Source organism: Streptomyces afghaniensis (genome assembly GCF_044327915.1).
Lineage (GTDB): Bacteria > Actinomycetota > Actinomycetes > Streptomycetales > Streptomycetaceae > Streptomyces > Streptomyces afghaniensis.
In genome coordinates this window covers 336,420-450,962 of the sequence record NZ_JBIRGJ010000007.1, presented here as the reverse complement: position 1 = coordinate 450,962, position 114,543 = coordinate 336,420, and the positions used below count along the sequence as shown (strand labels likewise).

Sequence of the window (114,543 nt, the reverse complement as noted above, 5' to 3'; positions counted from 1 at the left end):
GCGGCCTCCTCGTCGAACGGGACGCCCTTCTCGTCCGGCTCGCGGCCCTCGCGGTCGGAGTCGTGCTCAGCCACCTGCGGTCGTCCCTTCCTTGCCGAGACCGGGCTCCTTGCCGAGGCCGGACGCGAGCCGACCGATGAAAGCGGTGCTCTCCTCGAAGATCCGGTCCGCGTCATGGTCCAACGTGGCGACGTGGTAGCTCTGTTCCAGGAGTACCTCTTTCACGTCGGTCGACGAGATGCGGCTGAGGATACGGGCCGAGTCGGCCGGCGGCACCACATGGTCCTGCGGGCTGCGCAGCAGCAGCACCGGCTGCGTGACCTGCGGGAGCTCACGGTCGGCGACCTGGAAGAACTGGCGCAGGGAGTGCGCGGCGTGCAGCGGCACCCGGTCGTAGCCCAGCTCCCTGCTGTCCGGCTTGGCGATGTCGCTGGCGATGCCCTTCGTCGCGGGGACGATGTGGCGGATCACCGGGAGGGCGTGCGCGGCCAGGCCGTGCACCTTGTTCGCCGGATTGACGACCACCACTCCGCTGACGGCGTCGCCGTGCCGCGCGGCGAGCCGCAGGGCCAGCGCGCCGCCCATCGACAGACCGGCCACGAACACCTGCTCGCGGCGCTCGCACAGCAGGCGCAGCTCGCGCTCCACCTCCGCGTACCAGTCCTGCCAGCCGGTGATCCGCAGGTCCTCCCAGCGCGTGCCGTGCCCGGGCAGCAGCGGCAGCGAGACGGTCATGCCGCGTGCGGCGAGATGCTCCGCCCAGGGGCGCAGCGACTGCGGTGAACCGGTGAAGCCGTGGCAGAGGAGCACGGCGATCTCCCCGCCCTCGTGGCGAAACGGCTCGGCTCCGGCAAGGACCGGCACCTTCGGCCTCCTGGTCGTGAGAAGGGACGGACACGATCACGGATTGTCACGGAACGTCGTGGCAGGTATCGCACGGCGTTCGCGGGACCTTCACCGTACGCGACGGCACTGACACCGACCAGGGCCGTCGGCGCCTTTGACAGCGTGCCGGGTTAAGGTCTGATCGACACATACAGGAGGCACTCGGTTGTTGTACGGCGCGATGAAGGTCGCTGTTGGGGGACCGCTGAAGGTCGCCTTCAGGCCCTGGGTGGAAGGCCTGGAGAACATTCCCGACGAGGGCCCCGCGATCCTGGCGAGCAACCACCTGTCCTTCTCGGACTCGTTCTTCCTGCCCGCGGTCCTGGACCGCAAGGTCACGTTCATCGCGAAGGCCGAGTACTTCACCACGCCCGGGGTTAAGGGCCGGCTGACGGCCGCTTTCTTCAAGGGCGTCGGCCAGCTGCCCGTTGACCGCTCGGGTGCGCGCGGCGCGGGTGAGGCCGCCATCAAGAGCGGCATCGAGGTGCTTGAGCGCGGCGAGCTGTTCGGCATCTACCCGGAGGGGACGCGCTCGCCCGACGGGCGGCTCTACCGCGGCAAGCCGGGCGGCCTCGCGCGCGTGGCGCTCGCGACCGGCGCGCCCGTCATCCCGGTCGCCATGATCGACACGGAGAAGATCCAGCCGCCCGGGAAGGTCATGCCGAAGCTGATGCGCCCCGGCATCCGGATCGGCAAGCCCCTGGACTTCAGCCGCTACCAGGGCATGGAGCACGACCGGTTCGTGCTCCGCGCGGTGACCGACGAGGTCATGTACGAGATCATGAAGCTCTCCGGCCAGGAGTACGTCGACATGTACGCGACGGCCATGAAGAGGCAGCTCGCGGAGGCGGCGAAGGCGGAGAAGGAAGCCGAGAAGGCGGCGAAGGCCGCGCTCGCCCGGGCGGAGAAGGAACAGGCGGAGAAGGAACAGGCGGACAAGGAAAAGCCGGAGCGGTAAGAGCCGGAGCGGTAAGAGCCGGAGAAGAGGCGGACGGAGCCCTGGTCGGGGGCGCGTTTCGGGGGTGGGGGAGATGGCCGGGCGCGAGCGGGTCATGAGGATGTCGGTCGAGCAGCCGCTGTGGCGTGCGCTGACCGCCTACCGGGTGCTCACGATGCTGTACGCGGTCGGCCTGTTCGCGACCGCCTACGACGAGTTCGCCCGGCCCTGGGTCGCCGTCGCCTACTACGTCGTGCTGGCCGTGTGGACCCTGGCCACCCTGCCCCGGGTCGCGAACGCCGCCCGCTGCACCAAGCGGTTCCTCGCCGCGGACCTCACCGTCGCCATCACCGGCATCCTGCTCACGCCCGTCGCCGACGCGTACGAGCGGGTCCAGGCGGGCGGCCCGACGCTGCCGTCGATATGGACCGCCGGTGCCGTCCTCGCCTTCGCCGTCAAGGGCGGCTGGCGCTGGGCGGCCCTCGCCTCCAGCCTCGTGGCCGCCGCCAACCTGATCGAGCGCGGCAGCCCGGCCCGCGACACCGTCCACAACGTCATCCTGGTCTGCATCGCCTCCATCGCCATCGGCTACGTCGTGGAGGTCGCCCGCGCCTCCGAGCGCACCCTCGCCCGCGCCCTGGAGATCGAGGCCGCGACACGCGAGCGGGAGCGTCTCGCCCGGGACATCCACGACAGCGTGCTCCAGGTGCTGGCGATGGTGCAGCGGCGCGGCGCGGTGATCGGCGGCGAGGCGGCCGAGCTGGGCCGGATGGCCGGTGAGCAGGAGGTCGCGCTGCGCACCCTGGTCTCCGGCGGACTGGTGCCCGTCTCCCGGGTCTCGGAGGACGCCGCCGAGGGAGCCGTCGTCCGGGCCGTCGAGGAGCAGCCGGAGGAGAGCGGCCCCGTCGACCTGCGCGCCCTGCTCGCGCCGTACGCCGGAGCCAGGGTCAGCCTCGCCGAGCCCGGCGCGCCCGTGCCGCTGGTGCCGGTCGCCGCCCGGGAGGTGGCCGCAGCCGTCGGGGCGGCGCTGGACAATGTCCGCAAGCACGCCGGGGAGCAGGCGCGCGCGTGGATCCTCGTCGAGGACGAGCCGGACGAGGTGATCGTCACCGTACGGGACGACGGACCCGGCATCCCGGAAGGGCGGCTCGCCCAGGCCGAGGGCGAGGGGCGGCTCGGCGTCGCCCTGTCGATCCGCGGCCGGCTGCGCGACCTCGGCGGCAGCGCGGAGCTGATCTCGGTGCCGGGCCAGGGCACGGAGGTCGAGCTGAAGGTACCGAAGGACGTGACGACCGTACGGGGGAAGGCGGAGCAGCGATGACGGAGAGCACAGCGGACCGGCGGGACGCGATCAGGGTCATGGTGGTCGACGACCACCCCATGTGGCGCGACGCGGTCGCCCGTGACCTGGCCGAGTCGGGCTTCGAGGTGGTCGCCACCGCGGGCGACGGCGAGCAGGCCGTGCGCCGCGCCAAGGCCGCCGCACCCGAGGTCCTCGTGCTCGACCTGAATCTGCCCGGCAAGCCCGGCGTCCAGGTCTGCAAGGAGGTCGTCGCCGCGAACCCCGCGCTGCGCGTCCTGGTGCTGTCCGCGAGCGGTGAGCACGCCGACGTCCTGGAAGCCGTGAAGTCCGGCGCGACCGGCTATCTGCTCAAGTCGGCCTCCACCGAGGAACTCCAGGACGCGGTCCGCCGCACGGCCGTCGGCGACCCCGTCTTCACCCCCGGCCTCGCCGGGCTGGTCCTCGGCGAGTACCGCCGCCTGGCCTCCGAACCCGCCCCCGCTCCCGACACCGACGAACCGAAGGCGCCCCGGCTCACCGACCGCGAGACCGAGGTGCTGCGCCTCGTCGCCAAGGGCCTGAGCTACAAGCAGATCGCCGAGCGCCTGGTCATCTCGCACCGCACGGTGCAGAACCACGTCCAGAACACCCTCGGCAAGCTCCAGTTGCACAACCGCGTGGAGCTGGTCAGGTATGCGATAGAGCGCGGCCTCGACGACGAGTGAGGCGCACGTCACACTGACCCTTCGTCAGGCACCTGCGGCGAAGGGACTGTTCCATGCGCGTCGGAGTACTGACCGGAGGCGGCGACTGCCCCGGCCTCAACGCCGTCATCCGGGCCATCGTCCGCAAGGGCGTGCAGGAGTACGGCTACGACTTCACCGGCTTCCGGGACGGCTGGCGAGGGCCCTTGGAGAACGACACCGTCCGTCTCGACATCCCCGCCGTGCGCGGCATCCTGCCCCGCGGCGGCACCATCCTCGGCTCCTCACGGACCAACCCGCTGAAGGAGCGGGACGGCATCCGCCGGATCAAGGAGAACCTCGCCGGGCTGGAGGTCGAGGCGCTCGTCGTCATCGGCGGCGAGGACACCCTGGGCGTGGCCGCCCGGCTGTCCGGCGAGCACGGCGTGCCCTGTGTGGGCGTGCCGAAGACGATCGACAACGACCTGTCCGCCACCGACTACACCTTCGGTTTCGACACCGCGGTCGGCATCGCCACCGAGGCCATCGACCGGCTGCACACCACCGCCGAGTCCCACATGCGGGTCCTGGTCTGCGAGGTGATGGGCCGGCACGCCGGCTGGATCGCCCTCCACTCGGGTCTGGCCGGCGGAGCGAACGTCATCCTCATCCCCGAGCAGCGCTTCGACGTCGAGCAGGTGTGCGCCTGGGTGACGTCCCGGTTCCGGGCGTCGTACGCGCCGATCGTGGTCGTCGCGGAGGGGGCCATGCCCAAGGACGGCGACATGGTCCTCAAGGACCAGTCGCTGGACTCCTTCGGGCACGTCCGCCTGTCCGGTGTCGGCGAGTGGCTCGCCAAGGAGATCGAGAAGCGCACGGGCAAGGAGGCCCGCACGACGGTTCTGGGCCATGTCCAGCGCGGAGGCACCCCCAGCGCCTTCGACCGCTGGCTCGCCACCCGTTTCGGGCTGCACGCCATCGACTGCGTCCGCGACGGCGACTTCGGCACGATGGTCGCCCTGCGCGGCACGGACATCGTCCGCGTCCCCCTCGCGGACGCGACGGCCCGCCTGAAGACGGTGGACCCGACGCTGTACGAGGAGGTCGGGGTGTTCTTCGGCTGACCGCCTGTTCCAGGTGCCGGTCGGGGCCGCGCGGCCCCGACCGGCACCCGCGCTACACCGAGGGCGCGCCCGTGCCCCGCAGCTGCCTGACCAGGTCCCGCACGACCGCCGCGCCGTCCAGGGTGAGCACCGACTCCGGGTGGAACTGCACTCCCGCGAACCCGGGCCCCCGCAGCGCGTGCACCTCCCCGTTCGCCGCGCGGCTGACCTCCACGCCGTGCGCGGCCAGCTCCTGACGGGCCCCTTCGTCGCAGTGAGCCACGAAGCTGTTGTAGAAACCGACCGTCTCCGGCCGCCCGAACAGGTCGATCGTCGTCTGCGCCCCCTGGTACGGCACGTCCTTCCGTACGATCTCCAGCCCCAGCTCGGCCGCGATCAGCTCGTGCCCGAGGCAGACGCCGAGCACGCCGTGCGGGTGATCACTGATGACCTCGGAGGTGAGGTTCCGCAGGAGCCGCATCTTGGGATCGGTGAGGTCGGAAGGGTCACCGGGGCCCGGGCCGAGCACGACCGGGCCCTCGTGCGCGAGCACCGCCTCGCGGAGCCCGTCCTCGTCGTACCGCCGGACGGTCACCTCCAGCCCGCCCGACCGCAGCACGTGCGCGAGCATCGCCGTGAAGGTGTCCTCGCCGTCGACGACCAGGGCGTGTCCGGTGAGCTCCCCGGACGGCTCCTGCATCCGCAGCCAGAACGGCGCGAGCGAGGCCCGGCGCCCGTCGAGCGCGGCCCGCACGCGCGGATCGTCGGCCAGTCGCGGCCGTACGGACTCCTCGCGCGGCCGTCCCGGCCGTACGCCCAGTGCCGTCAGCACTCCGGCCGCCTTCGCGTGCGTCTCCGCGACCTCGCCCGCCGGGTCGGACCCGCGCACCAGCGTGGCGCCCACCGGCACCCGCAGCCGGCCGCCGGCGTCGATGTCGGCCGTGCGGATGAGGATGGGGGAGTCCAGTGTCTGGGCACCGACGGACTCTTCCCGCCCACCGCCCGCGTACCGCCCGAGGAGGGCCAGCGCACCGGCGTAGTACCCGCGCCCGCCGACCTCGTGCCGCTCGATGACCCGGCAGGCGTTCTGCACCGGCGAGCCCGTGACGGTCGCCGCGAACATGGTCTCCTTCAGGACGTCCCGCACGTCCAGCGAGGACTTCCCGCGCAGCTCGTACTCGGTGTGCGCGAGGTGCGCCATCTCCTTCAGCCGGGGCCCGACGACGACCCCGCCCATGTCGCCGACGGTGCACATCATCTTGAGCTCCTCGTCGACGACCATCGACAGCTCCTCGATCTCCTTGCCGTCGGCGAGGAAGTCCAGCAGGTGCTCGGGCGTCGGCCCCTCGGCGGGATAGCGGTACGTGCCGCTGATCGGGTTCATGACGACCGTGCCGCCGGACATCCGCACATGCACCTCCGGGCTCGCCCCGACCAGCGTCCGCTCACCGGTGTGCACGACGAACGTCCAGTACGCCCCTCGCTCGCCCTCCAGCAGCCGCCGGAACAGCGCCAGCGCGTCGGCCCGGCCGAACCCGGGGATCTCCCCCTCGTACGTCCGCCGGATGACGAAGTTCGCGCCCTCGCCCCGCCCGATCTCCTCCCGCAGCACGCGCCCGACGATCTCCGCGTACTCCTCGTCACCGACGTCGAAGCCACCGCCCTCGACCCGCACGTCGTGCGCCGGGAGCTGCTCCAGGGCGTCGGCGAGCGGGACGGCGTGGGACTCCGCGGGTGTCAGCACCGACAGCGGCGTGCCGTCGTCGCGGACGTCGAAACCGCGCTCGCGGATCTGCCGGAAGGGGACGAGCGCCAGGCCCTCGTCGGGGAGGTCGGCGAGGCGGTCGTAGGTACTGACCGGGCCGATCAGGACCTCCACGGTCTCGTGATCGTGGCCCGGGGTGCGGCGGCGCAGCAGGGCGAACGGGCGGGGGTCGTCCAGCAAGCCGAGCAAGTTCATGGGTCCGTGCTCCTTCTCAGTAGTACTCAGCGGTACTCAGTCGGAGAGGAACGGACCCCGGGAAACGCCGAAGGCCGCCCCTCGGGCGGCCTTCGCGAAGTCTGTCGTACGCGCAGTCAGTGGGCCGCCGGATGAGCGGTCCACCACCAGGTCTGGATCGAGTGCGCGAACATGGCAGGCACCCTACCCCATGTCCGAGTCGTGTACCCCGTGTCTCAATTGCTGGGCATGGGTCAGGACGCCCGACACGACCCCGTAATGTTGAGGCCGTGACCGTGAACGCTAAGTCCAGCGCGAGTGCTGGCAACACCTGGCGAGACCTGCCCGCGGCGCAGCAGCCCGAGTACCCCGACACCGAGGCTCTGCGCGCAGTCGTTGCGGACCTCGAGTCGTATCCGCCGCTCGTCTTCGCGGGCGAGTGCGACCAGCTGCGCGCCCGGATGGCGGCCGTCGCCAAGGGAGAGGCGTTCCTCCTCCAGGGCGGCGACTGCGCCGAGGCCTTCGACGCGGTGTCCGCGGACCAGATCCGCAACAAGCTCAAGACGCTGCTCCAGATGGGCGCCGTGCTGACGTACGCCGCGTCCGTGCCGGTCGTGAAGGTCGGCCGGATCGCCGGCCAGTACTCCAAGCCGCGCTCCAAGCCGACCGAGACCCGCGACGGCGTGACGCTGCCGACGTACCGGGGCGACTCCGTCAACGGCTTCGACTTCACCGAAGAGGCCCGCGTCCCGGACCCCGAGCGGCTGAAGCGGATGTACCACGCCTCGGCCTCCACGCTGAACCTGGTGCGCGCCTTCACCACCGGCGGTTACGCCGACCTGCGCCAGGTGCACGCCTGGAACCAGGACTTCGTGAAGTCGTCCCCTTCGGGGCAGCGCTACGAGCAGCTGGCGCGCGAGATCGACAACGCGCTGAACTTCATGCACGCCTGCGGGGCGGACCCGGAGGAGTTCAAGACGGTCGAGTTCTACTCCTCGCACGAGGCGCTGCTGCTCGACTACGAGTCCGCCCTGACCCGGGTCGACTCGCGCACCGGGCAGCTGTACGACGTCTCCGCGCACATGGTGTGGATCGGCGAGCGCACCCGGCAGCTGGACCACGCGCACATCGAGTTCGCGTCGAAGATCCGCAACCCCATCGGGATCAAGCTGGGTCCGACGACCACGGCCGAGGACGCGCTGCAGTACATCGAGCGCCTCGACCCGGAGCGTGAGCCGGGCCGGCTGACGTTCATCGTCCGCATGGGCGCCGACAAGGTCCGCGACAAGCTCCCCGAGCTGGTCGAGAAGGTCACCGCCTCGGGCGCCACCGTCGCCTGGGTGACCGACCCGATGCACGGCAACACCTTCGAGGCGGCCTCCGGGCACAAGACCCGCCGCTTCGACGACGTGCTCGACGAGGTCAAGGGCTTCTTCGAGGTCCACAAGGCGCTCGGCACCCACCCGGGCGGCATCCACGTGGAGCTGACCGGCGACGACGTCACCGAGTGCGTGGGCGGCGGCGACGAGATCTTCGTCGACGATCTGCACCAGCGCTACGAGACGGCCTGCGACCCGCGGCTCAACCGCAGCCAGTCGCTGGACCTGGCGTTCCTCGTGGCCGAGATGTACAGGGACCAGTAACGGGTTCGCCTGTTACCCGACATCGACTGGGGCGCGGATCACATACGATCCGCGCCCCAGTCGGCTTTTGCGCATCCGGCCCGGCGGGTAAGGTTAGGTTAGCCTCACCGATCAACGGGGACGGCGCCCTGGAACGACCTGTCGGGAGGTGGACCGCGTGTACGTCTGCAGTTGCTTCGGGATCACCGAGCAGCAGGTCAAGCAGCACGCGGACGGCGGCGCCTGCACACCTCGGCAGATAGCCTCCGCCTGCAAGGCCGGCACGGACTGCGGGTCGTGCGTACGCCGCATCCAGGCGATTCTGGGCAGGGGTGCGTGCCCTCGCCGTGAGATGGCCGACCAGGGCCAGCCGGTGCTCGCGGAGCTGGAAGACGCCGCCTAGAGCCGCTAGCTCGGCTGCTCGATCTGCTGTGCGATGTACAGCGCCTCGCCGATCTTGTCGATGAGCTCCAGCTGTGTGTCCAGGTAGTCGATGTGGTGCTCCTCGTCCTCGAGGATCGACTCGAAGAGGTTCGCGGACGTGATGTCGCCCTTGCTGCGCATCACCTCGATGCCGCGCTTGAGGCGGTCGATCGCCTCGACCTCGACCTGCCGGTCCGCCTGGAACATCTCGGTGACCGTCTGGCCGACCCGGACATGGAAGAGCCGCTGGTAGTTGGGCAGGCCGTCCAGCATGAGGATGCGTTCGGTGATCTTGTCCGCGTGTTTCATCTCGTCGATGGACTCTTCACGCGTGTACTTGGCGAGCTTGGTCCAGCCCTTGTTGTCCTGGATCCGGTAGTGCAGCCAGTACTGGTTGATCGCCGTCAGCTCGCCGGTCAACTGCTCGTTCAGGAATTCGAGTACCTCGGGGTCGCCCTGCATTGCAGAGGCTCCTTCCGCGCGGGGGGAACTGGCAGGTTGCGCCGCATGATTCCACCGGCGACGAAGATCGTCCAGTAAGTCTTCACTTACTAAGTAAGGGCATGCTTAGTTCTTATTGCCCCGTTTTGGGCTTGCCCCGGTCAGGGGCATCACCGGGGGTCTGTCAGGATGGAGTCATGGGTCAGCCGGTGGGACACGAATCGGGAGAAGGGCGCGATCCGGCAGGAGCGACGCAGCCCGGGCTTCCGCCGGGTCAGCGGGTGCAGCGCGGCTGGCCGGTCACGCATTACGGGCCCGTCCCCAAGTTCCGGCCCGAGCGCTGGGAGTTCAGGGTCTTCGGCGCCACGGCGGACGGCGGCAAGCACTGCTGGACCCACGAGGAGTTCACGGCCCTGCCGTACACCACCGTCGTGGCCGATCTGCACTGCGTCACCAAGTTCAGCATGCTGGGCGCCGAGTGGGGCGGTGTCCCCGCGCGCACGATCCTCGACATCGCGCCGCCCGCGGACGACGTCACCCATGTGATGGTGTGGGCCGAGTACGGATTCAGCTCCAACCTCCGGCTGGCCGACTTCGCCTCCGAGCACGTCCTGTTCGCCACCCACAAGGACGGCGAACTGCTCACCGCCGAGCACGGCTTCCCGCTGCGCCTGATCGTGCCCCACCTGTACGCCTGGAAGGGCCCCAAGTGGGTGCGCGGCGTGGAGTACATGACCGCCGACCGGCGCGGCTTCTGGGAGGAGCGGGGCTACCACAACATCGGCGATCCGTGGCAGGAGCAGCGCTACTCGTACCAGGAGGAGCCGGGGGACGGTCCCGACCTCTGAGGCCTCTGGGGCTCTGACGCCACTGGGGTCTTGCCTCCCAGGTCTTCGAGGTCGTCAGCAGTCGCGCAGCTTCTTCAGCCGCTCCACGTCCGCCGCGTGCCCCTCCTTGCCGCCCGGCGTCTCGATGATCAGCGGCACGCCCTCGGTCGCGGGGTGGGTCATCAGGGCCCGGAACGGGTCCTCGCCGATGTGGCCGACGCCGATGTTCTCGTGCCGGTCCTTGTGCGCGCCCACCACGTCCTTGGAGTCGTTGGCGTGGATCAGCTTCAGCCGGCCCTCGCCGACCGTGTCCACCAGCAGGTCCAGCGTCTGGTGCATGCCGGACGGGCCGGTCAGGTCGTGCCCGGCGGCGAAGATGTGGCAGGTGTCCAGGCACACGCCGAGCATCGGATGGGCGTCCAGCGCCTCGAAGTACGGGCCGAAGTCCCACGTCCGTGAGCACAGGGAGGCGCCCTGGCCGGCGGTCGACTCCAGCAGCAGGTACGGGTCGTCGTCGTGGGTCAGCTCGTCGAGCAGCGGCAGCAGATGCTCCCGGACCTGCTTCAGCGCCACCGACCGCTCCCGGCCGCCGGTCGCACTGCCGGTGTGCACGACCACGCCCAGCGCCCCGATCTCCCGTCCGCGGCGCAGCGAGTGCCGCAGCGACTCCACCGACCGCTCCACGGTCGCCTCGGTGTGCGAGCCGAAGTTGATCAGGTAAGGGGCGTGCACGTACGCCGGGATCGACTCGGCCTCGCAGGCGGCGCGGAACGCCTCGTCCTGCTTCGGGTTGCCGGCCGGTGTGGCCCAGCCGCGCGGGTTTGCGACGAAGACCTGGACGGTCTCCGCCTTCAGGTCACGGGCGTAGGTCAGGCCGACGGAGTGGAGCCCACCGGCCACGGGGACGTGGCCGCCCACGGGGTTGCGGGAGGGGCCGGACAGCTGATTGTTCACCCGTTCAGGGTGTCATGCGTCCGGCCCTGCCCCGTCCACGGGCTCCCTGCCCGCATCCGTCACCTGATCTTGATGGTGATCGTCGAGCCCTTGGGCGCGGTCTCCCCGCCCTTCACGGACTGGTCCTTCACCGTGTCGCCGAACAGGCCGAGCAGTCCGCGGTCCTCGTCGACCTGGAACCCGGCGCTCTTCAGCTCACGGGTGGCGTCGTCGACGCTGTCGCCGACCACGTCCGGGACCTCGATCATCTCGGGGCCCTTGGACACCGTCAGCGTCACCGTGTCGCCCTCGGCCGCCCGGCCGCCGGCGTTCGGGCTCTGCTTGGCCACCTGGCCCTTGTCGAACTCGGAGGAGGTGACCCGCTCGGCGGCGACCTTCACCTTGAGACCGGCGTCCGTCAGTTCGGCCCTGGCGTCGGCCAGGTCGTCACCGGTGACGTCAGGGATGTCGATGGGGCTGCCCTTGCTGACGACGAGTGCGACCGCCGAGCCCGCGCGCACCTTCGTGCCGTCCGCCGGCCGCGCGGAGATCACCGAGCCCCTGGGCACGTCCTCGCTGAACTCCCGGGTGACCATGCCCGGCTCCAGCCCGTCCTCCTGCAGCAGGGACCGCGCCTTGTCCAGCCGCTGCCCCTCCAGGGCGGGCACCCGCACGTTCTCGGGGCCGTCGGAGACGGTGAAGGACACCGAGTCGTTGAGGCGGATGCGGGCGCCCGGCTCAGGGTCGGTGCCGATGATCGTGCCGCGCTTGACGGTGTCGCTGTAGGCGTGGCTGACCTTGCCGACCTCGAGCCCGGCGTCGTCCAGCCGGGCCCGGGCCTGCTCTTCGGTCTTCGACAGCAGCGGGGGGACCTCGGTGAACTGGCCCGAGTTGATGTACCAGATGCCGGCGCCGAGTCCGAGCACGAGCAGGACGGCGGCGACGATCGCCATCGGGCCGCGCCGTGGCCCCGAGCGGCGCCGGGACGGCGGGGGCGGCGGGGACTCGAAGCGGCTGGTGCGGTTGAGCGCGGCCGCGGAGCCCGCCTCCTCGTCCTCGTTGACGGGCAGCGGGCGCGGCGTGGCCAGCGCACGCGGGATCACGCTCGTACGGTCGTCCGCGTTGACGTGGTCCGCCGCGAGCGCCTGCGGCGGCACCGCGTCCAGCTGCTCCACGGTCAGCCGGCCGCGCCCGTCGCGGACCTGCGCGAGCAGCGCCACCGCGTCGTGCGGGCGGATGTCAGGGGTGCGGGCCGTCGCCGAGGCCACCATCTCGTCCAGCTCGTACGCCAGACCGGGCACGGCGGCCGAGGGCGGCGGGACGTCCTCGTGCAGATGCTTGTAGAGGATCACGGCCGGGGAGTCCCCGTCGTGCGGCTTGTCGCCGGTGAGCATCTCGTACAGCATCACGCCGCACGCGTACACGTCGACGCGGGGGTCGGCGGTGCCGTTCTCTATCTGCTCGGGGGCGAGGTACGAGACCGTGCCGAGGACGGTGCCGGTGGTGTTCGTCACCGTGTCGACGGCCCGTACGAGACCGAAGTCGGCGACCTTGACCCGGCCGTCGTCCCCTATCAGGACGTTCTCCGGCTTCATGTCCCGGTGCACGAACCCGGCGCGGTGCGCGGCGCCCAGCGCGGCCAGCACCGGCTCCAGGATGTCCAGGGCGGCACGCGGCTGGAGGGCCCCGCGCTCGCGCAGCACGTCCCGCAGGGTGCAGCCGGCGACGTACTCCATGGCCAGGTAGACGTACGAGCCGTCGGTGCCCTGGTCGAAGACCTGCACCACGTTCGGGTGCGCCAGCCGGGCCACCGACTTCGCCTCGCGGATGAACCGCTCGACGAACGAGCCGTCCACCGCGAGCGAGGGGTGCATCACCTTGAGCGCGAGGACCCGGTCGAGGCGGGTGTCCACGGCCCGGTAGACCGTGGCCATCCCGCCGACCGCGATCCGCGCGTCAATGCGATACCGGCCGTCGAGCACCTGCCCGACCAAGGGGTCCTGAAGGGTCGTGTCCACGCAGGCGAGTGTACGAGCCATGACTGACAGCTCCATCTCCCCGCCTGTTTTCGGAGCGCGACTGAAGCGGACCTGTGACGTGTGTCCCAACTCTGCTTCTCCCGCTCACCGGAAAGCGGGCCGCTCCGGATCCAGCACGGCGATGCCCTCGGCCGGCGAGGACGCCTCCGCGAAATGCCGCCGCGGAATACGCCCCGCCCGATAAGCCAGCCGCCCCGCCTCCACCGCATGCCGCATCGCGTCGGCCATCAGCACCGGCTCCTGCGCCCGCGTCACCGCCGAGGCGAGCATCACACCCGCGCACCCCAGCTCCATCGCCAACGCCGCGTCCGACGCCGTACCGGCCCCCGCGTCCAGAATCACCGGCACACGCGCGTGCTCGACGATCAGCTGGAAGTTGTGCGGATTGCGGATGCCCAGCCCCGAGCCGATCGGCGAGCCGAGCGGCATGATCGCCGCGCAGCCGACGTCCTCCAGCTTCCGCGCCAGCACGGGATCGTCGTTGGTGTACGGCAGCACCGTGAACCCGTCGTCGACCAGCGTCTCGGCCGCCTCCAGCAGCTCGATCGGATCCGGCAGCAGCGTGCGCTCGTCGGCGATGACCTCCAGCTTGACCAGGTCCGTGCCGAGGGCCTCGCGTGCGAGACGGGCCGTGAGGACGGCCTCACCGGCGGTGAAGCAACCCGCCGTGTTGGGCAGGACGCGGATGCCCAGCTTGTCCAGGACGGACAGCACCGAGCCGTGCACCGAGGCGTTCACCCGGCGCATCGCGACCGTCGTCAGCTCCGTCCCGGACGCCACCAGCGACCGCTCCAGCACGTCGAGGCTGGGGGCCCCGCCCGTACCCATGATCAGGCGGGACGTGAAGGACGTACCACCGAGGACAAACGGATCGTCGGCCATGGTCAGCCTCCTTGGACGGCGGTGAGGACTTCCACGCGGTCCCCCTCGGCGAGGGGCGTGGACGGCCACTGCGCGCGCGGGACGACGGTTTCGTTGAGGGCGGCGGCCACGCCGGACGGCGCGGCGGTGAGGGACTTCACGACGGTGTCGAGAGCCGTGCCGGGCCGGACGTCCCGGGGCTCCCCGTTGACGGAGATGTTCATGCGGGCTGCTCCGTGAGGGCGGTGGCGGTGCTGAAGCGCTTCGGCGTGAAGGGGCGGGCCTCTTCGGGGAGTTCACCCGTCGCCAGGACGTGCGCCAGGGCGTCGCCGGTGACCGGCGTGAGCAGGACGCCGTTGCGGTAGTGCCCGGTGGCCAGCAGGAGCCCTTCGAGACCGGTCGGGCCGAGCAGCGGAGCGTTGTCGGGGGAGCCGGGGCGCAGTCCGGCCCGGGTCTCGGTGAGGGGCAGCTCGGTGATGCCCGGGACCAGCTCGTGTGCGTCGCGCAGCAGCTCGTACACGCCGCCCGCGGTCACGGTGGTGTCCCAGCCGAGCTCCTCGCTGGTCGCCCCGACGACCAGCTCGCCGCTCTCGCGCGGCACCAGGTAGACGTGGCTGCCGCGCACGACCGCGCGCACGGTCCGGCTCAGGAACGGCCCGTGCCGCTGCGGCATGGTCAGCCGTACGACCTGCCCCTTCACCGGCCGCACGGGCGGCAGCACATCCTCCGGGACGCCCGCGAGCCGCCCGCTGAGGCTGCCCCCGGCCAGCACGACCTGCCCGGCGTCCAGCGGGGTGCCGTCGTCCGTGATGACACCCGTGGCCCGATCGCCCACGACGGTGAGCCGCTCGGCCCACCCACGGTGGAAGACCACACCGGCCCGCTCGCACGCGGCGGCCAGCGCCCCGGCCAGCCGCCGCGGGTCGATCTGGTGGTCCCCGTCGACCCGCAGCCCGCCGCGCACGCCCGGCGCGAGCATCGGCTCCAGGCGACGGCACTCCCGCCCCGACAGCCACTGCGACTCGAGGCCCGACTGCTGCTGCAGGGCATGCAGGTCGCGCAGATGGGCCCGGTCGTCGGCGTCCAGGGCCACGGCGAGCGTGCCGCACCGGCGGTAGCCGAGATCGTGGCCGGTCTCCTCGGTGAGCTCGGCCGCGAAGTCCGGATAGCGCCGGGCGGAGGCCAGATTCAGGGCGAGCAGGGTCTGCTCGCCGTAGTGCAGTTCCGTGACGGCGGCCAGCATCCCGGCCGCCACCTGCGCGGCTCCGCCGCCCGGTTCCGGGTCCACCACGGCCGTGGCGAACCCGCGCTGTGCGGCCCGCCACGCGGTGACCAGGCCGATGATCCCGCCCCCGATGACGAGGACGTCTGACGTTCGCGTACGCGACATGGGCGTCCAGCCCCTCCCTTCGCCGGCATGACCCGGATCAGGTTCGTACGGTCGGAGGCCGCCAGCCTCCCTCTCAGCCCGGTGCGTCCGGGCTCCCGCGAGTGCCTTGCGTTTGGCCACCCACCCTAGCCCGATGCCGTACGGCGCAGTAAGGGAGCCACCGCCATGGCCCGGTCCCCGGAGGGTGTCGTCCTCGCCCCGGCCGCGTGTGGAGCAGGTCACTGCACATGAGCACTGACTGACAAAATGTCAGTTGTCTATGGTGATCAGGTGAGCGAGCAGACGCAGGAACCAGGTTCGTCCGCGCCGCGGCGCGTGGTCGTGGCGGGCGCGGGCATGGCCGGGGTCCAGACCGCGGTCGCCCTGCGCGAACAGGGCTTCACCGGCACCGTGAGCCTGATCGGTGCCGAGCCCCACCAGCCCTACGACCGGCCCCCGCTGTCCAAGGCCGTCCTGCTCGGAAAAGCCGAGGGCTCCGCCTTCGACGTCGACTTCGAGGCCCTCGGCATCGAACTGCGGCTCGGCTGCGAGGTGCTCGGCCTGCGCCCCGGCGACCATGAGCTGGACACCGAGGACGGGCCCGTGCCCTACGACGTCCTGGTCGTCGCGACCGGCGCCCAACCCATCCGGCTGCCCGGGGCGGAGGGCGTGCCGGGCGTGCACCTGCTGCGCACCCTGGACGACGCCGAGCGGCTGCGGCCGGTGCTGGCCCGCCGGCACGACATCGTGGTCGTCGGCGCGGGCTGGATCGGCGCGGAGTTCGCCACGGCCGCGCGCGAGGCGGGCTGCGCGGTGACCGTCGTGGAGGCCGCCGAACGGCCCCTCGCCGGGGCGCTGCCCGCCGAGGTCGCCGCGCCGATGGCCGGCTGGTACGCCGACGCGGGTGCCGTGCTGCGGACGCACGCGCGCGTGGAGCGTGTGGAACCGGGTGCGGTGGTTCTCGATGACGGCTCGCGGCTGCCCGCGGGCGCGGTCGTCGTCGGCATCGGCGCCCGCCCGGCCACGGCCTGGCTGTCCGGCTCCGGGATCGAGCTGGGCACGCACGGCGAGATCGTGGCCGACCAGCACCTGCGCGCGTCGGTGCCCGACGTGTACGCGGTCGGCGACTGCGCCTCCTTCCCCTCGGGCCGGTACGGCGAGCGCCTGCTGGTGCACCACTGGGACAACGCCCTCCAGGGGCCGCGCACGGTCGCCGTGAACATCGTCGGCCGGGCCTCGGGGGAGACCCCGGCGGTGTACGACCCCGTGCCGTACTTCTGGTCGGAGCAGTTCGGGCGGTTCGTGCAGTACGCCGGGCACCACGCGGCCGCCGACACGACCCTGTGGCGGGGCGACCCGGCCGGACCGGCCTGGACGGTCTGCTGGCTGCGCGGTGACCGGCTGGTCGCGCTGCTGGCGGTGGGCCGCCCCCGGGACCTGGCGCAGGGCCGCCGCCTGATCGAGTCGGGCACGCCGATGAATCCGGCCCTGCTCGCGGACCCGGCGAGGCCGTTGAAGGCGGCGACCGCGTAGCCGTCGCGGCGTGCCTGTCCGCCCAGGTGGGCGGTCCCGACTTCCGACTGTCAGTGGGGGATGGCAGGCTGGTTTCCGTGACCGAGATTGACGCAAAGATCGATGCTCTCGTCCCTGCCTGGCTCACCCTCCCCGACATCGCCGAACAGCTCGGCGTCGAGGTGACGCGCGTGCGGCAGCTGGTCAAGGAGGGCCAGCTCATCGCCGTACGCCGCGGTGAGAACCGCGCGCTGCACGTCCCCGCGGCCTTCATCGACGGGGACAAGGTCGTCAAGGGCCTGGCCGGGACCCTGACGCTCCTGCGGGACGACGGCTTCACGGTCGAAGAGATGCTGGAGTGGCTCTTCACCCCCGACCCGAGCCTGCCCGGCACGCCGGCCCAGGCCCTGAGTGAGAACCGCGGCACGGAGGTGAAGCGCCGCGCCCAGGCGCTCGCGGTCTGACCCGACCACGACCGAACAACGGTCCGGTGCCGCTCGCGCGGGGCCGGGCCCGAACAACCGCCCGGTGTGGGCCGGGACCCGTGGGGCGACCCGTGGGGTCCCGGTCACGGGGTGGCTTGTGCCCGGCACAGACGCGGGCGCCCGGTGCCTCGTAATGTCACCGGCACGGGCGCACCCCGCACCCGTCCGCCACCGACACCAGGGGGACCACACGCATGGCCGCCACCATCCGCACCACCGCCCGCGCCCAGCTCGCCGACGCCCGGGTCTACCTCTGCACCGACGCTCGCAAGCGGCAGGGCGATCTCGCGGAGTTCCTGGACGCCGTCCTGGCGGGCGGGGTCGACATCGTGCAGTTGCGGGACAAGGGCATGGAGGCGGCCGAGGAGCTGGAGCACCTGGCCGTCTTCGCCGACGCCTGCGCCCGGCACGGCAAGCTGCTCGCGGTCAACGACCGCGCGGACGTCGCCCACGCCGCCGGCTCCGACGTACTGCACCTCGGCCAGGGCGACCTCCCGGTCCCCGCGGCCCGCGCGATCCTCGGCGACGACGTCCTGATCGGCCGCTCCACGCACGCCGAGTCCGAGGCCACCGCGGCCGCCGTCCAGGACGGCGTGGACTACTTCTGCACCGGCCCGTGCTGGCCCACCCCCACCAAGCCCGGCCGGCACGCCCCCGGCCTGGATCTCGTCCGGCACACCGCCGCCCTCGGCACCGACCGGCCCTGGTTCGCCATCGGCGGCATCGACCTCGGCAATCTCGACCAGGTCCTGGAAGCGGGAGCCCGGCGCGCCGTCGTCGTACGGGCGATCACCGAGGCCGACGACCCGGGCGCGGCGGCGGCCGAGTTCGCGAAGAGGCTGCGGGAGCAGCGGGAGGCCGGTCTGTAGGCCGGTTTGTCCAAGGCGTGGACAACAAGTGCACAAATCGGTCAAAAGACTCTGCCCGGTTGGGGGACCGACCGCCCCTGGCTAACCTGCCGGTATGGCCCTCGGCACCGCATCCATCAGGTCGGACCACGCGCGCACCGTCCGCGACATGCTCGCGACCGGCAAGACGACGTACTCGTTCGAGTTCTACGCCCCGAAGACCCCGAAGGGCGAGCGGATGCTGTGGAACGCGCTGCGCCGGGTCGAGGCCGTGGCGCCCGACTTCGTCTCCGTGACCTACGGCGCGGGCGGCTCCACCCGCGCGGGCACGGTCAAGGCGACCGAGGCGATCGCCTCCGACACCACTCTCACGCCCATCGCGCACCTCACGGCGGTCGACCACTCCGTGGCCGACCTGCGCAACATCATCGGCCAGTACGCCGACGCCGGGATCCGCAACATGCTCGCCCTGCGGGGCGACCCGCCCGGCGACCCGATGGGCGAGTGGGTGCCGCATCCCCGGGGCCTGGCCTACGCCGCCGAACTGGTCGAGCTGATCAAGGCGTCCGGCGACTTCTGCGTGGGCGTCGCCGCCTTCCCGGCGATGCACCCGCGCTCCACCGACTGGGACACCGACGTCCGCCACTTCGTCGACAAGTGCCGTGCGGGCGCGGACTACGCCATCACGCAGATGTTCTTCCACCCGGAGGACTACCTCCGGCTGCGCGACCGCGTCTCGGCCGCCGGCTGCGACACCCCGATCATTCCCGAGGTCATGCCGATCGCCAGCGTGCGGTCGCTGGAGCGGATCGGGTCCCTCACCAACGCCGCGTTCCCGGCCGCCCTGAAAGAGCGGATCCTCACAGCAAAAGACGATCCGGCCGCTGTACGCTCCATTGGTATCGAATTCGCCACGGAGTTCTGCGCGCGGCTGCTCGCCGAGGGAGTGCCCGGCTTGCACTTCATCACGCTCAACAACTCCACGGCGACGCTGGAAATCTACGAGAACCTGGGCCTGCACCACCGACCGCAGGCCTAGACCGTTCGCACCGGTATACGACACACTGCGTAGCGGCGACTGGGAGAGGGGCGTACATGGGCTGGGCGGTCCTCTACATCGCGTTCGGCATCGTCGCGCTGTGGCTGCTGGGCGAGGTGCTGTTGCAGTACAAGGCGCGGCTGCGCTGGCGACTGCTCGCCTTCGTCGGTTTCCTCGGAGTCGTGGTCGGTGTGCTGATCCCGTCCGTCATCGTGATCGGACTGGGTGCGGCCGCCTTCGCGGTCGGGCAGACGTACGTCACCCTGTCGTTCCGCAGCGGCTTCTCGTCCGGCTGGGCGATGAACGCGCCGATGCTGGGCGGTGGCAAGGGCCGCCGCGGTGAGCGCGGTCGTCAGGAGCCGAGCCTCGAGGTCTCCGGCATGGAGGCGGCCGACGGCGGCTACGGCGACGAGGGCGCCGACTACCGCCGCGACGCCACCGCCCCCGCCTACGGCCAGGACGACGACTACGACCGCGACGACGTCTTCACCCCGTCGCGCCCCGTCCACCCCACGTCCGCCGAGACCACCGCCGTCTACGAGCCGCAGCCCGTGCCCGACGACACCGGCTCCTACGGCGTGTACGGCGACACGGGGTACCAGTCGGGCCCGTCCCATGACCAGTACGCCGCCACGGCCCAGGGCACCGACCAGTCCTACGGCTACGACTACTCGGGCTACGGCCAGCAGCAGGGCTACGACGCCACGGACCAGCAGCAGTACGCCGCCTACTCCGACCCGTACATCGGCACGCCGACCTACGGCGGGGCCTCGTACGACACCTCCTACGGCGACCAGCAGTACTACGCCCAGCAGGGCTACGGCCAGGACCAGTACGCCGGCACCTACGGCGGCGAGAGCCCGCCCGGCGGTGTGTGGGTCCCGCAGCAGCGCACGACCGACGAGTACGGCCAGGAGCTGCCGCCGGAGCAGCAGCCGTACCCGTACCAGGGCAACGGGCAGCAGCAGACGCCCGGGAACGGCTTCGACGAGCAGTACCGTTTCTGAAGCCTGAACGCCGCCGGGGCGGCGAGCCTACTGGGAGCCCCGGAACTCCGGTCCCTCCACGATCAGTCCCGCCACCAGCGCGCCCGACATGCCCGCGTGCGGCAGTCCGCCACCGGGATGCGCCCAGCCGCCGACGGTGAACAGACCGGGCACGCGCGTGCTGTTGGACGGGTGCAGCAGCCGCCCCCCGTCCGCCGCCAGGGCGGGCACCGGCACCGCCCCGCCCTCCGCGCCGGTCTCCTCGGCGATGTCGGCCGGGGTGCGCACCTCGTGCCACAGGAGGCGGTCGCGCAGGTCCGGTATGGCGCGTTCGGCGACCGTGATCATGTTCTCGGTGAGGGCGTCACAGGACTCGCCGGGCCGCGCGGGCACCACCGTCGTGAGGGTGACCGCCTCGTGCTCCGGGTCCGGGACCAGCCCCGGGTCGTCGGGCCGCAGGACCGTGACCGTAGGACGCGGGCTGTGCGCCGCCGTGCCGAAGAGGGCGTCCAACTCGGCCTCGCGGTCCGCCGCGTGGACCACCGTGCGGTGTGGCGTGCCCTCGGGGCGGGCGCCGCGCAGAGCGAGCAGCACCGTGACCCGGCTCGCCGTCGCGGGTTGCGGCGGCACCTCGCCGTCCCCCCGCACCACGGCCTGTGCCGACAGCCGGTCCAGCGTGCCGGGCGCGACACCGGCGACCACGAAGTCCGCCTCCGCGACCGTGCCGTCGGCGAGTTCCACCCCCGATGCCCGGCCGTCCTTCTCCACCACCCCGGTCACGTCGGCGCCGAAACGGAACTCGACCCTCCGGGCCAGGCACCGCTCATACACCGCAGTGGCCAGTTCGCGCAGGCCACCGCGCACGTACCAGGTGCCGAAGGCGTGCTCCAGGTACGGCAGTACGGCCGCGCTCGCCGGGGTGGTCCGGGGGTCCAGGCCGTGCGCCAGGGCGTGGCTCTCCAGGAGGGCGGTGAGCCGGGCGTCCCGCAGCTCCCAGGCGCCGACCTCGGCGAGCGTGCCGGCCCGACGGGTGCGCAGCAGCCGCTTGTGAGGCACCGCCGGGTACGGCTCGCGCTCGGCCAGCACCTGCCAGTTCGGCCACAGCGGCTCCTCCAGGAGGGGCCGGCGGGTGCGGTCCCAGGCCTCGCGGGCCCGCACCAGGAAGTCGCCCCAGCGCTTCCCGGCCCCGGAGCCGAGCGCCTCGTCCAGGGCCGTCACGACGCCCGCGCGCGAGGCGTTCGGCAGCGAGACGCGGGTGCCGTCCGCGAACACGTGCCGGGACGACGGGTCGACCTGGACCAGGTCGACGCAGGCCTCCAGCGGCTCCTTGCCGGTCTTGACGAACAGGTCGCGGTAGACGGCGGGCAACGGGAGCAGGCCGGGGCCGGTATCGAAGGAGAACCCGTCGCGCTCGAAGCGGCGCAGGGCTCCGCCGTAGGTCTCCGTCCGCTCGTACACCACCACCCGGTGGCCCGCGACGGCCAGCCGGGCGGCCGCCGCCAGCGCGCCCATCCCGGCGCCGATCACCGCAATCCGTGCCATGCCAGGGACTTTATCGGCCCCCACCGACAGCCCCCGCCGGCAGCCCCCGCCGGCAGCCCCCGCCGGCAGCCCTCGCGCGGCCGTCTCCGAGTACGGGCGCGGAGGTGATCGTGACCAGCCGGCCACACAACGTTCTGGGGCCGCGTGCGCAGGGCTGAGTACCCGTACCTAGGGAGGGAGTTGAGTACGCGCGCGGATGGGAGACGACCTGCGAGAACGAGAGAGTGGAGGCACGGAGAGGGGGCACGGCTCCGGTACCGGCGACACGGGGCGCCGGAACGGGACCGGGCCCGCGATCCGCTCCTTCCGCCGACGGTGTCGGCGGGAGCGAGGCACGGGGGAGAACCGGGGGACGACCGAACGGGGGTCCTGCGGGGGGAACGCACGGGGGAGCAGGAAAACGGGGGAGCAGGGAAGGCGCCGGTTCGAGGTGGCCCGCGGGGGACGCGGCCACAGCGGACCGGCGCTTTCACATCTGCGCCCGGATGCCCTCGGCGGATGCCGCTCAGGACGCCCTCAGCGGCAGCCGCTCACCCGTCCCTGGAGCAGCCGGGACAGCGCCGCGTGGACATCGTCCAGGGAGCGTTCCGGCTGGAAGGACTTCCAGTCCAGCGCGGCCACCAGGACCATGCCGACCAGCGCGGCCGCCGTCAGCGGGACGTCGATCTCGTCGCTGAACTCGCCGCCCGCCACACCCGCGCGCAGCACGTCCTCCACGACCGCGACGGCCTGCTGCCGGACCACCATCAGCGTCGACTGCCAGGCCCGGTTCGTGCGCCACAGCTCGGCCACGTACAGCTGCGTGAAGGCCGGGTAGCGGTCGATGAAGACCAGCCCCGCGCGGATCATCGCGTCCAGGGCGTCGACCTTGGTGCCGCCCTCCTGCGCGGTCCGCTCGGCCGCTTCCCGCAGGGAGGCGGTGAGGAGGCCCACTCCGTGCCGCAGCAGTTCCTCGAAGAGGACGGACTTGCTCGCGAAGTTGTAGTAGACCGTGCCCTTCGCGACTCCGGCACGCTCGGCGATCTCGTCCACGGTCGTGGCGGAGAAGCCCTGCTCGGCGATGAGCGTGACGGCCGCCTCGTAGAGCTTCTGCCGGGTGGCCTCGCGGCGCGTGCTGCCGCCCGACGCGGCACTGCTGCTTTCCATGGCCCTGATTGTCACAGGAACCTTTCCGGGAGATGTCACCGAAGGGTTCACCGGGGATGTCACCGAAGGGCTCACAGGCTCAGCTCCGGGTGGAGCCGGTCCAGCGTCCACACCTGGCGGCGGCGGGCCGCCACGGCGGTCAGCGCGAGGGCGCCGGCGGTGAACGCCGTCAGCACCACGCACGCCTGCCACACCGGTTCCAGGCCGCCGCCCGTGATGAGCCTGCGCAGGGCCTCGACGACGTAGCTCATCGGCAGGAACGGGTGGAGCGCGTTGAAGAAGCCGGGGCTGGTCTGCACCGGGTACGTGCCGCCCGCCGACGTCAGCTGGAGCATCAGCAGGGCGAGGACGAGGATCCGGCCCGCCGCCCCGAAGCGCGCGTTCAGCCACTGCACGATCGCCGCGAAGCACGCCGTCACCAGGAACAGGAAGCCCACCGTCCCGGCCGCCCGCGCCATCTCCAGGCCGACCGCCCAGTGCAGCACCGACATCAGGGCCACCGTCTGGAGCACCCCGATCGCCACCACCGGCAGCCAGCCGGCCAGCGCGATCCGCCATGCCGGGGCGCCCGCGGCGAGCGCGCGCCGGTTCATCGGCGCGATCAGCATGTAGGCCACCATCGCGCCCACCCACAGCGACAGCGGGATGAAGTACGGGGCGAACCCGGTGCCGTAGTTGGGCGCCTTGTGCAGGTCCTGGGAGGCGAGCCGCACCGGGTCGGCCATGACCTCGGTGCGCTGGTCGCGGTCCTGCTTGTCGTAGTCGGGGATCCGCTCCGCCCCGTCGTGCAGCCCGCCGGCGAGCTTGCCGGAGCCGTCGACGAGCTTGAACATGCCGCCGCTGAGGTCGTCCGCGCCGGTCTTCAGATCGCCGACGCCCTTGTCCAGGTCGACGGCACCGGTCTTGGCCGTGCCGAGTCCCTTGTACAGCTTCTTCGCGCCGGCGGCGACCTCGGCCGCCCCGTCGTTCAGCTTGTTGATCTTCTTGACGGCGTCGTCGAGGTCCTCGGAGAGGTGCGGCGCGCGGTCGGCGAGGGCCTGGGACTGCTTCTGGAGGGTGGCGAGGTTCTTGTCGAGCTTCGTCAGATCGCCGTTCTGGTCCGCGATCAGCGTGTTGACGTCGCCTGCGATGACGGCCGCGTCGGCCGCCGCGTCCTTGGCCTTCTTCAGGTCGGCGCAGGCGGCGTCGGGCAGGACGGGGTCGTCGCAGCGCCTGGCGTAGACGCCGTTCAGCGTGTCCGACGCCGTACGGGCGCCCTTGGCGGCGGTCGGGGCCGTCTTCGCCAGAGTGTCCAGGTGCTTGCGGATCGCACCTGAGGAGTCGGCGACCAGCTGGGCGGTGTCGCCGATGGTCTTCTCGTTGCCCTTGAGGAAGGGGCCGACCTTGCCGGCGTACGTGTTGACCTTGTCGGCGAGCTTCCGCGTGCCGTCCGCGACCCGCTTCGTGCCGTCCGCCACGTCGCCCGCGCCCTTGTGGAGCTTCTTCAGGCCCGTGGACAGATCGCCGCTGCCGTCCTTGGCGTCCTTCAGGCCGTCGGCGAGGTCCTTGGAGCCCTTCTCGGCCTTCCCGATGCCGCCCTTGAGCTCGTCGGCACCCTTCGCCGCCTTCACGGTCTTGCCGTGGATGTCGGAGAACGAGACGAAGATCTTGTCCAGGAAGGACCGGGACGTCTTCTTGGACGCGGCCTGCCGCACCTCGCTGAACACCGTCCGGGAGATCTGCCCGACGATGTAGTTGTTGGCGTCGTTCGTGTGCACCTGGAGGGCGCCGGTCTCCGGGGAGTTCCCGGAGCTCGAGGCGATCCGCTCGCTGAAGTCGGCGGGCATGGTGAGCGACAGGTAGTACGTGCCGTCCTCGACGCCCCTGCGGGCCTCGGCGGCGCTCACTTCCTGCCAGTCGAAGGTCTTGCTGTCGTGCAGGCCCTTCGTGATGTCGTCGCCCGCCGTGATCTTCTTCCCGTCGGCGGTCGCCCCCTTGTCGTCGTTCACGAGCGCCACGGGGATACGGTCCAGGCGGCCGTACGGGTCCCAGAACGACCACAGGTACAGCGCGCCGTACAGCAACGGCAGCACCAGCAGCGCCACCAGCGCGGCGCGCGGCAGCTTGCCCCGGCCGAAGCGGCGGAGCTCAAGCGCGGCCAGTCTCGGCGAGCGCATCGGCCTTCTCCTCTCCCTGGCCGGCCTTTTCGTCCTCGTCGGCCGGGTCGTCCTCGTTCTCCTGCGCGTCCTGGCTCTCCTCGGTGGACACCCTGACGGCGCCCTCGGGGGCCTCACTGCACACCGCCACGACCGTCGTCCCGGCGTCGGCGAGGGACCTGAGCAGGGACCAGACCTCCTCCCGCTCGCCGTCCGAGAGCTTGAGATCGGTGTCGTCGACCCCGAGCAGCCGGGGCCGGCCGACGAGCGCGAGGGCGATGGACAGCCGCAGCGCCTCCACGCGCTCCAGATCGCGTACGGCGGTACGGGGCCCCTTGGGCAGTGCCTCCAGGTCGAGGCCGGCGGCGGCCAGTGCCGCGTCGACGCGCCGGCCGGCCTCGGCCGCCCGCTCGCCGCGGGGCCGCAGCAGCCCGCGCAGGGAGTCGCCGAACCGCCGCTGGAGCAGCGCCCGTTCCCGCAGGTGCTCGCCGACGGTCAGGGCCGGGTCGAGGTCGCTGACCCCGGGCACATGGGCCAGGGCACTGACCCGGCGCACCGCCGAAAGCTGCTTGGGGAGCCTGGCCTCGCCGACGGTGGCGGTGCCCTCCGCGATCTTCATCCGCCCCGTCAGCGCGAGCAGCAGGCACGTACGGCCGGACCCGGACGGGCCCTCGACCGTGACGAGCGATCCCGGCTCGGCGTCGACGGAGATCCCGCGGAACGCCCACCCGCGCGGCCCTTTGACCCCGAGGCCCACGGCGGCGATCCGCGCCCCTCCCACTCGTTCCCCCACGAGTCTCCCTCGATCTCTCGGAGAATTTGAACTGACTGGTCAGTGCAAAAACTACTCCGAACCTACGATCGAAGCAAAACCGCAGGTCAGAACGGATTGTCAGTGCCATACCTCACGATGGGTCACATACGGCACTCCGTGGCCGGACGTGCCGTCACACAGACGACAGGAGGTTCGTCATGGCCAGCTACCACGCAGCAGCCGCCCGTCGGCGCCGCGCCACCGGCCCTGCCCCCTCACTGACCGGCCCGGCGAGCGACGTGCACCCCGTGCTGCGCCGGGCCACGGCCCCGCCCGCCGCTCTCGACCTGCTCGCCCAGGCCCGCGCCGGCCTCGAAGAGGCCGCCGTCCTGGAGACACCGAACGAGCGCTACGCGACAGCCCATCTCGCCGCCCTCCGCACCGCCGCCGCCGTGCTCGCCGCCCGGGGGCGGCCGGAGACCTCACCCCGGGCCCGGGCCAAGATCAGGAGCGCCTGGGAAGTGCTCCCCGAGATCGCGCCCGAACTGTCCGAGTGGAGCGCGCTGTTCGCGTCCGGCGCCCGGCGCCGTGCCCGGGCCGAGGCGGGCATCCAGGACGCGGCCAGCAGCCGGGACGCCGACGACCTGATACGGGACGTGGCGATGTTCCTCCGCCTCGTCGAGCGCATGCTGGTCCTCCAGCCGGTCCTCCCGCAGCCCCGTCCGGACCAGGACCAGCCCGAGGGGCCGGGGGAGGAGCGGGACATGCCGGACGCGGGCTGAGCGGGCGGCGGCGGCGCGTGTCCGCCGGGTCGTGCCGACCCGTGTCCGGGTGAGCACCGGGCCATGCCTGCCGCCCTGCCGGAGGCAATAGGGTGGGGGACGCCTGAAGTCTTCCCTCCCCGTCGCCGGGGCCGGGGAAGGCACCCCGTTCGCTCCGCCGTGCAAGAGGCGGTGCCGCGCCGAGGAGTCAACTGCCGTGTCGGACCCGATGCGCCCCCGCGCCTCACTCCGTACCGCCGTGGTCTGGGAGGTTCTCCAGGGCGCCCTGGACCGCCGGGTCAAGGCCACGGGTCGGGAGTCGCTGGACGTTCTCGACACCGGGGGCGGCAGCGGCAACTTCGCGGTGCCCGTCGCCCGTCTCGGCCACCGGGTCACCGTCGTCGACCCCAGTCCCAACGCGCTGTTCGCCCTGGAGCGCCGCGCAGCCGAGGCAGGAGTCGCCGAGAGGGTGAAGGGCGTGCAGGGCGACGCCCACGGCCTCTTCGACGTGGCCGAGCGCGGTGGCTACGACGTGGTGCTGTGCCACGGCGTCCTGGAGTACGTGGACGACCCGGCCGAGGGCGTCCGCAACGCGGTGGCCGCCCTGCGCTCGGAGGGTGTCCTCAGCCTGCTCGCCGCCGGTCTCGGCGGTGCCGTGCTGGCCCGCGCCCTCGCGGGTCACTTCAAGGAGGCCCGTCAGGCGCTCGACGACCCGAACGGTCGATGGGGCACGGGTGACCCCGTCCCGCGCCGCTTCACCGCCGAACAGCTCACCGGGCTGGTCGAGGGCGCGGGCCTGCGTGTCGGCGCCGTGCACGGCGTGCGGGTCTTCGCCGACCTCGTGCCCGGCGTCCTCGTCGACACCGAGCCCGGCGCCCTGGAGGCGCTGCTGAAGCTGGAGGAGGCCGCCGCCGAGCTTCCCGCCTTCCACTCGGTGGCCACACAGCTTCACGTGCTGGGTGAGACCACTGAGACTCATGAGACCGGTGAGGCAATCGAGACCGGTGGGTCTGCCGAGGCCTGAGGCCCCTCCTGAGGTACCGCCGCTGATCAGCGCCTTGGCTGTGCATGGAGTACGCCACAGGCCCCCCGAACGGCGGCTTGGCGCCGTATGATCGAGGGAGACCGTTCCGGCATGACGGGTCGGCCGCCGGGGAATGGAAGCCTCAGCGAGCCGGGTCGTCCGTGGCGGATTCCGGTTGGCCAATTGGCGCAGAGGGGCGGGTTTCACGGGGGCGATTCCCTGCCTATCCTGAAGAGACCCCCCGGGTCGCCCCGGCGACTGCACGATGAGGAGGACTCCGTGCCGCTCTCGGAGCACGAGCAGCGCATGCTCGAGCAGATGGAGCGAGCGCTGTACGCCGAAGATCCCAAGTTCGCGTCGGCGCTCGAGGGAAGCGGGCTGCGTACGTACACCCGGCGGCGGGTCTACCAGGCGGTCGCGGGCTTCCTCGTAGGTATTGCGCTCCTCATGGCCGGTATGGTCGCCAAGCAGGTCTGGCTCAGCGTCGTGGGCTTCCTCGTCATGCTGGGCTGTGCGGTGCTCGCCGTGACCGGCTGGCGCAAGGCCCCGAAGCCGGGTGAACAGGCGGCCGGGGCCGGCGGACAGCAGGCCGCCCGCCGACAGGGCCGGCAAAGGCGCTCCATGATGGACCGCATCGAGCAGCGCTGGCAGAAGCGCCGCGACGAGCAGGGCGGCCATTAGCCCGGAGCGCAGTTCTCCAGGACACGCACAGACGTAGTCAGGGGGTGACCACCGACTGGGTGGTCACCCCCTGACGTATGCGTACCAGGCGGGACTGCCTCGCGAGGGTGCCCGTCAGCCCTGCTGACCCGATGCCCTCCGCCAGGTCGGCCGCAGGGCCAGGGCACGTGCCCGCACACCCGACCACCGTGCCGACGCCGCCCACACCACGCGCACGGTGGAGCGCGGGACGAGGACCGCGCGGAGCCTGGCGCCGCGGCCGACCCCGGCGCTCAGACCCGCTGCCGCACGGCGGAAGTCGTCCGTGAGGCCCGCCGTCGGGCGGGGGTGCGGTGCGTACAGGACCTGCTCCACCGCGTTCGCCACCCTGTGCACCGAGGCCGCGGCCGTTTCGTCGAGGGAGCCCAGCCGGACGATACGGGCGGCTGACTTGCGCGGCGTCCGCGACTCGTCCGGCGCGATGCCGAAGTCCCACGCCGTGTCGGTGAGCTCCTGCCAGACGGCCAGGGTGTGCGGCACCGCGTCCGCCTCACCACGGCCGTGCGCCCCCAGCCGGACCGCGCGGGTCCGCAGGCGCCACAGCATCGGTGCCAGCGGGAGCGCCAGGAGGGCGAGACCGCCCAGCGCCCAGGCCAGGATCGCGTACCACTTCGGGCCGTCGTCGCCCGTGGGCAGCACCGCCTGCGGGGACTCGCTCGCGCACCCGCCGTCCAGCTTCTTCTGCTCCGGTGTGCAGCTGTCGCTCGTCGAGGGCGTCGGGGACGGCGCGGCGGACGACGTCTGGGTCGGGCGCGCCACGTCCGGCACCGAGCTGCCGGGGTTGTCCGGCAGGGTGTACGGCGGCATCGAGCCGCGGTTCGGAGTCGGCTCGAAGCGGGTCCAGCCCACGCCCTCGAAGTACAGCTCGGGCCAGGCGTGCGCGTCGCGCAGCCCCACCGACACCGAGCCGTCCGCCTGCGGGGAACCCGGTGCGAAGCCCACCGCGACCCGGGCCGGTATACCCAGGGAGCGGGCCATCGCCGCCATGGCGAAGGAGAAGTGCACGCAGAAGCCCTGCTTGTCCTTCAGGAAGCGGGCGATGCCCTCCGAGCCGCTGCCGACCTGCACCTGGGTGTCGTACTCGAAACCGCCGGTCACGGCGAACCAGTCCTGGAGCTTGACCGCCTGGTCGTAGGGGTTGGCGGCGCCCGCGGTGACCTGGCGGGCGGTGCGGGCCACCACCGTCGGCAGCGAGTCGGGCAGCTTGGTGAAGTCGCGCTCGATGGCCGCCGGCGGGGGCCCGGCCGAGGCCAGCTGATCCGCCGTCGGCTGCACGTCCAGGCTCTTGACCTGGTACGTCAGCCCTCGCGTGTTCTGGCCGTGGTCGCCGACCAGGGTCATGCCCAGAGGCTCGTAACGCCAGTTGCCCCGGATGCTGACGCCGCTCGGCGGGTACGGCATGGGCAGCCAGTCCTGGGCGTACCAGCCGGCCGCCGTGATCGTGCTGTCGACCTCCGCGCGTTTGACGTCGGGGCCGAGGCCGATCGGGGTCGGGAAGGTGCCGTCGGGCACGGCGGTGATGGAGCGCCGGGCCGGCTTCCATGTGGTGCCGTCGAAGTCGTCCAGGGAGACGATCCGCAGATAGAGGTCCGAGACGTCGGCCATCTCCGTCTTCACGGACAGGACCTGCCGGTCCTCGTCCACGTTCAGATTGTCGCGCAGCGACACCAACGGGTTCACGGCGGAGATCGTGCCGCCGTTGCCCGTGCCGCCGCCCGCGCCCGTGCCCACCGAGTCCAGCAGGCCGCCGTTCATCGCGGGCAGGCCGAGCGGCACCACCAGGGCGATGCCCAGCGCGACCACGCCGATGCGCCGGCCGGTGCGGACCGGGGCGACCGCGCCGCTCGGTTCCCCTCCGGCCGAGCGCGGGGCCCCGCCGAAGACCCGGCCCCACTGGGAGAGCCGGTCCCGGCCCTCGGCCAGCAGCAGCATCAGATAGCCGGCCGCCGCGACCAGGAACCACAGCCAGTCCGTGCCCCCGTCGGACAGCCCCGCGGCCACCGAGTACAGCGCGAGCAGCGGCAGACCGGCCGGGGCGGCGCTGCGGAAGGTCACCGCCAGGGTGTCCACCAGCAGCCCGATGATCAGCACACCGCCGATGAGCATCAGCCGGATGCCGTCGGACTCCAGGGGTGCCGGTATCGCGTACCGCGCGATGTCGTCCCCGCCCTGCCTGAGCAGCAGCGCGAAGCGGTCGAAGGCCTCCGGCCCGGGCACCAGCCCGGCGAAGGCCTGCTCACGGGCGAACACGAACGTCAGCAGCACCACCGTGACCACTGCCTGGGCCGCCACCGTCAGCGGTCGCGCCAGCGGCACCCTGCGGGCCGCGGCCCCCACGCCCGCCTGCACGGCCAGCAGGAAGGCCGCCTGCACGATCCAGGTCGCCGGTGTGACGAGGGGCAGCAGGGCGCACGCGGCCATCAGTGTGGCCGCCCACGCGCCCAGCGTCAGCCGTACCCGCCCGCTCATCACGGTCCCTCCCCGCCGCTCGCGGCGGCCACGCCCCTGCGCTCCCGGTCGGCCTGCCGCCACAGCTCGTCCACGGAGGCACCCCGCGGCACGCCGAGGGCCGTCCAGCCCGCCTCGCGCAGCATGCGCAGCCGCTCCCCGCTCCGGTCCAACGGACCGGGTACGTCGCTCGGTTCCCGCACCCAGGTGTCGCTGTCCAGCACGAAGGCGACCGCGCCCGGGCTGCGCTGCCGCATCCGGCCCAGCACGGCCGCCTGCTCCTCGTCCAGGTCGCCGAGGAAGGCCACCAGCAGCCCCTCGTTCCCGCCGCGCAGCACGTCGTAGGCCCGGGACAGACCCGCGCCGTCGGAGTGGTCGATCACCGCGAGGGTGTCCATCATCAGCCCGGCCGCGTCCGCCGAACCCTGGCTCGCGCCCGCGAAGCCGTCACCGCCCTCGCCGGGCACCGCGTTGCCGGTGTCCGTCAACAGCCGTACCGAGTAGCCCCGTTCGAGCATGTGCACCAGCACGGACGCGGCGCCCGACACGGCCCACTCGAAGGCCGAGTCGGGGCCCGCGCCCTGGTAGGCGATGCCCCGGGTGTCGAGCAGCACCGTGCAGCGGGCGCGCTGCGGCTGCTCCTCTCGGCGCACCATCAGCTCGCCGTAGCGGGCGGTGGAGCGCCAGTGCACCCGGCGCAGGTCGTCGCCGTAGCGGTACCCGCGCGGGATCACGTCGTCCTCGCCGGCCAGCGCGAGCGAACGCTGCCGCCCGTCGCCGTACCCCTTCGCCTCGCCGCTGAGGCGCACCGGCGCCAGCGCCTCCACGCGCGGGATCACCGTCAGGGTGTCGTACGTCGAGAAGGACCGGGTCAGCTCGCACATGCCGAACGGGTCGGTCAGACGCAGCTGGAGCGGGCCCAGCGGGTAGCGGCCGCGCAGGTCGGATCGCACCCGGTAGGACACCTCGCGCCGGCCGCCCGCCTCCACCCGGTCGAGCACGAAACGGGGCCGCGGACCGAGCACGTACGGCACCCGGTCCTGGAGCATCAGCAGGCCCGTGGGCAGCCGCGAGACGTTGTCCATCCGCAGATGGACCCGGGCCTCGCTGCCGGCCGGTACGCGCGCGGGGGAGAGGCGGCGGCTGCCCGCCACCCGGTAGCGCGTGCGGTACAGCACCGTCGCGCACACCAGCGGCAGCACCGCCAGCAGCAGGCCCACGCGCAGCAGGTCGCTCTGCCCGAGCACGTACGAACAGACGGCGGCCGCGACGCCGGCGGCCAGGAAGGAGCGTCCGCGGGTGGTCAGACCGGCCAGGGCGGTGCGGATGCCGCCCTTCTCGCCCCGGTCGGCCTCCGCCTGCCCCGCCCCCGCGGTGCTCATCACAGCCTCCGCGGCGGCTGCTGGGGATACGCCGGCACGCCCCGGCCGAGGCCGCCGAAGCCGCTCTGCTGCTGGGGCGCGGCCGGCACCGGGGTGCGCTGGAGGATCTCCTCGACGACCTGCTCGGCCGTGCGGCGGTTGAGCTGGGCCTGGGCGGTGGGCAGCAGACGGTGGGCCAGGACGGCGACGGCGAGTGCCTGCACGTCGTCCGGCAGCGCGTACTCCCGGCCGTTCAGGGCCGCGGACGCCTTCGCCGCGCGCAGCAGATGCAGCGTCGCGCGCGGGGAGGCGCCCAGTCTCAGGTCGGGGTGCGTGCGCGTGGCGCCGACCAGGTCCACCGCGTAGCGCCGGACCGGCTCGGCCACGTGGACGCCGCGCACCGCCTCGATCAGCTTGAGGATCTCGTGCGCGTGGGCCACGGGCTGGAGGTCCTCCAGCGGCGAGACGCCGCCGTGCACGTCCAGCATCTGAAGCTCGGCCTCGGCGCTCGGGTAGCCGACCGAGACCCGGGCCATGAAGCGGTCGCGCTGGGCCTCCGGCAGCGGGTAGGTGCCCTCCATCTCGACCGGGTTCTGCGTCGCCACCACCATGAAGGGGCTCGGCAACTCGTAGGTCTTGCCGTCGATGGTGACCTGGCGCTCCTCCATGGACTCCAGGAGCGCGGACTGCGTCTTGGGCGAGGCGCGGTTGATCTCGTCGCCGATCACCACCTGCGCGAAGATCGCGCCCGGCTTGAACTCGAAGTCGCGGCGCTGCTGGTCCCATATGGACACACCGGTGATGTCCGAGGGCAGCAGGTCGGGCGTGAACTGGATGCGCCGCACCGAGCAGTCGATGGACCGTGCCAGTGCCTTGGCGAGCATCGTCTTGCCGACACCCGGGACGTCCTCGATCAGCAGATGTCCCTCGGCGAGCAGCACGGTCAGCGAGAGCCGTACGACCTCGGGCTTGCCCTCGATCACGCCTTCCACCGACTCCCGCACGCGTTCCACCACGGCGGTCAGATCAGTGAGGCTCGCTCGATCGTCATAGGTCGTCACCCGGCCCTCCTCGGCCTTTCCCGTGCTCCCAGGGAGCACGGGATACCCCATTTTCCCGGGTCGACGCCGCATGACGCGGGCCGGCCCACCCCGAACCACGGACACCACGCGTGAAAAGTTCCGCGTGACGCCACTCCCGCATTCTTGCTGCCGTTACCGATTCGTGTCACTCGACTGTGGATAACTGGCCGCGATATGTCGGTCTTGCGAGCATTCGAACGTGTGACTGACAGGCTTTCGACAGCCGCGGCAGGTTGTGTCCGGGGCGGGCGACCAGGTCAGGCGGTGGGGTCGACCTCCCGCAGACGGCCGGTCTTCACGTCGAAGACGAAGCCCCGCACGTCGTCCGTGTGCGGCAGGAACGGCGAGGTGCGCACGCGCTGCATCGACTGCCGTACGTCCTGGTCGACGTCCCGGAAGGACTCCACCGCCCACGCCGGGCGCTGGCCGACCTCGGCCTCCAGCTCGTTGCGGAAGTCCTCGGTGAGGCTCTCCAGACCGCAGCCCGTGTGGTGGATGAGGACGATGCTGCGCGTCCCCAGCTTGCGCTGGCTGATGGTGAGGGAACGGATCACGTCGTCGGTGACGACGCCGCCCGCGTTGCGGATCGTGTGGCAGTCGCCCAGTTCGAGACCGAGCGCCGCGTGCAGGTCGAGGCGGGCGTCCATGCAGGCCACGACGGCGACGTGCAGCACGGGCCGGGCGTCCATCCCCGGGTCGGTGAACTCGGCGGCGTACCGGGCGTTGGCGTCGACCAGGCGGTCGGTGACCGTGCCACCGTCGGCTGGGGCGTTCTCCGAGGCTGTGGGAACCGATGCAGAAGTCGTCATATCCATGACGTTACTGGTCACACCCCGTCCGGGCCTCCTGTGAGAGTGGACAAAGAATGTCAGCCAGCCTGTGGTGTGAGGTAACCCACAAGGGTGGTGTGCCGGCGGTCGCGACGCGCAGGCCGGTTGATTGACCGGGAGACAGGGTGGACTAAAGTGACGCGAAGCGGGAGGCGAGACTCTCCCCGCTGGACTGTTTTCCCCGGAGACCCCGGCGACGACCGGGGATCTCCCCACGTGCGCGGCGCGTACGTACGGCTCGGCCTCCTCCCGCTCGCGGTCGGCTGACGCTTCCGGCGCCGGCAGGCCTCCCCTTCACGAGCGGGCGGGGACCCGGCGGTGCGTAGGGCCGCCGCGCCGGATCTGAGAGGGCCCCTTGAGCCAGAGTCGACACGTTCCGGTGATGCTCCAGCGGTGCCTGGATCTGCTGGCACCCGCCCTGGAGGACCCGGGGGCCGTGGTCGTCGACTGCACCCTCGGCCTCGGCGGTCACAGCGAGGCGCTCCTGGAGAGGTTCCCCGGGGTCCGCCTCATCGCCCTGGACCGCGACAAGGAGGCCCTGCGCCTGTCCGGCGAGCGCCTCGCGCCCTACGGGGAGCGCGCCACGCTCGTCCACGCGGTGTACGACGAGCTCCCCGAGGTGCTGCACAAGCTCGGCATCGCGCGCGTGCAGGGCGTGTTGTTCGACCTCGGCGTCTCCTCCATGCAACTCGACGAGGCCGACCGCGGCTTCGCCTACGCCCAGGACGCCCCGCTCGACATGCGCATGGACCAGACGTCCGGGGTCAGCGCGGCCGAGGTCCTCAACACGTACCCGCCGGGCGAGCTGGTGCGCATCCTGAGGGCGTACGGCGAGGAGAAGCAGGCCAAGCGGATCGTGTCCGCGATCGTGCGCGAGCGCGAGAAGGAGCCGTTCAGCACCAGCGCGCGGCTGGTCGAGCTGATCCGGGACGCGCTGCCGCAGGCCGCCAAGCGCACCGGCGGCAACCCGGCCAAGCGCACCTTCCAGGCCCTGCGCATCGAGGTCAACGGTGAACTCGCCGTCCTGGAGCGGGCGATCCCGGCCGCCGTGAAGGCGCTGGACGTGGGCGGGCGGATCGCGGTGCTGTCGTACCACTCGCTGGAGGACCGGCTGGTCAAGCAGGTGTTCGCGGCGGGTGCCGCCACCACGGCACCGCCCGGGCTGCCCGTCGTGCCCGAGCGCTACCAGCCGCGGCTCAAGCTGCTCACGCGTGGTGCCGAACTCCCCACCGAGGAGGAGATCGCGGAGAACCGGCGGGCGGCACCGGCGCGGCTGCGCGGCGCCCAGCGCATCAGGGAGGACATCGAGTGAGCCACGTGCAGGGCGGGCGGGTGTCCCGGACCCGGAGGAGCGTGAGTGAGCAGTAAACCCGAACTGAAGGGGAGGGCGGCACGTCTCGCGCACCTCTTCCCGACCGGGCCCGGGCAGGCGGCCCGTACCCCCTTCGTCCTCCTCGTGGTCCTCCTCCTCGGCGGTGGTCTCATCGGCCTCCTCGTGCTGAACTCGGCCCTCAGCGAAGGCGCGTTCAAGCTCGACGACCTCCAGCGCGAGACCAAGAGCCTCACCGACGAGGAACAGGCCCTTCAGCGGGACATCGACGCCTACTCCGCTCCCGAGGCCCTCCAGCGCCGCGCCCGCGAACTCGGCATGGTCCCCGGCGGCGACCCCGCCTTCCTCGCCCCCGACGGCACGGTCAAGGGCGTCCCCAGCCCCGCCCCCGGCGTCTGGCAGACCTCCGCCCACATTCCCCTGGTCCTGGCCCCCGAGGCCATGTCCAACGGCTCCACCTCGACCTTCGGCAGGTGACGGAAGTGACCGACAGGGAACCCCCGCGCCGCCGTGTGCCGGGCCTCGCCGGGCCCGGCTGCCCTCCTGGTCCCGGCGTTCGTCCGGTCCTCGGCGCGGCCTCGGCTTCCCGGCGCGCGGCGGACCGGGCTTTCGGCCGGCTGCCGGAGGTGCCTGCCGGGCGGTCGCCGCACTGCCCCGTGCCCGGCCCCGCCAGGGCCGCCGGTCCCGAGGTCCGCGGCCGGCGCGGCGCGCACCGTGCGTCGGCGGAGCGGCCGTCGCCGACCGCCGTCGGCGGTGCCGGGTGCCCGGGTCCGTGTCCGTGTCCGACCGTCGACCGCTGTGCCGGGTGTGGCCCAGGCCCGCGTCCGAGCGTCACCGCGTCCGCCGGTCCCCAGCCCACCCCGACTCCAGGCAGGTGACGGAAGTGACCGACAGGGAACCCCCGCGCCGCCGTGTGCCCGGCCCCGCCAGGCCCGCCCGTCCCGACGCCCGGCGCCGTTCCGGCCCCGGTGCCCGTCCGGCCCGCCGTCCGGGTCCGGCCCGGCCGGCGGCGCCCAAGCCCCTTCGGCTGGGCAGCCCGCGTCCCCGGCTGCGTCTGGTCGGGCTCGGGCTGACGCTGGTGCTGATCGCCTTCGTCGTGCGGCTGTTCCAGGTGCAGGCCGTCGACGCGAGCACGTACGCCGCCAAGGCCGAACAGAACCGGTACGTCGGGCAGGTGCTGGCCGCCGACCGGGGGGAGATCACCGACCGGTCCGGTGTGGCCCTGGCGACCAGTGAGGACGCCTACGACATCACGGCCGACCCCACGATGTTCGCCCCTGACCAGGTGAAGGTCGGGGACGGGCCCGAGCAGGCGGCCGCGCTGCTCGCGCCGATCCTGGGCCAGGAGCAGGAGACCCTGGTCAAGAAGCTGCGGCCGAAGAACAAGGCGCTGCGGTACGTGAAGCTGGCCTCCCGCCAGACCCCGCAGGTCTGGAAGCAGATCAAGGACCTCAAGTCCGCGCTCGCCAAGAAGGAGGAGACGGACAAGTCGGCGCACAACGTCCTCGCGGGTGTCTTCTCCGTCGCCACCAGCAAGCGCGTGTACCCCAACGGCGACCTCGCCGCCGGGATACTGGGCTGGGTCAACGGCGAGGGCAAACCCGGCGGCGGCATCGAGCTCCAGCTGGACAAGCGGCTGGCCGGCAAGGACGGCAAGATCCGCTACGCCCAGTCCGGCGGCCGGCTCGTCCCCACCGCGGGTTCCACCGAGACACCCGCCGTGCCCGGCAGCGACGTCGAGCTCACCATCGACCGCGACATCCAGTGGGCCGCCCAGAAGGCCATCAGCGACCAGGTGAAGGAGTCCGCGGCCGACCGCGGCTACGTCATCGTCCAGGACACCCGCACCGGCCAGGTCCTGGCCATGGCCAACTCACCCGGCTTCGACCCCAACGACCTGTCCGGCGCCGACCCCACGGCCCTCGGCAACGCGGCCCTCCAGGACGCCTTCGAGCCCGGCTCCACCGCCAAGGTCATGTCGATGGCGGCCGTCCTCCAGGAGGGCGCCGCCACCCCGATGACCCACGTCGTCGTGCCCAACCGGCTGCACCGCGGCGACCGGCTCTTCAAGGACGACGTGAACCACCCGACCTGGCACCTGACGCTCAACGGCGTCCTCGCCAAGTCCAGCAACATCGGCACCATCCTCGCCACCGGACAGCTCGGCAGGACCCAGGCCCAGTCCAACAAGGTCCTCTACGACTACCTGCGCAAGTTCGGCCTCGGCAGCTACACCGGCCTCGGCTTCCCCGGCGAGACCAAGGGCATCCTCGCCCCGCCCGACAAGTGGTCCACCTCGCAGCAGTACACGATCCCTTTCGGCCAGGGCGTCTCCATCAACGCCATGCAGGCGGCGTCGGTGTACTCGACCATCGCCAACGGCGGCGTGCGCGTCGAACCCACGCTCGTACGCGGCACCAAGGGCCCCGACGGCCGCTTCGTCCCGGCCCCCAAGCCGGAGAAGACCCGGGTCGTCAGCGCCAAGACCGCGAAGACCCTCGCCCAGATGCTGGAGTCGGTCGTGGACGACGAGGAGGGCACGGGCACCAAGGCGCGCATCCCCGGCTACCGCGTCGCGGGCAAGACGGGCACCGCCAACCGTGTGGATCCGGCCACCGGCAAGTACAAGGGCTACACGTCCTCGTTCGCCGGGTTCGCCCCCGCCGACAAGCCCCGCATCACCGTCTACTGCGCCATCCAGAACGCCACCAAGGGCAACTACTTCGGCGGCCAGATCTGCGGCCCCGTCTACAAGCAGGTCATGGAGTTCGCACTGAAGTCCCTCCAGGTCCCGCCGACCGGGGCCAAGCCCGCGAGGCTCCCCGTCACGTTCAAGAACTGAGGACCGGACCGACCCGCCCCCGAGGACCGAACCGACCCCGAACCACCGAGCCCCTGATCAGCACCGAGCACCACCGAGCCACCAGGACCGCCCCCGTGACAACGATCACCCCCGATCCCGGGAACCAGAGCGCCCCCCGCCCCTCACTTCGCCCGGAGGCGGGTACGCCCGGTACGCTCACCGCCGTGCCACACGCTGATCAGTCCCAAACCACCCAGAAGGGCCATCCCGTGACATATCCCGGGCCGCCCAGGCCGGCGCAGGTCTCCGCCACACCCCTCGCGGAACTGGCCGGTCAACTGGGTGCCCCCGCGCCGGAGGGCGCCGCCGACGTCACGGGCATCACCCACGACTCACGCGCGGTGCGCCCCGGCGACCTGTACGCCGCCCTCCCGGGCGCCCGTCTGCACGGTGCCGACTTCGTCGAGCAGGCTGCGAGCCTCGGCGCGGCCGCCGTGCTGACCGATCCCACCGGCGCCGAGCGTGCCGCCGCCTCCGGGCTGCCGGTCCTGGTCGTCGACGACCCGCGCAGGCGGATGGGCGAGCTGGCCGCCACGATCTACGGCCACCCCGGCCGGGACCTGCTCCAGATCGGTATCACCGGCACCTCCGGCAAGACCACCACCGCCTACCTCGTCGAGGGCGGCCTGAGGACCGTCAGGTCCACCGGCCTGATCGGCACGGTCGAGATGCGCATCGCCGACGAGCGCATCAAGTCCGAGCGCACCACCCCGGAAGCCACCGACCTCCAGGCCCTGTTCGCCGTCATGCGCGAACGCGGCGTCGAGGCGGTCGCCATGGAGGTCTCCAGCCACGCCCTGGTGCTCGGCCGTGTTGACGGCTGCGTCTTCGACATCGGCGTTTTCACCAACCTCAGCCCGGAGCACATGGAGTTCCACTCCGGCATGGAGGACTACTTCCAGGCGAAGGCGCAGCTGTTCACGCCGGAACGCGGCAAACTCGGCGTGGTCAACGTCGACGATGAGTACGGCCGCAGGCTGGCGAACGAGGCCACCGTCCCGGTCGTCACCTACTCCGCCGAGGGCCACCCCGACGCCGACTGGCGTGCCGAGGACGTCGAGGTCGGCCGGCTGGACTCGACGTTCACCGTCGTCGGGCCCAAGGGCGAGCGGATCAGCGCCAAGTCGCCGCTGCCGGGCCCCTTCAACGTGGCCAACACCCTCGCCGCGATCGTCGCCCTCGCCGTCGCCGGCCTCGACCCGCAGGCCGCCGCCGACGGCGTCGCCGCCGTACCCGGCGTGCCGGGCCGCCTGGAGCGCGTGGACGCCGGACAGCCGTACCTCGCGGTCGTCGACTACGCCCACAAGACCGACGCCGTCGAGTCCGTCCTGCGCGCCCTGCGCAAGGTCACCGAGGGCCGGCTGCACATCGTCCTCGGCTGCGGCGGCGACCGCGACACCACCAAGCGCGCCCCCATGGGCGCCGCCGCGGCCCGGCTCGCCGACACCGCCGTACTGACCTCCGACAACCCCCGCTCCGAGGACCCCCTCGCGATCCTCGCCACGATGCTCCAGGGCGCGGCCTCCGTGCCGGCGCACGAGCGCGGCGAGGTGCAGGTCTTCGAGGACCGGGCCGCCGCGATCGCCGCCGCCGTCGCCCGCGCAGAGCCGGGCGACACCGTGCTGGTCGCGGGCAAGGGCCACGAGCAGGGCCAGGACATCGCCGGGGTGGTCCGTCCCTTCGACGACCGCCAGGTGCTTCGCGAAGCCATTCAGAAGACCCAGGGATGAATTCCCGCATGATCCAGGGGATGAACTTGTGATCGCCCTCTCCCTCGCCGAGATCGCAGAAGTCGTCGGCGGGCAGACGTACGACATACCGGATCCGGCCGTCCAGGTCACCGGCCCGGTCGTCCGGGACTCCCGAGAGGCGGGGCCGGGCAGCCTGTTCGTGGCCTTCGCCGGGGAACGCGTGGACGGCCACGACTTCGCGGCGGCGGTCGTCGAGGCGGGAGCGGTGGCCGTGCTCGGCACCCGGCCCGTCGGTGTGCCCGCGATCGTCGTGGACGACGTCCAGACCGCCCTCGGCGCCCTCGCGCGGCACGTCGTACGACGTCTCGGTGCCACGCTCGTCGCCCTCACCGGCTCGGCCGGCAAGACCAGCACCAAGGACCTCATCGCACAGGTGCTCCAGCGCAAGGCGCCGACGGTGTTCACGCCCGGCTCGCTCAACAACGAGATCGGGCTGCCGCTGACCGCGCTCAGCGCCACCGAGGAGACCCGGTTCCTCGTCCTGGAGATGGGCGCCCGCGGCATCGGGCACATCGCCTACCTCACGGGTCTGACGCCCCCGAAGATCGGCCTCGTTCTGAACGTCGGCAGCGCCCACATCGGCGAGTTCGGCGGCCGGGAGCAGATCGCACAGGCCAAGGGCGAACTCGTCGAGTCCCTGCCGTCCGAAGCCGACGGCGGCACGGCCGTCCTCAACGCGGACGACCCCTACGTACGGGCCATGGCCACCCGTACGAAGGCGAAGGTGATCTTTTTCGGAGAGTCCGGCGAAGCGGACGTTCGTGCCGAGAACGTGCGACTCACGGACACCGGACAGCCCTCGTTCAGGCTTCACACACCCTCCGGTGCAAGTGATGTGACCATGCGCCTGTACGGTGAGCACCACGTGTCGAACGCGCTCGCCGCGGCCGCCGTCGCCCACGAGTTGGGCATGTCCGCAGACGAGATCGCCGTCGCGCTCTCCGAGGCGGGCTCCCTCTCCCGCTGGCGGATGGAGGTCACCGAGCGCCCGGACGGCGTGACGGTCGTCAACGACGCCTACAACGCGAACCCCGAGTCCATGAAGGCCGCGCTGCGTGCGCTCGTGGCCATCGGCAAGGGGCGTCGCACGTGGGCGGTGCTCGGCCAGATGGCCGAGCTCGGGGACGAGGCTCTCGCCGAGCACGACGCGGTCGGACGGCTCGCCGTCCGGCTCAACGTCAGCAAGCTCGTCGCGGTCGGTGGCAGGGAAGCCGCCTGGCTGCAACTGGGCGCATATAACGAGGGTTCGTGGGGTGAGGAGTCGGTGCACGTGTCCGACGCACAGGCGGCGGTCGACCTGTTGCGCAGCGAGTTGCGCCCGGGGGACGTCGTGCTCGTGAAGGCGTCCCGTTCGGTCGGCCTCGAGCGCGTTGCCCAGGCGCTGCTCGAGTCCGGTGCCGAGGGTGAGGTTTCCGCCCGATGATGAAGCAGATCCTGTTCGCAGGAGTCATTGGCCTCTTCCTGACGCTGGTCGGCACCCCGCTGCTGATCAAGCTCCTCGCGCGCAAGGGCTACGGCCAGTACATCCGCGACGACGGCCCGCGCGAGCACGCCAGCAAGCGCGGGACGCCGACCATGGGCGGTATCGCCTTCATCCTGGCGACGGTCGCCGCGTACTTCCTGGCCAAGGTGATCACGGGCTATCTCGACCCGGACGTCGACGCGGCGCCGACCTTCTCGGGTCTGCTGGTGCTCGGCCTGATGGTCGGCATGGGCCTGGTCGGCTTCCTCGACGACTACATCAAGATCGTCAAGCGGCGTTCGCTGGGTCTGCGGGCCAAGGCGAAGATGGCCGGCCAGCTGATCGTCGGCATCGGCTTCGCGGTGCTCTCGCTCCAGTTCGCGGACAACCGCGGCAACACCCCGGCCTCCACGAAGCTGTCGTTCATCACGGACTTCGGCTGGACGATCGGACCCGTGCTGTTCGTGGTCTGGGCGCTGTTCATGATCCTCGCGATGTCGAACGGCGTGAACCTGACCGACGGTCTGGACGGTCTGGCCACCGGCGCCTCCGTGCTCGTCTTCGGCGCCTACACCTTCATCGGCGTCTGGCAGTTCCAGGAGTCCTGCGCCAACGCGCAGACGCTCACCAACCCGGGCGCCTGCTACGAGGTGCGCGATCCCCTCGACCTCGCGGTGGTCGCCTCCGCGCTGATGGGCGCCTGCCTGGGCTTCCTGTGGTGGAACACCTCGCCGGCCAAGATCTTCATGGGTGACACCGGATCGCTCGCGCTCGGCGGTGTGCTCGCCGGCCTCGCGATCTGCTCGCGCACCGAGCTGCTGATGGCCATCCTCGGTGGCCTCTTCGTCCTGATCACCATGTCCGTGGTGATCCAGGTCGGCTCCTTCCGCCTCACCGGGAAGCGCGTGTTCCGGATGGCGCCACTCCAGCACCACTTCGAACTCAAGGGCTGGTCCGAAGTGCTCGTCGTGGTCCGCTTCTGGATCATTCAGGGTATTTGTGTGATCGTCGGACTAGGCCTTTTCTACGCAGGATGGGCAGCGGACAAGTGACCTCCTCGGTGTCTTCGGAGCTCAAGGGCAAGCACGTCACCGTCGCCGGGCTCGGCGTCTCCGGCGTCCCGGCGGCCAAGGTGCTGCACGGCCTCGGCGCGATCGTCACGGTCGTCAACGACGGCGCCGACGAGCGCGCGCAGGCGCAGGCCGCCGAGCTGGAGGTGCTCGGCGTCACCGTGCGCCTCGGTGACGGCGACACCCTGCCCGAGGGCACCGAGCTGATCGTCACCGCGCCCGGCTGGAAGCCGGACAAGCCGCTGTTCGCGGCGGCGGAGCGGGCGGGCGTCCCCGTCTGGGGCGACGTCGAGCTGGCCTGGCGCCTGCGCGGCCCCGACGCCGCCCCCTGGCTGGCCGTCACGGGCACCAACGGCAAGACCACCACCGTCCAGATGCTCGCCTCGATCCTGAAGGCCGCGGGCCTGCGCACGGCCGCCGTCGGCAACATCGGCGTCTCCCTCCTGGACGCGGTGCTCGGCGAGGAGCAGTACGACGTGCTGGCCGTGGAGCTGTCCAGCTACCAGCTGCACTGGGCGCCGTCGCTGCGCGCCCACTCCGCCGCCGTGCTCAACCTCGCCCCCGACCACCTCGACTGGCACGGCTCCATGGAGGCCTACGCCGCCGACAAGGGCCGTATCTACGAGGGCAATCGCGTCGCCTGCGTCTACAACGTGGCCGACAAGGCGACCGAGGACCTGGTCCGCGAGGCCGACGTCGAGGAGGGCTGCCGCGCCGTCGGCTTCACCCTCGGCACGCCCGCGCCCTCCCAACTCGGCGTCGTGGAGGGCATCCTGGTCGACCGTGCCTTCGTGGAGAACCGGCAGAAGAATGCCCAGGAGCTGGCCGAGGTCGCCGACGTCGATCCGCCGGCCCCGCACAACATCGCCAACGCCCTCGCGGCGGCGGCCCTCGCGCGGGCCTACGGCGTGCCCGCCAAGGCCGTACGGGACGGGCTGCGGGCCTTCACCCCGGACGCCCACCGCATCGCGCACGTCGCCGACGTGGACGGGGTCGCGTACGTCGACGACTCCAAGGCCACCAACACCCACGCCGCGGAAGCCTCGTTGGCGGCCTACGAGTCGATCGTGTGGATCGCGGGCGGGCTCGCGAAGGGCGCCACCTTCGACGAGCTGGTCACCAAGTCGGCGCCCCGGCTGCGCGCTGCCGTGCTGATCGGCGCGGACCGCGCGCTGATCCGCGAAGCCCTGGCGCGACACGCCCCCGAAGTACCCGTCGTCGACCTCGACCGGACCGACACTGGGGCGATGCGCGCGGCGGTTCAGGAGGCGCGACGGCTCGCTCAGGCCGGTGACACGGTGCTGCTGGCTCCGGCCTGCGCCTCCATGGACATGTTCGCCAACTACAACAAGCGCGGGGACGCTTTCGCGGACGCCGTCCGCGAGCTCGGCTCCGTCGACGGCTGACCCGGGTCCGCCTCGCCCGGCGGCGGTGCCGGGCGTATCTGGGAGGGACACGTGACACGGATGTGGCTGGTGCCCGAGCGGCCGGGGAGCGTGCGCGGCACGACCTTCCCCTCCGGCAAGGCGGGGTGAGCGGCGATGCCCACCAGCCGCACCGGACGGCCCCCGGCCCCCCGCGCACCCAGGCGCCCCGCCGCGCCCCGGCCCGCCCGCGAGAACGGCGTCCTGGCCTTCTACAGCCGTGCGCGCAGGGGCTGGGACCGGCCGCTGACCGCCTACTACCTCATCTTCGGCGGCAGTCTGCTGATCACCGTGCTGGGCCTGGTGATGGTCTACTCGGCCTCCCAGATCACCGCGCTCCAGATGTCGCTGCCCGGCTCGTACTTCTTCCGCAAGCAGATGCTGGCCGCCGTGATCGGCGCCGGGCTGCTCCTCGCCGCCTCACGGATGCCGGTGAAGCTGCACCGCGCCCTGGCCTACCCGATCCTCGCCGGCGCGGTCTTCCTCATGGCCCTGGTGCAGATCCCCGGGATAGGAGTGTCGGTCAACGGCAACCAGAACTGGATCGCCCTCGGCGGCTCCTTCCAGATCCAGCCCAGTGAGTTCGGCAAGCTCGCGCTCGTGCTGTGGGGCGCCGACCTGCTCGCCCGCAAGCAGGACAAGAAGCTGCTGACCCAGTGGAAGCACATGTTGGTGCCGCTCGTGCCGGCCGCCTTCATGCTGCTCGGGCTGATCATGATCGGCGGCGACATGGGCACCGCGATCATCCTCACGGCCATCCTGTTCGGCCTGCTCTGGCTGGCCGGCGCGCCCACGCGGCTGTTCGCCGGAGTGCTGTCGATCGCCGCCGTACTCGGCCTGATCCTCATCAAGACCAGTGCGAACCGCATGGCGCGCCTGCAGTGCCTCGGCGCCACCGAACCCCAGTCGGGACCGGTGGACTGCTGGCAGGCCGTGCACGGCATCTACGCCCTCGCCTCCGGCGGAATCTTCGGCTCCGGGCTGGGTGCGAGTGTGGAGAAATGGGGGCAACTCCCCGAAGCCCACACCGACTTCATCTTCGCCGTCACCGGTGAGGAACTGGGCCTGGCGGGGACGCTGTCGGTACTCGCCCTCTTCGCGGCTCTAGGCTATGCGGGTATCCGCGTGGCCGGACGCACGGAGGACCCCTTCGTGAGGTATGCCGCGGGAGGCGTGACCACCTGGATCACGGCCCAGGCCGTGATCAACATCGGTGCGGTGCTCGGTCTGCTGCCGATCGCCGGCGTCCCCCTCCCGCTGTTCTCCTACGGGGGATCCGCCCTGCTGCCGACCATGTTCGCCATCGGGCTGCTGATCGCCTTCGCGCGCGACGAGCCCGCTGCGCGGGCGGCGCTTGCGATGCGGCAACCCCGCTTTGGTAGAAAACGGGGGGCTGGGGGAACCGGTTCCGGCCGGAGTCCCCGGAGATGGAACACGATGCGACGGCGCGCCTCGGTGGCGCGCTCGTCCGGAGAGCGGTGAATTTCGGTGCATGTCGTACTCGCCGGCGGAGGAACCGCGGGCCACATCGAGCCCGCGCTCGCCCTCGCGGACGCCCTGCGCAGGCAGGACCCGAGCGTGGGCATCACGGCCCTGGGCACGGAGCGCGGCCTCGAGACCCGTCTCGTACCCGAGCGCGGGTACGAACTCGCGCTGATCCCCGCCGTGCCGCTGCCACGCAAGCCCACCCCCGAGCTGATCACTGTCCCGGGCCGGCTGCGCGGCACGATCAAGGCGACCGAGCAGATCCTGGAGCGCACCAAGGCGGACGCCGTGGTCGGCTTCGGCGGCTACGTCGCCCTGCCCGGCTACCTGGCGGCCAAGCGCCTCGGCGTGCCGATCGTCATCCACGAGGCCAACGCCCGCCCGGGCCTGGCCAACAAGATCGGCTCGCGCTACGCCAGCCAGGTCGCCGTCTCCACGCCGGACAGCAAGCTGCGGAACTCCCGCTACATCGGCATCCCGCTGCGCCGCTCCATCGCCACCCTGGACCGGGCCGCCGTACGCCCCGAGGCCCGCGCCGCGTTCGGGCTCGACCCCAACCTGCCCACGCTCCTGGTCTCCGGAGGCTCCCAGGGCGCCCGCCGCCTCAACGAGGTCGTGCAGACGGTCGCGCCCTGGCTCCAGCAGGCCGGAATCCAGATCCTGCACGCGGTCGGCCCGAAGAACGAACTGCCGCAGGTCCAGCAGATGCCGGGAATGCCCCCCTACATCCCGGTAAGTTACCTGGACCGGATGGACCTCGCGTACGCCGCGGCCGACATGATGCTCTGCCGCGCGGGCGCGATGACCGTCGCCGAGCTCTCCGCCGTCGGGCTCCCCGCCGCCTACGTCCCGCTGCCCATCGGCAACGGCGAACAGCGGCTCAACGCCCAGCCGGTGGTCAAGGCCGGCGGCGGCCTGCTGGTCGACGACGCGGAGCTGACCCCCGAGTGGGTCCAGCAGAACGTCCTGCCCGTGCTCGCCGATCCGCACCGGCTGTACCAGATGTCCCGCGCCGCCGCCGAGTTCGGCCGCCGGGACGCCGACGACCTTCTCGTCGGCATGGTGTACGAGGCGATCGCCGCCAGTCGTGCACACCGCTAGGACCGTATGACGGAAGGCAGGGGAGCGTGGCCGGATCGACCACCGCCGAGCGCGGTGAACGCCAGCAGGAGTCGTCCGGCCCGCCGCCCGTCAGGCGTCTGAGGCGACGTCACCTTCGTGTGATCGTCATCCTGGGTCTGGTCCTGGTGTTCGTCGGCATCCCGACGGTATGGCTGTTCTACGGCTCCGACTGGCTGCGCGCCGAGCAGGTCTCCGTGTCGGGGACACGGGTCCTGACGCCGGGTCAGGTCGAGGCGGCCGCCGACGTCCCGCTCGGGAAACCGCTCATTTCCGTCGACACCGATGCGATCGAGACGCGACTGCGGCAAAAATTGCCCCGAATTGACTCGGTTGACGTGGTCCGTTCCTGGCCCCATGGAATCGACCTGAAAGTGGTCGAGCGGACTCCGGTTCTGATTGTCCAAAAGGCCGGAAAGTTCATCGAAGTGGACGATGAAGGTGTCCGTTTCGCCACGGTTTCCGAGGCGCCGAAAGGCGTGCCCGCACTGGAATTGACGCTCTCCCGGTCCAGCTCCGCCGCCGCGAGCCTGCGCCGCTTCGGCGAGGCCCGGCTGGTGCGCGAGGCGGTGCGCGTCGCCCGTGCCGTTCCGGCCGCCGTCGCCCGTGACACACGGACCGTCAAGGTCCGTTCCTACGACGACATCTCGCTGGAGTTGCGGGACGGCCGCACGGTCGCCTGGGGGAGCAGCGAGAAGGGCGCCGCGAAGGCCCGTACGCTCACCGCCCTGATGAAAGCCTCGTCCAGTGCGCGGTACTTCGACGTGAGTGTTCCCACCGCGCCCGCGTCATCAGGGAGTTGACGCACATCAGCGCAGGCCAGCACCCTGGTTGGGCAGTGCTACGGCTGATCACATAGGGTGAAAAGAAAAACGGGAGGTTCGGCGTGTTCGTTGAAGGAGCGCCACTTGTCGACTTAGTGTCCTGTTCAGAAGACTCCAAGGAACAGACACACTGGTAACCCTAAACTTCAGGGTTAGGGTTCGGGTCGGCGATACGGACCGTCCCATTCGGCATCAGTCGTCGGGTCGCGGGGCGCAGCGCGCCACGGTGATCCGGCGACACGTAACTCGAGGCGAGAGGCCTTCGACGTGGCAGCACCGCAGAACTACCTCGCAGTCATCAAAGTCATCGGTGTCGGCGGCGGTGGTGTCAATGCCATCAACCGGATGATCGAGGTCGGTCTCAAGGGCGTCGAGTTCATCGCCATCAACACCGACGCGCAAGCTCTGTTGATGAGCGACGCCGACGTCAAGCTGGACGTCGGCCGTGAACTCACCCGCGGACTCGGCGCCGGAGCCAACCCGGCCGTGGGCCGCAAGGCCGCCGAGGACCACCGCGAGGAGATCGAGGAGGTCCTCAAGGGGGCCGACATGGTCTTCGTGACAGCCGGTGAAGGCGGCGGCACCGGCACCGGCGGCGCGCCCGTCGTGGCCAACATCGCCCGCTCGCTCGGTGCCCTCACCATCGGTGTGGTCACGCGCCCGTTCACCTTCGAGGGACGGCGCCGCGCGAACCAGGCCGAGGACGGCATCGCCGAGCTCCGCGAAGAGGTCGACACCCTCATCGTCATCCCGAACGACCGGCTGCTGTCCATCTCGGACCGCCAGGTCTCGGTGCTGGACGCCTTCAAGTCGGCCGACCAGGTCCTGCTCTCCGGTGTCCAGGGCATCACCGACCTCATCACCACCCCGGGCCTCATCAACCTCGACTTCGCCGACGTCAAGTCGGTCATGTCCGAGGCCGGCTCGGCCCTGATGGGCATCGGCTCCGCCCGCGGCGACGACCGCGCGGTGGCCGCCGCCGAGATGGCGATCTCCTCGCCGCTGCTGGAGGCGTCCATCGACGGCGCCCGCGGTGTGCTGCTCTCCATCTCCGGCGGTTCGGACCTCGGTCTGTTCGAGATCAACGAGGCCGCCCAGCTGGTGAGCGAGGCCGCCCACCCCGAGGCCAACATCATCTTCGGCGCGGTGATCGACGACGCCCTCGGCGACGAGGTCCGGGTCACCGTGATCGCGGCCGGCTTCGACGGCGGCCAGCCGCCGGCCCGCCGGGAGAACGTGATCGGCTCGGCCTCGGCCAAGCGCGAGGAGCCGGCCCCGGCACGGCAGACCGAGAGCCGCCCGTCCTTCGGTTCGCTCGGCAGCGTGACCCCGAAGGAGGACCCGGAGCCCGCTCCGGAGCCGGTCAACGACATCCCGGTGGCGCCGCCGGTCCCGCCGGCGCCGCGGACCTACTCGGACAGCGCGGCCGAGGAACTGGACGTACCGGACTTCCTCAAGTGATCCTTCTGACGTGATAGGACAGCGCGAAAGCGTGAGCGGCGCCCACTTCGCCTTCACCGACCGGTGGGGCGGGGTGAGCGCCGCTCCGTATGAGGAGCTCAATCTCGGCGGAGCGGTCGGTGACGACCCCGACGCCGTACGCACCAACCGCGAACTGGCCGCGAAGTCCCTGGGTGTCGATCCGGGCCGGGTGGTCTGGATGAACCAGGTGCACGGGGCCGGCGTTGCGGTGGTGGACGGGCCGTGGGGATCGTCGTCCGAGATCCCGTCGGTCGACGCGATCGTCACGACGCGGCGGGGGCTCGCCCTCGCCGTGCTCACCGCCGACTGCGTGCCGGTACTGCTCGCCGACCCCGTCGCCGGGATCGCCGCCGCGGCCCACGCGGGCCGGCCCGGCATGATCGCCGGAGTCGTCCCGGCCGCGCTACGCGCGATGACGGACCTGGGGGCCGAGCCCTCTCGGATCGTCGCCCGCACCGGACCCACCGTCTGCGGCCGGTGCTACGAAGTGCCCGACGCGATGCGCGCCGAGGTGTCCGCCGTCGAGCCGGCGGCGTACGCCGAGACGAGCTGGGGCACGCCGGCGGTCGATGTGAGCGCCGGAGTGCACGCACAGCTGGACCGGATCGGAGTGCGTGACCGGGCGCAATCGCCGGTGTGCACGCTGGAGTCGGACGATCACTTCTCGTACCGCCGCGACCGCACCACCGGTCGGCTCGCGGGTTATGTGTGGCTGGACTGATAGGGCATGACGGACCGTAAGGACGAACTCGCCGCGAATCTGGCGAAAGTGGAACGGCGCATCGCCGACGCGTGCGCGGCCGCGGGGCGGGGGCGCGACGAGGTGACCTTGATCGTGGTCACCAAGACCTACCCCGCGACCGATGTGCGGATCCTCGCGGAACTCGGCGTGCGTCACGTCGCCGAGAACCGTGACCAGGACGCGGCACCGAAGGCCGCGGCCTGTATGGATCTGCCCCTTACTTGGCATTTTGTCGGTCAACTCCAGACCAACAAAGTGCGATCCGTGGTCGGTTACGCGGACTTCGTGCAGTCCGTCGATCGTTCCAAGCTCGTCACAGCTCTGTCGAAGGAGGCCGTCCGCACCGGACGGGAGCTCGGGTGTCTCATCCAGGTCGCACTCGACGCCGGCGAGAGCGAGCGGGGTGAGCGGGGAGGCGTCGCGCCCGCCGGGATCGAGGAGTTGGCCGGCCTCGTCGCGCAGGCGCCGGGGCTGCGGCTCGGCGGACTGATGACCGTCGCACCGCTCACCGGGGAGTACGCGGGACGCGAACAGGCGGCGTTCGGGCGGTTGATGGATTTGTCGACTGACCTGCGCCGGAGTCATCCGGCTGCCACCATGGTCTCGGCAGGGATGAGTGCGGACCTCGAACAGGCCGTGGCGGCCGGAGCGACACATGTGCGCGTCGGCAGCGCGGTACTCGGAGTCCGCCCCAGGCTCGGGTAACGTCGCCAGGAAGTCGGACCACAGCAGAAAATATGGTCATTGCCGCCGAAAGGCGGATTCAAGGACCACGTGGATCGCGGGCACTTGGCAGTCGTCAGCCGATCCACCACAGAGCGGAGGACTCAGAGCATGGCCGGCGCGATGCGCAAGATGGCGGTCTACCTCGGCCTCGTGGAGGACGATGGGTACGACGGCCGCGGATTCGACCCCGATGACGACTTCGAACCCGAACTGGACCCGGAGCCCGAGCGGGACCACCGACGGCACGAGCCGTCCCACCAGCCGCACGTCTCACATCAGCCCCAAAGGGACGAAGAGGTACGAGTCGTACAGCCGTCCGCACCTCGTGAGCCGGCCGCCCGTTCCGCTTCGCTACCCGCGGAATCCGGCCGCCCGGCGCGCATCGCGCCCGTGGCATCCATCACACAAGAACGCGCAAGTCTGGAGAAGAACGCACCGGTGATCATGCCCAAGGTCGTGTCCGAACGAGAGCCTTACCGGATCACCACGCTCCACCCACGGACCTACAACGAGGCCCGTACCATCGGGGAACACTTCCGTGAAGGCACTCCGGTGATCATGAATCTGACTGAGATGGACGACACAGACGCGAAGCGACTTGTCGACTTTGCGGCCGGTTTGGTGTTTGGTCTTCACGGCAGTATCGAGCGGGTGACGCAGAAGGTGTTCCTGTTGTCGCCTGCTAACGTCGATGTCACGGCGGAGGACAAGGCCCGCATCGCAGAGGGCGGGTTCTTCAACCAGAGCTGAGACGTAACACCGGAAGCAGCTGCAACAGCAGGGCACAGGGGAGAGGGAAGCAACAGGTCATGAGCGTGGTTTTGGATGTCGCCTACATCGCGCTGATGTGCTTCCTCATCGTGCTCATCTTCCGGTTGGTCATGGACTACGTCTTCCAGTTCGCCCGCTCATGGCAACCAGGCAAGGCGATGGTGGTCGTACTGGAGGCCACCTACACTGTCACGGATCCACCGCTCAAGCTTCTGCGGCGGTTCATTCCGCCGCTGCGTCTCGGGGGCGTGGCGCTCGACCTGTCCTTCTTCGTGCTGATGATCATCGTCTACATCCTGATCTCGATCGTGAGCCGGCTGTGAGCGATGTGAACTACGGTCTTGCCGAATGCCGACGACTACGTTGAGGTGAAGAGATGCCGTTGACCCCCGAGGACGTGCGGAACAAGCAGTTCACGACCGTCCGCCTCCGAGAAGGCTATGACGAGGACGAGGTCGATGCCTTCCTCGACGAGGTCGAAGCCGAACTGACCCGCCTGCTCCGCGAGAACGAGGACCTGCGCGCCAAGCTGGCCGCGGCCACGCGCGCTGCTGCTCAGAACCAGCAGAACATGCGCAAGCCTCCAGAGCAGCAGGATCAGCAGCAGCAACAGCAGCAGCAGGGCATGCGCGGTCCAGGTGGTCCCGTACCCGCCGGCATATCGGGCCCGCCGCAGCAGCAGATGGGTGGCCCCATGGGTGGTCCGCCCCAGCTGCCGAGCGGTGCCCCGCAGCTGCCCGCCGGTCCCGGCGGTCAGGGTGGCCCGCAGGGTCCCGGCCCGATGGGCCAGGGTCCGGGCGGTCCGGGCCCGATGGGCCAGCCCCCCATGCAGCAGCAGATGGGTGGTCCGATGGGCGGCCCCATGGGCGGTCCGATGGGCGGCCCCGGTCAAGGAGGCCCCGGTGGCGACAGCGCCGCCCGTGTCCTCTCGCTGGCCCAGCAGACCGCCGACCAGGCGATCGCCGAGGCCCGGTCCGAAGCCAACAAGATCGTCGGCGAGGCGCGTTCGCGTGCCGAGGGTCTGGAGCGTGACGCCCGTGCCAAGGCCGATGCCCTGGAGCGGGACGCGCAGGAGAAGCACCGCGTCGCGATGGGCTCCCTGGAGTCCGCCCGCGCCACGCTGGAGCGCAAGGTCGAGGACCTGCGCGGCTTCGAGCGCGAGTACCGCACGCGCCTGAAGTCGTACCTGGAGTCGCAGCTGCGTCAGCTGGAGACCCAGGCCGACGACTCGCTGGCCCCGCCGCGCACTCCGGCGACCGCGTCCCTCCCGCCGTCCCCGGCGCCTTCCATGGCACCGGCCGGCGCGAGCGCCCCGTCGTACGGCGGTGGCAACCAGACGATGGGCGGCAGTCCCTCGCCGTCCGGTCCGTCCTACGGCGGTCAGCAGCAGATGTCTCCGGCGATGACCCAGCCGATGGCGCCGGTGCGTCCGCAGGGCCCGTCGCCGATGGGCCAGGCGCCCTCGCCCATGCGGGGCTTCCTGATCGACGAGGATGACAACTGACGGCCTGATGGCCAGTAGTACGGCATAGACGTCGGCAGCGTTCAGGGCGGGGCCCCGGGTTTGCACCCGGGGCCCCGCCCTTTGTCGCACGCGCCGCCCTTTGTCGCACGCGCCGCCCATTCGTCGCACGCGCCGTCCCTTTGCCACACGCGTTCGTGCGCACACAACGCCGAAGGCCCGGTCCCGCCAAGATCTTTGGCGGGACCGGGCCTTCGGTCCGTGGCCTACCCCCTGTGGGTTACGCCTTGCGCAGGCGGAACGTCAGCGTCAGTCCCTCGTCCGTGAACGGGTTCCCGTAGCTGTCGTCCGCGTCACCCTCGGCGAAGTCCGTCGCGAGGACCTCGTCGGCGATCAGGCCGGCGTGGTCGGTGAGGGCCGCGACCGTCGCCGGGTCCGTGGCGGTCCAGCGCAGTGCGATGCGGTCGGCGACGTCGAGGCCGCTGTTCTTGCGGGCCTCCTGGATCAGGCGGATCGCGTCACGGGCCAGACCCGCACGGCGGAGTTCCTCCGTGATCTCCAGGTCCAGGGCGACCGTCGCGCCCGCGTCGGACGCCACCGACCAGCCCTCGCGCGGCGTCTCCGTGATGATCACCTCGTCGGGAGCCAGCGTGATGGTCTCGCCGTCGACCTCGACCGACGCCGTGCCCTCGCGCAGGGCCAGGGACAGCGCGGCCGCGTCCGTGTTGGCGACGGCCTTGGCCACGTCCTGGACCCGCTTGCCGAACCGCTTGCCCAGCGCGCGGAAGTTGGCCTTCGCCGTGGTGTCCACCAGGGAGCCGCCGACCTCGCTCAGCGTGGCCAGGGACTCGACGTTCAGCTCCTCCGTGATCTGCGTGCGCAGTTCGGAGGCCAGGGCCTCGAAGCCGGTCGCCGCGATCAGGGCACGGGACAGCGGCTGACGGGTCTTGACGCCCGACTCCGCGCGCGTGGCACGGCCCAGCTCCACGAGCCGGCGCACCAGCACCATCTGCTTCGACAGCTCCGGGTCGATGGCGGTGAGGTCCGCCTCGGGCCAGGCCGACAGGTGGACCGACTCCGGAGCACCCGGTGTGACAGGAACGATCAGGTCCTGCCACACCCGCTCGGTGATGAACGGGGTCAGCGGGGCCATCAGCTGCGTCACCGTCTCCACGACCTCGTGCAGCGTGCGCAGCGCGGCCTTGTCGCCCTGCCAGAAGCGGCGGCGGGAGCGGCGCACGTACCAGTTCGACAGGTCGTCGACGAACGCGGACAGCAGCCTGCCGGCGCGCTGGGTGTCGTAGGCGTCGAGGGCCTGGGTGACCTGGTCGGTGAGCGCGTGCAGTTCGGACAGCAGCCAGCGGTCCAGGACCGGGCGGTCCGCCGGGGCCGGGTCGGCCTCGGACGGGGCCCAGCCCGTCGTACGGGCGTACAGGGCCTGGAAGGCGACCGTGTTCCAGTACGTCAGGAGGGTCTTGCGGACGACCTCCTGGATCGTGCCGTGGCCCACGCGCCGGGCCGCCCAGGGGGAGCCGCCGGCCGCCATGAACCAGCGGACCGCGTCCGCGCCGTGCCGGTCCATGAGCGGGATCGGCTCCAGCGTGTTGCCCAGGTGCTTGGACATCTTGCGGCCGTCCTCGGCGAGGATGTGGCCGAGGCAGACCACGTTCTCGTACGAGGACTTGTCGAAGACCAGCGTGCCGACCGCCATCAGCGTGTAGAACCAGCCGCGGGTCTGGTCGATGGCCTCGCAGATGAACTGCGCCGGATAGCGGGCCTCGAACAGCTCCTTGTTCTTGTACGGGTAGCCCCACTGTGCGAACGGCATCGAACCCGAGTCGTACCAGGCGTCGATGACCTCGGGCACGCGCGTGGCCGTCTTGCCGCAGCCGTCCTGCCGGCAGGCGAAGGTGACCTCGTCGATGAACGGGCGGTGCGGGTCCAGGCCTGACTGGTCGGTGCCGGTCAGCTCGGTCAGCTCGGTGAGGGAGCCGACGCAGGTGAGGTGGTCGTCCTCGCAGCGCCAGATCGGCAGCGGGGTGCCCCAGTAGCGGTTGCGGGACAGCGCCCAGTCGATGTTGTTGTTCAGCCAGTCTCCGTACCGGCCGTTCTTGACCGTGTCCGGGAACCAGTTGGTGTTCTCGTTCTCCGTGAGGAGGCGGTCCTTGACCTCCGTGGTGCGGATGTACCAGGAGGGCTGGGCGTAGTAGAGCAGCGCGGTGTGGCAGCGCCAGCAGTGCGGGTAGCTGTGCTCGTACGGGATGTGCTTGAAGAGCAGGCCGCGCTGCTGGAGGTCCTCGGTGAGCTTTTCGTCCGCCTTCTTGAAGAAGACGCCGCCGACGAGGGGGACGTCCTCCTCGAAGGTGCCGTCCGGGCGGACCGGGTTCACGACCGGCAGGCCGTACGCACGGCAGACCTTGAGGTCGTCCTCACCGAAGGCGGGGGACTGGTGGACCAGACCCGTACCGTCCTCGGTCGTGACGTACTCGGCGTTCACGACGTAGTGCGTGCCGCCCTCGGCCTCCGGGAACTCGACGAGCTCGAACGGGCGCTGGTACGTCCAGCGCTCCATCTCGGCGCCCGTGAAGGTCCAGCCGGTGGTCTCCCAGCCCTCGCCGAGGGCCTTGGCGACGAGCGGCTTGGCGACGACCAGCTTCTCCTCGCCGTTGGTCGCGACGACGTAGGTCACCTCGGGGTGCGCGGCCACCGCGGTGTTGGAGACCAGCGTCCAGGGCGTGGTCGTCCACACCAGGAGCGCGGCCTCGCCGGCCAGCGGGCCGGAGGTGAGCGGGAAGCGGACGAAGACCGACGGGTCGACGACCGTCTCGTAGCCCTGCGCCAGCTCGTGGTCCGACAGGCCCGTGCCGCAGCGGGGGCACCAGGGGGCTACGCGGTGGTCTTGGGCCAGCAGGCCCTTGTTGAAGATCTCCTTGAGCGACCACCAGACCGACTCGATGTACTCGGGGTCCATGGTGCGGTAGGGCTCGGTGAGGTCGGTCCAGTAGCCCATGCGGGTCGTGAGCTCTTCGAAGGCGTCCGTGTGCCGGGTCACCGACTCGCGGCACTTCGCGTTGAACTCGGCGATGCCGTACGCCTCGATGTCCTGCTTGCCGGAGAAGCCGAGCTCCTTCTCCACGGCGAGCTCCACCGGGAGGCCGTGGCAGTCCCAGCCGGCCTTGCGGGCCACGTGGTAGCCGCGCATGGTGCGGAAGCGGGGGAAGACGTCCTTGAAGACGCGGGCCTCGATGTGGTGGGCACCGGGCATGCCGTTGGCGGTGGGCGGGCCCTCGTAGAACACCCACTCGGGGCGGCCCTCGGACTGCTCCAGGCTCTTGGCGAAGATCTTCTGCTCACGCCAGAAGTCGAGCACGGCGTGCTCGAGGGCGGGCAGGTCGACCTGGGCGGGCACCTGGCGGTACGTCGGCGATGTCATCAGCGGGCTTCCTCCGGCGGACTTGCTGCCTTCCGTCCGGAGGGACGAGAGCTACGTCTGCCTGCGCCGCCTTCGGCGCGCTCCCGCGGTACCACCCTCCTTGGCCCTCCGGCGCGGGGTGTGCGTCGGTGGGCCCCCTCATTGGGGTCGCGATGCCGGTTCTACTGGCCACTGCGCTCGGCGGCGGTTTTCTTCCGGCGGCTCCGGGGTGATCTTCACGTCGCGCTCGCCCCCGGGCTTCCACCGTCCCCGGGTCGCTCTGGGCTGCGTACGCCGCTACTCGTCCCCATCCACGCTTTTCGCTCCGCCCAGTGTACGGCGCCGCGCGGACAGCGGCCGACCGCTTTTCGGGGCGGCCGGGGACAGAGGGCCGTAAGGGACGTCGTCATGGGTGACGTATGGGTTTGATGACCTGAATGGAGTGGTATGGGTGTTCGGATCCTGGGACGTCCGGCTCGGCGGATTACCGGGCGGGGAGCTGGGCACAACGGATGCAGGTTCGCCGCGCGGCGTGCGCGAGGCGGGCGAATCAGGCGGTGTGCCCCGTTGCCGCGGGACTCAAGTCGATTTATCGTCCCAGCACGATTCGCGCGCAAGATCACAATATGTGAAGGGGCCGCGGCCATGGTGGCGAAGAAGACCGCCGTACAGCAGCCGGCGTCCGGCAGGTCCGCGGAGGCCTCCGGCGGTGCGGCCAAGGACGTGGGCGGGAAGAAGACCACACAGGGGGGCTCGGCGGGGCGGGCGGCGAAGGGGGCGGCCGGGAAGGCGACCGAGGGGACGAAGGCGGCTGTCAAGAAGACGAAGGCGGCTGTCAGGAAGGTGACGGCCAAGAAGGCCGTGGCCGAGGAAGCGCTGGCCAAGGCCGGGAAGGCTGTGACCAAGAAGGCGACGGAGCCTCCGGCTGAGAAGGCGACGGTCGAGAAGGCCCCGGCGAAGAACGCGGCTGCCAAGGATGCGGCGGCCGGGAAGACGGCTGTCAGAAAGATGGCAGCCGAGGTCGCGGCCGAGAAGGCCCCGGCCAAGGAAGCGGCCGCCAGTGAAGCGGCGGCCAAGGAAGCGGCGGCCGGGAAGACGGCAGGCAAGAAGGCGGCAGGCAAGGCCGCGGCCGGGAGAGCCTTGGCCAAGGAGACGGTTGCCAAGGAGGCGGCGGCTCGGAAGACGGCAGGCAAGGCCGCGGCCGGGAGAGCCTCGGCCAAGGAAACGGCTGCCAAGAAGACGCTGACCAAGGAGACGGCAGCCAAGGCCGCGGCCGCGAAAGCCCCGGCCAGGAAAGCTGCGGCCAAGGGGACCGCGGCCAAGGTCGCGGCCGAGAAGGCCCCGGCCAAGAAGGCGGCGGCCGACGAGGCGGTGGCGAAGAAGGCCGTGGCCAAGAAGGCGGCCGAGGAGACGGTGGCGAAGAAGGCCCCGGCGAGGAAGGCGGCCGAGGAGACGGTGGCCGAGAAGGCCCCGGCCAAGAAGGCGGCGGCCGAGGAGACGGCGGAGAAGAAGGAGGCGGCCGAGAAGGCGGCGGCGAAGAAGGCCGCTGTCAAGCGGGCGAAGGCCGCCAAGGCCGGCGCCGCCAAGAAGGCCGGTGTCGCCAAGAAGGGCGGCGTCGTGCAGAAGCGCGTCGAGGCCGAGGGCGTTCGCGCCGGAGGCGAGAGCACCACCACGAAGGGCGCTGTCGGGAAGGGTGCTGCCCGGACCGACGCGGTCACACAGGACACGGCCGGGAGCAGCACGGCCAAGAAGGCGGGTGCGGCCGAGGCCGCGCAGCAGACGGGAGCGACGACCGTGGGTGCGAAGAAGACTCCTGGCACGGCAACGGCGGCCAAGACCGCTGTTCCGAAGGCACGGGCGGCAGCGGCGGAGCCCGGTGAGCTCGCTGTTCGCCCGGGCGAGGACCCCTGGACGGAGGCGGAGGTCGAGGAGGCGCGTGCCGAGCTGACGTCCGAGGAGATCCGGCTGCGTGAGGAGATCACGTCGTCGGAGCGGTCGCTCGTCGGTCTGATGCGGGACTCCGGGGACGGCGCGGGCGACGACCAGGCGGACACCGGCACCAAGAACATCACCCGCGAGCACGAGCTGGCGCTGGCCGCCAACGCGCGCGAGATGCTCGTCCAGACCGAGCGCGCCCTGGAACGCCTGCACGCGGGCACCTACGGCCTCTGCGAGAACTGCGGCAATCCCATCGGCAAGGCCCGCATGCAGGCCTTCCCGCGGGCGACACTGTGCGTGGAGTGCAAGCAGAAGCAGGAGCGCCGGTACTGACCGGCCGCCGAATGCCTCCTGAGCACGTGGGGCGCCCGGGGTGTGCCGTACCCTCGTCCTCAGTCAGGCACCTAGGTTGAGGGACTCACGTGGCAGAGGCGGAGCGCATCATCGGTACGCCGGACACACCGGACGCGACCGGCAACGGGCGGGAGCGGCCCGACGAGGCGGCGGCCGCCGGGGCGTCCGGCACGGATGAGCCGGCGGCCGCCGGGCGGCCCCGGGGCAAGCGCCGGATCGCGGTCCTGTTCGCGGTCGCCACGTTCGCGTACGCCCTCGACCTGATCAGCAAGATGATCGTGGTGGCCAAGCTGGAGCACCACCCGCCCATCGAGATCATCGGGGACTGGCTGAAGTTCGAGGCGATCCGCAACGCGGGCGCGGCCTTCGGCTTCGGCGAGGCCTTCACGGTCATCTTCACCATGATCGCGGCGGCGGTGATCGTGGTGATCGCCCGGCTCGCCCGCAAGCTCTACAGCCTGCCCTGGGCGATCGCGCTCGGGCTGCTGCTCGGCGGTGCGCTGGGCAACCTCACCGACCGGATCTTCCGGGCGCCGGGCGTCTTCGAGGGCGCGGTCGTGGACTTCATCGCGCCGAAGCACTTCGCCGTCTTCAACCTGGCCGACTCGGCGATCGTGTGCGGCGGCATCCTGATCGTGCTGCTGTCGTTCAAGGGGCTCGACCCCGACGGGACCGTCCACAAGGACTGAGCCCGCGAGGGGTTGTCCACAGGCTCCGTACGGTGCTGTCTCACTCGTCCGGCATACTCGACGGGTGAGCACGATTCCCGAGATCCGTACCCTGCCCGTGCCCGACGGCCTGGAGGGCGAGCGCGTCGACGCCGCCATCTCCCGCATGTTCGGCTTCTCCCGGACCAAGGCGGCCGAGCTCGCCGCCGCGGGGAAGGTCACGGTCGACGGATCGGTGGTCGGCAAGTCGGAGCGCGTGCACGGCGGCGCCTGGCTGGAGGTCGAGATGCCGCAGGCCCCCGCGCCGGTGCAGGTGGTGGCCGAACCGGTCGAGGGCATGGAGATCGTGCACGACGACGATGACGTGGTCGTGATCGTCAAGCCGGTGGGCGTGGCCGCGCACCCGTCGCCGGGCTGGACCGGCCCGACCGTCATCGGCGGCCTGGCCGCCGCCGGGTACCGCATCTCGACCTCCGGCGCCGCGGAGCGCCAGGGCATCGTGCACCGGCTCGACGTGGGCACGTCGGGGCTGATGGTGGTCGCCAAGTCGGAGTACGCGTACACGTCGCTGAAGCGCCAGTTCAAGGAGCGCACGGTCGACAAGCGGTACCACACGCTCGTCCAGGGCCACCCCGACCCGACCAGCGGCACCATCGACGCGCCCATCGGCCGCCACCCGCAGCACGACTACAAGTGGGCGGTCACCGCCGAGGGCAAGCCGTCCGTCACGCACTACGACCTGATCGAGGCCTTCCGCGCGGCGTCCCTGCTCGACGTGAAGCTGGAGACCGGCCGCACCCACCAGATCCGCGTCCACATGGCCGCCCACCGGCACCCCTGCGTCGGCGACCTGACCTACGGCGCCGACCCGACGCTCGCCAAGCGGCTCCGTCTGACCCGCCAGTGGCTGCACGCGGTGCGGCTCGGCTTCGAGCATCCCGGGGACGGGCAGTGGGCGGAGTTCGCGTGCGACTACCCGGAGGACCTGCAGAAGGCCCTCGACCAGGTCCGGGAGGAGACCTACGCATGAGCGTCCCGTCGTACGTGGTGCGGGTCGCCGAGGGCCCGGCCGACCGTGAGGCGTGCTTCGCGGTGCGCAAGGAGGTGTTCGTCGGCGAGCAGGGCGTGCCGGAGGACATCGAGTACGACGCGTACGACCCGGGGGCCGTCCATGTGCTGGCGGTCCGGGAGGACGGTGTTCCGCTCGGGACGGGGCGGCTGCTGCTCGGGGAGGCGGCCGTGGCGCAGACCGGAGCGGACGCGTCCGTGGGCTCCCTCGGCCGGCTGGCCGTGGCCGCCCACGCGCGCGGACTCGGCGTCGGCGTCGCCCTGGTGCGGGCCATCGAGGACGCGGCACGCGAGCGTGGTCTGGCGGCCGTGGACCTGCACGCCCAGACGCACGCGCTGGGCTTCTACGAGCGGCTCGGCTACGAGGCGTACGGGCCGGAGTACTTGGAGGCGGGCATTCCGCACCAGGGGATGCGGCGTTCGCTTTAGCCCGTCATGAAGGGTGCCGAAACGGTTTGTCCCGGGAGTTGCGTGGCAGGCTTGAGGTCAGTCGTGTGAACGTTTGACCTTCCGGAGCGCTGACCGTGGATCAGTTGGCCCTGCTGTTCGTGCTGCTGCTCGGGGCCGTGATCAGCGTCCCGGTCGGGGACCGGTTCAGCGTGCCCGCGCCGGTGCTGATGACGCTGCTGGGCATAGTCCTCGCGCTGCTCGACTTCGTGCCCAACGTAGAGATCCCGCCGGACCTGATCCTGCCGCTGCTGTTGCCGCCGCTGCTGTACGCCGCGGTGCGGCGCACGTCCTGGCGGCAGTTCGCGGCGAACAAGAGGCCGATCTTCCTGCTGGCCGTGGCGCTGGTGTTCGTCACCATGGCCTGTGTGGCCGCCGCGGCCAACGCGATCGTGCCGGGGCTGCCGCTGGCCGCGGCGTTCGCGCTCGGCGCGCTGGTCGCGCCGCCGGACCCGGTCGCGGCGACGGCCGTCGCCGGGCAACTGGGGCTGCCGCGCCGACTGGTGTCCATCCTGGAGGGCGAGGGGCTGTTCAACGACGTGACGGCCATCGTCCTCTACCACGTGGCGATCGCCGCCGCCGTCAGCGGGACGTTCTCGCCCTGGAAGGCCGGGCTGGACCTCGTGCTGTCGGCCGTGGTGGCCGTGGCCGTGGGCCTGGCGCTGGGCTGGGGCGCGAACAAGCTGATGGAACTGCTCGGGGACGCGACCCTCCAGATCGGGCTGACCCTGCTGGTGCCGTACGCCTCGTACGTCCTGGCCGAGGAGATGCACGGGTCCGGGGTGCTCGCCGTGCTCACCACCGCGCTGTTCCTCGCGGAGTACGGGTCCGACGCCGACGACGTCATGACGCGGCTGGCCGGGCACACGTTCTGGAACATCGTCGACACGCTCGTCACCGGCGTCGCGTTCGGGCTGGTCGGGCTGGAGCTGCACAACGCGATCCGCACGGCGTCCGGCCGGTGGGGCGAGTTGCTCGGGTGGGCGGCGGTGGTCGTCTGCGTGGTCGTGTTCGTACGGCTGTTGTGGCTGCTGCCGGCGACCTGGCTGACGAAGCGGCTGCACGCGCGGCGGGACTACGACGAGGACATCCCGGTGAGCTGGCGCGAGACCGTGGTGATGTGGTGGTCGGGGATGCGCGGGGTGGCCTCGGTGGCGCTGGTGCTGGCCATTCCGCTGGAGACCGACGCGGGGGCGCCGTTCCCCAGCCGGGACGAGATCATCTTCATCGCGTTCGGGGTGATCGTGGTCACGCTGGTGGTGCAGGGGCTGACCCTGCCGTGGCTGGTGCGGCGGCTGGGGGTGCGGGCCGACACGGATGTCGAGAAGGAGTTCGCGAAGGCGCTGGCGATCCGGGCGTCCCAGGCGGCCAAGCGCAGGCTCCGGGAGATCGAGGAAGTCGAGGAGCTGCCGGAGGAGTTGTCCGAGCAGATGCTGCGGCGGGCGTTCGACATCGCGGTACGGATCAGTCCCGCGGTGGCCGAGGACGAGCGGCGGGAGGCCTATCGGGAGCGGGCCCGGCGGCTGAAGCGGGTGCGGCGGATCCAGCAGGAGATGCTGAGCGCCGCGCGGCACGAGGTGCTGGCGGCGCGGAGTGAGCCGGGGGCGGACCCGGAGGTGGTGGACCGGGTGCTGCGGCATCTCGATGTGCGGTCCATGCGGTGAGTTCGGTCCGCGGGCCCGCCCCTGGCTGCTCGCCTCTCGTCAGCGCTCCGGCCTCGTAGAGCCGTGGTAGCGGCGCTGCTGGTGCGGGACGCCGTCCTGGGAGGGGCGGTGGCCGTTGCGGTTCGGGGCCTGGGCCGCGTCCGCCGTGTTGACCCGGGGCAGCGCGTAGGGGTGCTCTTCGGCCAGCCAGCGGAGCATCTGCTCGCGGACCGACACCCGCACCGTCCAGATGTCGTCCGCGTCCTTGGCGGTCACCAGGGCGCGCACCTGCATGGTGTTCGGCGTGGTGTCGGTGACGGAGAGGTCGTAGGCGCGGCCGTCCCAGGCCGGGCACTCGCGCAGGATGTCGCGGAGCTTCTCGCGCATCGCGTCCACGGGGGCCGTGTGGTCGACGTGCCAGAAGACGGTGCCGGTCATCTGCGGCGTGCCGCGCGACCAGTTCTCGAACGGCTTGGACGTGAAGTACGACACCGGCATGGTGATCCGCCGCTCGTCCCAGGTACGCACGGTCAGGAACGTCAGCGTGATCTCCTCGACCGTGCCCCACTCGCCGTCCACGACGACGGTGTCCCCGATGCGCACCATGTCGCCGAAGGCGATCTGGAACCCCGCGAACATGTTGCTCAGCGTGGACTGCGCGGCGACACCGGCGACGATGCCGAGGATGCCGGCCGAGGCCAGCAGCGAGGCACCCGCGGCGCGGAACGCCGGGAACGTCAGCAGCATGCTCGCCGCGGCCACCACGCCGACGATCGCCGACACCACCCGCATGATCAGCGTCACCTGGGTGCGCACCCGGCGGACCCTGGCCGGGTCGCGGTGGGCACGGGCATTGGCGTAGCGGCTGTACGACGTCTCGACGATCGCCGCCGCGATACGGATCACCAGCCAGGCGGTCGACCCGATCAGCACCAGGGTCAGTGTCTGGCCGACTGCCTGGTCGCGGCTCTGCAGCAGTTGTGCCTCGTCGTAGAACCCTCTCAGCAGGGCCGCGAGGAGCACGAGCTGGTAGGGGATGCGGCCGCGGCGGAGCAGCCCCCACAGCGGGGTCTCGTGGTGCCGGTCGTCGGCCTTGCGCAGCAGGAAGTCGGTGGCCCAGCCGATCACCAGCGTGAGCACGACCGAGCCACCGACCACGATCAGCGGTCGCAGCAGGTTTTCCATGCCCCCGAACCTAACCGGCTCGCGGGGCACATGAACATGTGACTTCGGCGGCGTCCTGGGTAGTGCCGCGATCCCGGCCCGTCACACCCGGCTGGCACCATGGGCTCATGAACATCATGCTCTTTCACTCGACCCCTGGGCTGCGGCCCGCGGTGCTCCAGGCCGCCGACCGGCTGCGCGCGGCCGGACACGAGGTGTGGACACCCGACCTCTTCGAGGGACGCACGTTCGACTCGGTCGAGGAGGGCATGGAGCACAAGGAGAAGATCGGCAAGGACGAGCTGCTGAAGCGGGCCGTGCTGGCCGCCGCGCCCTACTCCGAGCGCGGGCTGGTGTACGCCGGGTTCTCGCTCGGCGCCTCCATCGCCCAGACCCTCGCCCTCGGCGACGACAAGGCGCGCGGTCTGCTGCTCCTGCACGGCACGTCGGACATCGCGCCGGGCGTCACGGCGGACGAGCTGCCGGTCCAGCTGCACGTGGCCGAGCCCGACCCGTTCGAGACGGACGACTGGCTCAGCGCCTGGTACCTCCAGATGGGCCGCACCGGCGCCGACGTCGAGGTGTACCGGTACGCGGGGGCGGGTCACCTCTACACCGACCCCGACCTGCCGGACTACGACGAGGAGGCCGCCGAGGCCACCTGGCGGGTGGCGCTCGGCTTCCTCGACAGCCTGTAGCCGACGGTTGTCAGGGGCTCACACGGCGTCGTAGACGCGCTCGATCTTCTGCGTGCCGCTGCGCGTGCGGTACGAGCGGGACCACGTGGCGGTCGCGTCGGGCTCGGCACGGTCCGAGATGACGTAGTAGTCCATCTGCGCGCGCTCGGCGGTGATGTCCAGGACGCCGAAGCCGTGGCGGTCGGTGTCGACCCAGTGGACGTGCCGGTTGGCGGCGCGGATCACGGGTGCGGCGACCGCGGAGACCGTGCCCTGCGGGACCTTGACCATGTCGTCGAGGTTGTCGGAGGTGACCGAGGTGACGACGAACTCCGTGGCCGCCGACGGGGACAGCGGGTACGTACCGGCGTCCACCGGCACGTCGTTGGCCCAGGCCATGTGGATGTCGCCGGTGAGGAAGACCGTGTTGCGGATCGCGTTCGCGCGCAGATGGGCCAGGAGTTCGCGGCGGTCGTCGGTGTAGCCGTCCCACTGGTCGGTGTTGAGGGCGAGGCCCTCCTGCGGCAGGCCCAGCAGCTTGGCCAGCGGCTTCAGCAGATCGGCGGAGAGCGAGCCGATGGCGAACGGCGAGACCATCACCGAGTTGCCGACCAGCCGCCAGGTGGTGTCGGACGCCTTCAGGCCCGCCTTCAGCCAGTCGAGCTGGGCGCGGCCGGTGAGCGTGCGGTCCGGGTCGTCGACCTCGCCGTTGCCGACCTTGACCTGCTGTGAGCGGAAGGAGCGCAGGTCCAGCAGCGAGAGGTCGGCCAGCTTGCCGAAGCGCAGCCGACGGTAGGTGGTGCCGGCGATCGCCGGGCGCACCGGCATCCACTCGAAGTAGGCCTGCTTGGCGGCGGCCTGGCGGGCGGACCAGGCGCCCTCGGCGCCCTCCGTGTGGTTCTCGGCGCCGCCCGACCAGGCGTCGTTGGCGAACTCGTGGTCGTCCCAGATCGCCACGACCGGGGCGGCCGCGTGCAGCGCCTGGAGGTCCGGGTCGGTCTTGTAGCGCGCGTGCCGGACGCGGTAGTCGGCGAGGGTGACGATCTCGTGGGCCGGGGCGTGCGGGCGGACGACCGTGCCGCGCGTGCCGTACTCGCCGGTGCCGTACTCGTAGATGTAGTCGCCGAGGTGCAGCCAGGCGTCCAGGTCGCCGCGGGCCGCGAGGTGGCGGTACGGGGAGAAGTAGCCGGCCTCCCAGTTGGCGCAGGAGACCACGCCGAAGCGGAGGCCCGTGACGGCCGCGTCGTGCGCGGGGGCGGTGCGGGTGCGGGCGGCGGGGGAGTCGGTGCCGCCGGCGGAGAAGCGGAACCAGTAGTCCGTGCCCGGTTCCAGGCCGCGGATGTCGGCCTTCACGGTGTGGTCGGACGCGGCCGTCGCGGTGGTGGAGCCCTTGGCGACGACGGTGGTGAACGCCCGGTCCCTGGCGACGACCCAGCTCACCTCGGTGTCCGGGCCGAGTCCTGAGCCGGGTATGGCCTCCGGGACGGGAGTCACGCGGGTCCACAGCAGGACGCCGTCCGGCAGGGGGTCCCCGGAGGCGACGCCGTGCAGGAAGGCGGGAGCCTGGTCGACGGCGCGCGCGGGCAGGGTCGCTGCCAGCGGTCCGGCCAGGACAGCGGTCGCCGCCGCGGCCTTGACGACCGTACGGCGGCGCGGGGTGAGGGAGTTGAGGTCCTCAGACGGCTTCGATGATCTGTATCGACTGGTCACGGACGATCAGGTTACTGATCGGTACGCGCGAGAGCGGGCGAACTCCCGAAGTTCGCCCGCTCTTCACGTGGTGGCCGGTCCCCGACCCGCCGTCACTTCTTGAGGGCCTCGCCCACCACCCTGTTGAAGTCGGCCACCGTCATCAGCGGCGTGCCCTGGCTGTCGGCGGTGAGCTGCTTGCCGTCCATGACGAAGCCCGGCGTGCCCGTGACGCCGTCCTTGTTGTCGTCGAAGGTCTTCGACATGGCCATCGCCCAGGCGTCGTAGGTGCCCTTCTCGACCGCGTCCTGGAACTTCTTGTTGCCCTTCAGGTCCGGGACGGTGTTCGCGACCTTGATGAGGTAGCTGTCGTCCTTGAACTTGTCGGTCGTCTCCTCCGGGTGGTACTTCGCCGAGTACAGCGCGGCCTTGTAGTCGAGGAACGCCTCGGGGCTGACGTTCAGCGCGGCGCCCAGGGCGCTCAGCGCGTTCTTGGAGCCCTCGCCGTTGTCCTTGTTGTCGATGAAGGTGGCGCCGATGAACTGCATCTTGAACTTGCCGTCGTCGATGTCCTTCTTCACGGTCGGACCGACGGTCTGCTCGAACTGGGCGCACACGGGGCAGCGCGGGTCCTCGTAGACCTTCAGGGTCTTCTTGGCCGAGTCCTTGCCGATGACGACCGTGGTGCCCTTGGCGCCCGTGGTGTTGGCCGGGGCGACGACCTTGGCGTCCTTCTGGGCCTCCCAGTGGCTGGGCTTGTTGGCCTGGACGACCGCGTAGCCGATGCCGCCGGCTATCGCGAGGACGCCGACGATGGAGGCGGCGACGATGATCTGCCGCTTCGCCTTCGCCCGCTTGGCCTCGCGCTCGCGCTCGATGCGCAGCCGCTCACGGGCCGCCGTCTTCGCCGCCTGGGTGTTCCGCTTGCTCATGGTGATGTTCTCCGTCGGGGACGCGCACACGTCGTGTGCGGAATTCGAAAGGGGGACTGCCGGTGCTCGAAAGGTGCCTCACGCGAAGGCGGGCGAGCACGGCGGTCCACGCCGTCCCAGACAGTGGGCGAGGATCCGCTCGCGGGCGGTGGGCGTGCGGTCGGCGGCCCGCGACGGCAGCCGGCGCCCGGCCGGGGCCCGCGTCACAGTCACCGCGGCGACCGCCAGCAGCAGCGGCCGGAACGTGGTCGCCCCCACGGCCCGCAGCAGCTGGGCCAGGGCCCGCTCACCCCGGCGCAGCCAGACGGCGGCGGCCAGTCCCACGCCGACGTGCGCGCCCAGCAGCAGCCAGGCGGTGGCCGGGTCGGCGTGCGCGACCGCGGCCGCGAGCCGGTCGGTGCCGGTGGCCCCGGCCATCCGGGCCAGCGGTGTGCCGATCTCGCCGCCTCCGCACAGCACGTCCAGGCCGACCGACCGCAGCGGGCCGGCGACCGGGCCGCCCGAGCGGCCGTAACAGGCGTGCTGCCCCGTGGTGAACACCGTGTCGGCGGCCAGCTCCAGCGGGATGAGCAGGGCCGCGATCCGCCCGAAGGAGCGCTCGCGGCCCGCCAGGGCGTAAGCGATCACGAACACGGTGGCGGCGACCGCGGCCACCGTGCCCAGCGGGAGCGGGACCCGGGACAGCAGCACATGCGACGCGGTGCTGAGCGTCACGACCACGGCCGTGAACAGCGCCGCGCGTACGGCTCTGAGCTGGATCCCGGATATGTCCATAGCGAAAGGAGACCTTACAGACCCGGGATCCGGCCGTTGCGGAACAGGTCCACGAAGGTCTGGTGGTCGGCACGCGCGCGTGCGCCGTAGCCGTGCGCGAAGTCGATCAGCAGCGGTGCGAAGCCCTCCTCGTCGGCCGCGATCGCCGCGTCGATCGCCCGCTCCGTGGAGAAGGGCACCAGGGACTCACCGGACTGGTCGTCCGCCGCCGAGTGCATCGTGGCCGTGGCCCGGCCGAGGTCGGCCACCACCTGGGCGATCTCCTCCGCGTCGTCGATGTCGCCCCAGTCGAGATCCACCGCGTACGGCGAGACCTCGGCGACCAGCTGGCCCGCGCCGTCCAGCTCCGTCCAGCCCAGCCACGGGTCGGCGTGCGCCTGGAGGGCGCGCTGGGAGATGACCGTGCGGTGCCCCTCGTGCTGGAAGTAGTCGCGGATCGCCGGGTCCGTGACGTGCCGGGAGACGGCCGGGGTCTGGGCCTGCTTGATGTAGATCACCACATCGTTCTCCAGGGCGTCGCTGTGGCCCTCCAGCAGGATGTTGTACGACGGCAGCCCCGCCGAGCCGATGCCGATGCCGCGGCGGCCGACGACGTCCTTCACCCGGTAGGAGTCCGGGCGGGCCAGCGAGCTGTCCGGGAGCGTCTCCAGGTAGCCGTCGAAGGCGGCGAGGACCTTGTAGCGCGTGGCCGCGTCCAGTTCGACGGAACCGCCCCCGGCCGCGAAGCGGCGCTCGAAGTCGCGGATCTCGGTCATCGACTCCAACAGGCCGAAGCGGGTCAGCGACCGGGCGTCGCGCAGCGCGTCCAGCAGCGGGCCCTGCGCGGTGTCCAGCGTGAACGGCGGCACCTCGTCGCTCTTGGCGCCGGTGGCCAGGGCGTGGATCCGCTCGCGGTACGCGACCGCGTAGATCGTCACCAGCTCGGAGATCTGCTCGTCGCTGAGCGCCTTCGCGTACCCGATGAGGGCGATGGAGGCGGCGAAGCGCTTCAGGTCCCAGGTGAACGGGCCGACGTAGGCCTCGTCGAAGTCGTTGACGTTGAAGATCAGGCGGCCGTTGGCGTCCATGTACGTGCCGAAGTTCTCCGCGTGCAGGTCGCCGTGGATCCACACGCGCGACGTGCGCTCGTCCAGGAACGGCCCGCTGAGGACTTTCCCGCCACCCCGCCCGGCGTTCTCCTGGTCGAGATCGTGGTAAAAGAGGCACGCCGTGCCCCGGTAGAACGCGAAGGCCGAGGCCGCCATCTTCCGGAACTTCACGCGGAACGCGGCCGGGTCGGCGGCCAGGAGCTCGCCGAAGGCGGTGTCGAAGACGGCGAGAATTTCCTCACCGCGGTGCTCGTCGTCGAGCTGCGGGAACGACATCGCTGGGTGCCTCCTGGTGCATACGTCTCGGGGCGGCAGGTCCGCCCTCCGGCTAACGTGCGGCGGTCCGCGGGAGTGCCCGCGACCCCCGCACGAAGGTACGCGGGTCAGGCCTCCGAGTGTCAGTGTCGAGGCATAGACTTCGACGCTGTCCCCCAGACTGTCCGCAGCCTGTCGGGCCCCATTCCACACATGTTTTCTCTGGAGGCCGCAGCCGTGTCAAAGCCGCCGTTCACGCACCTGCACGTCCACACCCAGTACTCGCTGCTGGACGGTGCCGCGCGGCTGAAGGACATGTTCAACGCGTGCAACGAGATGGGCATGACGCACATCGCCATGTCCGACCACGGCAACCTCCACGGGGCGTACGACTTCTTCCACTCCGCGCAGAAGGCCGGGGTCACCCCGATCATCGGCATCGAGGCGTATGTCGCGCCCGAGTCGCGTCGCAACAAGCGCAAGATCCAGTGGGGCCAGCCGCACCAGAAGCGGGACGACGTCTCCGGTTCCGGTGGTTACACCCACAAGACGATGTGGGCGGTGAACAGGACCGGCCTGCACAACCTGTTCCGGCTCTCCTCGGACGCCTACGCCGAGGGCTGGCTCCAGAAGTGGCCCCGGATGGACAAGGAGACCATCGCCAAGTGGTCCGAGGGCATCGTCGCCTCCACCGGCTGCCCCTCGGGCGAGGTCCAGACCCGGCTGCGCCTCGGCCACTTCGACGAGGCCCTCAAGGCCGCCGCCGACTACCAGGACATCTTCGGCAAGGACCGCTACTTCCTGGAGCTGATGGACCACGGCATCGAGATCGAGCACCGGGTCCGCGACGGCCTGCTGGAGATCGCCAAGAAGCTCGGCATCCCCCCGCTGGTCACGAACGACTCCCACTACACCTACTCGCACGAGGCGAGCGCCCACGACGCCCTGCTGTGCATCCAGACGGGCAAGAACCTCTCCGACCCCGACCGCTTCAGGTTCGACGGCACCGGCTACTACCTGAAGTCGACGGACGAGATGTACGCCATCGACTCCTCGGACGCCTGGCAGGAGGGCTGCGCCAACACCCGGCTGATCGCCGAGATGGTCGACACCACGGGCATGTTCGAAAAGCGCGACCTGATGCCCAAGTTCGACATCCCCGAGGGGTACACGGAGGTCAGCTGGTTCCGCGAGGAGACCCTGCGCGGCATGCACCGCCGCTTCCCGGACGGCATCCCGGACGACCGCATGAAGCAGGTCGAGTACGAGATGGACACCATCATCTCGATGGGCTTCCCGGGCTACTTCCTCGTGGTCGCCGACTTCATCATGTGGGCCAAGAAGCAGGGCATCGCGGTCGGCCCGGGCCGGGGATCCGCGGCCGGCTCGATCGTCGCCTACGCCCTCGGCATCACCGACCTCGACCCCATCCCGCACGGCCTGATCTTCGAGCGGTTCCTCAACCCCGAGCGCATCTCCATGCCCGATGTCGACATCGACTTCGACGAGCGCCGGCGCGTCGAGGTGATCCGGTACGTGACGGAGAAGTACGGCGCCGACAAGGTCGCCATGATCGGCACGTACGGCACCATCAAGGCCAAGAACGCGATCAAGGACTCCGCGCGCGTGCTGGGCTACCCGTACGCGATGGGCGACCGCCTCACCAAGGCGATGCCCGCCGACGTCCTCGGCAAGGGCATCAACCTCGACGGCATCACCAACCCCGAGCACCCCCGCTACTCGGAGGCGGGCGAGATCCGGGCGATGTATGAGAACGAGCCGGACGTGAAGAAGGTCATCGACACCGCCAAGGGCGTCGAGGGCCTGGTCCGGCAGATGGGTGTGCACGCCGCCGGCGTGATCATGTCCAGCGAGACCATCACCGACCACGTCCCGGTCTGGGTCAGGCACACCGACGGCGTGACCATCACGCAGTGGGACTACCCGAGCTGTGAGTCGCTCGGCCTGCTGAAGATGGACTTCCTCGGTCTGCGCAACCTGACGATCATGGACGACGCCGTCAAGATGGTGAAGTCCAACAAGGGGATCGACATCGATCTCCTGAGCCTCCCGCTCGACGATCCCACGACCTTCGAACTGCTCCAGCGCGGCGACACCCTCGGCGTCTTCCAGTTCGACGGCGGACCCATGCGCTCCCTGCTCCGGCTGATGAAGCCGGACAACTTCGAAGACATCTCCGCCGTGTCGGCCCTGTACCGCCCGGGCCCGATGGGCATGAACTCCCACACGAACTACGCGCTGCGCAAGAACGGGCAGCAGGAGATCACGCCGATCCACCCCGAGCTGGAGGAGCCGCTCAAGGAGGTCCTGGACGTCACCTACGGCCTGATCGTCTACCAGGAGCAGGTGCAGAAGGCCGCCCAGATCATCGCCGGCTACTCGCTCGGCGAGGCCGACATCCTCCGCCGCGTGATGGGCAAGAAGAAGCCCGAGGAACTGGCGAAGAACTTCGTGCTGTTCCAGGAGGGCGCCCGCAAGAAGGGCTACAGCGACGAGGCGATCCAGGCGCTCTGGGACGTGCTGGTGCCCTTCGCCGGCTACGCGTTCAACAAGGCGCACTCCGCCGCGTACGGACTGGTCTCGTACTGGACGGCGTACCTCAAGGCGAACCACCCCGCCGAGTACATGGCCGCGCTCCTCACGTCCGTGAAGGACGACAAGGACAAGTCGGCCGTCTACCTCAACGAGTGCCGCCGCATGGGCATCAAGGTGCTCCCGCCGGACGTCAACGAGTCGATGTCCAACTTCGCGGCCCAGGGCGACGACGTGATCCTCTTCGGCCTCTCCGCCGTCCGCAACGTCGGTACGAACGTCGTCGAGTCGATCATCAGGTGCCGCAAGGCCAAGGGGAAGTACGTCTCCTTCCCGGACTACCTCGACAAGGTGGAGGCGGTGGTCTGCAACAAGCGCACCACCGAGTCCCTGATCAAGGCCGGCGCCTTCGACGCGATGGGCCACACCCGCAAGGGGCTGACCGCGCAGTACGAGCCGATGATCGACAACGTGGTCGCGGTCAAGCGCAAGGAGGCCGAGGGGCAGTTCGACCTCTTCGGCGGCATGGGCGAGGCCGAGAGCAGCGAGCCGGGCTTCGGGCTCGACGTGGAGTTCACCACCGAGGAGTGGGACAAGACCTATCTGCTCGCCCAGGAGCGGGAGATGCTCGGTCTGTACGTCTCCGACCACCCGCTGTTCGGCCTGGAGCACATCCTGTCCGACAAGGCCGACGCGGGAATCTCCCAGCTGACCGGCGGTGAGCACTCCGACGGCGCGGTCGTCACCATCGGCGGCATCATCTCCGGCCTGCAGCGCAAGATGACCAAGCAGGGCAACGCATGGGCCATCGCCACCGTCGAGGACCTCGCGGGCTCGATCGAGTGCATGTTCTTCCCGGCGACGTACCAGCTCGTCTCGACCCAACTCGTCGAGGACGCCGTGGTGTTCGTCAAGGGCCGCCTCGACAAGCGCGAGGACGTGCCGCGGCTGGTCGCGATGGAGCTGCAGGTCCCCGACCTGTCCAACGCCGGCACCAACGCGCCCGTCGTGCTCACCATCCCGGCCACGCGCGTCACTCCGCCGCTGGTCAGCCGCCTCGGCGAGGTGCTCAGCCACCACAAGGGCGACAGTGAGGTCCGCATCAGGCTCCAGGGGCCGACCAAGACGACCGTGCTGCGGCTGGACCGGCACCGGGTGAAGCCGGATCCGGCGCTCTTCGGTGACCTGAAGGTGCTCCTCGGTCCGTCCTGCCTGGCGGGATGACCCAGGGGGTGTCCGCGGACGGCGCTTGAGGCGCGTGAGGGGCGTACCCGGTACCTGGTACGCCCCTCGCGCATGTGCGTGGGTCCCAACAACCCGTCACACAGATGTCAGTTGTGGCCGAAGCTGCGCTTCCGCTTGCGGGACGCCACGTCACCGGGGGTCAGCTCGACCTCGGGCTGGGGCTCCGCCTCGGCCGCGGGGCTGCGGTCCGCGCGCTGTCCGCGCTCGGTCGGACGCTGCTGCTTACGGTCACGGTTCTTGTTCTTGGCCATGGTGATGCCTCCTGTGGGGGATCTAGGGGCCAGGGCCGGGACCAGATTCACACAGGCCGACAACGATCGCATGTCGGACAATTACCCTGCGTGACAGGGGTAGTCGGAGCAGACCGGAGCGAAACGCCACGCCGAAGATCGAGTTCCGGCCGTTAACCTCCGCGCCGTCGGGCAGACTCGAAGCAAGCCCGAAGCAAACCTCCCGGGAAGAGGGTGAGTCGTGTGGACCGCTGCATCGTCCTGGTGGACGCGGGGTATCTGCTGGGGGCGGCGGCGAGTCTCCTCGCCGGGGAGCCCTCACGATCCCGGATCACCGTCGACCACACCGCCCTCATCCAGGGGCTGCGCGAGCGCGCCGAGTCGGACACGCAGCAGCCGCTGCTGCGGATCTACTGGTTCGACGGCGCCCCCGACCGCGTCCCGCAGCCCGAGCACCGCAGGCTGCGCGTGATGCCCCGGGTCACCGTCCGGCTGGGCGCGCTGACCCGCAGCGACGGCCGCTGGGCACAGAAGGGCGTGGACGCCGCGATGCACGCCGAGCTCACCGAGCTGGCCCGCAACCGCGCCTGCTCCGACGTCGTCCTCGTCACCGGCGACGGCGACCTGCTGCCCGGCATGATGGCCGCCAAGGAGCACGGCGTCGCCGTCCACCTGTGGGCCGTGCAGGCCGCCGACGGCGACTACAACCAGTCCGAGGACCTGGTCGCCGAGGCCGACGAGCGGCGCGTCCTGGACCGGACCTGGATCACCAAGGCCGTCCGCGCCAAGGAGCACACCGGCGTCTGCGCCCCGCAGCCCCCGACCCGGCCCGAGATCGCCGCGATCCTCTCGGCCCCGCTGCCCGAGTCCGCGCTCGCCGCCGCGGCCGAGCGCCCCGCACCGCAGCCACAGCACCCCGCGGCCGACCCCGGGCAGAACGGCGCGGAGGAACGGGCACCCGCCCCCAAAGGCGTCCCCACACCCAAAGACCTGGCCGCCCTGCGCGCCCCCGGCCCCCAGTCCGCCCAGCAGCCCGCCGCCACCCTCCGCTGGTCCTCCGACAAGGGCTGGGTCGACCGGCCCACGGCCGAGCCCCCCGAGGCCGCCTCGATGCCGACGCTCGCCCAGCTGACCACGGCGGAGCAGCGGTGGGCCGACCGCGAGGAGGACATCACCACCGTCGGCGGCGACCCCTACGAGGTGGGGCAGGTCTTCGCCCGGCGCTGGGTCGAGCGCCTCGGCGACCAGAGCCACCTCCAGAAACTGTCCGGGATGTACCCGCGCATCCCGCACCGCGTCGACGGGGAGCTGCTGCGCTACGCGGCCCGCTTCGGCCTGCTCGCCCACAAGGACGACCAGATCGACGAGCGGGACCGGTACGCCATCCGGGCCGGCTTCTGGAAGGAGATCGGCGTGCGCACGGGAGTGGAGCACGCGCCCGTCGGCGAATGAGAACTTTGCTGACGGATTTCCCGTTGTGGACCGACCCGAGAGCGGACCGGGGCAGCCGACCCCGTAGTCTCGTTGCTTGTGAGTAAGCGCGCGGCACAGGCATTTCGGCACGATGGTGACGTCGTGTGCGCGGTGCGCGGGCTGACCAAGACCTATCCGGCCGTACGCGGCCGGCGCGGCGCGCCCGGAACGCCCGAGGTCCGCGCCACGGACGACGTGACCCTCGACATCCGGCGCGGCGAGATCTTCGGCCTGCTCGGGCCGAACGGCGCCGGCAAGTCCACCCTCGTACGGCAGCTCACCGGGCTGATGCGGCCCGACCGCGGCGGCGTGGACATCCTCGGGCACGACATCGTGCGCCACCCGGAGCGGGCCGCGCGGATCCTCGCCTACCTCGGCCAGGAGTCCACCGCCCTCGACGAGCTGACCGTGTCGCTCGCCGCCGAGACCACCGGGCGGCTGCGCGGTCTGGACGTACGGCGGGCGCGGGCCGAGCGGGACGACGTACTCGACGAGCTGGGGCTCGCGCCGCTCGCCGGGCGGCCGCTGAAGAAGCTCTCCGGGGGCCAGCGGCGCCTGGCGTGCTTCGCCGCGGCGCTGGTGGGGGAGCGGCCGCTGCTCGTGCTCGACGAGCCGACCACCGGCATGGACCCGGTGGCGCGGCGGGCCGTGTGGTCCGCCGTCGACCGGCGGCGGGCCGAGCGCGGGACGACCGTGCTGCTCGTCACCCACAACGTCATCGAGGCCGAGACCGTGCTGGACCGGGTGGCCGTCCTCGACCGGGGGCGGGTGATCGCCTGCGACACCCCGGCCGGGCTCAAGGAGCAGGTCGCCGGCGAGGTGCGGGTCGACCTGGTGTGGCGGGACGCGGCGCCGCTGCACGTCCCCGAGGTGGCCGCGCTGCGGGACCGCGCCGTGGAGTCGGGACGCCTGTGGACGCTCCGGCTCGGACCCGACGAGGCCCGGGCGGTCGTCGCCACCGTCACCGGAGGGGCCGCCTTCGCAGCCCTGGACGACTTCACGCTGGCCACGCCGAGTCTGGAGGACGTGTACCTGGCCCTGGGCGGTGCCGTGCAGCAGGGGCTGGTGAAGGCGTGAGGAGCAACGAGGCCTTGAGTACACGGGCCGCCGCATACGTACCGAACACATACGTACCGAACAGGGCGACTGCCGCAGTGGACCCGACGAAGGGGAGCAGCGCGACGTGAGTGTCGTACCCGCCGATGTCCTGCCGGGCAGTGCGCTGCCCGTGGACGAGCCCGCCGCGTGCGCGGCCGAGCTCGGGCCCCGGGCGCGGCTGTGGCCGTCGCTGGCGGCCGTGTACCGGGCGCAGCTGTCCCGGGCGCGGGTCGCGCGGATCCCGCTGCTGTTCGTGGCGACGTTCCAGTCGGTCGGGATCATGATCCTGATGCGCGGGGTCGTGGACGACGGGTCGGAGGCGCAGGCCGTCGTCGCCGGGTCGTCCGTGCTGGTGGTGGCCTTCGTCGCGCTGAACCTGCTCGCGCAGTACTTCGGGCAGCTGCGGGCCAGCGGCGGGCTCGACCACTACGCGACGCTGCCGGTGCCGCCGGCGGCGGTGGTGCTGGGTGCGGCGGGCGCGTACGCGTCGTTCACCGTGCCGGGGACCCTCGTGACGGCGGTGTTCGGCTGTGTGCTGTTCGGGCTGCCGCTGGCCCATCTGTGGATCCTGGTGGCCGTGATCCCGCTGGCGGGCGCCGCGCTCGCCGGGCTGGGGGCGGCGCTCGGGCTGCTCGCACCCCGGCCGGAACTGGCCACGCTGCTCGGGCAGCTGGGCATGTCGGCGGCGCTGCTGCTGGGTGTGCTGCCGGCCGAGCGGATGCCGGAGGCCGTGCGTTTCACGCGGGACCTGCTGCCGTCGACGTACGGCGTCGAGGCCTTCGCGCGGACGTTCGGGCCGCATCCCGACTGGGCCTTCGTGCTCGGTGACCTCGCCGTGTGCGGGTTCGTGGGTGTCGTCTCGCTGGCCGTGGCGACCTGGGCGTACCGCCGGGCGGCCGTCCGGTGAGCGGGGAGGGATCGTCCGGTGACGCGGGGCACAGGCGGGCCTGGCACGATGGCAGGGTGACCGCACCACTGAATCCGCCACCGCCGCCGCATGAACGTTCCGCACAGGATGCGTGGCCGCCGCCGGGCACCGGGTCCGAGGCGCACGGATCGCAGGCTCCCGGGTCTCAGCACGCCGAGTACGCCGCGTACTCCGGGCACGGCTGGTACGGGCAGGACGGGCCCGGCATGAAGACGGAAGTGCGGGAGGCCGGACTCGTCGCCGTGGCGGTAGCGCTCGGCGGGGTGCTGCTGGGTGTGCTGTGGTGGTGGCTCGCGCCGCACGTGCCGCTGGTCGGTGACGTGGTCGAGGGCAAATGGATCGTCTTCCTCAAGGACACCGAGGGGGAGCAGGCCGTCGGGGTCGACGGCACGTTCGCGTTGCTCGGGCTGGCCTTCGGGGCCGTCAGTGCCCTGGTCGTGTTTCTGCTGCGGCGGCGTGGGGGTGTGCCGCTGGTGGTGGGGCTGGCCGTCGGAGGGCTGCTCGGGTCGTTGCTGGCCTGGCGGATCGGGGTCTGGCTCGGGCCTGCCGAGGATGTGGTTGCGCATGCGCGGGACGTGGGGCGGGGGGTGACGTTCTCCGCGCCGCTGAAGCTGGGCGCGAAGGGGGCGTTGCTGGCCTGGCCGCTTGCCGCGCTGGTGTTGCATCTCGGACTGACGGCGTTGTTCGGGCCTCGGGATCCGGAGCCGGAGTTTCCCGACGGGCCGTATCAGGCACCGCCGGGTGCGTAGTGCTCGGCGTCGGTGCTGCTTGGGGGGCACGAAGGCCCGCGGCTGAGCGGCTAAGGGCGTCCGATCGGAGCCAGTACCGCCTCCGTCAGCTTCGCCAAGTCCTCCGGGGACAGTTCCACCTCCAGGCCCCTCCTGCCCGCCGAGACGCAGATGGTCCGGTGCGCGGATGCCGACGCGTCCAGCACCGTAGGGAGCTTCTTGCGCTGGCCCAGGGGGGAGATGCCGCCCCGGACGTAGCCCGTCGTGCGTTCCGCCAGGGCCGGGTCGGCCATGGTCGCGCGTTTGCCGCCGACCGCCGCTGCCAGGGCCTTCAGGTCGAGTTGGCCCGCCACCGGGACCACCGCGACCGTCAGCGCGCCGTCGATGTCCGCCACCAGGGTCTTGAAGACGCGGTCCGGGGAGACGCCCATCGCCTCGGCCGCCTCCTCGCCGTAGGAGGGGTGGGCGGGGTCGTGGTCGTAGGAGTGAACCGTGAACTCCACGCCCGCCGCCGTGAGGGCGACCGTCGCGGGGGTGCCGCCCGGCTGGTGCTGCTTCTTCGACTTCTTCGCCATTGACGTCCGCTTCAGTTGAGACTCGTCGGGCCGCGCGTCAGGTCCGACGCCGGCAACGACGGCAGATTACGGATGATGGCCGTCTCGGAGCGAAGGAGTTTCAGCTCGTCCCGCAGGCGGGAAGCCGTGTCGGGGGCCTGGAGCAGGCGTTGCTTGGTGGGGGTGTCCAGCATCATCGCCGCGGCCACCAGATACGACACCACGCCGGGCTCGTCCGGCAGGTCGGAGCCGGTCGTCAGGGACCGTTCCCGCGCGCCCGCCAGCCGCTTCTGGTACTGGCGGAAGGACCGCAGAACCCCTTCGGCCAACGGCGCCGCCTCGTCGCCGGGTTCCTCCGCCAGGGTCTCCAGCTCGGCCGTCAGGAAGGGGCCCGACTCCTCGACCGACAGCAGCCGCACCCGGGTCGTGCCGGTCGCCAGCACCTCGAACGAGCCGTCGGTCCGCTCCCGGATCGTCGCCGCGTCCGCGATGCAGCCGACCTTGTGGAACGCCTTGGCCGGGTCCGTGCCGAAGCCGGCGGCGGGCCCCCGCTCGGGCAGGGACGTGGGGTCGGGCATGCCGGGCGCGCTCGGGGCCACCTCGTGGCCGTCGCGGATCGCCACGACGGCGAACCGGCGCGGCTCGTCCTCCGGCGTCTTCAGCAGTTCGCGCATCATGGCGCGATACCGCTCCTCGAAGACGTTGAGCGGGAGCACGAGCCCCGGGAACAGCACCGAGTTCAGGGGGAAGAGGGGGAGCCGGACGGTGGTCACGACGCAAAAGCCTAATGGTCGCCGGACCGGACTCGTCCGCCCCGTTCACTCCGTGGATGCCCGGGCGGCCGGCCGGCTGCTGCGGACCGGATGTCGTCGCCTACCCGCAGGAAGTGGCCGAGCGGGTCGTCCGACACCTGGTCCCAGGGGAACGAGGTGGCGTACGGGCCGTTCAGGCGCAGCTGTTCCCGGGCGTCCGGCCAGCGCTCCAGGCACACCAGGACGAAGACGAGCAGGTTCCGCATCCGGGCCGGCCAGGGGTCGGCCGCCGGCAGGCGCGGGGACAGCGCGATCGCCCGGTCGGCGGCGGCGTCCAGCCGCTCCCGGGGCAGCACGGGCCCGCAGCCGTCGGTGAGATAGCCGAAGGCCGCCCGCAGCGGGAGCGCCTGGACGAGCGCGTCGGCGGGCGCGTCCTGTGCGGCCCGGTCGGCGAAGTCGAAGCACTCCTGGTGCGAACCGTGCCAGGACGCGGCCAGATAGCGCAGGGCCGACTCGTGGCAGCCGTAGTGGTGCGGGGCGCGGCGGACGGCCGCCGCCCACAGTTGCTCGAAGTAGCTGTGTCCGGCCTGGGCGCCGCGCGCGTGGTCCAGCGCGAGCCGCCAGGGCACCGGGTCGGCGTGGTCGGCCCGGGCGGCGGCCGTGATCAGCGGGCTGACCTCGCGCAGCATCTCGGCCCGGGCCGGTGACTGCCAGGCGCGGTCCACCGCCAGCTGGGCCCGGAGCAGCAGTGCGTCCGGGTCGTGCGGGGCGATGGCGAGCCAGGCGTCCAGCCAGTCGGGGCGCGAGCGGGCGAAGGCGGCCAGCCGGGTCACGTACCGGTCGCGCCGCTCCCACTCGGCCGCCGCCCGGGTTGCGCGGAGCAGCCCGGAAGCCGGTCCGTGGTCGCCGCGGGCGGCCGCGACCAGCGCCGGACTGAGCCGGGCGTCGGGCGCGTCGAGCAGCACCTCGTCGTCGGCGCGCGGCCCGCTGACGAGGTGGGAAGCGGTCCTTGTCATCCGGCTCGGGCGGATGAACGGCAGCTGCATGGCCATGGTGCCGACCATTGAAAGTCGGCTGGTCACGGCGGCGCCAGATCGTTCGGTGAACTCGCGGAAAGTTGTACGGCCTATGGTCAAGAGAACGTAAAAGTGTGACAGTTCAACAACGCTGGTCACGCGGGCATCATCAGTTACGTCGCAGCAAGCGGGTCGCTCCCGCCGCCACCGTCGTCGCCAGGATCCAGCCCAGCAGGATCATCGCCGTCGCCAGCCACTGCCAGCCGCCGCGCAACTGCCAGAAGCCCACCTGGCCCAGGTCGATGACCGGCAGCAGCAGATCGAGCGTGAACAGGGTGGGGTTCCACTCCGGATGCTCACCGCGCTTCAGCGGCGGATGCCCGGCCTGCGCGAAGGCGAACGAGCCCGCCGCCCACAGCACGGCCATCCACACCGCGGCCCGGCCCGGCCGGTACCCGTAGGCGACCGTCCAGTCCTGCGCGTAGCCCCACAACTTGGCGGCCGGCGGCAGGCTCTCCCGGTGCCTGCGCTGTTTGGCGAGCAGCACCTCGCGGGCGTCCTCGTCCTCCCCGCCGGCCCGCAGCACGGCCGCGAGCCGCTCGTACGGCTCCGGGTTGTACTCGGCGGTCGCCGCCGCCACCCAGTCCAGCCGCTCGGCCAGCGGGAACGGCCCGCGCGGCACGAGGTTCTCGTAGGCGAAGCCGCCCATGTGCAGCCGCCCCGGGCCGGGCCAGGCGTCCGCCCGGTCCATCAGGTTGACGATCTTCGCTCCCGACAGCACGACACGCCCGCGCGCGGGATGCTCGCCGAGGAACCGCAGCTCCGGCGTCTGCACCCGGCGCAGCGACAGCTCCTGGTCGTCGGTGAGGGTGAACCTGGCCCGCTCGAAGTCGACCGCGTCGCCGAACCGCCCGTCGTCCAGCCGGATCCCGCCCTCGCACGAGAACCGCTGGATCCGCGTCCCGCGCGCCGGGGTCATCCCGCTCATCGCCTGGGCGCCGACGCCCGCCGGGGTCAGATACAGGCTGCGCTCGACGGTCAGCTGCGGGGCGTTGAGAGCGAGCCGCTCGTACGGGTTGGCCAGCCGGGCGCCGCGCAGGCTCAGGGAGACACCGATGGTGGCGGCGCGCAGGCTCAGCTCGCCGTGCGACTCCAGCAGCTCGGCCTGTAAGTCCTGGCCGACGGTCAGGCCGTCCGCGGCGATCGAGCGGCCGCTGCGGTCCCGGTGCGCGATCGCCTGGTTGAGCATCAGGTCCGTGCCGATCTGCGCGTCCGTGAGCCGGATGCCCCGGTGGAACCGGCAGCGCGGCAGATGCAGATCGCCCTCCGTCTGCACCCGGGCGGCCTCCAGCCGCGGCACCGAGCAGTCCACCATCCGTACGGTCGTGAAGCGGGCCTCCGGCAGCAGCACGTCCTGCTCGAACCGGCACTGGCGCATCTCGACGTACGGCACCACCGTGCCGCCCGCGAGGTCCAGAGAGCCGCTGATCCGCACGCCGGCCAGCTTCAGCGACGACACCCGGCCGGCCAGGGCGGGCGGGCCGTCCAGGAGCAGCCAGCAGACGATCCGGGCCCGCACGGTCCGCTCCTCGCCCCAGGGGTGGCCGCCGTGCGGATCGTCCACCACCGGGTCGCCGCTGCTCAGGTCGTACACGCTGCCGTTGCGGAATGCCTGCCACATTCCGGCCTCGGCCGCCGTCAGGTCGTCGGGCACATCCCCGGCACGCACGCCGGCCCCCTCGGTCACGTCTCTTCCTTCCTCCCCGGATACTCGCGGGTCAGGTGCTTCGTACAGCTGTTCATGCCCGCTGGGTGACGCCCCGAACGCGAAACGTGAAGGGGATCTTCCGCGTGCCGGCGGCGTTCTGTATCAGCCATTGATACGAGCGAACGGCGCGTCATCGGGGTCTGAGAGAATTGAGCACGTGATCTCCCGAATCGATCTGCGCGGCGACGCCCTCCCCGAGGGCCCCGCCCTGCGTGACCTGCTGCCCCGAGCCGAGTTCGACGTATCGGCCGCCCTGGAGAAGGTGCGTCCGATCTGCGAGGACGTGCATCATCGGGGCGACGCGGCGCTGATCGAGTACGCCGAGCGGTTCGACGGGGTCAGGCTCGACCAGGTGCGGGTGCCGGCCGCCGCGCTCACGCGCGCGCTTCAGGAGCTCGACCCGGCCGTGCGCGCGGCCCTGGAGGAGTCCATCCGGCGCGCCCGGACCGTCCACCGCGAGCAGCGCCGCAGCACGCACACCACCCAGGTGGTGCCCGGCGGCTCCGTGACCGAGAAGTGGGTTCCGGTCGAGCGGGTCGGGCTGTACGCGCCCGGCGGCCGGTCCGTGTATCCGTCCTCCGTGGTCATGAACGTCGTGCCCGCACAGGAAGCCGGCGTCGAGTCCATCGCGCTCGCCTCCCCGGCCCAGGCCGAGTTCAACGGGCTGCCGCACCCGACGATCCTCGCCGCCTGCGCCCTGCTCGGCGTCGACGAGGTCTACGCGGCCGGCGGTGCCACGGCTGTGGCGATGTTCGCGTACGGCACCGAGTCCTGCCCGCCCGCCAACATGGTCACCGGCCCCGGCAACATCTGGGTCGCCGCCGCCAAGCGCTACTTCACGGGCAGGATCGGCATCGACGCCGAGGCCGGCCCGACCGAGATCGCGGTCCTCGCCGACGACACGGCCGACCCGGTGCACGTCGCATCCGACCTGATCAGCCAGGCCGAGCACGACCCGCTGGCTGCCGCCGTGCTCGTCACGGACTCCGCCGAGCTCGCGGACGCCGTGGAGAAGGAGCTGGCGCCGCAGGTCGCGGCCACCAAGCACGTCGACGACCGGATCGTCCCGGCCCTGTCCGGCAAGCAGTCCGCGATCGTCCTGGTGGACGGCATCGACGAGGGCCTGAAGGTGGTCGACGCGTACGGCGCCGAGCACCTGGAGATCCAGACGGCCGACGCGGCGGCCTTGGCCGACCGCGTCAAGAACGCCGGCGCGATCTTCATCGGCCCGTGGGCCCCGGTCTCCCTCGGCGACTACGCGGCCGGCTCCAACCACGTCCTGCCCACCGGCGGCTGCGCCTGCCACTCCTCGGGCCTGTCCGTCCAGTCCTTCCTGCGCGGCATCCACATCGTCGACTACACGCAGGACGCGCTGGCCGAGGTCGCGCACCACGTGGTCACGCTGGCGGAGGCGGAGGACCTGCCCGCGCACGGCGCGGCGATCAAGGCGAGGTTCGACTGGAAGGTTCCACAGGGCAAGTGACAGGCATCGACGATCTGCCCGTACGGGACGAGCTGCGCGGCAAGTCCCCCTACGGCGCGCCCCAGCTGGACGTCCCCGTACGGCTGAACACCAACGAGAACCCCTACCCGCTGCCCGAGCCGCTCGTCGAACGCATCGCCGAGCGGGTCCGTGAAGCGGCCCGCAACCTCAACCGCTACCCCGACCGGGACGCGGTCGAGCTGCGCACGAAGCTCGCCGAGTACCTGACGGACACGTCCGGCCACGAGGTCGGCCTCGCCAACGTCTGGGCGGCCAACGGCTCCAACGAGGTCATCCAGCAGCTGCTCCAGACCTTCGGCGGGCCCGGCCGCACCGCGATCGGCTTCGAACCGTCGTACTCGATGCACGGGCTCATCGCGCGCGGCACGGGCACCGGCTGGATCTCCGGGCCGCGGGGCGACGACTTCACGATCGACCTCCCGGCCGCCGAGAAGGCGATCGCCGAGCACCGGCCCGACGTCGTCTTCATCACCACTCCCAACAACCCCACCGGCAACGCGGTCCCGCCCGAGACGGTCCTCGCGCTCTACGAGGCCGCGCAGGCGGCGAAGCCGTCGATGGTCGTGGTCGACGAGGCGTACATCGAGTTCAGCCACGGCGACTCGCTGCTGCCGCTGCTCGACGGGCGACCGAACCTCGTCATCTCCCGCACGATGTCGAAGGCGTTCGGCGCGGCGGGCCTGCGCCTCGGCTACCTCGCCGCGCACCCGGCCGTCGTCGACGCCGTCCAGCTCGTCCGGCTGCCCTACCACCTGTCGGCCGTCACCCAGGCGACCGCCCTGGCCGCCCTGGAGCACACCGACACGCTGCTCGGCTATGTCGAGCAGCTCAAGGCCGAGCGGGACCGCCTGGTGCGCGAACTGCGCGCCATCGGCTACGACGTCGTCGAGTCCGACGCCAACTTCGTGCAGTTCGGCCGGTTCGAGGACGCGCACACGGCCTGGCAGAAGATCCTCGACCGGGGCGTTCTGGTCCGGGACAACGGCATCCCCGGGTGGCTGCGGGTGTCGGCCGGCACCCCCGAAGAGAACGACGCGTTCCTCGACGCGGTACGTGCACTGAAGAAGGAGCAGAGTTCATGAGCCGCACAGGACGCGTGGAGCGGACGACCAAGGAGACCTCGGTCCTCGTCGAGATCGACCTCGACGGCACCGGCAAGACGGAGATCTCCACCGGCGTCGGCTTCTACGACCACATGCTCGACCAGCTCGGCCGGCACGGTCTGTTCGACCTGACCGTCAAGACCGAGGGCGACCTGCACATCGACTCGCACCACACCATCGAGGACACCGCCCTCGCCCTCGGCGCCGCCTTCAAGCAGGCCCTCGGCGACAAGGTCGGCATCTACCGCTTCGGCAACTGCACGGTCCCGCTGGACGAGTCCCTCGCCCAGGTCACCGTCGACCTGTCCGGCCGCCCCTACCTCGTGCACACCGAGCCCGAGAAGATGGCGCCGATGATCGGCGAGTACGACACCACGATGACCCGGCACATCCTGGAATCCTTCGTGGCCCAGGCCCAGATCGCGCTGCACGTGCACGTGCCCTACGGGCGCAACGCCCACCACATCGTGGAATGCCAGTTCAAGGCGCTGGCCCGGGCCCTGCGCTACGCCTCCGAGCGCGACCCGCGCGCGGCCGGCATCCTCCCCTCCACGAAGGGCGCCCTGTGAACGGCATCTCGACCCTGCTGATCGTCGTCGGCCTGTTCCTCGTCGGCGGGATCTACTCCTTCGTCAAGCAGAAGATGCCCAAGGGCCTGATCGTGCTGCTCTCCATCGGCGCCGCGATGTGCCTGGCGGCCGGTGTCGTGAGGCTGGAGGTGTGGAATTGAGCGCCCCCCGCAAGAGCGTGGTCGTCTTCGACTACGGCTTCGGCAACGTCCGCTCCGCCGAGCGTGCCCTCGCGCGCGCGGGAGCCGACGTCGAGATAACGCGTGACTACGACAAGGCCATGAACGCCGACGGGCTGCTCGTGCCGGGCGTCGGCGCCTTCGCCTCCTGCATGAAGGGCCTGCGCGAGGCGCGCGGCGACTGGATCGTCGACCGCCGGCTGTCCGGCGGCCGCCCGGTGATGGGCATCTGCGTCGGCATGCAGATCCTCTTCGCCCGCGGCATCGAGCACGGCGTGGAGAGCGAGGGCCTCGACGAGTGGCCCGGATCGGTCGAGCCGCTCCAGGCCGAGATCGTGCCCCACATGGGCTGGAACACCGTGGAGGCGGCGCCCGGCTCGCAGCTGTTCGCGGGCCTGGACGCGGACGCACGCTTCTACTTCGTGCACTCCTACGCCGTCCACGACTGGTCGCTGGAGACCCACAACCCGGCGATGGAGGCCCCCAAGGTCACCTGGTCCACGCACGGCAAGCCGTTCGTCGCGGCCGTCGAGAACGGCGCCCTGTGGGCCACGCAGTTCCACCCCGAGAAGTCCGGCGACGCCGGAGCCCAGCTCCTCACCAACTGGATCGGAACACTGTGAGCAAGCTCGAACTCCTCCCCGCCGTCGACGTCCGCGACGGCCAGGCGGTGCGCCTGGTGCACGGCGAGTCCGGTACGGAGACCTCCTACGGCTCCCCCCTGGAGGCCGCCCTCGCCTGGCAGCGCTCCGGCGCCGAGTGGCTGCACCTGGTGGACCTGGACGCCGCGTTCGGCACCGGCGACAACCGCGAGCTGATCGCCGAGGTCGCCCGGGCGATGGACATCAAGGTGGAGCTGTCCGGCGGCATCCGCGACGACGACAGCCTCGCCGCCGCCCTGGCCACCGGCTGCACCCGCGTGAACCTCGGCACGGCCGCCCTGGAGACCCCCGAGTGGGTCGCCAAGGTCATCGCCGAACACGGCGACAAGATCGCGGTCGGCCTGGACGCCCGCGGCACCACCCTGCGCGGCCGCGGCTGGACCCGCGACGGCGGCGACCTCTACGAGACGCTGGAGCGCCTCAACAAGGAGGGCTGCGCGCGGTACGTCGTCACGGACATCGCGAAGGACGGCACGCTCCAGGGCCCGAACCTGGAGCTGCTGCGCAACGTGTGCGCCGCGACGGACCGCCCTGTCGTGGCGTCCGGCGGCGTGTCCTCGCTGGACGACCTCCGGGCCATCGCCGGCCTCGTGCCGCTCGGTGTCGAGGGCGCGATCGTAGGGAAGGCGCTGTACGCGAAGGCGTTCACCCTGGAAGAGGCATTGGAGACTGTGTCGTCATGAGCGATGCCGTACGGCGCGTGCAGAGCGGAAGTCCCTGGGAAGAGAGTTTCGGTTTCGCGCGCGCCGTGGCGGCGGGCGATCGGGTGCTGGTGGCGGGCACGACACCCTTCAAGGGTGACGTGCTGTACGGGGAGGGCGACCCGTACGAGCAGGCCAAGGCGGCCTTCACCAGCGCCCTCGAAGCGATCGGCGAGTTCGGGCTCGGTATCGGGTCCGTGGTCCGTACGCGGATGTATCTGGCACACACGCGCGACCTCGACGAGGTGGGCCGGGCGCACAAGGAACTGTTCGACTCCGCGCGCCCGGTCGCGACCTTCCTCGTGGTGGACGGCTTCGTCGACCCGCGCGTCCTGGTGTCGGTGGAACTAGAGGCATTCAGAGGAACGGTGGATTCATGACCCTGGCGGTCCGAGTCATCCCCTGCCTGGACGTGGACAACGGCCGGGTCGTCAAGGGCGTCAACTTCCAGAACCTGCGCGACGCGGGCGACCCCGTCGAGATGGCCAAGGTGTACGACGCCGAGGGCGCCGACGAGCTGACGTTCCTGGACATCACCGCCTCGTCGGGCAACCGCGAGACGACGTACGACGTGGTGCGCCGCACGGCCGAGCAGGTGTTCATCCCGCTCACGGTCGGCGGCGGGGTGCGTACCGCCGAGGACGTGGACAAGCTGCTGCGGGCCGGCGCGGACAAGGTCGGCGTCAACACGGCCGCGATCGCCCGCCCGGAGCTGATCCGGGAGATCGCCGAACGCTTCGGCCGCCAGGTCCTGGTCCTGTCGGTGGACGCGCGCCGCACCGAGTCCGGCTCCTTCGAGGTGACCACCCACGGCGGCCGTCGCGGCACCGGCATCGACGCCGTCGAGTGGGCGCACCGGGCCGCCGAGCTGGGCGCCGGGGAGATCCTGCTCAACTCGATGGACGCGGACGGCACCAAGGACGGCTACGACCTGGAGATGATCCAGGCCGTGCGGGGGCACGTGACCGTCCCGGTCATCGCCTCCGGCGGCGCGGGCAAGCTGGCGGACTTCCCGCCGGCCATCGCGGCGGGCGCGGACGCGGTGCTGGCCGCGTCCGTGTTCCACTTCGGGGACCTGCGCATCGGCGAGGTCAAGCAGACGCTGCGGGAGGCGGGCCACCCGGTGCGGTGACCCGCCCGTCGGGAGGCCCGGACCGCTGCCTCAGATCCCGAGCTGCTTCGTCTCCTGCAGCTTCGCGATCGCGTCCTCGTCGCCGTCCAGCTCGACCTCGGCCTTGCTCTGCCGGCCGTAGGAGAACAGCACCAGCTCAGAGGGCTCACCCGTCACCGTGACCACCGGCGCGCCCCGCTGGGCGACGACCGTCTGGCCGTCAGGGCGGCGCAGCACCAGGCCCGTCGGGACGCTGCGCCCCATCAGCCGGGCGGTGCGCTCCAGCCGGGACCACAGGGCGTCCTGGAACACCGGGTCGAGCTCGCGCGGCGACCAGTCGGGCTGGGCGCGCCGGACGTCCTCCGTGTGGACGTAGAACTCGATGATGTTCGACATCTCGTCGACCGGCTTGAGGGAGAAGGGCGAGAAACGCGGCGGCCCCGTACGGATCAGCTGGATCAGCTCCTCGTACGGCTTGTCGGTGTACTCCGCCATCACCCGGTCCAGGCGCGGCGCGAGCTGCTTGATCAGTATCCCGCCGGCGGCGTCCGGGCGGCGCTCGCGCACCACCACGTGGGCAGCGAGGTCCCGGGTGGTCCAGCCCTCGCACAGGGTGGGCGCGTCCGGGCCCGCGGTCTCCAACAGATCGGCGAGGAGAAGTCGTTCACGCTTGGCATGGGTCGACATGCGGCCCAGCCTACGACCGCCGATCAGGTCCGCACAGTGGACACTCCACCTGGCCTGTCAGTGGCGCGCGGCACAATGGTCGGCATGACCAGCACGCCCGCCCGTCGCCCGGCCACCACCCCTCACGGAGGCGCTTCGCGCCGCAGTGCTCCGCCCAGCCGTCTCGCCCCGGAGATCGCCGCCCGCCTCAAGCGCAGCGCCGACGGCCTCCTGCCCGCCATCGCCCAGCAGTACGACACCGGAGAGGTGCTGATGCTCGGCTGGATGGACGACGAGGCGCTGCACCGCACCCTGACCACCGGCCGGTGCACGTACTGGTCCCGCAGCCGCCGGGAGTACTGGGTCAAGGGCGACACCTCCGGCCACTTCCAGTGGGTGAAGTCCGTCGCCCTCGACTGCGACGCCGACACCGTCCTGGTGAAGGTCGACCAGGTCGGCGCCGCCTGCCACACCGGCGCGCGCACCTGCTTCGACGAGGACGTGCTCCTCAAGGACGGCGGCTCCGACGCCCCCGCCTCGGATCAGTAAGGTCAGCGGCCATGGACCTCGAGACGTTCCGCAAGCTCGCCACCGACCGGCGGGTCATCCCGGTCACCCGCAAGCTCCTCGCCGACGGCGACACCCCGGTGGCGCTCTACCGCAAACTCGCCGCCGAGCGCCCGGGCACCTTCCTGCTGGAGTCCGCGGAGAACGGCCGCTCGTGGTCCCGTTACTCCTTCGTGGGCGTGCGGTCGGCGGCGACGCTGACCGAGCGTGACGGGCAGGCCCACTGGCTCGGCGCCCCGCCCGTCGGTGTCCCCGTAGACGGCGACCCCCTCGCCGCGCTGCGCGCCACCATCGAGGCCCTGCACACGCCCCACCAGGACGGCATGCCGCCCTTCACCGGCGGCATGGTCGGCTACCTCGGCTACGACATCGTCCGCCGCCTGGAGAAGATCGGCCCCGGCGAGCGCGACGACCTGCAGCTGCCCGAGCTGACCATGCTCCTCACCAGCGACCTGGCGGTCATGGACCACTGGGAGGGCTCGGTCCTGCTGATCGCCAACGCGATCAACCACAACGACCTGGAGACGGGCGTCGACGAGGCCTACGCGGACGCCGTGGCCCGGCTCGACGCCATGGAGGCCGACCTCTCCCGCGCGGTCGCCCAGCCCCCGGCCGCGCTCCCGCCCTCGGAACTCCCCGAGTACACCGCGCTGTGGGGCGGGCCCGACTTCCAGGTGGCCGTCGAGGACATCAAGGAGCGCATCCGGGCCGGCGAGGCCTTCCAGGTGGTCCCCTCGCAGCGCTTCGAGACGCCGTGCACGGCGAGCGCGCTGGACGTCTACCGGGTGCTGCGGGCCACCAACCCGTCCCCGTACATGTACCTGTTCCGCTTCGACGGCTTCGACGTCGTCGGCTCGTCCCCCGAGGCCCTGGTCAAGGTCGAGGACGGACGCGCCATGGTCCACCCCATCGCCGGCACCCGCTGGCGCGGCCCCACCCCGCAGGAGGACCAGGCCCTCGCCGACGAGCTGCTCGCCGACCCCAAGGAGCGCGCCGAGCACCTCATGCTCGTCGACCTGGGCCGCAACGACCTGGGGCGGGTCTGCGAGCCCGGCTCGGTCGAGGTCGTCGACTTCATGTCCGTCGAGCGGTACTCGCACGTGATGCACATCGTCTCGACGGTGACGGGCCGGGTCGCCCAGGGCCGCACGGCCTTCGACGTCCTCACCGCCTGCTTCCCGGCCGGCACGCTCTCCGGCGCCCCCAAGCCCCGCGCCATGCAGATCATCGACGAACTCGAACCGTCCCGGCGCGGGCTCTACGGCGGCTGCGTCGGCTACCTCGACTTCGCGGGCGACTCCGACACCGCCATCGCCATCCGCACGGCCCTCCTCCGTGACGGAACCGCCTACGTGCAGGCCGGCGCCGGCATCGTCGCCGACTCCGACCCGGTCGCCGAGGACACCGAGTGCCGCAACAAGGCGGCGGCGGTCCTCAGAGCCGTCCACACGGCGAACCGGCTGGGAAAGGCCTGAGATGAACCCCGGGTGACGGTTCGCCCGGGGTTCAGGCGATAGTGGGGTACGTGACTGCTGTACCTCACCCCCGTTCCGAAACCGCCGGATCCGCCCGGGCCGGCCGCCTGAGCCTCGCCGTCGCGCTGCTGTGCGGCGCGCTCGGCGCGGCCGTGGCGCTGCTCGCCACCCGGCAGCGCTGGGCGGAGGGCACCGCGACGGTGGCCGGCGGCGCCTTCCCCCTGACCGCCAAGGGCAGCGACGTCACGGGCGTGCCCGCGGCGCTCGCCGTAGTGGGCCTCGCCGCGCTCGTCGCCGTCTTCGCCGTCCGCCGGGCCGGCCGCCTCGTCGTGGCCGGGCTGCTGGCGCTCTCCGGCGCGGGCATCGTCGCCGCCGCCCTGCTCGGCGCCTCCGACGGCTCGGCGCTCGACGAGCAGGCCGCCCAGGCCTCCGGCGACACCTCCGCCTCCGTGGCCACCCTCAGCCACACCGCCTGGCCGTACGTCGCGGCCGTCGGCGGCGTCCTGATCCTCCTGGCCGGGCTGCTCGCCCTGCGCTACGGCCGGCTGTGGCCCGCGATGTCCGGCCGCTACGAGCGGGGCGGCGCGCCCCAGCCGCGCCGCAAGGCCCCTGCCGTCGACCCCGACCGGCCCGAGGACCTGTGGAAGGCACTCGACCGCGGCGAGGACCCGACCGGGGCGTGAGCCACCCGGGGGAGCGGGGACACCCCCGCTCACGGCGGGCGCGCGGGTGCGGGACAATGGGCCCGAGCGTCCTGCTCAGACACGCACACAGCAACGAGGAGCAAGCAATGGCGGGCAGCAGCCACGGTCACACCCCGGCCGCCTGGACCGGTGTCACGATCGCCTTCATCGGTTTCTGCGTCGCGGGCGCGTTCATGGTGATGGACCAGCCCGTGGGCTTCTGGGCGGGCATGGTCGTCGTGCTCCTCGGCGGTGTCGTCGGCGCCGTCATGCGGATGATGGGCCTCGGCCAGCCGAAGGAACTGCACCAGCCGCACGCGATGACGGGCGACCGCGAGCCCGCGCGCGCCGAGGGCTGACCCCCGCGAAGCACCGCGTCGTCGCGTGAGGGGCGGCCGGCACTCGGGTGCCGGGGCCGCCCCTCACGCGTGCGCCGGGCACAATGCCTACCGTGAACGCCGACAGCCGAAGGGTGACGCCCAGCGCCCCGGCCCGCCTGGCCGTCCCCGCCGGGGTGCTCGCGGCCGTCGCCGCCGCGTTCGCCTACGTGGGCGCGGTCGACCCCAACGAACCCGGCCACTACCCGGCCTGCCCGCTGCTGCGCTACACCGGCCTGTACTGCCCCGGCTGCGGCGGACTGCGCAGCGCGCACGCCTTCGTCCACGGCGACTTCCCGGCGGCACTGCACGCCAACGCGCTCGCCGTCCTCGGCTATCTGGCCTTCGCCGTGCTGTGGACCGTATGGGTGGTCCACGCGGTGCGCGGGCGTGCCATGCGGATCGACCCCCGCCCGGGCCTCGTGTGGAGCCTCGGCGCGTTGCTGCTGGTCTTCACCGTTGTCCGGAACCTGCCCTTCGGAGGCTGGCTCCACCCTTGATCAACCGGCGGATGTCCAGGTACTGGGACCGGCGTCAACCGGATGCGAGGCCTACGCCCCGCTGCGGATACCATCGCAGTGACCATCGGTTTTCGATCGGTCGCTGGAACTGTCAAGAGTCTGGAAGGGGGCCGCTCGCGTGAGTGTGCTCGACGAGATCATCGACGGAGTCCGTGCCGACCTCGCGGAGCGGCAGGCGCGCGTCAGCCTCGACGAGCTCAAGGAGCGCGCGGCGAAGGCTCCCGCGGCCAAGGACGGCGCGGCCGCACTGCGCGGCGACGGCGTCAAGGTCATCTGCGAGGTCAAGCGCTCCAGCCCCTCCAAGGGCGCGCTGGCCGCGATCGCCGACCCGGCCGGACTCGCCGCGGACTACGAGGCGGGCGGCGCGGCCGTCATCTCCGTCCTCACCGAACAGCGGCGCTTCGGCGGCTCGCTCGCCGACCTCGAAGCGGTCCGTGCCCGCGTGGACATCCCGGTCCTGCGCAAGGACTTCATCGTCACGTCGTACCAGCTGTGGGAGGCCCGCGCCTACGGCGCCGACGTCGTCCTGCTGATCGTCGCCGCCCTCGACCAGCCCGCCCTGGAGTCCCTCATCGAGCGCGCCGAGTCCATCGGGCTCACGCCGCTCGTCGAGGTGCACGACGAGGACGAGGTCGAGCGCGCGGTCGACGCCGGCGCCCGTGTGATCGGCGTCAACGCGCGCAACCTGAAGACCCTCGAGGTCGACCGCGGCACCTTCGAGCGCGTGGCACCGGAGATCCCCGACCACATCATCAAGATCGCCGAGTCCGGCGTCCGCGGCCCGCACGACCTCATCGCCTACGCCAACGCCGGCGCCGACGCGGTCCTGGTGGGCGAGTCCCTCGTCACCGGCAAGGACCCCAAGACGGCGGTCTCCGACCTGGTGGCGGCAGGCGAACATCCCGCACTCCGGCACGGCCGGGGCTGATCTCCCGCTAGGCTTTCCCCGATGACTCTCACCATGACGACCGTGGACCGGTACGCCCGCCTCGCGCGCGGCTGCCGCCCCCGCGGCTGCCGAGCCCCCGCGCGCCGGGTCCACGGCCGCCGGGTCCGCTACGTCATCGGTGACGAGCCCGGGCAGGTCAACGGCATGCGATGGCAGCGCGCCCTTAGGGGCGCGGGGAACTGCGCGAGCAACCACACACGGCCCGCAGCCGACAGATGATCCCCGCCCCCACGGCGATTAGTGCATCCCACACACACTCACCGTGAAGGTTTCCGCATGCCCAGTCAGTTCTTCATCCCCGACCCGGAGGGTCAAACCCCCAACTCCGAAGGCTACTTCGGGTCATTCGGCGGCAAGTTCATCCCGGAGGCCCTCGTCGCCGCCGTGGACGAGGTGGCCGTCGAGTACGACAAGGCCAAGCACGACCCGGAGTTCGCGAAGGAACTCGACGACCTCCTGGTCAACTACACCGGCCGCCCGTCGGCGCTCACGGAGGTGCCCCGGTTCGCCGAGCACGCCGGCGGCGCCCGGGTCTTCCTGAAGCGGGAAGACCTCAACCACACCGGCTCCCACAAGATCAACAACGTCCTCGGCCAGGCACTGCTCACCAAGCGCATGGGCAAGACCCGGGTCATCGCCGAGACGGGCGCCGGCCAGCACGGCGTCGCCACGGCCACCGCCTGCGCTCTGTTCGGCCTCGAGTGCACGATCTACATGGGCGAGATCGACACGCAGCGCCAGGCCCTCAACGTCGCCCGCATGCGCATGCTCGGCGCCGAGGTCATCGCCGTGAAGTCCGGCAGCCGCACGCTGAAGGACGCGATCAACGAGGCGTTCCGTGACTGGGTCGCCAACGTCGACCACACGCACTACCTCTTCGGCACGGTCGCCGGCCCCCACCCCTTCCCGGCCATGGTCCGCGACTTCCACCGGGTCATCGGCGTGGAGACCCGCCGCCAGCTCCTGGAGCGCGCGGGCCGCCTCCCCGACGCGGCCGTCGCCTGCGTCGGCGGCGGCTCCAACGCCATCGGCCTCTTCCACGCCTTCATCCCGGACGAGTCCGTCCGCCTCATCGGCTGCGAGCCGGCCGGCCACGGTGTCGACACCGGCGAGCACGCGGCGACCCTGACCGCCGGCGAGCCCGGCATCCTGCACGGCTCCCGCAGTTACGTCCTCCAGGACGACGAGGGCCAGATCACCGAGCCGTACTCGATCTCGGCCGGTCTGGACTACCCGGGCATCGGCCCTGAGCACTCCTACCTCAAGGACTCCGGCCGCGGTGAGTACCGCGCGATCACCGACGACGCGGCCATGCAGGCCCTGCGCCTGCTGTCCCGCACCGAGGGCATCATCCCGGCCATCGAGAGCGCCCACGCGCTGGCCGGAGCCCTGGAGGTCGGCAGGGAGCTGGGCGAGGACGGGCTGATCGTGGTCAACCTGTCCGGCCGAGGCGACAAGGACATGGACACCGCCGCCCGCTACTTCGGCCTCTACGACACCGACGCCGAGGTCGCCGCCGACGCGGACACCGACACCGCCGAGATCGAGGGAGACGCCAAGTGAGCGGCAACCTGCAGCTGTTGAGCGACACCCTCGCCGCGGCCAAGTCCGAAGGGCGCTCCGCGCTCATCGCCTACCTCCCGGCCGGGTTCCCGACCGTGGACGGCGGCATCGAGGCCATCAAGGCCGTCATCGACGGCGGCGCCGACGTCGTCGAGGTGGGCCTGCCGCACAGCGACCCGGTCCTCGACGGCCCCGTCATCCAGACCGCCGACGACATCGCCCTGCGCGGCGGCGTGAAGATCGCCGACGTGATGCGCACGGTCCGCGAGGCCCATGGGGCCACCGGCAAGCCGGTCCTCGTCATGACGTACTGGAACCCCATCGACCGCTACGGCGTCGAGCGGTTCACCGCCGAGCTCGCCGAGGCGGGCGGCGCCGGGTGCATCCTGCCCGACCTGCCCGTACAGGAGTCGGCGCTGTGGCGGGAGCACGCGGAGAAGCACGGTCTCGCCACCGTCTTCGTCGTCGCGCCCAGCAGCAAGGACGAGCGGCTCGCGCAGATCACCGCGGCGGGCAGCGGCTTCGTCTACGCCGCCTCCCTCATGGGCGTCACCGGCACCCGCGAGTCGGTCAGCTCGCAGGCCGAGGACCTGGTGGCACGCACCCGGGCCACCGGCACGGACCTGCCGGTCTGCGTCGGGCTCGGCGTCTCCAACGCCACCCAGGCCGCCGAGGTCGCCGGCTTCGCCGACGGCGTGATCGTCGGCTCGGCCTTCGTCAAGGCCATGCTGGACGCCCCGGACGACGCGGCCGGTGTCGAGGCCGTCCGCACCCTGGCGGCCGGCCTGGCGAAGGGCGTACGCCGACAGGCGTAAGAAACCGGGTAGTCGTACAGGTCCCTCGTACGGGTGGACCTGGGGCCGGGGAGGCGCGGTGCGCCTCCCCGGTTCGTTTCCGGGGTGTGAGCGAGAAGAACCGTGAGGGAAAGCGCACCGCCCGGGAGAAGCTGGCGGTGGAGCGCGAGAAGCAGAAGGCCTCGGAGAAGCGCAGGCGCGCGCTGATCGTGGGTGGTGCCGTCGTGGCCGTCCTGGGGCTCGCGGCGGTGATCGGCGTCGTCGCCGCCAACGCGGGGAAGGACGACGACAGCGAGGCGGCGGGCCCGGTCGTGGTGCCCTCGGGAGCACAGGGCAAGGACGGCCTGGCCATCCCGGTCGGCAAGGACAGCGCCAAGTCCACGCTCACGGTGTGGGAGGACTTCCGCTGCCCGGCCTGCAAGGCCTTCGAGACGGCGTACCGGCCGGTGATCCACGAGTTGACGAAGGCCGGGCAGCTGAAGACCGAGTACCACCTGGTCACCCTCATCGACGGCAACATGGGCGGCAGCGGCTCCCGCAACGCGGCCAACGCCGCGGCCTGCGCCCAGGACGCCGGGAAGTTCCCCGCGTACCACGACGTGCTCTTCGACAACCAGCCCCAGGAGGTCGACGACGCCTACGCCGGCAACGACAGGCTGATCGAGCTGGCCGGCAAGGTCGACGGCCTGGACACCCCCGCCTTCCGCAAGTGCGTCGAGGACGGCACGCACAACAGCTGGGTCGCCAAGTCCCACCAGGCGTTCAACAAGGGCGGCTTCTCGGGCACGCCGACCGTCCTGTTCGACGGCAAGAACATCTACCAGGACCGGACGATGACCCCGGCCAAGCTGAAGCGGATGGTGCGGGAGCAGAACAAGGGGTGAAGGCTTTTCTCACCCGCCCGTTATGGACCCGTAGCCGGGCTGCCTGCCGCGCCCCCGGCCCGGCACGGTAGCGTCGACCTTGCCATGGAACTTGCCTTCATTCCCAGCCCGTCACGCGGGGTGCTGTATCTCGGCCCCATTCCGCTGCGCGGCTACGCGTTCTGCATCATCATCGGCGTCTTCGTTGCCGTCTGGCTCGGCAACAAGCGCTGGATCGCCCGGGGCGGGCGGGCCGGCACGGTGGCCGACATCGCGGTCTGGGCCGTGCCCTTCGGCCTCGTGGGCGGCCGGCTCTACCACGTGATCACGGACTACGAGCTGTACTTCAGCGAGGGCCGTGACTGGGTGGACGCCTTCAAGATCTGGGAGGGCGGCCTCGGCATCTGGGGCGCGATCGCGCTGGGCGCGCTGGGCGCCTGGATCGGCTGCCGACGCCGGGGCATCCCGATGCCGGCGTACGCCGACGCCGTCGCGCCGGGCATCGCCCTCGCCCAGGCGATCGGCCGCTGGGGCAACTGGTTCAACCAGGAGCTGTACGGCAAGCCCACCGACCTGCCGTGGGCCCTGGAGATCACGTCCACCGCGGACGGCCGGGTGCCGGGCACCTACCACCCGACGTTCCTGTACGAGTCGCTGTGGTGCATCGGCGTCGCGCTCCTGGTGATCTGGGCGGACCGCCGCTTCCGGCTGGGCCACGGCCGGGCGTTCGCGCTGTACGTCGCCGCGTACTGCGCGGGCCGGTCGTGGATCGAGTACATGCGGGTCGACGACGCCCACCACATCCTGGGTGTCCGGCTGAACGTGTGGACCGCGATCCTGGTGTTCCTGCTCGCTGTGACCTACCTCGTGCTGTCGTCGAAGAAGCGGCCGGGCCGGGAAGCCGTGGTGGAGCCCGGTGCGGAGGCCTCCGGCGGTGAGGCCGACGGGGACGCCGCCGCCGAGGACGAGGCCGAGTCCGGCAAGGACGAGGCGGAGTCCGGCGCCGACGGGGCCACGAGCGAGGCCAATGACGAGGCCGGGTCGGCGAAGAAGAGCTGACCGTCTGCCGTACGTGACCCGAGGGCGCCCGTCGATGCACGGGCGCCCTCGGTGTTTCCCGGGTACGGGCGGGTCAGCGGCGGCGTGCCAGGGACAGGGTGCGCTGGGCCGCCGCCACCACCGCCGTGTCGATGAAGCGGCCGTCCTGGAGGGCCTGGGCGCCCGGTTCCGTCGCCGCCGCCTTGACGATCGTCTCCGCTTGCTCGATCTCCTCCTCGGTGGGGAGGAAGGCCCGCTCGATGACCGGGAGCTGGCGGGGATGGATCGCGGCCCGGCCGAGGAAGCCCAGGGCGCGGCCATGGGCGCAGGACGCGGTCAGCCCCTCCAGGTCACGGACGTCCGGGTGGACCGACTGGGCCGGCGGGGGCAGGCCGGCGGCCCGGGCGGCCACGATCACGCGGGAACGGGACCAGTCGAGCCCCTCGTCGTCCCCTACGCCCAGGTCGGCCCCCAGGTCCGCCTCCCCGAGCGCGATGCCCCGCAGGGACGGGTGGGCCGTGGCGACGGCGTACGCCTGTTCCACGCCGAGGGCCGTCTCCAGGAGGGCGTACAGGGGCAGCCCGGCGGGGACGGCGTGCTGGGCGATCCGGACGACCTCGGCGGGTGAGCCGATCTTGGGGAGCCGCAGGGCGCAGAGGCCGGGAGCCGGGGCCACGGCGGCGAGGTCCTCCCCGGCCCAGGGGCTGTCCAGCGGGTTGACCCGGACGTGGACCGGGACCGGCGGCAGGTCGGCGAGCAGCTCGGCGGTGGCGGCACGGGCGTATGCCTTCCGGTCGGGGGCGACCGCGTCCTCCAGGTCGACGACGACGATGTCGGCGCCGGAGGTGAGGGCCTTGGCGACCACATGGGGGCGGTCGCCCGGGGCGTAGAGCCAGGTGAGCGGGAACGCCGTCACAGCGCGCCCTCCGCGCGCAGCGCCGTGAGGTCGGCCGGGGTGAGGCCCAGTTCGGTGAGGACCTCGTCCGTGTCCGCGCCGTGGGGACGGCCGGCCCAGCGGATCGCGCCGGGCGTGGCGGAGAGCCGGAAGAGGACGTTCTGCATGCGCAGGGGGCCCAGCTCCGGGTCGTCGACGGTGGTGATGGTGTTGAGGGCCTGGTACTGCGGGTCCGTCATCACGTCCCGGACGTCCTGGACCGGGGCCACGGCCGCCTCGGCCTTCTCGAAGGCGGCCAGGACGTCCGTGCGGGTGCGTGCGGCGATCCAGGAGCCGACCGCCTCGTCCAGGACGTCGGCGTGGCGGGCGCGGTCGGCGCCCGTGGCGAACCACGGCTCGTCGATCAGTTCCGGGCGGCCCACCAGGTGCATCACGCGTTCCGCGACCGACTGGGCCGACGTCGAGACGGCGACCCAGGTGCCGTCAGCGGTGCGGTAGACGCCGCGCGGGGCGTTGTTCGGGGACCGGTTGCCGGTGCGGGGCTGGACGTGGCCGAGCTGGTCGTACCAGAGCGGCTGGGGGCCGAGGGCGGCCAGGATGGGCTCGATCAGGGCCATGTCGACGACCTGGCCCTCGCCGGTCCTGTCCCGGGCGGCGAGGGCCGTCATCACCGCGTACGCCGTCGTCAGGCCCGCGATGGAGTCGGCCAGACCGAAGGGCGGGAGCGTCGGGGGCGCGTCCGGTTCGCCGGTGATCGCGGCGAAGCCGCTCATCGCCTCGGCGAGGGTGCCGAAGCCGGGGCGGTGGGCGTAGGGGCCGAACTGGCCGAAGCCGGTGACCCGGGCCAGGACCAGGCGGGGGTTGGCGGCCGACAGCTCGGGCCAGCCCAGGTCCCACTTCTCCAGGGTGCCGGGGCGGAAGTTCTCGATGATCACGTCGGCGCCGGCGGCGAGGCGCAGGAGGGTGGCGCGGCCGCCGGGCTTCGACAGGTCGAGGGTGATGGTGCGTTTGTTGCGGCCGAGCATCTTCCACCACAGGCCCACGCCGTCCTTCGACGGGCCGTGGCCGCGGGACGGGTCGGGTTTCGACGGGTGCTCGACCTTGACGACATCCGCGCCGAAGTCGCCGAGCAGGGTGGCGGCGAGCGGGCCGGCGAAGAGGGTGGCGAGGTCCAGGACGCGGAGGCCGGTGAGGGGCGCGGTCATGAGCGGTGGGTCTCCCGGTGGGTGAGGTGGGCGAGGGTGTCGAAGCCGATGCCGTTGAAGTCGCCGATGGAGGTGGACAGGCGGTTCTTCAGAGGGGCCGTCCAGCGGTCGGGGAGCGCCGCGGGGTCTCCTGCCAGCAGACCGGCGATGCTGCCGGCCGTCGCGCCGTTGGAGTCGGTGTCCCAGCCGCCGCTCACCGCGCGGCAGACCGAGCCGGAGAAGTCGCCGTTCGCGTGGGTGAGGGCGGCGGCGATGAGGGCGGTGTTGGGGACGGCGTGCACCCAGTGGTGGGTGGGGGCGTGGGTGGCGTGCAGTTGGTCGACGACCGTGTCGAAATCGCCGTGTCCCCGGGCCAGTTCGATGGCGTGGTGGACGGCTCGGGCGAGGCGGGAGCGGGGCGGGACGACGGTGAGGCCGGTGCGCAGGCAGGCGTGGACGTCGTGTTCTCCCGTCGCGGCCTGCGCGATGGTGGCCGCCGTGAACATCGCCGCGTAGACGCCGTTGGCGGTGTGGGTGAGGGTGGCGTCGCGGTGGGCCTGTTCCGCGGCGGTGGCCGGGTCGCCGGGGTTGGTCCAGCCGTGCATGTCGGCGCGGATCAGGGCGCCGATCCATTCGCGGAACGGGTTGCGGTGGCGGGCGGTGTGCGGGGGTTCCAGGCCGGTGAGGAGGTTGCGGTAGGCGATGCGTTCGGCGGTGAAGGTGCGGCCGGCGGGGAGTTCGTCGAGCCAGGTGCGGGCCACGTCCGTGGTGGTGAAGGACTTGCCGTGGCGTTGCAGGAGGATGAGGTTGAGGAGGGGGTAGTTGAGGTCGTCGTCCTCGGGCATGCCGTCGATGTTCTCGGCGAGCGAGGTTGTTGCCGAGCGGCGGTTCCAGGGGTGTTTCCGGAGGAGGTCTGCGGGGACGCCTCGGGCTGTGAAGTACGTGGTGAGGGGCCAGTTGCCGGTGGAGTTGGCCAGGTGACGGATGGCTTCCAGGGGGAGTTTTTCGACCGGCTTGCCCAGGAGGCAGCCGGCGGCCCGGCCGAGCCAGGCGGCTTCCAAGTGCTGCTGGGTCCTGGCGGCACGACTGCCCGCAGGCTGAGGCAGTGACCAAGCCGGGCACAGCGACTTGATCGATGCCAGGTCCGTCGGTTCGTCGTCCGCCAACCTGCTCGGGAGGTCGGCCAGTTCGTCCAGGAGGTCTTCTGCCAGTTGGCGGAGGTAGCGGGACGCCGGAGTCGGGGATGCGCCTGCGGTGGCGGGGGCCTCTGGGCCGCCTGCCGCGCGCCAGCGGGCCGCGATCGCTTTCGGCTCGCGGCCGTCCTGGGTCGCCTGGCGGAGTTCGTGGCCGATCAAATCCTCCGGCTGGACCCAGGTCAGGCGGAGCATTCCGGGCCTCCGAGGGAGGCGAAGGCCTGTTCGTGGGTGCGGCGGCGGGCCGCGTCCCGGGTGAAGATCTCACGCGTCACGGCGGTGAGGGTGGCCGCCGGTTCCCAGAGGTCCAGGCGGCTGGCCTCCGCGACCGTCTTGGCCCAGTCCTGGGGGACCGGCGAGCCGAGGGCGCCCGCCAGGGCGCCGGCCATCGTGGCGGTGGAGTCGCAGTCGCGGCCGTAGTTGACGGCGCCCAGGACCGCGTGGCGGTAGTCGCCCCGGGCCACGAGCAACATGCCCAGCGCCACGGGGAGTTCCTCGATCGCGTGGAGGCGGGAGGGGCGGCGGGCGCCGAGAGAAGGGGCGCGGTAGTCGGGGCCGACCGTGTCGAAAGGGGCGACAGCCTCGCGCAGGGGGCCCAATGCCGACTCGAAGTCCGGGTGGCGGGAGGCCTCCTCGCAGACCCGCTCGATCGCGGTGCGCGTGCCGTCCTTCGCCAGGGACAGGCAGGTCGAGACGACCGAGTCCGGGGTGGCTCCCGGAGTGCACGCCGCCGCGACCGCCGCCGCCAGAACGCCCGCCGCCTCGCGGCCGTACGACGACTGGTGCGCGCCGGCGATGTCGAGGGCCTCGGCGTAGGCCGCCCGCGGGTTGGCCGCGTTGACCAGGCCGACCGGGGTCATGTACATCGCCGCACCGCAGTTGACGATGTTGCCGGTGCCGGCCTCGCGCGGGTCGGCATGGCCGTAGTGGATCCTCGTCACCAGCCATTTCTCCGCCAGGAAGACGCGGTGCAGGGGGAGTGCCTCGGTCTCCAGCTCCGGGATCCAGCGCGGCTCGGTCATCAGGTCGGGGACGAGGTGGTCGGCGACCGCGTAGGCGTCGAGGTGGTCGCGGACCCGGGCGTAGACGCGGATCAGGGCGTGTGTCATCAAGGTGTCGTCGGTGACGTGGCCGTCGCCCTTGTGGTACGGGGCGAGGGGGCGGGCCGTGCGCCAGTCGTCGCCGTGCCAGGGGCCGACGATGCCGTGGACGCGGCCGCCGTGGCGCTGAAGGATCTGCTCGGGCGAGTAGCCCTCGACGGGGCCGCCGAGGGCGTCGCCGACGGCGGCGCCGACCAGGGCTCCGATGATCCGCTCGTCCAGGGTGGCGGTTTGGTGTGGTTTGGGCTGCATGGCCGCATCATCCACCGGGGTGGGCCGGTTGTGCGGCTTCCAGGAGTTCGGCGAGTTCCACGAGGTCCGTGCCGGTGAGGCGGGGCAGGACGCAGCCGGAGAGGGTGCGGCAGGTCTCCCGCCAGGAGGCTGGGATCGACGCCCCGCCGCCCAGCGCGCCGGTGAGGGCGCCCGCCAGGGCCGGGGCGGAGTCCGCGACGCGGGACAGGCAGGCAGCGGCGGGGACCGCCTCGGCGATGCGGCCGCGGGCCGCCGTGGCCAGCGCGAGGGCGACCGGGACCGTCTCGGCGGCGGCGATGCCGTAGCTGTAGACGTGGTCGACGATCTGGTGTTCCAGGGGCGGGACCAGGGCGAAGGCGCTGTCCGCGTCGGCCGCGAGGTGCAGTGCGTGCCGGGCGTTGCGGCCGATCTCCGTCTCCTCGGGCAGTTCGGCGAGCGCCGCGGTGACGCAGGCGTGGACGTCCGCGCCGGCCAGGGCGACGGCGAGGGCCGCGGCCATGGCGCGGGCGCCGTGTACGCCGTCGCCGTCCTGGGTGTAACGGGCGTCGAACTCGGCGAGGTCGGCGGCGCGCCGGGGGTCGCCCGGGTGGGCCACGGCCAGGACGCACGCCCGTACGCAGGCCGCGTCGTCGAAGTAGTGGGGGTTGTCGTGGCCGGTGGCGGGCGGGCGCAGGCCGGCGGCGAGGTTGCCGAGGCCGGCGCGGACGGAGATGCGGGCGCGCAGGGGGAGGACGGCGGACTCGATCTCGGGCGCGCGGTCCGCTGCGGCGGCGATCTCGGCGGCGAGGGCGTTCCAGGTGAGGTCGATCGCGGCGCGGGTGCGGCGTTCGCGGCTGAGGTCGTTCAGGACGGTGTCGTCGCCTGCGCGCAGGAGGGCTTCCGCGGCGAAGGCGGCCCATTCGGCGTCGTCGGAGGGGCCCAGGCGGAGGGGTTCGGGGGGCTGGTTCAGGGCGATGGGGACGGGGAGGGTGGTCGTGGCGTTGTGTTCGGCGAAGGTGTCCAGTTCGCGGGTGAGGCGGCGGGTCCAGTCGGGCATGCGGGCGGCTCTGTGGCGGGCGGCGGGCCAGCCGGCGGCGTCGCCTGCGGCCAGGCCGAGCAGGAGGCCTTCGGTCTTTTTGTCTCCCACCCGCGCACCGCCCGTAACTGTCTCCCGAGGGGTCCTGGTCTCCCGTGGAGCGCGTTCGCCGTCGGCGGCTGCGGGTGCGTGCGTCGTCATGAGAGAACCTCCGCCGGTGTCAGCAGGTCCGCCACGTCCAGGACGTGGTAGCCCGCCATCGCCGGCAGGCACCGGCCGCGGACCGGGCCGATGGGGGTCGTCCAGGCCTCCGGGATCGCCGAGACGCCCCGGGTCGCGCCCGCCAGCGCGCCCGCCACCGCCGCCGTCGTATCCGCGTCGCGGCCCATGTTCACCGCGGTCAGGACCGACTGTTCGAAGTCGCCGTCGGCCGCCGCGTACGCGCCGAAGGCGAGGGCGACCGCCTCGGGGGCCAGGTCGGTCCAGGGGTAGCCGCCGATGACGACCGCGGAGCGGACCGCGCGTTCGCCGCGGTGGGCCACCGCCACCGCGCGGCGCAGGCAGCGGGCCGTCCAGGAGTCGTCGGGCACGACCGCGAGGGCGGCGGCCACGACCGCGATCGGCTGGGCACCCGCCATCGCCGCCGCCACGCCCGCCGCCACCGCCTGGCCGCCGTAGATGCCCTCGCCGTCGTGGCTCACCGAGCCGTCGATCGCCACCAGCCGGGCCGCCTCGGCCGGGCGGCCCGGCGCGAACACCCCGAAGGGGGCCGCGCGCATGGCCAGGCCGTCGCTCCAGGCGTGCCGGTGCTGGGCGGAGATGGGGGCGGCCAGACCCCGGCGGAGGTTCTCCAGCGTGCCGCGTTCACTGAAGCCGGCGCCTCGGAAGGGACCCTCGTCGCGGTCGGCGATCCACTCGTGCCAGGCCGCCTCCACGCGCGCGGGGGTGAGTGCCGAGCCGTGCCGGGCCAGGAGGAGGCCGGAGAAGATCGCGTACTCGGTGTCGTCCGTGCCGGCGGGGTGCTCGGCGACGTAGCCGGTGATGCGGCCCCACCGTGCCCGGATCTCGGAGGGCTTCATGTTCTCGGCAGGGGCTCCGAGCGCGTCACCGACGGCCAGGCCCAGCAGGGCGCCGCGTGCCCGTTCGCGGAGTTCGGTGGCGTCCCCGGGCGCCGGGACGGAGGGAATGCAGGCGATCGATGCCATACGGGATGTGTCCCACTCCGGTGACCGCCCCGAGCCTCGGGAGCCCCAGCATCACCCGGTCGACATCTGTGCATGATCGTCATCAAGTGAGCGGTGAAGGGTAAAACCGCAGGTTAGCGCAGCCTTTCCTTGCTGGCGGCGCCGGAATTCACGGCGTACTTTGTGTGTTGTAAAAATCTGGAACTCGTCCAGAGAAGCTTGGTTCGGTAAGGGGATCGGGGACTTTTCATGGCCATCATCGAGACCGAGGCGGCGCTGCACGAGGCGCACCGGGACAACCACACCCACCGGGACGTGAACGGCGGCTGGCTGCGTCCCGCGGTGTTCGGTGCGATGGACGGTCTCGTCTCCAACCTGGCCCTGATGACCGGTGTCGCGGGCGGCTCGGTCAGTCAGCACACCGTCGTCCTCACCGGACTCGCGGGCCTGGCCGCCGGCGCCTTCTCCATGGCGGCCGGCGAGTACACCTCCGTCGCTTCGCAGCGCGAGCTCGTCGAGGCCGAGCTGGACGTGGAGCGGCGCGAGCTGCGCAAGCACCCGGAGTGCGAGCAGGCCGAGCTCGCCGCGCTCTACCGGGCGCGCGGGGTCGAGCCGCGGCTGGCCGAGGAGGTCGCCCGGCAGTTGTCGAAGGACCCCGAGCAGGCGCTGGAGATCCATGCCCGGGAGGAGCTGGGCATCGACCCCGCCGATCTGCCCTCGCCCACGGTGGCCGCGGTGTCGAGCTTCGGCTCCTTCGCGCTGGGCGCGCTGATCCCCGTACTGCCTTATCTGCTGGGTGCGAGCAGCCTCTGGCCGGCGGTGCTGCTGGCGCTGCTCGGGCTTTTCCTGTGCGGCGCGGTGGTGGCCAAGGTGACGGCACGGACCTGGTGGTACAGCGGGCTGCGGCAGCTGTTCCTGGGCGGCGCGGCGGCCGGTGTGACGTACGCCCTGGGCAGCTTGTTCGGGACGGCCGTAGGATAGCTCGGCTCGGACTTATGCGATGGGCCGCATAAGTAGCCGTTACTCGCTGGTTTCGAATACGCAATCACCGGGCATGAGCCGTAAGCGCTGCGGGCAATGAGGCCCGTGGACGCACTCAGCGGGGTGGGCGAAGACGCCTGTCCCGCTCTCGGGCCCGACGGGTATCGATCTCACCCGGTCGTTCCGTACAGGCCCCCCATAGCTTCCACCGTCGGTGCGGTACCCCCGCCGCGAGCCGCCGGTGTCCGCATGTTGGAACGGATTATCCCGCTTCCCGAGAACCGCTCCATCATGTAACCTGCACGAAATTTTGCGATCACGCGAGGGCCAACGTCGTCCCTCGGCACTTGCACATGCCACATGACGACGACGGGAGAGCCGATGCGTACGCCGCGCCAGCCGTCCCAGCACTCCGCGAATGGCCAGAACTGGTCCTTCATGGATGCTCGCCCTGCTGCGCAGGGTATGTACGACCCCCGCAACGAGCACGACGCCTGTGGCGTCGGCTTCGTCGCCACCCTTACCGGCGAGGCGTCCCACACCCTGGTCGAGCAGGCTCTGACCGTCCTGCGCAACCTCGAACACCGCGGTGCCACCGGCTCCGAGCCCGACTCCGGCGACGGCGCCGGCATCCTGTCCCAGGTCCCGGACGCCTTCTTCCGTGACGTGGCCGGATTCGAACTGCCCGAGGCCGGCGCCTACGCCGTCGGCACCGCCTTCCTGCCGGAGGACTCCGCCGACGACGCCGTCTCGCAGATCGAGACGATCGCGGCCGATGAGGGCCTGACCGTCCTCGGCTGGCGCGAGGTGCCGGTCGCTCCCCAGCTGCTGGGTGCCACCGCCCGGTCGACCATGCCGGTCTTCCGCCAGATCTTCGTCAGCGACGGCGCTGCCGCGCCCGCGACGGGTATCGCCCTCGACCGCAAGGCCTTCGTGCTGCGCAAGCGCGCCGAGCGCGAGGCCGGCGTGTACTTCCCGTCGCTGTCCGCGCGGACCATCGTCTACAAGGGCATGCTGACCACCGGCCAGCTGGAGCCCTTCTTCCCGGACCTGTCCGACCGCCGGTTCGCCTCCGCGATCGCGCTCGTGCACTCCCGGTTCTCGACGAACACGTTCCCGTCCTGGCCGCTGGCCCACCCCTACCGCTTCGTCGCGCACAACGGTGAGATCAACACCGTCAAGGGCAACCGCAACTGGATGGTGGCCCGCGAGTCGCAGCTCGTCTCGGACCTGTTCGGTTCCGACGACAAGGCCATAGAGCGGATCTTCCCGGTCTGCACGCCGGACGCCTCCGACTCCGCCTCCTTCGACGAGGTCCTGGAGCTGCTGCACCTGGGCGGCCGTTCGCTGCCGCACTCCGTGCTGATGATGATCCCGGAGGCGTGGGAGAACCACGACTCCATGGACCCGGCCCGGCGCGCCTTCTACCAGTTCCACTCCACGATGATGGAGCCCTGGGACGGTCCGGCCTGTGTCACCTTCACCGACGGCACCCAGGTCGGCGCCGTCCTCGACCGCAACGGACTGCGCCCCGGCCGCTACTGGGTCACCGACGACGGCCTCGTCGTCCTCGGCTCCGAGGTCGGCGTCCTGGACATCGACCCGGCCAAGGTCGTCCGCAAGGGCCGCCTCCAGCCCGGCCGGATGTTCCTCGTCGACACCGCCGAGCACCGCATCATCGAGGACGACGAGATCAAGGCCGAGCTCGCCGCCGAGAAGCCGTACGCGGAGTGGATCGAGGCCGGTGAGATCGAGCTCTCCGACCTGCCCGAGCGCGAGCACATCGTCCACACCCACGCCTCGGTCACCCGCCGCCAGCAGACCTTCGGCTACACCGAGGAGGAGCTGCGCGTCATCCTCGCGCCGATGGCCAAGGCCGGTGCCGAGCCGATCGGCTCGATGGGCACCGACTCGCCGATCGCCGCGCTGTCGGACCGCCCGCGCCTGCTCTTCGACTACTTCACCCAGCTGTTCGCGCAGGTCACCAACCCGCCGCTGGACGCGATCCGCGAGGAGCTCGTCACCTCGCTGCGCTCCTCGCTGGGCCCGCAGGGCAACCTGCTGGAGCCGTCGGCCGCGTCCTGCCGCAGCGTCCTGCTGCCGTTCCCGGTGATCGACAACGACGAGCTGGCCAAGCTCATCCACATCAACGCCGACGGCGACATGCCCGGCTTCAAGGCCGCGACCCTGTCCGGCCTGTACCGGGTGCACGGCGGCGGTGACGCGCTGGCCGCGCGGATCGACGAGATCTGCGCCGAGGCCGACGCCGCCATCGAGAACGGCGCCCGCCTGATCGTCCTGTCGGACCGCCACTCGGACGCCGAGCACGCGCCGATCCCGTCGCTGCTGCTCACCGCGGCCGTCCACCACCACCTCATCCGCACCAAGCAGCGCACCCAGGTGGGCCTGCTGGTCGAGGCCGGCGACGTCCGCGAGGTCCACCACGTCGCCCTGCTCATCGGCTACGGCGCCGCCGCCGTCAACCCGTACCTGGCGATGGAGTCCGTCGAGGACCTGGTCCGCGCAGGGACGTTCCTCCCCGGCATCGAGCCCGAGAAGGCCATCCGCAACCTCATCTACGCCCTCGGCAAGGGCGTGCTGAAGGTCATGTCCAAGATGGGCATCTCGACCGTCGCGTCCTACCGCGGCGCCCAGGTCTTCGAGGCCGTCGGTCTCGACGAGGCCTTCGTCGAGAAGTACTTCAACGGCACGGCCACCAAGATCGGCGGCGTCGGCATCGACGTCATCGCCAAGGAGGTCGCCGCCCGGCACGCCAAGGCCTACCCGGCCTCCGGCATCGCCCCGGCGCACCGGGCGCTGGACATAGGCGGCGAGTACCAGTGGCGCCGCGAGGGCGAGCCGCACCTGTTCGACCCGGAGACGGTCTTCCGTCTCCAGCACTCCACGCGCTCCGGCCGCTACGACATCTTCAAGAAGTACACCGAGCGCGTGAACGAGCAGTCCGAGCGGCTGATGACGCTCCGCGGGCTCTTCGGCTTCAAGTCCGACCGGAAGCCCATTCCGATCGACGAGGTCGAGCCGGTCTCCGAGATCGTCAAGCGGTTCTCGACGGGCGCCATGTCGTACGGCTCCATCTCGCAGGAGGCGCACGAGACCCTCGCCATCGCCATGAACCAGCTGGGCGGCAAGTCCAACACCGGTGAGGGCGGCGAGGACCCGGAGCGCCTGTACGACCCGGCCCGCCGGTCGTCCATCAAGCAGGTCGCCTCCGGCCGCTTCGGTGTGACCTCCGAGTACCTGGTCAACTCCGACGACATCCAGATCAAGATGGCCCAGGGCGCCAAGCCCGGCGAGGGCGGCCAGCTGCCCGGCCACAAGGTCTACCCGTGGGTCGCCAAGACGCGGCACTCGACGCCGGGCGTCGGCCTCATCTCGCCGCCTCCGCACCACGACATCTACTCCATCGAGGACCTGGCCCAGCTGATCCACGACCTGAAGAACGCGAACCCGCAGGCGCGGATTCACGTCAAGCTGGTCTCCGAGGTCGGCGTCGGCACGGTCGCCGCGGGTGTCTCCAAGGCTCACGCGGACGTCGTCCTCATCTCCGGCCACGACGGCGGTACGGGCGCCTCGCCGCTCACCTCGCTGAAGCACGCGGGCGGCCCCTGGGAGCTCGGCCTCGCCGAGACCCAGCAGACGCTGCTGCTCAACGGTCTGCGCGACCGCATCGTCGTGCAGACCGACGGCCAGCTGAAGACCGGCCGTGACGTGGTCATCGCCGCGCTGCTCGGCGCCGAGGAGTTCGGTTTCGCGACCGCGCCGCTCGTCGTCTCCGGCTGCGTCATGATGCGCGTCTGCCACCTGGACACCTGCCCGGTCGGCATCGCCACGCAGAACCCGGTGCTGCGCGAGCGGTACAACGGCAAGGCCGAGTACGTCGTGAACTTCTTCACGTACATCGCCGAAGAGGTCCGCGAGCTCCTCGCCGAGCTGGGCTTCCGCTCCATCGAGGAGGCCGTCGGCCACGCCGAGGCCCTCGACGTCACCCGCGCGGTCGACCACTGGAAGGCGCAGGGCCTGGACCTGGAGCCGCTGTTCCACGTGCCCGAGCTGCCCGAGGGCGCGGTCCGCCACCAGCTGATCGCCCAGGACCACGGTCTGGAGAAGGCGCTCGACAACCAGCTGATCAAGCTGGCCGCGGACGCCCTGTCCGCCTCGGACGCCACCGAGGCCCAGCCGGTCCGCGCGCAGGTGCAGATCCGCAACATCAACCGCACGGTCGGCACCATGCTCGGCCACGAGGTGACGAAGAAGTTCGGTGGCGCGGGCCTGCCCGACGACACCATCGACATCACCTTCACCGGCTCCGCCGGCCAGTCGTTCGGCGCGTTCGTGCCGCGCGGTGTCACGCTGCGCCTGGAGGGCGACGCCAACGACTACGTCGGCAAGGGCCTCTCGGGCGGCCGGATCGTGGTCCGCCCGGACCGCGCGGCCGACCACCTCGCCGAGTACAGCGTCATCGCCGGCAACACCATCGGCTACGGCGCGACCGGCGGCGAGATGTTCCTGCGCGGCAAGGTCGGCGAGCGCTTCTGCGTCCGCAACTCCGGTGCGACGGTCGTCTCCGAGGGCGTGGGCGACCACGGCTGCGAGTACATGACCGGTGGTCACGCGGTCGTGCTGGGCGAGACGGGCCGCAACTTCGCGGCCGGTATGTCCGGCGGTATCGCGTACGTCATCGACCTGGACCGCGACAACGTCAACGTCGGCAACCTGGACGCGGTCGAGGCGCTGGACGACACCGACAAGCAGTGGCTGCACGACGTGGTCCGCCGCCACCAGGAGGAGACGGGCTCCACCGTCGCCGAGAAGCTCCTGGCCGAGTGGGACACCGCCGTCGAGCGCTTCAGCAGGATCATCCCCAGCACGTACAAGGCAGTGCTCGCCGCCAAGGACGCCGCCGAGCGAGCCGGTCTCTCCGAGACCGAGACCCACGAGAAGATGATGGAGGCGGCGATCAATGGCTGACCCGAAGGGCTTCCTGAACCACGGGCGCGAGGTCGCCAAGTCCCGCCCCGTCGAGGAGCGCGTCAAGGACTGGAACGAGGTCTACGTCCCCGGCTCCCTGCTGCCGATCATCAGCAAGCAGGCCAGCCGCTGCATGGACTGCGGCATCCCGTTCTGCCACAACGGCTGCCCGCTCGGGAACCTGATCCCCGAGTGGAACGACTACGCCTACCGCGAGGACTGGGCCGCCGCCTCGGAACGCCTGCACGCGACGAACAACTTCCCGGAGTTCACGGGCCGTCTGTGCCCCGCTCCGTGTGAGTCGGCGTGTGTGCTCGGCATCAACCAGCCGCCGGTCACCATCAAGAACGTCGAGGTCTCGATCATCGACAAGGCGTGGGAGACCGGGGACGTCGCCCCGCAGATCCCGGAGCGCCTGTCCGGCAAGACCGTCGCCGTCATCGGCTCCGGCCCCGCGGGCCTGGCCGCCGCCCAGCAGCTGACCCGGGCCGGCCACACGGTCGCCGTCTACGAGCGCGCGGACCGCATCGGAGGCCTCCTCCGGTACGGCATCCCCGAGTTCAAGATGGAGAAGCGGCACATCAACCGCCGTATCGAGCAGATGCGCGCGGAGGGCACCCGCTTCCGCACGGGCATCGAGATCGGCCGCGACCTGAAGGCCACGGACCTGAAGAAGCGGTACGACGCGGTCGTCCTGGCCGTCGGCGCCACCACGGCCCGTGACCTGCCGGTGCCCGGCCGCGAGCTCAAGGGCATCTACCAGGCCATGGAGTACCTGCCCCTGTCCAACAAGGTGCAGGAGGGCGACTTCGTGGCGCCCCCGATCTCGGCCGAGGGCAAGCACGTCGTGGTCATCGGCGGCGGCGACACCGGCGCCGACTGCGTCGGCACCGCCCACCGCCAGGGCGCGGCCTCCGTCACACAGCTGGAGATCATGCCCCGCCCGAACGACGAGCGGCACCCGGTCAACCAGCCCTGGCCGACCTTCCCGATGCTCTACAAGGTCACCTCGGCCCACGAGGAGGGTGGCGAGCGCGTCTACTCGGTCTCGACGACCCACTTCGAGGGCGACGAGGACGGCAACGTGCAGTGGCTGCACCTCACCGAGGTGGAGTTCATCGACGGCCGGCTGACCCCGAAGCCGGGCACGGAGCGCAAGATCCCCGCCCAGCTGGTCACCCTCGCCATGGGCTTCACCGGCACCGACCGGGAGAACGGCCTGGTCGAGCAGTTCGGCCTGGAGCTCGACGAGCGCGGCAACATCGCCCGTGACGACGACTACCAGACCAACGTGCCGGGCGTGTTCGTCGCCGGTGACGCGGGCCGCGGCCAGTCGCTCATCGTGTGGGCGATCGCCGAGGGCCGCTCGGCGGCGCGCGGGGTGGACCGCCACCTCACGGGCGCCAGTGAGCTGCCGGCGCCGATCCGTCCCACGGACCGCGCGCTGATGGTCTGACGGACCACCGAAAAGACGTCCCGTACAAAGGCGTACGGAACACTGACGGCGCCTGCCCCACAGTCCCCGACCGGACGAACGGGCAGGCGCTGTCGCCTTTCCCCGCTACTTTCCGCCGGGCGCGACCCACGTGACGATCACCGCGGCGGCGACGCACAGGACACCGGCCAGGGCGAGCCAGCGCGCGCACTCGACCAGCAGCCAGACGGTCTTGGTCCGCTTCTTCTCGTAGCGCAGCAGCCGGCCCGCCTCCAGCAGGACCTCCTCACCGGGCCGTCCGTGCACGGCCAGAACGCCCAGCCAGGACGCGGTGATCAGGGCGAGGAACCCGGTGATCAGCAGCCCGGTCACCCACCAGCGGGGCGTGTCCGCCAGCTTGCTCAGATCCTCCTGGCCCTTCAGCACGAACACCGCCGCGAGCAGGCCCGTGAGCGTCGCGAGGAAGTTGCGGTACCCCTCGGCCTGGTGCAGCGCCGCCTGCAACTGCCGCTCCGGAGAGGCCATCTCGCGGCAGCGGCGGTCCGCGTCGCGGAGCTGCTGCGGCGTGGGCGTGAAGGTCATGGCGTCGCCCCCGACTGTCCGGGCGAGGGCGGCGCCGCGATGGTCAGCAGGGCGCCGCACCCCCGCGGCTCGCTCGCGGGGCGGTTCATGTGCAGGGTGCGGCACTGGCACAGGGTGTAGAACGGCGCGGGCCCCGGCTCCTCCCGCCGGTTGAAGAAGCCGCCCTTGGCGACCGGGGGCTGCCCGAAGGTCCACGTCCTCGTCATCGGGCAGGTGCAGACCGGGCAGGTCCCGGAGGCTTCGTACTGGGCGTCGTCGCCGTTCCTGCGCACGACCCACCGGAAGGTGAGGACGGGGGCGTGGAAGGCGTCGGGGTCGTACTCGATCGGGGGCGTCACTCGGCGGTGCCTTCCAGGTGCGGGGCTTCGGCGGGCAGTTCGAGGGAGAAGAGGGCCGCGTACCGGGCCAGCCGCTCGCGCACCTGGCTCTCGGGCAGATCCGTCTCCTCCGCGCAGAGCGTGATGTGGTCCCGGGAGACGGAGCCGGCCAGGGCGGGGGCCCGGCCGGTGAGCTGCTCCGTGAGGATGATCAGGTCCTGCCAGTCGGGGACGCGGTCGGCCACCTCGCCCTCGGGCCTGCCGACGGTGACGTCCAGGCCGAGGCAGGCGAAGGGGGCGTAGCGGTCGTACGTCCTGGCGAGGGTCCAGTCGAAGCGGCCGGCGGTGCGGACGAGTTCGAGGGGGCCGAGGGCGCAGGACTCGCCGTCGACGCCCAGGAGACCCGGGCTGAAGGCGGCGAGGTCGTACAGGTCCGGTTCGAGGTCCCGTACGGCCGCGAACCCGGGGGCGTCGGGAGCGCAGGGGGGCGGCGGGCCACCGAGCGGGACGAACCGGGCGAGGTGCTCGATGGAGGCGGCGAGGGTGCGGCGCGTGCTGTACGCGTGGTGCAGCAGCCGGCGGAGCCGGTGGTTCGGCAGGAATTCCTTCGACGGATGCCACAGGAGCGCGGAGACGTCCTGGTTGGTCGCTTGCAGGTCCAGGACTGCGGGGTCCGGCTGGGTGACGGAGACGGGCAGGATCTGGTCCGGTCCTGTCAGCCGCCGCACGATGTCGCCGATGGGGCGCCGCTCCGTGGCGCTCAGCTGGACGAGAACCGGGGGTGTCACGCCCTGCTCGTCCAGCTGCCTGCCGGACGCCTCGATCGTGTGGCCACGGGTGAGGGGATGGTCCCAGACCTCCAGTTGCCGCACGGTCTCCTCGATGCGGTCCTCGAAGCCCGGGGCGAGCAGTCCCGCCGTGCTCAGGAGCCGCAGGATCTTGTCGATCTCGTCGAGGTCGATGTCCGACCTGGGCGACAGGCTCGGGGTGCGAGAGGCCCGGCGCGTGATGACCCTGATGAACTCCCAGGGCGCGACAGCGGTGCCACGGCCACGGATAACGGTGAGTACCTCGGCCGCCAGGGAGGAGGGGATCCAGTCGGCCACCTCGGCGGGCGGCTCGTCGGCGCGGATCCCGGTCACCGGAGTGAGGGCGTTCAGACGTGACGCCACCTCCCTGGGCGGAGTCTGCAACTCCGCGGCCAGCAGCAGCAGATCGGCGATGCGGAGATCGTCCTCACGCCATCGGGCCCTGTCCAGGCGGACACCGAGCGACCGGGAGAACAGGGAACGCTCCATCGCATCGAACGGTCCGTGCTCGATGGCGGCGGGCGAGGGGTCTTCCCGCAGCGAGAAGCCGAGCGGCTCGAACCGCCGGACACGAGCCGCCAGGTCGCTGACGGGCACTCCGGGTTCGGCCCGGGCGAGAAGGTCGACCACCCCCAGCTCACCGGGCCACACGTGCAGTTCCTCGTCCAACTCCTTGCTCACCAGCAGCGCGGCGTCACCCCGGGTGGGGACCTCGGCGGCCAGGTCGGCATCCAGGGCGGGCGGGGGCGGCAACTCGGACTGCAAGGTCCGGAGTTCCTCCAGGAGGGCGACCGCGTCCCCGAGGGTCAGGCGGTGTCGCGCGGCGATCAGCAGGAGCGGGGCGTACCGGGCTGGTTTGGTCCACGACCTCGCGAGCAGCAGGGAACGCCACATTTCGGACAGCTCCACCAGTTGCGTCGTGGGCCGTGCGGTCCGCAGTGCGCGGATGTCCGCCGCGGCGGGAACCTCCAAACCCAGGATCGCGTAGCGGCGCAGGGCCTTGAGCGGCTCTGCCGACGCCGTGTCCGTCACATGTGCGGCGCGCAGCACCGTCTCCCATCCGCGCGGGGTGGCGTCCTTCGGGAAGAGGATCGCGTCCATCGCGGCCGGGCGGGGGTACCCGGGCGGCAGGAAGGACTTACCGCCCGGGTGGAGGGCGAGCCGTGCCTTCTGCCACTGTCTGGCGAGGGCGCTCTGGTAATCGTCGAGCTGCCCGCGCCAGGGGCCCCGGCTGTTCCCGGCGTTCTCGTCCATGGGCAGGCACCCCACAGTCGTGAGAGGCACCGTACGCGGCAGGGTCTGGTGGGGACTGGCTCCCGGAGGAAAGATGATGGCCACGGTGTCGCCGGGCAGCGAGTCGAGCACTGCGAGGGCGAGCCGGGGCGACTTCGCGGCGAGCTCCCACAGCCATGACAGCAGGACCTTCCGCCACCGCGCGGCGGCCCTCGGCGCGGCCTTCAGCAGCTCGGACGTCACCGCCTCACGGTCGTACGAGATCAGGCTGTTGCGGTCCACACTGGGTTCCGGACGGTGCCGCTCCCGCAGATTGACGATGTGGCCGTACGACTCCGGCGCGTCCTTGATGACCACTCCGTCCAGCAGCCACCCGCCTTGCCCCTGCACCAGCCAGATGTCGCGGGCGCCCTGGACGGCGTCGCCGTACCAGGGCTTGGGGGTGGGAGGCGTGAGCGCTCCGGGTTCCCAGCGCCGGTGCCGTACGACCGTCCCGGTGTCGTCCCTGGCGAGCTCCCGTGCCTCCACCTCGAAGTCCGCGACCCACAGGAAGGACTCCAGCGTGTCCACCAACGAGGGCGGGACGGTGGAGTCCTCGCCCAGATAGAGCCGCACCCGCGTCCCCCCGTCCAGCGCCACATGCGGGTCCTCGCCGATCCGCAGCAGTCCCGAGCCCGACTGGATGTCGGCGCGCAGCGGCTCCAGTCGGGGTGCGCGGCCGTAGTGGTCCACCGGGTTCGTCCAGACCACGACTTCCTCGGCCAGCATGAAGTAGCTGAACACGCCGATGCCGAAACGGGAGTTGAGGGGCATCTCGCCGAGTTCGGCGCGGCGCCAGTTGCGGCGTTCCTGGACGAACTCGGGGTCCTGCTCGTACCGCTTGCCGGCGCGGGCGAACATCGAGGTCAGCTTGGCGCGGTTCATGCCGGAACCGTTGTCCGTGCACTCGATGTACGGCCTGCCGTCGGCATCCCAGCCCTGGGTGAACGTGATCCTCGGCTGCCAGTCGGGCCCCGGCCGCCCCTGCGCCGCGCCGTACTGCCGGCGCATGTCGCGGTAGCGGCAGG

Annotated in this window: 103 protein-coding genes and 1 riboswitch (2 of these 104 running past the window's edge); of the genes, 64 read left to right on the top strand and 39 right to left on the bottom strand. The window is 71.5% G+C overall.

Annotated features, from left to right (window positions below):
• Both ACH4G3_RS27845 and ACH4G3_RS27840 read right to left on the bottom strand, forming a co-directional pair.
• Positions 1-74 carry the 5' portion of a hypothetical protein gene (locus tag ACH4G3_RS27845; RefSeq protein ID WP_397627078.1) on the bottom strand. The gene continues 562 nt to the left of window position 1, outside the view, so only the first 74 of its 636 coding nucleotides appear in the window; it begins with the start codon at positions 72-74; the stop codon falls past the left edge of the window.
• On the bottom strand, positions 67-864 hold the full coding sequence (locus ACH4G3_RS27840; RefSeq protein ID WP_354748952.1) for an alpha/beta hydrolase: 798 nt from the start codon (positions 862-864) through the stop codon (positions 67-69). The genes ACH4G3_RS27845 and ACH4G3_RS27840 overlap by 8 nt, the downstream gene beginning before the upstream one ends.
• A 202-nt stretch (positions 865-1,066) precedes the next feature.
• On the opposite strand from ACH4G3_RS27840, the gene ACH4G3_RS27835 reads away from it, so the two are divergent.
• The 4 genes from ACH4G3_RS27835 to ACH4G3_RS27820 all read left to right on the top strand — a co-directional run bounded on the left by ACH4G3_RS27835 (position 1,067) and on the right by ACH4G3_RS27820 (position 4,911).
• Positions 1,067-1,843, top strand: a complete 777-nt coding sequence (locus ACH4G3_RS27835; RefSeq protein ID WP_397627077.1) for a lysophospholipid acyltransferase family protein — start codon at positions 1,067-1,069, stop codon at positions 1,841-1,843.
• Between the two features lie 73 nt (positions 1,844-1,916).
• The gene (gene macS / locus ACH4G3_RS27830) at positions 1,917-3,143 is read left to right on the top strand and encodes a MacS family sensor histidine kinase (protein ID WP_397627076.1); all 1,227 of its coding nucleotides are present in this window, start codon (positions 1,917-1,919) and stop codon (positions 3,141-3,143) included.
• Positions 3,140-3,829, top strand: coding sequence for a response regulator (locus ACH4G3_RS27825; protein WP_397627075.1), 690 nt, complete (start codon positions 3,140-3,142; stop codon positions 3,827-3,829). The genes macS and ACH4G3_RS27825 overlap by 4 nt, the downstream gene beginning before the upstream one ends.
• Before the next feature lie 53 nt (positions 3,830-3,882).
• On the top strand, positions 3,883-4,911 hold the full coding sequence (locus ACH4G3_RS27820) for a 6-phosphofructokinase (RefSeq protein ID WP_397627074.1): 1,029 nt from the start codon (positions 3,883-3,885) through the stop codon (positions 4,909-4,911).
• 52 nt (positions 4,912-4,963) lie between these two features.
• Here ACH4G3_RS27820 and ACH4G3_RS27815 read toward each other — a convergent pair whose 3' ends face one another.
• Positions 4,964-6,850, bottom strand: coding sequence for an anthranilate synthase family protein (locus tag ACH4G3_RS27815; RefSeq protein WP_397627073.1), 1,887 nt, complete (start codon positions 6,848-6,850; stop codon positions 4,964-4,966).
• A 116-nt stretch (positions 6,851-6,966) separates the two neighbouring features.
• A complete protein-coding gene (locus ACH4G3_RS27810; RefSeq protein WP_082319877.1) occupies positions 6,967-7,023 on the bottom strand; it encodes a trp operon leader peptide in 57 nt (18 codons plus the stop codon).
• Positions 7,024-7,119: 96 nt separating this feature from the next.
• On the opposite strand from ACH4G3_RS27810, the gene ACH4G3_RS27805 reads away from it, so the two are divergent.
• Together ACH4G3_RS27805 and ACH4G3_RS27800 are read left to right on the top strand one after the other, a co-directional pair.
• The gene (locus ACH4G3_RS27805) at positions 7,120-8,472 is read left to right on the top strand and encodes a class II 3-deoxy-7-phosphoheptulonate synthase (RefSeq protein WP_397627072.1); all 1,353 of its coding nucleotides are present in this window, start codon (positions 7,120-7,122) and stop codon (positions 8,470-8,472) included.
• Between the two features lie 148 nt (positions 8,473-8,620).
• Positions 8,621-8,854: a (2Fe-2S)-binding protein gene (locus ACH4G3_RS27800; protein ID WP_397627071.1), complete on the top strand. Its 234-nt coding sequence runs from the start codon at positions 8,621-8,623 to the stop codon at positions 8,852-8,854.
• Positions 8,855-8,859: 5 nt separating this feature from the next.
• On the opposite strand, the gene bfr is transcribed toward ACH4G3_RS27800, so the two are convergent.
• Positions 8,860-9,336, bottom strand: coding sequence for a bacterioferritin (bfr, locus tag ACH4G3_RS27795; RefSeq protein ID WP_020272982.1), 477 nt, complete (start codon positions 9,334-9,336; stop codon positions 8,860-8,862).
• A 176-nt stretch (positions 9,337-9,512) separates the two neighbouring features.
• On the opposite strand from bfr, the gene ACH4G3_RS27790 reads away from it, so the two are divergent.
• Positions 9,513-10,163, top strand: a complete 651-nt coding sequence (locus tag ACH4G3_RS27790; RefSeq protein WP_354748935.1) for a sulfite oxidase-like oxidoreductase — start codon at positions 9,513-9,515, stop codon at positions 10,161-10,163.
• Positions 10,164-10,217: 54 nt separating this feature from the next.
• Here the strand turns inward: ACH4G3_RS27790 and ACH4G3_RS27785 are convergent, their stop codons facing one another.
• The 5 genes from ACH4G3_RS27785 to thiO form a co-directional block, all read right to left on the bottom strand.
• Positions 10,218-11,096, bottom strand: coding sequence for a deoxyribonuclease IV (locus ACH4G3_RS27785; protein WP_397627070.1), 879 nt, complete (start codon positions 11,094-11,096; stop codon positions 10,218-10,220).
• 59 nt (positions 11,097-11,155) lie between these two features.
• Entirely contained in the window at positions 11,156-13,093 is a 1,938-nt protein-coding gene (gene pknB / locus ACH4G3_RS27780; RefSeq protein ID WP_397627069.1) for a Stk1 family PASTA domain-containing Ser/Thr kinase, read from the bottom strand.
• A gap of 105 nt (positions 13,094-13,198) precedes the next feature.
• Positions 13,199-13,996 carry a thiazole synthase gene (locus ACH4G3_RS27775; protein WP_397627068.1) on the bottom strand — a complete coding sequence of 266 codons (798 nt, stop codon included), beginning with the start codon at positions 13,994-13,996 and terminating at the stop codon, positions 13,199-13,201.
• Positions 13,997-13,998: 2 nt separating this feature from the next.
• Entirely contained in the window at positions 13,999-14,199 is a 201-nt protein-coding gene (gene thiS / locus ACH4G3_RS27770) for a sulfur carrier protein ThiS (RefSeq protein ID WP_020274486.1), read from the bottom strand.
• Positions 14,196-15,365 carry a glycine oxidase ThiO gene (thiO, locus tag ACH4G3_RS27765; protein ID WP_397627067.1) on the bottom strand — a complete coding sequence of 390 codons (1,170 nt, stop codon included), beginning with the start codon at positions 15,363-15,365 and terminating at the stop codon, positions 14,196-14,198. The genes thiS and thiO overlap by 4 nt, the downstream gene beginning before the upstream one ends.
• A riboswitch (TPP riboswitch) is annotated at positions 15,363-15,474 on the bottom strand. Its footprint overlaps the gene before it by 3 nt.
• A 161-nt stretch (positions 15,475-15,635) precedes the next feature.
• Between thiO and ACH4G3_RS27760 the strand changes: the two genes are divergently transcribed.
• The 5 genes from ACH4G3_RS27760 (at position 15,636) to ACH4G3_RS27740 (ending at position 20,235) form a co-directional block, all read left to right on the top strand.
• Positions 15,636-16,877, top strand: a complete 1,242-nt coding sequence (locus tag ACH4G3_RS27760) for an NAD(P)/FAD-dependent oxidoreductase (protein WP_397627066.1) — start codon at positions 15,636-15,638, stop codon at positions 16,875-16,877.
• A gap of 77 nt (positions 16,878-16,954) precedes the next feature.
• A complete protein-coding gene (locus ACH4G3_RS27755; RefSeq protein WP_059423293.1) occupies positions 16,955-17,320 on the top strand; it encodes an Rv2175c family DNA-binding protein in 366 nt (121 codons plus the stop codon).
• A gap of 215 nt (positions 17,321-17,535) precedes the next feature.
• On the top strand, positions 17,536-18,210 hold the full coding sequence (thiE, locus tag ACH4G3_RS27750) for a thiamine phosphate synthase (protein WP_397627065.1): 675 nt from the start codon (positions 17,536-17,538) through the stop codon (positions 18,208-18,210).
• A 94-nt stretch (positions 18,211-18,304) separates the two neighbouring features.
• A complete protein-coding gene (gene metF / locus ACH4G3_RS27745) occupies positions 18,305-19,228 on the top strand; it encodes a methylenetetrahydrofolate reductase [NAD(P)H] (RefSeq protein ID WP_020274481.1) in 924 nt (307 codons plus the stop codon).
• Between the two features lie 56 nt (positions 19,229-19,284).
• On the top strand, positions 19,285-20,235 hold the full coding sequence (locus ACH4G3_RS27740; RefSeq protein ID WP_397627064.1) for an SCO2102 family sporulation regulator: 951 nt from the start codon (positions 19,285-19,287) through the stop codon (positions 20,233-20,235).
• Positions 20,236-20,262: 27 nt separating this feature from the next.
• On the opposite strand, the gene ACH4G3_RS27735 is transcribed toward ACH4G3_RS27740, so the two are convergent.
• The 4 genes from ACH4G3_RS27735 to ACH4G3_RS27720 form a co-directional block, all read right to left on the bottom strand.
• Complete coding sequence (locus ACH4G3_RS27735) at positions 20,263-21,756, bottom strand: phytoene desaturase family protein (RefSeq protein ID WP_397627063.1); 1,494 nt, start codon at positions 21,754-21,756, stop codon at positions 20,263-20,265.
• 516 nt (positions 21,757-22,272) lie between these two features.
• On the bottom strand, positions 22,273-22,902 hold the full coding sequence (locus tag ACH4G3_RS27730) for a TetR/AcrR family transcriptional regulator (protein ID WP_397627062.1): 630 nt from the start codon (positions 22,900-22,902) through the stop codon (positions 22,273-22,275).
• Positions 22,903-22,973: 71 nt separating this feature from the next.
• A complete protein-coding gene (locus ACH4G3_RS27725; RefSeq protein ID WP_397627061.1) occupies positions 22,974-25,058 on the bottom strand; it encodes a YhgE/Pip family protein in 2,085 nt (694 codons plus the stop codon).
• The gene (locus tag ACH4G3_RS27720) at positions 25,030-25,830 is read right to left on the bottom strand and encodes an ATP-binding cassette domain-containing protein (protein WP_397627060.1); all 801 of its coding nucleotides are present in this window, start codon (positions 25,828-25,830) and stop codon (positions 25,030-25,032) included. The genes ACH4G3_RS27725 and ACH4G3_RS27720 overlap by 29 nt, the downstream gene beginning before the upstream one ends.
• Positions 25,831-26,009: 179 nt before the next feature.
• On the opposite strand from ACH4G3_RS27720, the gene ACH4G3_RS27715 reads away from it, so the two are divergent.
• The 3 genes from ACH4G3_RS27715 (at position 26,010) to ACH4G3_RS27705 (ending at position 28,257) form a co-directional block, all read left to right on the top strand.
• On the top strand, positions 26,010-26,573 hold the full coding sequence (locus ACH4G3_RS27715) for an SAV_6107 family HEPN domain-containing protein (RefSeq protein WP_397627059.1): 564 nt from the start codon (positions 26,010-26,012) through the stop codon (positions 26,571-26,573).
• A gap of 196 nt (positions 26,574-26,769) precedes the next feature.
• Entirely contained in the window at positions 26,770-27,576 is an 807-nt protein-coding gene (locus ACH4G3_RS27710) for a methyltransferase (protein ID WP_397627057.1), read from the top strand.
• 279 nt (positions 27,577-27,855) lie between these two features.
• A complete protein-coding gene (locus ACH4G3_RS27705; protein WP_010039328.1) occupies positions 27,856-28,257 on the top strand; it encodes a DUF3040 domain-containing protein in 402 nt (133 codons plus the stop codon).
• Between the two features lie 114 nt (positions 28,258-28,371).
• Here ACH4G3_RS27705 and ACH4G3_RS27700 read toward each other — a convergent pair whose 3' ends face one another.
• From ACH4G3_RS27700 to ACH4G3_RS27685, 4 genes are all read right to left on the bottom strand, one after another.
• On the bottom strand, positions 28,372-30,765 hold the full coding sequence (locus ACH4G3_RS27700) for a transglutaminase TgpA family protein (RefSeq protein ID WP_397627055.1): 2,394 nt from the start codon (positions 30,763-30,765) through the stop codon (positions 28,372-28,374).
• A complete protein-coding gene (locus ACH4G3_RS27695) occupies positions 30,765-32,126 on the bottom strand; it encodes a DUF58 domain-containing protein (RefSeq protein WP_397627054.1) in 1,362 nt (453 codons plus the stop codon). Before ACH4G3_RS27695 ends, ACH4G3_RS27700 begins: the two co-directional genes overlap by 1 nt.
• Positions 32,126-33,166 (bottom strand): AAA family ATPase, encoded by a 1,041-nt coding sequence (locus ACH4G3_RS27690; RefSeq protein WP_397627053.1) that lies wholly within the window; start codon positions 33,164-33,166, stop codon positions 32,126-32,128. The genes ACH4G3_RS27695 and ACH4G3_RS27690 overlap by 1 nt, the downstream gene beginning before the upstream one ends.
• Positions 33,167-33,444: 278 nt before the next feature.
• Positions 33,445-34,002 carry a beta-class carbonic anhydrase gene (locus ACH4G3_RS27685; RefSeq protein WP_397627052.1) on the bottom strand — a complete coding sequence of 186 codons (558 nt, stop codon included), beginning with the start codon at positions 34,000-34,002 and terminating at the stop codon, positions 33,445-33,447.
• A gap of 370 nt (positions 34,003-34,372) precedes the next feature.
• On the opposite strand from ACH4G3_RS27685, the gene rsmH reads away from it, so the two are divergent.
• The 16 genes from rsmH to ACH4G3_RS27605 all read left to right on the top strand — a co-directional run bounded on the left by rsmH (position 34,373) and on the right by ACH4G3_RS27605 (position 52,570).
• A complete protein-coding gene (rsmH, locus tag ACH4G3_RS27680) occupies positions 34,373-35,329 on the top strand; it encodes a 16S rRNA (cytosine(1402)-N(4))-methyltransferase RsmH (protein WP_397627051.1) in 957 nt (318 codons plus the stop codon).
• Positions 35,330-35,374: 45 nt separating this feature from the next.
• Complete coding sequence (locus ACH4G3_RS27675) at positions 35,375-35,824, top strand: cell division protein FtsL (RefSeq protein ID WP_397627050.1); 450 nt, start codon at positions 35,375-35,377, stop codon at positions 35,822-35,824.
• Positions 35,825-36,230: 406 nt separating this feature from the next.
• Positions 36,231-38,189 (top strand): peptidoglycan D,D-transpeptidase FtsI family protein, encoded by a 1,959-nt coding sequence (locus ACH4G3_RS27670; protein ID WP_397627049.1) that lies wholly within the window; start codon positions 36,231-36,233, stop codon positions 38,187-38,189.
• Positions 38,190-38,419: 230 nt separating this feature from the next.
• Positions 38,420-39,940, top strand: coding sequence for a UDP-N-acetylmuramoyl-L-alanyl-D-glutamate--2,6-diaminopimelate ligase (locus tag ACH4G3_RS27665; protein WP_397627048.1), 1,521 nt, complete (start codon positions 38,420-38,422; stop codon positions 39,938-39,940).
• A 28-nt stretch (positions 39,941-39,968) separates the two neighbouring features.
• The gene (locus ACH4G3_RS27660) at positions 39,969-41,384 is read left to right on the top strand and encodes a UDP-N-acetylmuramoyl-tripeptide--D-alanyl-D-alanine ligase (RefSeq protein WP_397627047.1); all 1,416 of its coding nucleotides are present in this window, start codon (positions 39,969-39,971) and stop codon (positions 41,382-41,384) included.
• The gene (mraY, locus tag ACH4G3_RS27655) at positions 41,384-42,475 is read left to right on the top strand and encodes a phospho-N-acetylmuramoyl-pentapeptide-transferase (RefSeq protein ID WP_037670865.1); all 1,092 of its coding nucleotides are present in this window, start codon (positions 41,384-41,386) and stop codon (positions 42,473-42,475) included. Before ACH4G3_RS27660 ends, mraY begins: the two co-directional genes overlap by 1 nt.
• Positions 42,457-43,899, top strand: a complete 1,443-nt coding sequence (murD, locus tag ACH4G3_RS27650; protein ID WP_397627046.1) for a UDP-N-acetylmuramoyl-L-alanine--D-glutamate ligase — start codon at positions 42,457-42,459, stop codon at positions 43,897-43,899. The genes mraY and murD overlap by 19 nt, the downstream gene beginning before the upstream one ends.
• A gap of 135 nt (positions 43,900-44,034) precedes the next feature.
• A complete protein-coding gene (ftsW, locus tag ACH4G3_RS27645; RefSeq protein ID WP_397627045.1) occupies positions 44,035-45,399 on the top strand; it encodes a putative lipid II flippase FtsW in 1,365 nt (454 codons plus the stop codon).
• Positions 45,400-45,405: 6 nt separating this feature from the next.
• Positions 45,406-46,503 (top strand): undecaprenyldiphospho-muramoylpentapeptide beta-N-acetylglucosaminyltransferase, encoded by a 1,098-nt coding sequence (gene murG / locus ACH4G3_RS27640; protein WP_020277549.1) that lies wholly within the window; start codon positions 45,406-45,408, stop codon positions 46,501-46,503.
• A 26-nt stretch (positions 46,504-46,529) separates the two neighbouring features.
• Positions 46,530-47,324: a cell division protein FtsQ/DivIB gene (locus ACH4G3_RS27635; RefSeq protein ID WP_397627044.1), complete on the top strand. Its 795-nt coding sequence runs from the start codon at positions 46,530-46,532 to the stop codon at positions 47,322-47,324.
• Between the two features lie 288 nt (positions 47,325-47,612).
• Entirely contained in the window at positions 47,613-48,806 is a 1,194-nt protein-coding gene (ftsZ, locus tag ACH4G3_RS27630; RefSeq protein ID WP_355851000.1) for a cell division protein FtsZ, read from the top strand.
• A gap of 10 nt (positions 48,807-48,816) precedes the next feature.
• Positions 48,817-49,548: a peptidoglycan editing factor PgeF gene (pgeF, locus tag ACH4G3_RS27625; protein WP_397627043.1), complete on the top strand. Its 732-nt coding sequence runs from the start codon at positions 48,817-48,819 to the stop codon at positions 49,546-49,548.
• 6 nt (positions 49,549-49,554) lie between these two features.
• Positions 49,555-50,274: a YggS family pyridoxal phosphate-dependent enzyme gene (locus tag ACH4G3_RS27620; protein WP_397627042.1), complete on the top strand. Its 720-nt coding sequence runs from the start codon at positions 49,555-49,557 to the stop codon at positions 50,272-50,274.
• A gap of 129 nt (positions 50,275-50,403) precedes the next feature.
• Positions 50,404-51,045, top strand: coding sequence for a cell division protein SepF (locus ACH4G3_RS27615; RefSeq protein WP_020277554.1), 642 nt, complete (start codon positions 50,404-50,406; stop codon positions 51,043-51,045).
• Positions 51,046-51,104: 59 nt separating this feature from the next.
• A complete protein-coding gene (locus ACH4G3_RS27610; protein ID WP_037674328.1) occupies positions 51,105-51,389 on the top strand; it encodes a YggT family protein in 285 nt (94 codons plus the stop codon).
• Between the two features lie 53 nt (positions 51,390-51,442).
• Complete coding sequence (locus ACH4G3_RS27605; protein WP_397627041.1) at positions 51,443-52,570, top strand: DivIVA domain-containing protein; 1,128 nt, start codon at positions 51,443-51,445, stop codon at positions 52,568-52,570.
• Between the two features lie 238 nt (positions 52,571-52,808).
• On the opposite strand, the gene ileS is transcribed toward ACH4G3_RS27605, so the two are convergent.
• Positions 52,809-55,961: an isoleucine--tRNA ligase gene (ileS, locus tag ACH4G3_RS27600; protein ID WP_397627040.1), complete on the bottom strand. Its 3,153-nt coding sequence runs from the start codon at positions 55,959-55,961 to the stop codon at positions 52,809-52,811.
• 624 nt (positions 55,962-56,585) lie between these two features.
• Between ileS and ACH4G3_RS27595 the strand changes: the two genes are divergently transcribed.
• The 5 genes from ACH4G3_RS27595 to ACH4G3_RS27575 all read left to right on the top strand — a co-directional run bounded on the left by ACH4G3_RS27595 (position 56,586) and on the right by ACH4G3_RS27575 (position 62,079).
• On the top strand, positions 56,586-58,211 hold the full coding sequence (locus tag ACH4G3_RS27595) for a TraR/DksA family transcriptional regulator (RefSeq protein ID WP_397627039.1): 1,626 nt from the start codon (positions 56,586-56,588) through the stop codon (positions 58,209-58,211).
• Positions 58,212-58,300: 89 nt separating this feature from the next.
• Positions 58,301-58,921: a signal peptidase II gene (gene lspA / locus ACH4G3_RS27590; protein WP_354748871.1), complete on the top strand. Its 621-nt coding sequence runs from the start codon at positions 58,301-58,303 to the stop codon at positions 58,919-58,921.
• A 64-nt stretch (positions 58,922-58,985) separates the two neighbouring features.
• Positions 58,986-59,930, top strand: a complete 945-nt coding sequence (locus tag ACH4G3_RS27585; protein ID WP_397627038.1) for an RluA family pseudouridine synthase — start codon at positions 58,986-58,988, stop codon at positions 59,928-59,930.
• Positions 59,927-60,397 carry a GNAT family N-acetyltransferase gene (locus ACH4G3_RS27580; protein WP_397627037.1) on the top strand — a complete coding sequence of 157 codons (471 nt, stop codon included), beginning with the start codon at positions 59,927-59,929 and terminating at the stop codon, positions 60,395-60,397. The genes ACH4G3_RS27585 and ACH4G3_RS27580 overlap by 4 nt, the downstream gene beginning before the upstream one ends.
• A gap of 95 nt (positions 60,398-60,492) precedes the next feature.
• The gene (locus tag ACH4G3_RS27575; RefSeq protein ID WP_397627036.1) at positions 60,493-62,079 is read left to right on the top strand and encodes a Na+/H+ antiporter; all 1,587 of its coding nucleotides are present in this window, start codon (positions 60,493-60,495) and stop codon (positions 62,077-62,079) included.
• Positions 62,080-62,118: 39 nt separating this feature from the next.
• On the opposite strand, the gene ACH4G3_RS27570 is transcribed toward ACH4G3_RS27575, so the two are convergent.
• On the bottom strand, positions 62,119-63,243 hold the full coding sequence (locus ACH4G3_RS27570; protein WP_397627035.1) for a mechanosensitive ion channel family protein: 1,125 nt from the start codon (positions 63,241-63,243) through the stop codon (positions 62,119-62,121).
• Positions 63,244-63,350: 107 nt separating this feature from the next.
• On the opposite strand from ACH4G3_RS27570, the gene ACH4G3_RS27565 reads away from it, so the two are divergent.
• On the top strand, positions 63,351-63,920 hold the full coding sequence (locus ACH4G3_RS27565; protein WP_397627034.1) for a dienelactone hydrolase family protein: 570 nt from the start codon (positions 63,351-63,353) through the stop codon (positions 63,918-63,920).
• Positions 63,921-63,938: 18 nt separating this feature from the next.
• On the opposite strand, the gene ACH4G3_RS27560 is transcribed toward ACH4G3_RS27565, so the two are convergent.
• From ACH4G3_RS27560 to ACH4G3_RS27545, 4 genes are all read right to left on the bottom strand, one after another.
• Positions 63,939-65,609, bottom strand: coding sequence for an alkaline phosphatase D family protein (locus ACH4G3_RS27560; RefSeq protein ID WP_397627033.1), 1,671 nt, complete (start codon positions 65,607-65,609; stop codon positions 63,939-63,941).
• Positions 65,610-65,701: 92 nt separating this feature from the next.
• Entirely contained in the window at positions 65,702-66,520 is an 819-nt protein-coding gene (locus tag ACH4G3_RS27555) for a DsbA family protein (protein ID WP_354738869.1), read from the bottom strand.
• A gap of 78 nt (positions 66,521-66,598) precedes the next feature.
• Entirely contained in the window at positions 66,599-67,294 is a 696-nt protein-coding gene (locus ACH4G3_RS27550) for a hypothetical protein (RefSeq protein WP_397620046.1), read from the bottom strand.
• A gap of 14 nt (positions 67,295-67,308) precedes the next feature.
• Entirely contained in the window at positions 67,309-68,658 is a 1,350-nt protein-coding gene (locus ACH4G3_RS27545; RefSeq protein WP_397627032.1) for a DUF2252 domain-containing protein, read from the bottom strand.
• A gap of 216 nt (positions 68,659-68,874) precedes the next feature.
• On the opposite strand from ACH4G3_RS27545, the gene dnaE reads away from it, so the two are divergent.
• Positions 68,875-72,414 carry a DNA polymerase III subunit alpha gene (gene dnaE, locus ACH4G3_RS27540; RefSeq protein ID WP_397627031.1) on the top strand — a complete coding sequence of 1,180 codons (3,540 nt, stop codon included), beginning with the start codon at positions 68,875-68,877 and terminating at the stop codon, positions 72,412-72,414.
• Between the two features lie 107 nt (positions 72,415-72,521).
• Here dnaE and ACH4G3_RS27535 read toward each other — a convergent pair whose 3' ends face one another.
• Complete coding sequence (locus ACH4G3_RS27535; protein ID WP_020277572.1) at positions 72,522-72,686, bottom strand: hypothetical protein; 165 nt, start codon at positions 72,684-72,686, stop codon at positions 72,522-72,524.
• Positions 72,687-72,908: 222 nt separating this feature from the next.
• On the opposite strand from ACH4G3_RS27535, the gene ACH4G3_RS27530 reads away from it, so the two are divergent.
• The 4 genes from ACH4G3_RS27530 to ACH4G3_RS27515 all read left to right on the top strand — a co-directional run bounded on the left by ACH4G3_RS27530 (position 72,909) and on the right by ACH4G3_RS27515 (position 76,913).
• Positions 72,909-74,117, top strand: coding sequence for an NYN domain-containing protein (locus tag ACH4G3_RS27530; protein WP_397627030.1), 1,209 nt, complete (start codon positions 72,909-72,911; stop codon positions 74,115-74,117).
• A 123-nt stretch (positions 74,118-74,240) separates the two neighbouring features.
• Entirely contained in the window at positions 74,241-75,215 is a 975-nt protein-coding gene (locus ACH4G3_RS27525; protein WP_397627029.1) for an ABC transporter ATP-binding protein, read from the top strand.
• A gap of 106 nt (positions 75,216-75,321) precedes the next feature.
• Positions 75,322-76,143, top strand: a complete 822-nt coding sequence (locus ACH4G3_RS27520; protein WP_397627028.1) for an ABC transporter permease — start codon at positions 75,322-75,324, stop codon at positions 76,141-76,143.
• Positions 76,144-76,199: 56 nt separating this feature from the next.
• Entirely contained in the window at positions 76,200-76,913 is a 714-nt protein-coding gene (locus ACH4G3_RS27515) for an AAA family ATPase (RefSeq protein ID WP_397627027.1), read from the top strand.
• Between the two features lie 50 nt (positions 76,914-76,963).
• On the opposite strand, the gene ybaK is transcribed toward ACH4G3_RS27515, so the two are convergent.
• The 4 genes from ybaK to ACH4G3_RS27495 form a co-directional block, all read right to left on the bottom strand.
• Complete coding sequence (ybaK, locus tag ACH4G3_RS27510; protein ID WP_397627026.1) at positions 76,964-77,467, bottom strand: Cys-tRNA(Pro) deacylase; 504 nt, start codon at positions 77,465-77,467, stop codon at positions 76,964-76,966.
• 11 nt (positions 77,468-77,478) lie between these two features.
• Positions 77,479-78,219, bottom strand: a complete 741-nt coding sequence (locus ACH4G3_RS27505) for an LON peptidase substrate-binding domain-containing protein (RefSeq protein WP_397627025.1) — start codon at positions 78,217-78,219, stop codon at positions 77,479-77,481.
• An 11-nt stretch (positions 78,220-78,230) separates the two neighbouring features.
• Positions 78,231-79,262: a hypothetical protein gene (locus tag ACH4G3_RS27500; RefSeq protein WP_397627243.1), complete on the bottom strand. Its 1,032-nt coding sequence runs from the start codon at positions 79,260-79,262 to the stop codon at positions 78,231-78,233.
• A 121-nt stretch (positions 79,263-79,383) separates the two neighbouring features.
• Positions 79,384-80,961, bottom strand: coding sequence for an oxidoreductase (locus ACH4G3_RS27495; protein WP_397627024.1), 1,578 nt, complete (start codon positions 80,959-80,961; stop codon positions 79,384-79,386).
• 178 nt (positions 80,962-81,139) lie between these two features.
• On the opposite strand from ACH4G3_RS27495, the gene hisD reads away from it, so the two are divergent.
• Genes hisD through hisF form a run of 8 tightly spaced genes read left to right on the top strand, consistent with a single transcriptional unit; the run spans position 81,140 to position 86,832 of the window.
• The gene (hisD, locus tag ACH4G3_RS27490) at positions 81,140-82,465 is read left to right on the top strand and encodes a histidinol dehydrogenase (protein WP_397627023.1); all 1,326 of its coding nucleotides are present in this window, start codon (positions 81,140-81,142) and stop codon (positions 82,463-82,465) included.
• Positions 82,462-83,568: a histidinol-phosphate transaminase gene (locus tag ACH4G3_RS27485; RefSeq protein WP_397627022.1), complete on the top strand. Its 1,107-nt coding sequence runs from the start codon at positions 82,462-82,464 to the stop codon at positions 83,566-83,568. Before hisD ends, ACH4G3_RS27485 begins: the two co-directional genes overlap by 4 nt.
• Positions 83,565-84,158, top strand: a complete 594-nt coding sequence (gene hisB, locus ACH4G3_RS27480; protein ID WP_003989586.1) for an imidazoleglycerol-phosphate dehydratase HisB — start codon at positions 83,565-83,567, stop codon at positions 84,156-84,158. Before ACH4G3_RS27485 ends, hisB begins: the two co-directional genes overlap by 4 nt.
• Entirely contained in the window at positions 84,155-84,319 is a 165-nt protein-coding gene (locus ACH4G3_RS27475) for a hypothetical protein (protein ID WP_010039417.1), read from the top strand. Before hisB ends, ACH4G3_RS27475 begins: the two co-directional genes overlap by 4 nt.
• A complete protein-coding gene (hisH, locus tag ACH4G3_RS27470; protein ID WP_397627021.1) occupies positions 84,316-84,960 on the top strand; it encodes an imidazole glycerol phosphate synthase subunit HisH in 645 nt (214 codons plus the stop codon). Before ACH4G3_RS27475 ends, hisH begins: the two co-directional genes overlap by 4 nt.
• Complete coding sequence (gene priA / locus ACH4G3_RS27465) at positions 84,957-85,682, top strand: bifunctional 1-(5-phosphoribosyl)-5-((5-phosphoribosylamino)methylideneamino)imidazole-4-carboxamide isomerase/phosphoribosylanthranilate isomerase PriA (RefSeq protein ID WP_397627020.1); 726 nt, start codon at positions 84,957-84,959, stop codon at positions 85,680-85,682. The genes hisH and priA overlap by 4 nt, the downstream gene beginning before the upstream one ends.
• Entirely contained in the window at positions 85,679-86,080 is a 402-nt protein-coding gene (locus ACH4G3_RS27460; RefSeq protein ID WP_397627019.1) for a RidA family protein, read from the top strand. Before priA ends, ACH4G3_RS27460 begins: the two co-directional genes overlap by 4 nt.
• A complete protein-coding gene (hisF, locus tag ACH4G3_RS27455; RefSeq protein ID WP_397627018.1) occupies positions 86,077-86,832 on the top strand; it encodes an imidazole glycerol phosphate synthase subunit HisF in 756 nt (251 codons plus the stop codon). Before ACH4G3_RS27460 ends, hisF begins: the two co-directional genes overlap by 4 nt.
• 30 nt (positions 86,833-86,862) lie before the next feature.
• Here the strand turns inward: hisF and ACH4G3_RS27450 are convergent, their stop codons facing one another.
• Entirely contained in the window at positions 86,863-87,498 is a 636-nt protein-coding gene (locus ACH4G3_RS27450) for a TIGR03085 family metal-binding protein (RefSeq protein WP_397627017.1), read from the bottom strand.
• Positions 87,499-87,582: 84 nt separating this feature from the next.
• Between ACH4G3_RS27450 and hisI the strand changes: the two genes are divergently transcribed.
• The 11 genes from hisI to lgt all read left to right on the top strand — a co-directional run bounded on the left by hisI (position 87,583) and on the right by lgt (position 96,328).
• Complete coding sequence (gene hisI, locus ACH4G3_RS27445) at positions 87,583-88,026, top strand: phosphoribosyl-AMP cyclohydrolase (protein ID WP_397627016.1); 444 nt, start codon at positions 87,583-87,585, stop codon at positions 88,024-88,026.
• An 11-nt stretch (positions 88,027-88,037) separates the two neighbouring features.
• A complete protein-coding gene (locus ACH4G3_RS27440) occupies positions 88,038-89,519 on the top strand; it encodes an anthranilate synthase component I (RefSeq protein ID WP_397627015.1) in 1,482 nt (493 codons plus the stop codon).
• Positions 89,520-89,560: 41 nt separating this feature from the next.
• Positions 89,561-90,202: a TIGR02234 family membrane protein gene (locus ACH4G3_RS27435; protein WP_397627014.1), complete on the top strand. Its 642-nt coding sequence runs from the start codon at positions 89,561-89,563 to the stop codon at positions 90,200-90,202.
• A gap of 107 nt (positions 90,203-90,309) precedes the next feature.
• Positions 90,310-90,561, top strand: coding sequence for an HGxxPAAW family protein (locus tag ACH4G3_RS27430; RefSeq protein WP_397627013.1), 252 nt, complete (start codon positions 90,310-90,312; stop codon positions 90,559-90,561).
• Between the two features lie 83 nt (positions 90,562-90,644).
• Positions 90,645-91,079 carry a DUF2752 domain-containing protein gene (locus ACH4G3_RS27425; RefSeq protein WP_397627012.1) on the top strand — a complete coding sequence of 145 codons (435 nt, stop codon included), beginning with the start codon at positions 90,645-90,647 and terminating at the stop codon, positions 91,077-91,079.
• Between the two features lie 139 nt (positions 91,080-91,218).
• Complete coding sequence (gene trpC, locus ACH4G3_RS27420; protein WP_037668094.1) at positions 91,219-92,028, top strand: indole-3-glycerol phosphate synthase TrpC; 810 nt, start codon at positions 91,219-91,221, stop codon at positions 92,026-92,028.
• A gap of 21 nt (positions 92,029-92,049) precedes the next feature.
• Positions 92,050-92,268 carry a tryptophan biosynthesis modulator TrpM gene (gene trpM, locus ACH4G3_RS27415; protein ID WP_397627011.1) on the top strand — a complete coding sequence of 73 codons (219 nt, stop codon included), beginning with the start codon at positions 92,050-92,052 and terminating at the stop codon, positions 92,266-92,268.
• A 57-nt stretch (positions 92,269-92,325) separates the two neighbouring features.
• Positions 92,326-93,612, top strand: a complete 1,287-nt coding sequence (gene trpB, locus ACH4G3_RS27410) for a tryptophan synthase subunit beta (RefSeq protein ID WP_397627010.1) — start codon at positions 92,326-92,328, stop codon at positions 93,610-93,612.
• Entirely contained in the window at positions 93,609-94,427 is an 819-nt protein-coding gene (gene trpA, locus ACH4G3_RS27405) for a tryptophan synthase subunit alpha (protein ID WP_397627009.1), read from the top strand. Before trpB ends, trpA begins: the two co-directional genes overlap by 4 nt.
• A gap of 86 nt (positions 94,428-94,513) precedes the next feature.
• Positions 94,514-95,290 (top strand): DsbA family protein, encoded by a 777-nt coding sequence (locus ACH4G3_RS27400; protein ID WP_397627008.1) that lies wholly within the window; start codon positions 94,514-94,516, stop codon positions 95,288-95,290.
• Positions 95,291-95,374: 84 nt separating this feature from the next.
• Positions 95,375-96,328 (top strand): prolipoprotein diacylglyceryl transferase, encoded by a 954-nt coding sequence (gene lgt, locus ACH4G3_RS27395; RefSeq protein WP_397627007.1) that lies wholly within the window; start codon positions 95,375-95,377, stop codon positions 96,326-96,328.
• A gap of 73 nt (positions 96,329-96,401) precedes the next feature.
• Here the strand turns inward: lgt and ACH4G3_RS27390 are convergent, their stop codons facing one another.
• The 6 genes from ACH4G3_RS27390 to ACH4G3_RS27365 are packed head-to-tail and all read right to left on the bottom strand — an operon-like array spanning position 96,402 to position 103,151.
• On the bottom strand, positions 96,402-97,223 hold the full coding sequence (locus tag ACH4G3_RS27390; protein ID WP_397627006.1) for an HpcH/HpaI aldolase/citrate lyase family protein: 822 nt from the start codon (positions 97,221-97,223) through the stop codon (positions 96,402-96,404).
• On the bottom strand, positions 97,220-98,407 hold the full coding sequence (locus ACH4G3_RS27385) for a CaiB/BaiF CoA transferase family protein (RefSeq protein WP_397627005.1): 1,188 nt from the start codon (positions 98,405-98,407) through the stop codon (positions 97,220-97,222). Before ACH4G3_RS27385 ends, ACH4G3_RS27390 begins: the two co-directional genes overlap by 4 nt.
• Positions 98,404-99,774, bottom strand: a complete 1,371-nt coding sequence (locus ACH4G3_RS27380; RefSeq protein WP_397627004.1) for an ADP-ribosylglycohydrolase family protein — start codon at positions 99,772-99,774, stop codon at positions 98,404-98,406. Before ACH4G3_RS27380 ends, ACH4G3_RS27385 begins: the two co-directional genes overlap by 4 nt.
• The gene (locus ACH4G3_RS27375) at positions 99,762-100,931 is read right to left on the bottom strand and encodes an ADP-ribosylglycohydrolase family protein (RefSeq protein ID WP_397627003.1); all 1,170 of its coding nucleotides are present in this window, start codon (positions 100,929-100,931) and stop codon (positions 99,762-99,764) included. The genes ACH4G3_RS27380 and ACH4G3_RS27375 overlap by 13 nt, the downstream gene beginning before the upstream one ends.
• A 7-nt stretch (positions 100,932-100,938) precedes the next feature.
• Positions 100,939-102,147, bottom strand: coding sequence for an ADP-ribosylglycohydrolase family protein (locus ACH4G3_RS27370; RefSeq protein WP_397627002.1), 1,209 nt, complete (start codon positions 102,145-102,147; stop codon positions 100,939-100,941).
• Positions 102,144-103,151: an ADP-ribosylglycohydrolase family protein gene (locus ACH4G3_RS27365; RefSeq protein WP_397627001.1), complete on the bottom strand. Its 1,008-nt coding sequence runs from the start codon at positions 103,149-103,151 to the stop codon at positions 102,144-102,146. The genes ACH4G3_RS27370 and ACH4G3_RS27365 overlap by 4 nt, the downstream gene beginning before the upstream one ends.
• Before the next feature lie 228 nt (positions 103,152-103,379).
• Here ACH4G3_RS27365 and ACH4G3_RS27360 point away from each other — a divergent pair, with 228 nt between their 5' ends.
• The 3 genes from ACH4G3_RS27360 (at position 103,380) to ACH4G3_RS27350 (ending at position 110,556) form a co-directional block, all read left to right on the top strand.
• Positions 103,380-104,111: a VIT1/CCC1 transporter family protein gene (locus tag ACH4G3_RS27360; RefSeq protein WP_397627000.1), complete on the top strand. Its 732-nt coding sequence runs from the start codon at positions 103,380-103,382 to the stop codon at positions 104,109-104,111.
• A 438-nt stretch (positions 104,112-104,549) separates the two neighbouring features.
• Positions 104,550-109,100: a glutamate synthase large subunit gene (gene gltB, locus ACH4G3_RS27355; protein WP_449657603.1), complete on the top strand. Its 4,551-nt coding sequence runs from the start codon at positions 104,550-104,552 to the stop codon at positions 109,098-109,100.
• Positions 109,093-110,556 (top strand): glutamate synthase subunit beta, encoded by a 1,464-nt coding sequence (locus tag ACH4G3_RS27350; RefSeq protein ID WP_397620017.1) that lies wholly within the window; start codon positions 109,093-109,095, stop codon positions 110,554-110,556. Before gltB ends, ACH4G3_RS27350 begins: the two co-directional genes overlap by 8 nt.
• A 105-nt stretch (positions 110,557-110,661) precedes the next feature.
• On the opposite strand, the gene ACH4G3_RS27345 is transcribed toward ACH4G3_RS27350, so the two are convergent.
• The 3 genes in view from ACH4G3_RS27345 to ACH4G3_RS27335 are tightly spaced (each overlapping or abutting the next) and all read right to left on the bottom strand, a layout consistent with a single transcriptional unit that may run on beyond the window.
• Positions 110,662-111,117: a hypothetical protein gene (locus ACH4G3_RS27345; protein WP_397626999.1), complete on the bottom strand. Its 456-nt coding sequence runs from the start codon at positions 111,115-111,117 to the stop codon at positions 110,662-110,664.
• Positions 111,114-111,455, bottom strand: coding sequence for a hypothetical protein (locus ACH4G3_RS27340; RefSeq protein WP_397626998.1), 342 nt, complete (start codon positions 111,453-111,455; stop codon positions 111,114-111,116). The genes ACH4G3_RS27345 and ACH4G3_RS27340 overlap by 4 nt, the downstream gene beginning before the upstream one ends.
• Positions 111,452-114,543, bottom strand: the 3' portion of a protein-coding gene (locus ACH4G3_RS27335) for an HD domain-containing protein (RefSeq protein ID WP_397626997.1). The gene runs 2,086 nt beyond the window's last position; the window shows 3,092 of its 5,178 coding nt (coding positions 2,087-5,178); its start codon lies off the right edge, out of view; its stop codon occupies positions 111,452-111,454. The genes ACH4G3_RS27340 and ACH4G3_RS27335 overlap by 4 nt, the downstream gene beginning before the upstream one ends.

Coding starts and splice junctions, on each gene's coding strand:
- murD (WP_397627046.1), top strand. CDS start 42,457: ATGGGCAGCGGACAAGTGACCTCCTCGGTGTCTTCGGAGCTCAAGGGC.
- ACH4G3_RS27545 (WP_397627032.1), bottom strand. CDS start 68,658: ATGTCGTTCCCGCAGCTCGACGACGAGCACCGCGGTGAGGAAATTCTC.
- thiS (WP_020274486.1), bottom strand. CDS start 14,199: ATGAACATCTCCGTCAACGGGGAGCCCCGGGACGTCCGGCCCGGCACG.
- ACH4G3_RS27380 (WP_397627004.1), bottom strand. CDS start 99,774: ATGCTCCGCCTGACCTGGGTCCAGCCGGAGGATTTGATCGGCCACGAA.
- ACH4G3_RS27365 (WP_397627001.1), bottom strand. CDS start 103,151: ATGGCATCGATCGCCTGCATTCCCTCCGTCCCGGCGCCCGGGGACGCC.
- ACH4G3_RS27815 (WP_397627073.1), bottom strand. CDS start 6,850: ATGAACTTGCTCGGCTTGCTGGACGACCCCCGCCCGTTCGCCCTGCTG.
- ACH4G3_RS27565 (WP_397627034.1), top strand. CDS start 63,351: ATGAACATCATGCTCTTTCACTCGACCCCTGGGCTGCGGCCCGCGGTG.
- ACH4G3_RS27350 (WP_397620017.1), top strand. CDS start 109,093: ATGGCTGACCCGAAGGGCTTCCTGAACCACGGGCGCGAGGTCGCCAAG.
- trpM (WP_397627011.1), top strand. CDS start 92,050: ATGACTCTCACCATGACGACCGTGGACCGGTACGCCCGCCTCGCGCGC.
- ACH4G3_RS27695 (WP_397627054.1), bottom strand. CDS start 32,126: ATGAGCACCGCGGGGGCGGGGCAGGCGGAGGCCGACCGGGGCGAGAAG.
- ACH4G3_RS27360 (WP_397627000.1), top strand. CDS start 103,380: ATGGCCATCATCGAGACCGAGGCGGCGCTGCACGAGGCGCACCGGGAC.
- ACH4G3_RS27825 (WP_397627075.1), top strand. CDS start 3,140: ATGACGGAGAGCACAGCGGACCGGCGGGACGCGATCAGGGTCATGGTG.
- ACH4G3_RS27685 (WP_397627052.1), bottom strand. CDS start 34,002: ATGGATATGACGACTTCTGCATCGGTTCCCACAGCCTCGGAGAACGCC.
- trpB (WP_397627010.1), top strand. CDS start 92,326: ATGCCCAGTCAGTTCTTCATCCCCGACCCGGAGGGTCAAACCCCCAAC.
- ACH4G3_RS27615 (WP_020277554.1), top strand. CDS start 50,404: ATGGCCGGCGCGATGCGCAAGATGGCGGTCTACCTCGGCCTCGTGGAG.
- thiE (WP_397627065.1), top strand. CDS start 17,536: ATGGCCGCCACCATCCGCACCACCGCCCGCGCCCAGCTCGCCGACGCC.
- ACH4G3_RS27450 (WP_397627017.1), bottom strand. CDS start 87,498: ATGTCGACCCATGCCAAGCGTGAACGACTTCTCCTCGCCGATCTGTTG.
- ACH4G3_RS27595 (WP_397627039.1), top strand. CDS start 56,586: ATGGTGGCGAAGAAGACCGCCGTACAGCAGCCGGCGTCCGGCAGGTCC.
- ACH4G3_RS27610 (WP_037674328.1), top strand. CDS start 51,105: ATGAGCGTGGTTTTGGATGTCGCCTACATCGCGCTGATGTGCTTCCTC.
- thiO (WP_397627067.1), bottom strand. CDS start 15,365: ATGTCGCGTACGCGAACGTCAGACGTCCTCGTCATCGGGGGCGGGATC.
- ybaK (WP_397627026.1), bottom strand. CDS start 77,467: ATGGCGAAGAAGTCGAAGAAGCAGCACCAGCCGGGCGGCACCCCCGCG.
- ACH4G3_RS27790 (WP_354748935.1), top strand. CDS start 9,513: ATGGGTCAGCCGGTGGGACACGAATCGGGAGAAGGGCGCGATCCGGCA.
- ACH4G3_RS27460 (WP_397627019.1), top strand. CDS start 85,679: ATGAGCGATGCCGTACGGCGCGTGCAGAGCGGAAGTCCCTGGGAAGAG.
- ACH4G3_RS27555 (WP_354738869.1), bottom strand. CDS start 66,520: ATGAGCAAGCGGAACACCCAGGCGGCGAAGACGGCGGCCCGTGAGCGG.
- metF (WP_020274481.1), top strand. CDS start 18,305: ATGGCCCTCGGCACCGCATCCATCAGGTCGGACCACGCGCGCACCGTC.
- ACH4G3_RS27430 (WP_397627013.1), top strand. CDS start 90,310: ATGGCGGGCAGCAGCCACGGTCACACCCCGGCCGCCTGGACCGGTGTC.
- hisB (WP_003989586.1), top strand. CDS start 83,565: ATGAGCCGCACAGGACGCGTGGAGCGGACGACCAAGGAGACCTCGGTC.
- hisF (WP_397627018.1), top strand. CDS start 86,077: ATGACCCTGGCGGTCCGAGTCATCCCCTGCCTGGACGTGGACAACGGC.
- hisI (WP_397627016.1), top strand. CDS start 87,583: ATGACCAGCACGCCCGCCCGTCGCCCGGCCACCACCCCTCACGGAGGC.
- ACH4G3_RS27570 (WP_397627035.1), bottom strand. CDS start 63,243: ATGGAAAACCTGCTGCGACCGCTGATCGTGGTCGGTGGCTCGGTCGTG.
- mraY (WP_037670865.1), top strand. CDS start 41,384: ATGAAGCAGATCCTGTTCGCAGGAGTCATTGGCCTCTTCCTGACGCTG.
- ACH4G3_RS27345 (WP_397626999.1), bottom strand. CDS start 111,117: ATGACCTTCACGCCCACGCCGCAGCAGCTCCGCGACGCGGACCGCCGC.
- ACH4G3_RS27775 (WP_397627068.1), bottom strand. CDS start 13,996: ATGGCCGACGATCCGTTTGTCCTCGGTGGTACGTCCTTCACGTCCCGC.
- lgt (WP_397627007.1), top strand. CDS start 95,375: ATGGAACTTGCCTTCATTCCCAGCCCGTCACGCGGGGTGCTGTATCTC.
- ACH4G3_RS27375 (WP_397627003.1), bottom strand. CDS start 100,931: ATGCAGCCCAAACCACACCAAACCGCCACCCTGGACGAGCGGATCATC.
- macS (WP_397627076.1), top strand. CDS start 1,917: ATGGCCGGGCGCGAGCGGGTCATGAGGATGTCGGTCGAGCAGCCGCTG.
- ACH4G3_RS27385 (WP_397627005.1), bottom strand. CDS start 98,407: ATGACCGCGCCCCTCACCGGCCTCCGCGTCCTGGACCTCGCCACCCTC.
- ACH4G3_RS27500 (WP_397627243.1), bottom strand. CDS start 79,262: ATGGTCGGCACCATGGCCATGCAGCTGCCGTTCATCCGCCCGAGCCGG.
- ACH4G3_RS27740 (WP_397627064.1), top strand. CDS start 19,285: ATGGGCTGGGCGGTCCTCTACATCGCGTTCGGCATCGTCGCGCTGTGG.
- ftsW (WP_397627045.1), top strand. CDS start 44,035: ATGCCCACCAGCCGCACCGGACGGCCCCCGGCCCCCCGCGCACCCAGG.
- ACH4G3_RS27370 (WP_397627002.1), bottom strand. CDS start 102,147: ATGACGACGCACGCACCCGCAGCCGCCGACGGCGAACGCGCTCCACGG.
- ACH4G3_RS27730 (WP_397627062.1), bottom strand. CDS start 22,902: ATGGAAAGCAGCAGTGCCGCGTCGGGCGGCAGCACGCGCCGCGAGGCC.
- ACH4G3_RS27550 (WP_397620046.1), bottom strand. CDS start 67,294: ATGGACATATCCGGGATCCAGCTCAGAGCCGTACGCGCGGCGCTGTTC.
- ACH4G3_RS27735 (WP_397627063.1), bottom strand. CDS start 21,756: ATGGCACGGATTGCGGTGATCGGCGCCGGGATGGGCGCGCTGGCGGCG.
- ACH4G3_RS27580 (WP_397627037.1), top strand. CDS start 59,927: ATGAGCGTCCCGTCGTACGTGGTGCGGGTCGCCGAGGGCCCGGCCGAC.
- ACH4G3_RS27605 (WP_397627041.1), top strand. CDS start 51,443: ATGCCGTTGACCCCCGAGGACGTGCGGAACAAGCAGTTCACGACCGTC.
- gltB (WP_449657603.1), top strand. CDS start 104,550: ATGGATGCTCGCCCTGCTGCGCAGGGTATGTACGACCCCCGCAACGAG.
- ACH4G3_RS27715 (WP_397627059.1), top strand. CDS start 26,010: ATGGCCAGCTACCACGCAGCAGCCGCCCGTCGGCGCCGCGCCACCGGC.
- bfr (WP_020272982.1), bottom strand. CDS start 9,336: ATGCAGGGCGACCCCGAGGTACTCGAATTCCTGAACGAGCAGTTGACC.
- ACH4G3_RS27535 (WP_020277572.1), bottom strand. CDS start 72,686: ATGGCCAAGAACAAGAACCGTGACCGTAAGCAGCAGCGTCCGACCGAG.
- ACH4G3_RS27620 (WP_397627042.1), top strand. CDS start 49,555: ATGACGGACCGTAAGGACGAACTCGCCGCGAATCTGGCGAAAGTGGAA.
- ileS (WP_397627040.1), bottom strand. CDS start 55,961: ATGACATCGCCGACGTACCGCCAGGTGCCCGCCCAGGTCGACCTGCCC.
- ACH4G3_RS27835 (WP_397627077.1), top strand. CDS start 1,067: ATGAAGGTCGCTGTTGGGGGACCGCTGAAGGTCGCCTTCAGGCCCTGG.
- ACH4G3_RS27440 (WP_397627015.1), top strand. CDS start 88,038: ATGGACCTCGAGACGTTCCGCAAGCTCGCCACCGACCGGCGGGTCATC.
- ACH4G3_RS27725 (WP_397627061.1), bottom strand. CDS start 25,058: ATGCGCTCGCCGAGACTGGCCGCGCTTGAGCTCCGCCGCTTCGGCCGG.
- ACH4G3_RS27700 (WP_397627055.1), bottom strand. CDS start 30,765: ATGAGCGGGCGGGTACGGCTGACGCTGGGCGCGTGGGCGGCCACACTG.
- ACH4G3_RS27820 (WP_397627074.1), top strand. CDS start 3,883: ATGCGCGTCGGAGTACTGACCGGAGGCGGCGACTGCCCCGGCCTCAAC.
- ACH4G3_RS27425 (WP_397627012.1), top strand. CDS start 90,645: ATGCCTACCGTGAACGCCGACAGCCGAAGGGTGACGCCCAGCGCCCCG.